The 115,343-nt window shown below is 62.2% G+C and carries 102 protein-coding genes and 1 tRNA gene (2 of these 103 running past the window's edge); 55 read left to right on the top strand and 48 right to left on the bottom strand.

What is annotated here, in order from left to right:
* A protein-coding gene (gene tyrS, locus AC07PQ_RS18235) for a tyrosine--tRNA ligase (RefSeq protein WP_493186012.1) crosses the window boundary here: on the bottom strand, nt 1–465 show its 5' end (the start). It extends 735 nt beyond the left edge of the window; 465 of the gene's 1,200 nt are visible here — the first part of the coding sequence; it begins with the start codon at nt 463–465; its stop codon lies off the left edge, out of view.
* 211 nt (nt 466–676) lie between these two features.
* Here tyrS and AC07PQ_RS18230 point away from each other — a divergent pair, with 211 nt between their 5' ends.
* Complete coding sequence (locus tag AC07PQ_RS18230) at nt 677–2,107, top strand: peptidoglycan DD-metalloendopeptidase family protein (RefSeq protein ID WP_493186015.1); 1,431 nt, start codon at nt 677–679, stop codon at nt 2,105–2,107.
* 2 nt (nt 2,108–2,109) lie between these two features.
* A complete protein-coding gene (locus AC07PQ_RS18225; RefSeq protein WP_493186011.1) occupies nt 2,110–3,201 on the top strand; it encodes an anhydro-N-acetylmuramic acid kinase in 1,092 nt (363 codons plus the stop codon).
* 67 nt (nt 3,202–3,268) lie between these two features.
* On the opposite strand, the gene erpA is transcribed toward AC07PQ_RS18225, so the two are convergent.
* Entirely contained in the window at nt 3,269–3,619 is a 351-nt protein-coding gene (gene erpA, locus AC07PQ_RS18220; protein ID WP_007906865.1) for an iron-sulfur cluster insertion protein ErpA, read from the bottom strand.
* A gap of 167 nt (nt 3,620–3,786) precedes the next feature.
* Entirely contained in the window at nt 3,787–4,821 is a 1,035-nt protein-coding gene (gene argC, locus AC07PQ_RS18215) for an N-acetyl-gamma-glutamyl-phosphate reductase (protein ID WP_493186010.1), read from the bottom strand.
* A 134-nt stretch (nt 4,822–4,955) separates the two neighbouring features.
* On the opposite strand from argC, the gene hemJ reads away from it, so the two are divergent.
* The 6 genes from hemJ to coq7 all read left to right on the top strand — a co-directional run bounded on the left by hemJ (nt 4,956) and on the right by coq7 (nt 9,469).
* Nucleotides 4,956–5,387: a protoporphyrinogen oxidase HemJ gene (gene hemJ, locus AC07PQ_RS18210; protein ID WP_007930191.1), complete on the top strand. Its 432-nt coding sequence runs from the start codon at nt 4,956–4,958 to the stop codon at nt 5,385–5,387.
* A gap of 35 nt (nt 5,388–5,422) precedes the next feature.
* A complete protein-coding gene (locus AC07PQ_RS18205) occupies nt 5,423–6,391 on the top strand; it encodes an NAD(P)H-dependent flavin oxidoreductase (RefSeq protein ID WP_009051135.1) in 969 nt (322 codons plus the stop codon).
* Nucleotides 6,392–6,483: 92 nt separating this feature from the next.
* Entirely contained in the window at nt 6,484–7,359 is an 876-nt protein-coding gene (locus AC07PQ_RS18200) for a DUF805 domain-containing protein (RefSeq protein WP_493186009.1), read from the top strand.
* A 130-nt stretch (nt 7,360–7,489) separates the two neighbouring features.
* Nucleotides 7,490–8,278 carry an SDR family NAD(P)-dependent oxidoreductase gene (locus tag AC07PQ_RS18195; protein WP_007930181.1) on the top strand — a complete coding sequence of 263 codons (789 nt, stop codon included), beginning with the start codon at nt 7,490–7,492 and terminating at the stop codon, nt 8,276–8,278.
* Nucleotides 8,279–8,357: 79 nt separating this feature from the next.
* Nucleotides 8,358–8,696, top strand: coding sequence for a histidine triad nucleotide-binding protein (locus AC07PQ_RS18190; RefSeq protein WP_007930180.1), 339 nt, complete (start codon nt 8,358–8,360; stop codon nt 8,694–8,696).
* Between the two features lie 125 nt (nt 8,697–8,821).
* Complete coding sequence (coq7, locus tag AC07PQ_RS18185; protein WP_007930179.1) at nt 8,822–9,469, top strand: 2-polyprenyl-3-methyl-6-methoxy-1,4-benzoquinone monooxygenase; 648 nt, start codon at nt 8,822–8,824, stop codon at nt 9,467–9,469.
* A gap of 82 nt (nt 9,470–9,551) precedes the next feature.
* Here the strand turns inward: coq7 and AC07PQ_RS18180 are convergent, their stop codons facing one another.
* A complete protein-coding gene (locus AC07PQ_RS18180; RefSeq protein WP_007930176.1) occupies nt 9,552–9,974 on the bottom strand; it encodes an OsmC family protein in 423 nt (140 codons plus the stop codon).
* 236 nt (nt 9,975–10,210) lie between these two features.
* Here AC07PQ_RS18180 and crp point away from each other — a divergent pair, with 236 nt between their 5' ends.
* A complete protein-coding gene (gene crp, locus AC07PQ_RS18175; RefSeq protein ID WP_007930174.1) occupies nt 10,211–10,855 on the top strand; it encodes a cAMP-activated global transcriptional regulator CRP in 645 nt (214 codons plus the stop codon).
* Here crp and AC07PQ_RS18170 read toward each other — a convergent pair.
* From AC07PQ_RS18170 to AC07PQ_RS18155, 4 genes are all read right to left on the bottom strand, one after another.
* On the bottom strand, nt 10,852–11,553 hold the full coding sequence (locus tag AC07PQ_RS18170) for a lipoate--protein ligase family protein (protein WP_493186008.1): 702 nt from the start codon (nt 11,551–11,553) through the stop codon (nt 10,852–10,854). The two genes, crp and AC07PQ_RS18170, sit on opposite strands and share 4 nt — an antisense overlap.
* A 67-nt stretch (nt 11,554–11,620) precedes the next feature.
* On the bottom strand, nt 11,621–12,457 hold the full coding sequence (trpC, locus tag AC07PQ_RS18165) for an indole-3-glycerol phosphate synthase TrpC (RefSeq protein WP_493186007.1): 837 nt from the start codon (nt 12,455–12,457) through the stop codon (nt 11,621–11,623).
* Nucleotides 12,454–13,503 (bottom strand): anthranilate phosphoribosyltransferase, encoded by a 1,050-nt coding sequence (gene trpD / locus AC07PQ_RS18160; RefSeq protein ID WP_007930171.1) that lies wholly within the window; start codon nt 13,501–13,503, stop codon nt 12,454–12,456. The genes trpC and trpD overlap by 4 nt, the downstream gene beginning before the upstream one ends.
* Before the next feature lie 9 nt (nt 13,504–13,512).
* Nucleotides 13,513–14,106 carry an aminodeoxychorismate/anthranilate synthase component II gene (locus AC07PQ_RS18155; protein WP_007930170.1) on the bottom strand — a complete coding sequence of 198 codons (594 nt, stop codon included), beginning with the start codon at nt 14,104–14,106 and terminating at the stop codon, nt 13,513–13,515.
* Between the two features lie 408 nt (nt 14,107–14,514).
* Here AC07PQ_RS18155 and estP point away from each other — a divergent pair, with 408 nt between their 5' ends.
* Entirely contained in the window at nt 14,515–16,425 is a 1,911-nt protein-coding gene (gene estP, locus AC07PQ_RS18150) for an esterase EstP (RefSeq protein WP_493186006.1), read from the top strand.
* Between the two features lie 66 nt (nt 16,426–16,491).
* Here estP and trpE read toward each other — a convergent pair whose 3' ends face one another.
* The 10 genes from trpE to AC07PQ_RS18100 all read right to left on the bottom strand — a co-directional run bounded on the left by trpE (nt 16,492) and on the right by AC07PQ_RS18100 (nt 28,688).
* Nucleotides 16,492–17,973, bottom strand: coding sequence for an anthranilate synthase component I (trpE, locus tag AC07PQ_RS18145; protein ID WP_493186005.1), 1,482 nt, complete (start codon nt 17,971–17,973; stop codon nt 16,492–16,494).
* A 70-nt stretch (nt 17,974–18,043) separates the two neighbouring features.
* Nucleotides 18,044–18,862 carry a phosphoglycolate phosphatase gene (locus AC07PQ_RS18140; protein WP_007926157.1) on the bottom strand — a complete coding sequence of 273 codons (819 nt, stop codon included), beginning with the start codon at nt 18,860–18,862 and terminating at the stop codon, nt 18,044–18,046.
* A complete protein-coding gene (gene rpe / locus AC07PQ_RS18135) occupies nt 18,859–19,533 on the bottom strand; it encodes a ribulose-phosphate 3-epimerase (protein ID WP_007926156.1) in 675 nt (224 codons plus the stop codon). Before rpe ends, AC07PQ_RS18140 begins: the two co-directional genes overlap by 4 nt.
* A 79-nt stretch (nt 19,534–19,612) precedes the next feature.
* Nucleotides 19,613–20,761 carry an iron-containing alcohol dehydrogenase gene (locus tag AC07PQ_RS18130; RefSeq protein ID WP_493186004.1) on the bottom strand — a complete coding sequence of 383 codons (1,149 nt, stop codon included), beginning with the start codon at nt 20,759–20,761 and terminating at the stop codon, nt 19,613–19,615.
* A 132-nt stretch (nt 20,762–20,893) separates the two neighbouring features.
* Nucleotides 20,894–21,718, bottom strand: a complete 825-nt coding sequence (locus tag AC07PQ_RS18125) for an ABC transporter permease (RefSeq protein ID WP_493186003.1) — start codon at nt 21,716–21,718, stop codon at nt 20,894–20,896.
* Nucleotides 21,719–21,731: 13 nt separating this feature from the next.
* Complete coding sequence (locus tag AC07PQ_RS18120) at nt 21,732–22,979, bottom strand: ABC transporter permease (RefSeq protein ID WP_007926153.1); 1,248 nt, start codon at nt 22,977–22,979, stop codon at nt 21,732–21,734.
* 68 nt (nt 22,980–23,047) lie between these two features.
* A complete protein-coding gene (locus tag AC07PQ_RS18115) occupies nt 23,048–24,091 on the bottom strand; it encodes an ABC transporter substrate-binding protein (RefSeq protein ID WP_007926152.1) in 1,044 nt (347 codons plus the stop codon).
* A gap of 44 nt (nt 24,092–24,135) precedes the next feature.
* On the bottom strand, nt 24,136–25,260 hold the full coding sequence (locus AC07PQ_RS18110) for an ABC transporter ATP-binding protein (protein WP_007926151.1): 1,125 nt from the start codon (nt 25,258–25,260) through the stop codon (nt 24,136–24,138).
* Nucleotides 25,261–25,609: 349 nt separating this feature from the next.
* Nucleotides 25,610–26,239: a response regulator gene (locus AC07PQ_RS18105; protein ID WP_007926150.1), complete on the bottom strand. Its 630-nt coding sequence runs from the start codon at nt 26,237–26,239 to the stop codon at nt 25,610–25,612.
* Nucleotides 26,240–26,294: 55 nt separating this feature from the next.
* Nucleotides 26,295–28,688: a PAS domain-containing sensor histidine kinase gene (locus AC07PQ_RS18100; protein WP_493186002.1), complete on the bottom strand. Its 2,394-nt coding sequence runs from the start codon at nt 28,686–28,688 to the stop codon at nt 26,295–26,297.
* 74 nt (nt 28,689–28,762) lie between these two features.
* On the opposite strand from AC07PQ_RS18100, the gene AC07PQ_RS18095 reads away from it, so the two are divergent.
* Complete coding sequence (locus tag AC07PQ_RS18095) at nt 28,763–29,761, top strand: alpha/beta hydrolase family protein (protein WP_493186001.1); 999 nt, start codon at nt 28,763–28,765, stop codon at nt 29,759–29,761.
* Nucleotides 29,762–29,867: 106 nt separating this feature from the next.
* Here AC07PQ_RS18095 and AC07PQ_RS18090 read toward each other — a convergent pair whose 3' ends face one another.
* The 3 genes from AC07PQ_RS18090 to AC07PQ_RS18080 are packed head-to-tail and all read right to left on the bottom strand — an operon-like array spanning nt 29,868 to nt 32,330.
* Complete coding sequence (locus AC07PQ_RS18090; RefSeq protein WP_053262871.1) at nt 29,868–30,635, bottom strand: TerB family tellurite resistance protein; 768 nt, start codon at nt 30,633–30,635, stop codon at nt 29,868–29,870.
* Nucleotide 30,636: 1 nt separating this feature from the next.
* On the bottom strand, nt 30,637–31,308 hold the full coding sequence (gene murU, locus AC07PQ_RS18085) for an N-acetylmuramate alpha-1-phosphate uridylyltransferase MurU (RefSeq protein WP_062824430.1): 672 nt from the start codon (nt 31,306–31,308) through the stop codon (nt 30,637–30,639).
* Entirely contained in the window at nt 31,305–32,330 is a 1,026-nt protein-coding gene (locus tag AC07PQ_RS18080) for an aminoglycoside phosphotransferase family protein (protein ID WP_150053380.1), read from the bottom strand. The genes murU and AC07PQ_RS18080 overlap by 4 nt, the downstream gene beginning before the upstream one ends.
* Nucleotides 32,331–32,460: 130 nt before the next feature.
* Here AC07PQ_RS18080 and AC07PQ_RS18075 point away from each other — a divergent pair, with 130 nt between their 5' ends.
* The 11 genes from AC07PQ_RS18075 to AC07PQ_RS18025 all read left to right on the top strand — a co-directional run bounded on the left by AC07PQ_RS18075 (nt 32,461) and on the right by AC07PQ_RS18025 (nt 46,637).
* Nucleotides 32,461–35,262 carry an LPS assembly protein LptD gene (locus AC07PQ_RS18075; RefSeq protein WP_493186000.1) on the top strand — a complete coding sequence of 934 codons (2,802 nt, stop codon included), beginning with the start codon at nt 32,461–32,463 and terminating at the stop codon, nt 35,260–35,262.
* Complete coding sequence (gene surA, locus AC07PQ_RS18070; RefSeq protein WP_037034744.1) at nt 35,243–36,559, top strand: peptidylprolyl isomerase SurA; 1,317 nt, start codon at nt 35,243–35,245, stop codon at nt 36,557–36,559. Before AC07PQ_RS18075 ends, surA begins: the two co-directional genes overlap by 20 nt.
* The gene (gene pdxA / locus AC07PQ_RS18065) at nt 36,556–37,545 is read left to right on the top strand and encodes a 4-hydroxythreonine-4-phosphate dehydrogenase PdxA (RefSeq protein WP_493185999.1); all 990 of its coding nucleotides are present in this window, start codon (nt 36,556–36,558) and stop codon (nt 37,543–37,545) included. Before surA ends, pdxA begins: the two co-directional genes overlap by 4 nt.
* A complete protein-coding gene (gene rsmA, locus AC07PQ_RS18060) occupies nt 37,542–38,360 on the top strand; it encodes a 16S rRNA (adenine(1518)-N(6)/adenine(1519)-N(6))-dimethyltransferase RsmA (RefSeq protein WP_007926129.1) in 819 nt (272 codons plus the stop codon). The genes pdxA and rsmA overlap by 4 nt, the downstream gene beginning before the upstream one ends.
* 122 nt (nt 38,361–38,482) lie before the next feature.
* Nucleotides 38,483–38,863 carry a Co2+/Mg2+ efflux facilitator ApaG/CorD gene (gene apaG, locus AC07PQ_RS18055; protein ID WP_007926128.1) on the top strand — a complete coding sequence of 127 codons (381 nt, stop codon included), beginning with the start codon at nt 38,483–38,485 and terminating at the stop codon, nt 38,861–38,863.
* Nucleotides 38,863–39,744, top strand: coding sequence for a symmetrical bis(5'-nucleosyl)-tetraphosphatase (locus AC07PQ_RS18050; RefSeq protein WP_493185998.1), 882 nt, complete (start codon nt 38,863–38,865; stop codon nt 39,742–39,744). The genes apaG and AC07PQ_RS18050 overlap by 1 nt, the downstream gene beginning before the upstream one ends.
* A 32-nt stretch (nt 39,745–39,776) precedes the next feature.
* The gene (gene glpE, locus AC07PQ_RS18045; protein WP_493185997.1) at nt 39,777–40,106 is read left to right on the top strand and encodes a thiosulfate sulfurtransferase GlpE; all 330 of its coding nucleotides are present in this window, start codon (nt 39,777–39,779) and stop codon (nt 40,104–40,106) included.
* A 295-nt stretch (nt 40,107–40,401) separates the two neighbouring features.
* On the top strand, nt 40,402–42,324 hold the full coding sequence (locus tag AC07PQ_RS18040; protein WP_007926124.1) for a PrkA family serine protein kinase: 1,923 nt from the start codon (nt 40,402–40,404) through the stop codon (nt 42,322–42,324).
* 188 nt (nt 42,325–42,512) lie between these two features.
* Nucleotides 42,513–43,784, top strand: coding sequence for a YeaH/YhbH family protein (locus tag AC07PQ_RS18035; protein WP_007926123.1), 1,272 nt, complete (start codon nt 42,513–42,515; stop codon nt 43,782–43,784).
* Complete coding sequence (locus AC07PQ_RS18030; RefSeq protein WP_007926122.1) at nt 43,781–45,343, top strand: SpoVR family protein; 1,563 nt, start codon at nt 43,781–43,783, stop codon at nt 45,341–45,343. The genes AC07PQ_RS18035 and AC07PQ_RS18030 overlap by 4 nt, the downstream gene beginning before the upstream one ends.
* A gap of 64 nt (nt 45,344–45,407) precedes the next feature.
* Nucleotides 45,408–46,637, top strand: coding sequence for a multifunctional CCA addition/repair protein (locus AC07PQ_RS18025; RefSeq protein WP_007926121.1), 1,230 nt, complete (start codon nt 45,408–45,410; stop codon nt 46,635–46,637).
* A 67-nt stretch (nt 46,638–46,704) separates the two neighbouring features.
* On the opposite strand, the gene folK is transcribed toward AC07PQ_RS18025, so the two are convergent.
* Complete coding sequence (gene folK / locus AC07PQ_RS18020) at nt 46,705–47,223, bottom strand: 2-amino-4-hydroxy-6-hydroxymethyldihydropteridine diphosphokinase (protein ID WP_007926120.1); 519 nt, start codon at nt 47,221–47,223, stop codon at nt 46,705–46,707.
* A complete protein-coding gene (folB, locus tag AC07PQ_RS18015; RefSeq protein WP_493185996.1) occupies nt 47,214–47,567 on the bottom strand; it encodes a dihydroneopterin aldolase in 354 nt (117 codons plus the stop codon). Before folB ends, folK begins: the two co-directional genes overlap by 10 nt.
* Before the next feature lie 74 nt (nt 47,568–47,641).
* Here folB and plsY point away from each other — a divergent pair, with 74 nt between their 5' ends.
* Complete coding sequence (plsY, locus tag AC07PQ_RS18010) at nt 47,642–48,211, top strand: glycerol-3-phosphate 1-O-acyltransferase PlsY (RefSeq protein WP_007926112.1); 570 nt, start codon at nt 47,642–47,644, stop codon at nt 48,209–48,211.
* A 41-nt stretch (nt 48,212–48,252) separates the two neighbouring features.
* Here plsY and tsaD read toward each other — a convergent pair whose 3' ends face one another.
* The gene (gene tsaD / locus AC07PQ_RS18005) at nt 48,253–49,278 is read right to left on the bottom strand and encodes a tRNA (adenosine(37)-N6)-threonylcarbamoyltransferase complex transferase subunit TsaD (RefSeq protein ID WP_009045890.1); all 1,026 of its coding nucleotides are present in this window, start codon (nt 49,276–49,278) and stop codon (nt 48,253–48,255) included.
* Nucleotides 49,279–49,478: 200 nt separating this feature from the next.
* On the opposite strand from tsaD, the gene rpsU reads away from it, so the two are divergent.
* The 6 genes from rpsU (at nt 49,479) to AC07PQ_RS17975 (ending at nt 59,074) form a co-directional block, all read left to right on the top strand.
* Nucleotides 49,479–49,694: a 30S ribosomal protein S21 gene (gene rpsU, locus AC07PQ_RS18000; RefSeq protein ID WP_002551877.1), complete on the top strand. Its 216-nt coding sequence runs from the start codon at nt 49,479–49,481 to the stop codon at nt 49,692–49,694.
* A gap of 468 nt (nt 49,695–50,162) precedes the next feature.
* Entirely contained in the window at nt 50,163–52,127 is a 1,965-nt protein-coding gene (dnaG, locus tag AC07PQ_RS17995) for a DNA primase (protein WP_493185995.1), read from the top strand.
* A 67-nt stretch (nt 52,128–52,194) separates the two neighbouring features.
* Entirely contained in the window at nt 52,195–54,042 is a 1,848-nt protein-coding gene (rpoD, locus tag AC07PQ_RS17990; protein WP_007926106.1) for an RNA polymerase sigma factor RpoD, read from the top strand.
* 121 nt (nt 54,043–54,163) lie between these two features.
* Nucleotides 54,164–57,907 (top strand): bifunctional diguanylate cyclase/phosphodiesterase, encoded by a 3,744-nt coding sequence (locus tag AC07PQ_RS17985; RefSeq protein WP_007926104.1) that lies wholly within the window; start codon nt 54,164–54,166, stop codon nt 57,905–57,907.
* Nucleotides 57,908–57,922: 15 nt separating this feature from the next.
* Nucleotides 57,923–57,999, top strand: a tRNA-Ile gene (locus tag AC07PQ_RS17980).
* A gap of 289 nt (nt 58,000–58,288) precedes the next feature.
* On the top strand, nt 58,289–59,074 hold the full coding sequence (locus AC07PQ_RS17975) for a WaaZ-like lipopolysaccharide core biosynthesis protein (protein ID WP_238543430.1): 786 nt from the start codon (nt 58,289–58,291) through the stop codon (nt 59,072–59,074).
* Nucleotides 59,075–59,156: 82 nt separating this feature from the next.
* Here the strand turns inward: AC07PQ_RS17975 and AC07PQ_RS17970 are convergent, their stop codons facing one another.
* Entirely contained in the window at nt 59,157–61,523 is a 2,367-nt protein-coding gene (locus AC07PQ_RS17970; protein WP_493185994.1) for a glucose/quinate/shikimate family membrane-bound PQQ-dependent dehydrogenase, read from the bottom strand.
* Between the two features lie 221 nt (nt 61,524–61,744).
* Between AC07PQ_RS17970 and AC07PQ_RS17965 the strand changes: the two genes are divergently transcribed.
* The 10 genes from AC07PQ_RS17965 (at nt 61,745) to AC07PQ_RS17920 (ending at nt 72,850) form a co-directional block, all read left to right on the top strand.
* Nucleotides 61,745–62,206 (top strand): Lrp/AsnC family transcriptional regulator, encoded by a 462-nt coding sequence (locus AC07PQ_RS17965; protein ID WP_007926099.1) that lies wholly within the window; start codon nt 61,745–61,747, stop codon nt 62,204–62,206.
* Between the two features lie 236 nt (nt 62,207–62,442).
* On the top strand, nt 62,443–64,125 hold the full coding sequence (locus AC07PQ_RS17960) for a flavin monoamine oxidase family protein (RefSeq protein WP_063433212.1): 1,683 nt from the start codon (nt 62,443–62,445) through the stop codon (nt 64,123–64,125).
* A gap of 107 nt (nt 64,126–64,232) precedes the next feature.
* Entirely contained in the window at nt 64,233–65,027 is a 795-nt protein-coding gene (locus tag AC07PQ_RS17955; RefSeq protein WP_493185993.1) for a carbon-nitrogen hydrolase family protein, read from the top strand.
* 48 nt (nt 65,028–65,075) lie between these two features.
* Nucleotides 65,076–67,538, top strand: coding sequence for a pyrroloquinoline quinone biosynthesis protein PqqF (gene pqqF / locus AC07PQ_RS17950; protein WP_493185992.1), 2,463 nt, complete (start codon nt 65,076–65,078; stop codon nt 67,536–67,538).
* Nucleotides 67,539–67,694: 156 nt separating this feature from the next.
* The gene (pqqA, locus tag AC07PQ_RS17945; protein ID WP_009045898.1) at nt 67,695–67,769 is read left to right on the top strand and encodes a pyrroloquinoline quinone precursor peptide PqqA; all 75 of its coding nucleotides are present in this window, start codon (nt 67,695–67,697) and stop codon (nt 67,767–67,769) included.
* Nucleotides 67,770–67,840: 71 nt separating this feature from the next.
* Entirely contained in the window at nt 67,841–68,752 is a 912-nt protein-coding gene (pqqB, locus tag AC07PQ_RS17940) for a pyrroloquinoline quinone biosynthesis protein PqqB (protein ID WP_007926093.1), read from the top strand.
* 122 nt (nt 68,753–68,874) lie between these two features.
* Complete coding sequence (gene pqqC / locus AC07PQ_RS17935; protein WP_007926092.1) at nt 68,875–69,627, top strand: pyrroloquinoline-quinone synthase PqqC; 753 nt, start codon at nt 68,875–68,877, stop codon at nt 69,625–69,627.
* Entirely contained in the window at nt 69,624–69,899 is a 276-nt protein-coding gene (gene pqqD / locus AC07PQ_RS17930) for a pyrroloquinoline quinone biosynthesis peptide chaperone PqqD (protein ID WP_493185991.1), read from the top strand. Before pqqC ends, pqqD begins: the two co-directional genes overlap by 4 nt.
* Entirely contained in the window at nt 69,871–71,043 is a 1,173-nt protein-coding gene (pqqE, locus tag AC07PQ_RS17925; protein ID WP_493185990.1) for a pyrroloquinoline quinone biosynthesis protein PqqE, read from the top strand. The genes pqqD and pqqE overlap by 29 nt, the downstream gene beginning before the upstream one ends.
* Nucleotides 71,009–72,850 carry a S9 family peptidase gene (locus AC07PQ_RS17920; RefSeq protein WP_493185989.1) on the top strand — a complete coding sequence of 614 codons (1,842 nt, stop codon included), beginning with the start codon at nt 71,009–71,011 and terminating at the stop codon, nt 72,848–72,850. The genes pqqE and AC07PQ_RS17920 overlap by 35 nt, the downstream gene beginning before the upstream one ends.
* 50 nt (nt 72,851–72,900) lie before the next feature.
* Here the strand turns inward: AC07PQ_RS17920 and AC07PQ_RS17915 are convergent, their stop codons facing one another.
* The 5 genes from AC07PQ_RS17915 to AC07PQ_RS17895 form a co-directional block, all read right to left on the bottom strand.
* Nucleotides 72,901–73,059, bottom strand: coding sequence for a YqaE/Pmp3 family membrane protein (locus AC07PQ_RS17915; protein WP_003228885.1), 159 nt, complete (start codon nt 73,057–73,059; stop codon nt 72,901–72,903).
* A gap of 132 nt (nt 73,060–73,191) precedes the next feature.
* On the bottom strand, nt 73,192–73,512 hold the full coding sequence (locus tag AC07PQ_RS17910; RefSeq protein ID WP_007926083.1) for a helix-turn-helix domain-containing protein: 321 nt from the start codon (nt 73,510–73,512) through the stop codon (nt 73,192–73,194).
* Nucleotides 73,490–73,861: a type II toxin-antitoxin system RelE/ParE family toxin gene (locus tag AC07PQ_RS17905; protein ID WP_493185988.1), complete on the bottom strand. Its 372-nt coding sequence runs from the start codon at nt 73,859–73,861 to the stop codon at nt 73,490–73,492. Before AC07PQ_RS17905 ends, AC07PQ_RS17910 begins: the two co-directional genes overlap by 23 nt.
* Before the next feature lie 277 nt (nt 73,862–74,138).
* Nucleotides 74,139–75,422, bottom strand: coding sequence for an aspartate aminotransferase family protein (locus AC07PQ_RS17900; RefSeq protein WP_493185987.1), 1,284 nt, complete (start codon nt 75,420–75,422; stop codon nt 74,139–74,141).
* Complete coding sequence (locus AC07PQ_RS17895; RefSeq protein WP_053262892.1) at nt 75,419–76,117, bottom strand: MOSC domain-containing protein; 699 nt, start codon at nt 76,115–76,117, stop codon at nt 75,419–75,421. Before AC07PQ_RS17895 ends, AC07PQ_RS17900 begins: the two co-directional genes overlap by 4 nt.
* 102 nt (nt 76,118–76,219) lie before the next feature.
* On the opposite strand from AC07PQ_RS17895, the gene AC07PQ_RS17890 reads away from it, so the two are divergent.
* A complete protein-coding gene (locus tag AC07PQ_RS17890; RefSeq protein WP_492570664.1) occupies nt 76,220–77,149 on the top strand; it encodes a LysR family transcriptional regulator in 930 nt (309 codons plus the stop codon).
* Between the two features lie 237 nt (nt 77,150–77,386).
* Here AC07PQ_RS17890 and AC07PQ_RS17885 read toward each other — a convergent pair whose 3' ends face one another.
* From AC07PQ_RS17885 to bioB, 10 genes are all read right to left on the bottom strand, one after another.
* Nucleotides 77,387–79,165 carry an acyl-CoA dehydrogenase C-terminal domain-containing protein gene (locus AC07PQ_RS17885; protein WP_493185986.1) on the bottom strand — a complete coding sequence of 593 codons (1,779 nt, stop codon included), beginning with the start codon at nt 79,163–79,165 and terminating at the stop codon, nt 77,387–77,389.
* Nucleotides 79,166–79,366: 201 nt separating this feature from the next.
* Complete coding sequence (locus AC07PQ_RS17880; RefSeq protein WP_493185985.1) at nt 79,367–81,163, bottom strand: acyl-CoA dehydrogenase C-terminal domain-containing protein; 1,797 nt, start codon at nt 81,161–81,163, stop codon at nt 79,367–79,369.
* A gap of 90 nt (nt 81,164–81,253) precedes the next feature.
* Complete coding sequence (locus AC07PQ_RS17875) at nt 81,254–82,546, bottom strand: GGDEF domain-containing protein (protein WP_493185984.1); 1,293 nt, start codon at nt 82,544–82,546, stop codon at nt 81,254–81,256.
* Between the two features lie 218 nt (nt 82,547–82,764).
* The gene (locus AC07PQ_RS17870) at nt 82,765–84,570 is read right to left on the bottom strand and encodes a phenylacyl-CoA dehydrogenase (RefSeq protein WP_007926069.1); all 1,806 of its coding nucleotides are present in this window, start codon (nt 84,568–84,570) and stop codon (nt 82,765–82,767) included.
* A gap of 302 nt (nt 84,571–84,872) precedes the next feature.
* Entirely contained in the window at nt 84,873–85,169 is a 297-nt protein-coding gene (locus AC07PQ_RS17865; RefSeq protein WP_493185983.1) for a pyrroloquinoline quinone biosynthesis protein PqqE, read from the bottom strand.
* A 107-nt stretch (nt 85,170–85,276) separates the two neighbouring features.
* Nucleotides 85,277–85,957 (bottom strand): dethiobiotin synthase, encoded by a 681-nt coding sequence (bioD, locus tag AC07PQ_RS17860; RefSeq protein WP_493185982.1) that lies wholly within the window; start codon nt 85,955–85,957, stop codon nt 85,277–85,279.
* Nucleotides 85,954–86,766, bottom strand: coding sequence for a malonyl-ACP O-methyltransferase BioC (bioC, locus tag AC07PQ_RS17855; protein WP_087089422.1), 813 nt, complete (start codon nt 86,764–86,766; stop codon nt 85,954–85,956). Before bioC ends, bioD begins: the two co-directional genes overlap by 4 nt.
* Complete coding sequence (locus AC07PQ_RS17850; RefSeq protein WP_493185981.1) at nt 86,759–87,490, bottom strand: alpha/beta fold hydrolase; 732 nt, start codon at nt 87,488–87,490, stop codon at nt 86,759–86,761. Before AC07PQ_RS17850 ends, bioC begins: the two co-directional genes overlap by 8 nt.
* Nucleotides 87,483–88,661, bottom strand: coding sequence for an 8-amino-7-oxononanoate synthase (bioF, locus tag AC07PQ_RS17845; protein WP_007926064.1), 1,179 nt, complete (start codon nt 88,659–88,661; stop codon nt 87,483–87,485). Before bioF ends, AC07PQ_RS17850 begins: the two co-directional genes overlap by 8 nt.
* 135 nt (nt 88,662–88,796) lie before the next feature.
* Nucleotides 88,797–89,852 (bottom strand): biotin synthase BioB, encoded by a 1,056-nt coding sequence (bioB, locus tag AC07PQ_RS17840; RefSeq protein ID WP_007926062.1) that lies wholly within the window; start codon nt 89,850–89,852, stop codon nt 88,797–88,799.
* A 91-nt stretch (nt 89,853–89,943) separates the two neighbouring features.
* Between bioB and AC07PQ_RS17835 the strand changes: the two genes are divergently transcribed.
* From AC07PQ_RS17835 to rarD, 5 genes are all read left to right on the top strand, one after another.
* Entirely contained in the window at nt 89,944–90,684 is a 741-nt protein-coding gene (locus tag AC07PQ_RS17835; RefSeq protein ID WP_493185980.1) for a ComFC family protein, read from the top strand.
* Nucleotides 90,685–90,748: 64 nt separating this feature from the next.
* Entirely contained in the window at nt 90,749–91,513 is a 765-nt protein-coding gene (locus AC07PQ_RS17830) for a TOBE domain-containing protein (RefSeq protein WP_493185979.1), read from the top strand.
* A 203-nt stretch (nt 91,514–91,716) separates the two neighbouring features.
* On the top strand, nt 91,717–93,618 hold the full coding sequence (locus tag AC07PQ_RS17825) for a PhoX family protein (protein ID WP_493185978.1): 1,902 nt from the start codon (nt 91,717–91,719) through the stop codon (nt 93,616–93,618).
* Between the two features lie 148 nt (nt 93,619–93,766).
* Entirely contained in the window at nt 93,767–94,741 is a 975-nt protein-coding gene (locus AC07PQ_RS17820; RefSeq protein WP_007926057.1) for a serine/threonine protein kinase, read from the top strand.
* 222 nt (nt 94,742–94,963) lie between these two features.
* Entirely contained in the window at nt 94,964–95,851 is an 888-nt protein-coding gene (gene rarD / locus AC07PQ_RS17815; protein ID WP_493185977.1) for an EamA family transporter RarD, read from the top strand.
* A gap of 225 nt (nt 95,852–96,076) precedes the next feature.
* Here the strand turns inward: rarD and AC07PQ_RS17810 are convergent, their stop codons facing one another.
* Nucleotides 96,077–96,595 (bottom strand): glycine cleavage system transcriptional repressor, encoded by a 519-nt coding sequence (locus AC07PQ_RS17810; protein WP_007926052.1) that lies wholly within the window; start codon nt 96,593–96,595, stop codon nt 96,077–96,079.
* A 550-nt stretch (nt 96,596–97,145) separates the two neighbouring features.
* Between AC07PQ_RS17810 and AC07PQ_RS17805 the strand changes: the two genes are divergently transcribed.
* On the top strand, nt 97,146–99,335 hold the full coding sequence (locus AC07PQ_RS17805; RefSeq protein WP_493185976.1) for a malate synthase G: 2,190 nt from the start codon (nt 97,146–97,148) through the stop codon (nt 99,333–99,335).
* 113 nt (nt 99,336–99,448) lie between these two features.
* Here the strand turns inward: AC07PQ_RS17805 and AC07PQ_RS17800 are convergent, their stop codons facing one another.
* Nucleotides 99,449–99,895, bottom strand: a complete 447-nt coding sequence (locus AC07PQ_RS17800) for a response regulator (protein WP_007926041.1) — start codon at nt 99,893–99,895, stop codon at nt 99,449–99,451.
* Nucleotides 99,896–100,148: 253 nt separating this feature from the next.
* On the opposite strand from AC07PQ_RS17800, the gene AC07PQ_RS17795 reads away from it, so the two are divergent.
* From AC07PQ_RS17795 to AC07PQ_RS17765, 7 genes are all read left to right on the top strand, one after another.
* Nucleotides 100,149–102,089, top strand: coding sequence for a putative nucleotidyltransferase substrate binding domain-containing protein (locus AC07PQ_RS17795; RefSeq protein ID WP_037034739.1), 1,941 nt, complete (start codon nt 100,149–100,151; stop codon nt 102,087–102,089).
* Entirely contained in the window at nt 102,086–102,793 is a 708-nt protein-coding gene (locus AC07PQ_RS17790) for a 3'-5' exonuclease (protein ID WP_277589737.1), read from the top strand. The genes AC07PQ_RS17795 and AC07PQ_RS17790 overlap by 4 nt, the downstream gene beginning before the upstream one ends.
* Nucleotides 102,794–102,918: 125 nt before the next feature.
* Nucleotides 102,919–103,437 carry an RNA polymerase sigma factor gene (locus AC07PQ_RS17785; protein WP_007926037.1) on the top strand — a complete coding sequence of 173 codons (519 nt, stop codon included), beginning with the start codon at nt 102,919–102,921 and terminating at the stop codon, nt 103,435–103,437.
* Nucleotides 103,434–104,420, top strand: a complete 987-nt coding sequence (locus AC07PQ_RS17780; protein ID WP_492570654.1) for a FecR domain-containing protein — start codon at nt 103,434–103,436, stop codon at nt 104,418–104,420. Before AC07PQ_RS17785 ends, AC07PQ_RS17780 begins: the two co-directional genes overlap by 4 nt.
* 168 nt (nt 104,421–104,588) lie before the next feature.
* A complete protein-coding gene (locus AC07PQ_RS17775) occupies nt 104,589–107,018 on the top strand; it encodes a TonB-dependent siderophore receptor (RefSeq protein ID WP_493185975.1) in 2,430 nt (809 codons plus the stop codon).
* 63 nt (nt 107,019–107,081) lie between these two features.
* Nucleotides 107,082–108,215 carry a PepSY-associated TM helix domain-containing protein gene (locus AC07PQ_RS17770; RefSeq protein WP_037034736.1) on the top strand — a complete coding sequence of 378 codons (1,134 nt, stop codon included), beginning with the start codon at nt 107,082–107,084 and terminating at the stop codon, nt 108,213–108,215.
* Complete coding sequence (locus tag AC07PQ_RS17765; RefSeq protein WP_009045929.1) at nt 108,212–108,400, top strand: hypothetical protein; 189 nt, start codon at nt 108,212–108,214, stop codon at nt 108,398–108,400. The genes AC07PQ_RS17770 and AC07PQ_RS17765 overlap by 4 nt, the downstream gene beginning before the upstream one ends.
* Here AC07PQ_RS17765 and AC07PQ_RS17760 read toward each other — a convergent pair.
* Nucleotides 108,378–108,800 carry a hypothetical protein gene (locus tag AC07PQ_RS17760; RefSeq protein WP_493185974.1) on the bottom strand — a complete coding sequence of 141 codons (423 nt, stop codon included), beginning with the start codon at nt 108,798–108,800 and terminating at the stop codon, nt 108,378–108,380. The genes AC07PQ_RS17765 and AC07PQ_RS17760 overlap by 23 nt on opposite strands.
* A gap of 111 nt (nt 108,801–108,911) precedes the next feature.
* Between AC07PQ_RS17760 and AC07PQ_RS17755 the strand changes: the two genes are divergently transcribed.
* Complete coding sequence (locus AC07PQ_RS17755) at nt 108,912–109,541, top strand: glutathione S-transferase (protein ID WP_007926031.1); 630 nt, start codon at nt 108,912–108,914, stop codon at nt 109,539–109,541.
* Nucleotides 109,542–109,744: 203 nt separating this feature from the next.
* Here the strand turns inward: AC07PQ_RS17755 and creD are convergent, their stop codons facing one another.
* From creD to rloA2, 4 genes are all read right to left on the bottom strand, one after another.
* Complete coding sequence (gene creD, locus AC07PQ_RS17750) at nt 109,745–111,121, bottom strand: cell envelope integrity protein CreD (protein WP_493185973.1); 1,377 nt, start codon at nt 111,119–111,121, stop codon at nt 109,745–109,747.
* Between the two features lie 274 nt (nt 111,122–111,395).
* Nucleotides 111,396–112,817 carry a two-component system sensor histidine kinase CreC gene (gene creC / locus AC07PQ_RS17745; RefSeq protein WP_493185972.1) on the bottom strand — a complete coding sequence of 474 codons (1,422 nt, stop codon included), beginning with the start codon at nt 112,815–112,817 and terminating at the stop codon, nt 111,396–111,398.
* On the bottom strand, nt 112,817–113,497 hold the full coding sequence (creB, locus tag AC07PQ_RS17740; protein WP_007926028.1) for a two-component system response regulator CreB: 681 nt from the start codon (nt 113,495–113,497) through the stop codon (nt 112,817–112,819). Before creB ends, creC begins: the two co-directional genes overlap by 1 nt.
* Before the next feature lie 69 nt (nt 113,498–113,566).
* Nucleotides 113,567–114,067 carry a retropepsin-like aspartic peptidase RloA2 gene (gene rloA2 / locus AC07PQ_RS17735; protein ID WP_038575213.1) on the bottom strand — a complete coding sequence of 167 codons (501 nt, stop codon included), beginning with the start codon at nt 114,065–114,067 and terminating at the stop codon, nt 113,567–113,569.
* A gap of 212 nt (nt 114,068–114,279) precedes the next feature.
* On the opposite strand from rloA2, the gene yihG reads away from it, so the two are divergent.
* Nucleotides 114,280–115,167, top strand: coding sequence for a 1-acylglycerol-3-phosphate O-acyltransferase, YihG family (gene yihG / locus AC07PQ_RS17730; protein WP_102679149.1), 888 nt, complete (start codon nt 114,280–114,282; stop codon nt 115,165–115,167).
* On the opposite strand, the gene AC07PQ_RS17725 is transcribed toward yihG, so the two are convergent.
* Nucleotides 115,168–115,343: the 3' end of a DUF2780 domain-containing protein gene (locus tag AC07PQ_RS17725; RefSeq protein ID WP_053262917.1), read on the bottom strand. It continues 397 nt past the right edge of the window; the window shows 176 of its 573 coding nt (coding positions 398–573); its start codon lies off the right edge, out of view; the stop codon is at nt 115,168–115,170.

Raw genomic sequence — 115,343 nt, 5'->3', positions numbered from 1 at the left:
GCGCTTGTCGAAGTCGTCACGCTCGAGCATGCGAGCAACGGTGTACTGGGAAGTCAGGCGAATGAAGTCCGCAGGTCCCATCTTGTCCATCCAGGTGGAGTTGAAGGCCACCTCGGTTTTCGCCGGGTCGAGAATCTTGAACACCTGGCTCTTGTAGGTCTCGGCATTTTCGAGGACCTGCTCGCGAGTCAGTGGCGGACGAGTTGCGCTCTTGCCACTCGGATCACCGATCATCCCAGTGAAGTCGCCGATCAGGAAGATCACCTGATGACCCAGATCCTGGAACTGGCGCAGCTTATTAATAAGCACGGTATGACCCAGGTGCAAATCCGGCGCCGTTGGGTCGAAGCCAGCCTTAATGCGCAGCGGCTGGCCGCGCTTGAGCTTTTCGATCAACTCGGACTCGACCAACAACTCTTCTGCACCACGTTTGATCAGCGCTAGCTGCTCTTCAACCGACTTCATAACAGACCCGCAAGGCTCAGATTCAAAGGGAACCAACCATACAAGATCAGCGCCCAATTACAAGTTTTGCCCGGCGTACGGATGGCTTTCCGCGAACAGGAGGTCCGCAGGCTTGCTTAACAGATGATTTGGTTATATTTTATACAGTTATTTCATCTTCATCATGTCATTCATCTTTTCCAATTCATCTTTTTCAAAGTCAAAATTACTTATGACCACAGAACCGCCTAAAGCCCCGCCGCTTTATCCGAAGACCCACCTGCTCGCCGCAAGTGGTATCGCCGCCCTCCTCAGCCTGGCACTCCTGGTATTCCCTTCCAGCGATGTAGAAGCCAAAAGAACAACTCTGAGCCTCGACCTGGAAAGCCCGGCCGAGCAACTGACACAAGATCAAGACGCCGCAGACGCCGCACAAGCCACAAATGAAGCCGTAGCGTCCCCGTTCGTACAAATCGAAAACAGCCCCGAAGACACTGCGAAAACCACTGAAACCGCTCAAGAGCAGCCTGCTCCGGCCGTGGCGGAAGAAAAGAAGGCAGCGAATCACAGGGAAGTCATTGTTGCCAAGGGCGACACCCTTTCCACGCTATTCGAGAAGGTCGGCCTACCTGCCACTTCGGTGCATGACGTGTTGGCCAGCGACAAGCAAGCCAAGCAGTTCACCCAGTTGAAGCGCGGCCAGAAACTTGAGTTCGAACTGGGTCCGGACGGCCAGTTGAACAATCTGCACAGCAAGGTCAATGACCTGGAAAGCATCACCCTGACCAAAGGGCCAAAAGGCTTCGCCTTCAGCCGTATCACCGCCAAGCCCATGGTGCGCACGGCCTACGTTCATGGCGTGATCAACAGCTCGCTGTCGCAATCCGCAGCACGTGCCGGCCTGTCTCACAGTCTGACGATGGACATGGCCAACGTCTTTGGCTACGACATCGACTTCGCCCAGGATATTCGCCCCGGTGACGAGTTCGACGTGATCTACGAACAGACCGTCGTCAATGGTAAAGCCGTGGGTACCCGCAACATTCTCTCCGCCCGCTTCACCAACCGTGGCAAGACCTACACCGCGGTGCGCTACACCAACAAACAAGGCATGAGCAGTTATTACACCGCTGATGGCAATAGCATGCGCAAGGCCTTTATCCGTACGCCGGTGGACTTCGCACGTATCAGTTCGCGCTTCTCCATGGGCCGCAAACACCCGATCCTGAACAAGATCCGCGCTCACAAAGGCGTCGACTACGCAGCCCCTCGCGGTACGCCAATCAAGGCAGCCGGCGATGGCAAGGTGCTCCTGGCCGGGCGTCGTGGCGGATACGGCAACACCGTGATCATCCAGCACGGCAATGCTTACCGCACGCTGTACGGCCATATGCAAGGCTTCGCCAAAGGCGTCAAGACCGGCGGAACCGTCAAGCAGGGCCAGGTGATCGGCTACATCGGCACCACCGGGCTTTCCACGGGCCCGCATTTGCATTACGAGTTCCAGGTCAACGGCGTTCACGTCGATCCACTGGGCCAGAAGCTGCCAATGGCCGATCCGATCGCCAAAGCGGAACGCGCACGCTTCCTGCAACAAAGCCAGCCACTGATGGCGCGGATGGATCAGGAAAAAGCCACCCTGCTCGCTTCGAACAAGCGTTAAGCATGGTGCTCTATATAGGTGTGATGTCCGGGACCAGTCTTGATGGCCTGGATATCGCGCTCATCGAGCAAACACCGGCGATCAGGCTGATCGCCACGCATTACATTCCTATGCCTGAATCCCTGCGCGCCGAGCTGCTTGGCTTGTGCGCCAGCGGTCCCGATGAAATCGCCCGCTCCGCCATCGCCCAGCAAAACTGGGTAAAACTGGCCGCCCAGGGTATTCATAGCCTACTTGCCCAACAGAAACTGAAACCCGCAGACATCCGCGCCATTGGCAGTCATGGCCAGACCATCCGCCATGAGCCCGCTCGCGGCTTCACGGTCCAGATCGGCAACCCGGCATTACTGACAGAGCTGACTGGAGTCACGGTGGTCAGCGACTTCCGCAGCCGCGACGTCGCCGCCGGCGGCCAGGGCGCTCCACTGGTACCGGCCTTTCATGAAGCGCTCTTTGATCAAAGCTGCGGCAAGCGCGCGGTCCTCAATGTCGGCGGCTTCAGCAACCTGAGCCTGATCGAGAGCAACAAGCCGGTTGCCGGCTTCGACTGCGGCCCGGGTAACGTCCTGCTGGATGCCTGGATCAATGCCCAGCGTGGAGAAAACTACGATCGCGACGGCCAATGGGCTGCCAGCGGTCAGGTTGAGCCGCTGCTGCTGAACGCGCTGCTCAGCGACCCATTCTTTGCCACTCAAGGCCCGAAGAGTACGGGTCGCGAGGTATTCAACCTGGAGTGGCTACAGGAGCATCTGGCTCGCCTGCCAGCCTTGCCCCCCGAAAACGTGCAGGCAACGCTCCTGGAGCTGACCGCGCTGACCATCGTCGAGTCGCTGCAGGTGGCGCAGACCGATACCCAGGAGCTGCTGGTCTGCGGTGGCGGCGCTCACAACTCGGCCTTGATGAATCGCCTGTCCAGCCTGCTGCCTAACACCAAGGTCAGCAGTACCGCCACCCACGGCGTTGATCCGGACTGGGTTGAAGCCATGGCATTCGCCTGGCTGGCCCACTGCTGCCTGGAAGGCATAGCCGCCAACCGCCCAAGTGTCACCGGCGCCCGCGGCTTGCGTGTCCTGGGCGCGATCTACCCCGCCTGATCGCCAGACAGCAAAACGCCGCAGAGCCCGAAAGCCCTGCGGCGCTTGGTAAAACCTTATTCAGCGATCAGATCGAGAACGAAGAACCACAACCGCAGGTGGTCGTGGCATTCGGGTTCTTGATCACGAAACGCGAACCTTCCAGACCTTCCTGATAATCCACCTCGGCACCCGCCAGGTACTGGAAGCTCATCGGATCGACCACCAGGCTGACGCCTTCGCGCTCGACGATGGTGTCGTCATCCGCGACTTCTTCATCGAAAGTGAAGCCGTACTGAAACCCTGAACAACCGCCGCCCGTAACGAATACGCGCAGCTTCAAGCGATCATTACCCTCTTCATCGACCAGGCTCTTCACCTTGTGCGCGGCACCGTGGGTGAATTGCAAAGCCGTGGGGGTGAAGGATTCGACGCTCATGCTGACTATCTCCCGGCGTTACGCCGCCATAATGCGTGATGACTTGCATTATCCGCTTCTCCCAGAAAAGCGGTCAACTATTGTTACGGTATATCAATAAGCCCAGGGCTTACCGCAAAAATGCAAAAAGGCCCGTAACGGGCCTTTTGCTGAAGCAGGCAGACGCCTTAAGGCAGCATGCCGGCGTGGGACAGGCCCAGACGCTCGTCCAGACCGAACAGGATGTTCAGGTTCTGTACGGCCTGGCCCGACGCGCCTTTGACCAGGTTGTCGATCACCGACAACACGACCACCAGATCGCCATCCTGCGGACGGTGCACGGCAATCCGGCATACGTTGGCGCCCCGCACGCTGCGGGTTTCCGGATGGCTGCCCGCCGGCATCACATCCACGAACGGCTCGTTGGTATAACGTTTCTCGAACAGCGCCTGCAGGTCTACCGACTTGTCCACAACAGTGGCATAGAGCGTCGAGTGAATACCACGGATCATCGGCGTCAGGTGCGGCACGAACGTCAGGCCGACATCCTTGCCCGCCGCACGGCGCAGGCCCTGGCGAATCTCCGGCAGGTGACGATGACCTTTGACCGCATAGGCCTTCATGCTTTCCGAGGTCTCGGAGTACAGGGAACCGACGCTGGCGCCCCGACCCGCGCCGCTGACACCCGACTTGCAGTCGGCGATCAGCCGCGAAGTATCGACCAGCCCAGCCTCCAGCAATGGCAGGAAGCCGAGCTGGGTTGCGGTCGGGTAGCAACCCGGAACAGCGATCAGGCGGGCCTTCTTGATCTGTTCGCGATTGACCTCCGGCAGGCCATAGACGGCTTCGTCGAGCAACCCAGGGGCCCCATGGGGCTGGCCGTACCACTTGGCCCACTCATCGGCGTCCTGCAGACGGAAGTCCGCCGACAGGTCGATGACCTTGGTACCGGCAGTCAGCAGCTCACCCGCCAGGGCATGGGCAACACCGTGCGGAGTCGCGAAGAACACCACATCGCAGGCACCGAGGGTCTTGATGTCCGGAACGCTGAATACCAGGCCGTCATAGTGGCCTCGCAGGTTCGGGTACATATCGGCAACGGCAAGGCCCGCCTCGGATCGGGAAGTGATGACCACCACTTCAGCCTGCGGATGCTGTGCCAACAGACGCAGCAGTTCGACACCGGTGTAACCCGTGCCGCCGACGATACCGACCTTGACCATAAACCTGCCCTCAACGAACCCACTGGAAAGCCGTCGATGATAGGGGCCGAAAGACCCTGCGACAACCGTCAAGGTGACGTGCGGACACTCCTGCCACTACTATCTTCGCTACCGTGAACCTGGGAATAACCGAAATGCTCTATCTGTGGCTCAAAGCCTTTCACATCGTCAGTCTGGTCTGTTGGTTTGCCGGACTGTTCTACTTGCCGCGCCTGTTCGTTTATCACGCTCAAAGCGAAGACACGATCAGCAAGGAACGCTTCAGCATCATGGAGCGCAAGCTGTACCGCGGGATCATGGGGCCGGCGATGATTGCCACGCTGATTTTCGGTATCTGGCTGCTGAGCCTGAACCCCAGCGCCTACTTCGGCCAGGGCGGCTGGATGCATGCCAAGCTGACCCTGGTGGTCATCCTGATTGGCTACCACCATATGTGCGGCGCCCAGGTGAAGCGTTTTGCCCGTGGCGAAAACACCCGCAGCCATGTCTTTTACCGCTGGTTCAATGAAGTGCCAGTTCTGGTATTGCTGGCTATCGTAATTCTGGTCGTCGTCCGGCCGTTCTAATTCCTACTAGCCGTTCATTATTCGGGGTACTTCCAATGTCGCTGCCCGCTCTGCTCGAACAACGCTTGCGCCTGCCTGTCGTGGCCGCGCCGATGTTCCTGATTTCCAATCCACAACTGGTTCTGGCGTGCTGCCGCAATGGTGTGGTCGGCAGTTTCCCTGCCCTCAACCAGCGTGAAAGCAGTGGCTTCAAAGCCTGGCTGGAAGAAATCGAAGCAGGCCTTGCGACCCTGGAAAACCCTGCGCCCTATGCCGTCAATTTGATCGTGCATCACAGCAACCCACGCCTGAACGCCGACCTGGCGATCTGCATCGAACACAAGGTGCCTATCGTCATCACCAGCCTGGGCGCGGTGAAGGAACTGGTCGATGCGGTGCATGCTTATGGAGGCCTGGTCTTCCATGACGTCACCACCCGGCGCCACGCGGAAAAAGCCGCCGAGGCCGGGGTCGATGGCCTGATCGCCGTAGCCGCCGGCGCCGGTGGCCACGCCGGGACCTGGAGCCCGTTCTCCCTGATCGCCGAAATCCGCCAGTTCTTCGACAAGACGCTGCTGCTGGCTGGCTGCCTGAACCACGGCCACGAGATCCTCGCCGCACAGTTGCTCGGCGCCGACCTCGCCTACTTCGGCACGCGTTTTATCGGCACCACGGAAAGCCATGCACCGGAGGCCTACAAGGAGATGCTGCTGAGCGCCAAGGCCGCCGACATTGTGCACACCGCGGCAGTCTCCGGGGTTCCGGCAAGCTTCATGCGCCAAAGCCTGGAAAACGCAGGCTTCGACCTTGCCGCCCTGCAGGGCAAAGGCGAAGTCAACTTCGGCTCGAAACTCAAGCCGCTCAGCGACGAAGCCAAAGCCTGGAAAACCGTGTGGTCCGCCGGACAAGGCGTCGGTGAAATCGATGACTTACCGAGCGTCGATCAACTGGTCGCCCGTCTGGACGCCGAATACCGTGCCGCGCAGGAACTGGCCGCCCGGCTACCGCAACGCTGGCCGCGCTGAATCGCTGATGTTTTTTGGCCAGCAACGGACGGCTGGCCTTAAACTATCGCCTTGCGAAAGCCCTCTCTATATAGCCGACAAGGACGCCCTGCATGAGCCAAGACCGTTTCAAGATCGTATTTGACGGGGCTCTGCTTCCGGGTGTCGACATCGAACATGCCAAGCAGAAAATCGCCAAGCTGTTCAAAAGCGATATCGCCGCGATCGAGCCTCTGTTCAAGGGACAAAACATCACCCTCAAGCGCGACCTCTCCCAACAGGACGCGGACATTTATCTCGCTGCGCTGAACCAGGCCGGGATCGCCCCACGCATCGAACCGGATCTTGCCCCAGGCGCCAGCCAACCTGCACCTCAGCCTGCTCCCCCAGCACCAGCACCCGCCCCTTCGCCTTCTGTAGCCTCACCCCAGGCAGAACCCAGCATGACGAATGACTGGCAACGCCCGGCCCCTACGCCGACGCCAGACCCCATGGCCGGCGCGGGTACTTCGCCCTACACCCCGCCTCAAGCCACAGTGGGCGATCCCCTTCCCGAGTTTGGCGAGCTGAAGTTCTACACCGTCGATGGACGCATCGGGCGCCTGCGCTATCTCGCCTGGACCCTGGTGCTGATCCTGCTGACTACCCTGGCCGGCGGCTTCCTGACCGCGGCTCTGGTCGGCAACAGCCTGCAATTGACGGGAATGATCTTCCTCGGCGTCGTAGCACTGGCCTTCGCCTATCTGAACATCACCATTTCCGTTCAGCGCCTGCATGACCTGGGCTGGTCGGGTTGGCTCTGGCTGCTGAATTTGCTGCCTTTTGTGTACGCAGTGTTTCCGCTGCTACTGGCGATCCTGCCGGGCAACACCGACGCCAATCGTTACGGCGCGCCGCCTCCGCCAAACAGCGGAGCGGTCAAGGGGCTTGCCGCGCTGTGGATAATCGTTTTGCTGCTGTCCTTCATCGGTGGTCTCAGCTCGGTCTAGGGCGCCCAGAAACAGGAGCAGTGAAAGCAGCAAGCCCGCCCCGGCCACCTGTAGACTATCGGATTGAATTAACGCGCCGCTGCCTGGGACTTTTCCCCACAGGCAACCGGCCGTTGCAATGGAGAACCGCATGACCCGTTACGCTCTGATCACCGGCGCCTCCAGCGGCATAGGCCTGGCCCTGGCCGAAGCGCTGGCCCGGCGCGGCCGCAGCCTGATCCTGGTGGCCCGTCAGCGTGATCAGCTGGAAAGCATCGCCATCGAGTTGACCCAACGCTTTGGTGTGGAGGTGCTGTTCCGAGCCTGCGACCTGTCCGAGCCTTTGCGGCTTTCGGGTTTCCTGCTGGAGCTGGAGGAAGGCGACCGGCAGATCGATCTATTGGTGAACTGCGCCGGCATCGGCACCTGCGGCCCCTTCCTCGCCCAGGACTGGATGACCGAGCAGGACCTGATCGAAGTGAATATTCTGGCCCTTACCCGGCTGTGCCATGCCCTAGGCAACAGCATGGCCTTGCAGGGCGGCGGGCAGATTCTCAACGTCGCCTCGATCGCTGGCTTCTATCCCGGCCCCTGGATGAGCACCTACTACGCCAGCAAGGCCTATGTGCTGCACTTCTCCGAAGGCCTGCGCGAAGAGCTGAAAAACAATGCAGTGAAGGTTTCCGTGCTCTGCCCCGGCCCGACCCGCACCGGTTTCTTTGATACCGCCCAGTTGAACACCAGCAAGCTTAACGACAGCAAACTGCTGATGAGCCCGGAGGAAGTCGCGCTGTACACCGTGCGCGCACTGGACAAGAATCGCGCCATTATCATCCCCGGCCGCCGCAACCGCTGGTTTGCGTTCAGCCCGCGCCTGGGTTCGCGCTGGCTGACCCGCAAGATTTCCGGCGCCGTCAACAAAGCCTATTGCCCGCGCTGACCTGGCAACCATCTAAGGCTGGGCGCACTCGGCTTGCCTGAGTACACTCAGCCCGGACCAACACAACGGAGAAACAGCTGTGGATACTCTGTTCACCAAGATCATCAACCGGGAAATACCGGCGAAGATCATCTATGAGGACGACCAGGTTCTGGCCTTCCACGATATCGCCCCACAGGCCCCCGTGCATTTCCTGGTAGTTCCGAAAAAGCCGGTACGCACCCTCAATGACCTGACCGAAGACGACAAGCTGCTGGCCGGACATATCCTGTTCACCGCCCAGCGCCTGGCCAGGGAGCTGGGCTGCGAAGAAGGCTTCCGGGTCGTCATGAACTGCAATGAGCTCGGCGGCCAGACCGTGTATCACATTCACATGCACGTTCTGGGTCAGCGCCAGATGCACTGGCCGCCGGGCTGATCCCCATCCAGAATGCGCGACAGCACACTTCTCGCCCGCTTTTGCCGAGAGTGTGCTGATCCAGCGCAGGCCTCAGCCCATCGATTGGGGTAAACTGGCCGCCGTGATTCTTCCCGGAGGTAAGCATGACCACCCAACGTCACTACTCGCCGATTGACCGTCTACTGCTGCAGGCAGATGCGGCAATGCGTACCTTGCTGCCCTTCAGCGGCCAGCCTTATCGCCCTTCCCCTGCCATCGTGCAGCCGGACGTGCAGATGAGCGAAGAGGACACCAAGCATGTCGCCGGCCTGATGCGCATCAACCATACCGGCGAAGTCTGCGCCCAGGCGCTGTACCAGGGCCAGGCACTGACCGCCAAGCTGCCGCAAGTGCGCGCAGCCATGGAGCATGCCGCGGAAGAAGAAATCGATCACCTGGTCTGGTGCGAGCAACGCATTCACCAACTGGGTAGCCACACCAGCGTGCTCAACCCACTGTTTTATGGCATGTCGTTCGGCATCGGCGCAGTGGCCGGGCTGATCAGCGACAAGGTTAGCCTGGGTTTCGTGGCCGCCACTGAAGATCAGGTGTGCAAACACCTCAACGAACACCTTGAGCAATTGCCGGCCGAGGACGAAAAATCCCGGGCGATTCTCGAGCAGATGCGCATCGACGAAGAACAACACGCCGAAAGCGCCCTGGACGCGGGCGGATTCCGCTTCCCGGCGCCGGTAAAATTCGGCATGAGCCTACTGGCCAAGGTCATGACCAAAAGCACTTACCGGATCTGAGCGATACAAATCGCAGGCAAAAAAAGGGCGCTTTTTCAGCGCCCTTTCTTTTGCCGCGAATTCAGAAGGGTTGAATGGCGACTCAACCGAGCTCGACGATTTCGTAATCGTGAGTGATGGCAACCCCGGCCGTACCGAGCATGATCGATGCCGAGCAGTATTTTTCCGCCGACAGCTCGATGGCGCGCTTGACCTGGGCTTCTTTCAACCCGCGGCCCTTGACCACGAAGTGCATGTGGATCTTGGTGAAGACCTTGGGATCCTCTGTCGCACGCTCGGCGTCGAGGAAGGCTTCGCAACTTTCGACAGCCTGGCGGGATTTCTTCAGGATGCTGACCACGTCGAAGTTGCTGCAACCGCCTACGCCGAGCAGGAGCATTTCCATCGGGCGCACGCCCAGGTTACGACCACCGGCTTCCGGCGGGCCATCCATTACCACCACATGACCGCTGCCCGATTCCCCGAGGAACATGGCTTCGCCAGCCCATTGGATGCGTGCCTTCATCGCCAAGACTCCACTGCTAAAAAAGGGTCGCCAGCTTAGCACAGGGGCCCGGGATGGCAGCGCTTTGCCTGTTCGGGTGCCACACTCAGTTCTGATAGGAAAATTCTTAATTACCCAAAGGAAGCGTCTGTTAAGCTGGCGCCAAATCACTGGCGCATTGCCAGCTATCGGCGATCCAGCTTGACCGCCCCATAAAAAAACCAAATCACACCGTGCTGTCTTTTCGGGATACAACCATGGTTGCTCTTGCCCCTACACCCAAGATCAAGAACCTCGACAAGCTGTTGATGCACTGCCAGCGCCGCCGTTATCAGGCCAAGAGCAACATCATCTGCGCCGGCGACCAGTCGGACACGCTGTTCTTCATCGTCAAAGGCTCAGTCACCATCCTGATCGAAGATGACGACGGTCGGGAAATGATCATCGCCTACCTCAATGCCGGGGATTTTTTCGGCGAGCTGGGCCTGTTCGAACAAGCCGGGCATGAGCAGCAACGCAGCGCCTGGGTACGGGCCAAGGTCGAATGTGAAGTCGCGGAGATCAGCTATGCAAAATTCCGTGAGCTGTCTCAACAGGACCCAGACATTCTGTACGTGCTCAGCGGCCAGATCGCCCAACGCCTGCGCAACACTACCCGCAAAGTCGGCGACCTGGCGTTCTTCGATGTCACCGGGCGAGTGGCCCGCTGCCTGCTCGAACTGTGCAAGCAGCCAGATGCCATGACCCATCCGGACGGCATGCAGATCAAGGTGACTCGCCAGGAAATCGGGCGGATCGTCGGCTGCTCAAGGGAGATGGTCGGCCGGGTGCTCAAGGACCTCGAAGAACGCAACCTGGTCCATGTCAAAGGCAAGACCATGGTGGTGTTCGGCACCCGTTAGAGCGGCAGGAACTGCGCCAGCGTCTGCCGGCACAGGGCATCCAGGCGCTCGATGGCATTCGGCGCGGCGAATGCCTCATGCAAGGCGATATGGCTCTCGGCGCGGCAACGCTGCTCCAGGCCACAGGCCTGATTGAAACGATTGACCGCCGCCACCATGGTTTCCCGCTCGTCATCCAGCAACAGCGCGCCATGCACCAATCCAACCGGACGCGTCCCACCCTTGCTCTGGCGCCAACGCTGGGCGGTGCCGACCATCTTGCGCCCGTTGAGATTGACGTTGAACCGGCCATCGCAGAAAGCGCCCTCGACTTCACCCAGGGAGGGCTCGCCTCCCAGCTCGGAAAGCAGGTCGCAGATCGGCTGGCACAAACGGCGATAGCCGGTTTCGATCCGATTCTGATCACCCTCGCTGCGAGGCGGCGCATAAACCAGCGCGATATTGACCGTCGCCGCCGATTGCGGCACCGGCTCCCCACCGGTTTCTCGCAGCAACACCGGCCAGCCACTGGCGGCCAGCGCGTCGCAGGCCTGCTCGAACCCCGGCAAACGGCTCAAGCGTCGCGGCATCACCAAGGCCCTGTCGCTAGGCTGCCAGAACAACAAACCGTACTCCTGGTCACCGGTGCATACCTGGGCGAGCAGATCCTGTTCGGCCTGCAGGCCGGCTTCGACGGTCAGGGAAAGGGGCTGGGTCATGGCAGTAAAGGTCCTTTGCGATAGGTATAAAAAAGCCGGCGGCGCCGGCTTCTTCATCAACTCAGGTTCAGTCCAGGGTCGAACCGCTCACCGGTACGCCGCGTTCCGGGAAGAACAGGCGCTGCAGTTCCAGGCCTGGGCTCTCGGCGCGCATGAAGGCCTCGCCCACCAGGAAGGAGTAGACGTCACTGATTTCCATCAGCTCGACATCAGCCCGGTTGAGGATACCGCTCTCGGTGATCACCAGACGATCGCGCGGAATCTGCGGCAACAGATCGAGGGTGGTCTCCAGATTGACCTCGAAGGTGTGCAGGTTACGGTTGTTGATGCCCACCAGCGGCGTGTCGAGGGTTTTCAGGGCACGCTCCAGTTCGTCGCCATCATGCACTTCGACCAGCACATCAAGACCCACGCCTTTGGCCACGGCAGCCAGTTCAGCCATCCTGGCATCATCCAGCGCGGCCACGATCAACAGCACGCAGTCGGCCCCCAAGGCACGGGCTTCGACGATCTGGTACGGATCGATCATGAAGTCCTTGCGAATCACCGGCAACGAACAGGCGGCACGCGCCTGTTGCAGATAGGCATCGGCGCCCTGGAAGTAATCGATATCAGTGAGTACCGACAAGCAGGTCGCGCCGCCCTTCTCATAGCTCTTGGCGATCTCTGCCGGCACAAAATGCTCGCGGATCACGCCTTTGCTCGGCGAGGCTTTCTTGATTTCGGCGATCACCGCCGGCTGCTTGAGCCTGGCCTGGTCAAGCAGCGCCTTGGCAAAGCCGCGCGGCGCATCCGCGGCACGGGCCTGGCCTTCAAGTTCGGCCAGGCTTACTCGTGCGCTACGCTCAGCCACTTCCTCGACCTTGCGGGCGAGGATTTTTTCCAGAACCGTCGGCACACTCATCCTTCATTCTCCTGCTTGAATACCGCGGTAAAGGCACCCAACTCCTCAAGCTTCTCGCGAGCCAGCCCGGTGTGCAAAGCATCATGGGCCAGGGCCACGCCCTCTTTCAGGCTGCTGGCATGGTCCGCCGCATAGAGCGCGGCACCGGCATTGAGCACGATCATCTCCGCCGCTTTCTGCCCGTGCTCGGTCTTGCGCCGCCCCAGGGCATCGCGAATCAGCTCGAGCGATGCCGCCGGGCTTTCGACCACCAGGCCGAACAGGCTCTGGCTCTTCATGCCGAGGTCTTCGGGCTGCACCCAATACTCAGTGATCTGGTCGTCCTTCAGCTCAGCAACGAAGGTCGGCGCGGCAAGGCTGAATTCATCCAGGCCATCCTGAGAGTGCACCACCAGCACGTGCTTGCTGCCCAGGCGTTGCAAAACCTCGGCCAACGGCCGGCACAACGCCTGAGTGAACACACCCACCACCTGATGTTTCACGCCGGCCGGATTCGTAAGCGGGCCGAGCATGTTGAACAGGGTGCGCAGGCCGAGATCGCGGCGCGGGCCGGCGGCGTACTTCATGGCACCGTGATGGGACTGGGCGAACATGAAGCCGATACCGACGTTGTCGATACAGCGGGCGACCTGTACCGGCGTCAGGTTCAGGTAGATACCGGCGGATTCGAGCAGGTCGGCACTGCCGCTTTTCCCGGACACCGCGCGGTTGCCGTGCTTGGCCACCGTGCAACCGGCTGCGGCGACCACAAAGGAAGAAGCCGTGGACACGTTGAAGATGTTCGCACCGTCACCGCCGGTGCCGACCACATCGACCACACCGTCGAGGGTTTTCAGCTCGACCTTGTCCGCCAGCTCGCGCATGACCGAAACAGCGCCGACGATTTCGTCGATGCTTTCGCTTTTCATGCGCATGGCCATCATGAAGGCGCCAATCTGTGCATCGGTGCACTGGCCGGTCATGATTTCACGCATGACCTGGCGCATTTCATCGGTGCTCAGATCGAGGTGGCCGACGATACGGCTCAGGGCAGTCTTGATATCCATGGAAAGTCCTTAGCGCGTGCCGCCGCTCTGTTTGAGGAAGTTGGCGAACAGCTCGTGGCCCTGCTCGGTGAGAATAGACTCGGGGTGAAACTGCACACCCTCGATGTTCAGCGTCTTGTGGCGCAGCCCCATGATCTCGTCGACGGAGCCGTCTTCCAGCTGGGTCCAGGCGGTCAGTTCGAGGCAGTCCGGCAACGTATCGTGCTTGACCACCAGGGAATGGTAACGGGTCACGGTCAACGGATGGTTCAGACCGGCGAATACGCCCTTGTCCTGGTGAAATACCGGGCTAGTCTTACCGTGCATCACCTGCCGCGCGCGCACCACATCGCCGCCAAAGGCCTGGCCAATGGACTGGTGGCCCAGGCAGACACCCAGGATCGGCAGTTTGCCGGCGAAATGCTTGATCGCTTCGATGGACACACCGGCTTCGGTCGGCGTGCAAGGACCGGGCGACACGACGATCCGCTCAGGGTTGAGCGCTTCGATTTCAGCCACGGTCAGTTCGTCGTTGCGCACCACCTTGACCTCGGCACCCAGCTCGCCAAGGTATTGCACAACGTTATAGGTAAAGGAGTCGTAGTTATCGATCATCAGCAACATGGGGATTACAACCTCTTGAATTCACTGACTTTTAATACAGCCTTCAGTGGATTGCCCGCTGGCAGGCCCGCCGGAGGTTGCAATCACTCAACCAGCACAAGCGGAGTCGAACAGGGGTAAAGAAGGCAAAACGGTACAGGTCCGGCCGGGCCGGCAGAGAAAAGTTAGGCGCGCCAACGCCAACGGGCGTGTGCCTTAACAACTCGCATCAAGAGTTTGCTGACGATCAACACGGGGAAGGTCTCATTCATACGTTCAGGCACAGTAACTTAGCTGAGCAGAGGGTGCAATATGGCGGGGCCCGAGCCCGGATAAACAGGCGATATGGCTTATCGCCATAGCTGAAACGCAAAAGTTTTTGGTACTGTCGTTTCGTTCTCTACAACAATAAATAAAACGGACTTGCTCATGATCAAAAAGACGTTGTTCGCACCACTCACCAGCAGTCTTTTGTCTTTGGCCTGCGCTCAAGCGATCGCAGCCCCCGCCCCCTATTCCAGCTTTATCGTGTTCGGCGACAGCCTCAGCGATGCCGGGCAGTTCGTCGATCCCGGCGGCCCCGCGGGAGCCACCCAACGTTTCACCAACCGCACAGGCCCGGTCTATCTGGATGGCAGCGGGGAAGTTCGTTCCGCCAACTCGACGCAATTGCTCGGTGCCAAGCTGGGCTTCTCCGACGACCAGCTCGCCGCCTCGACCTCATCCACCCGCGCCAGCGAAGGCCTGCCTGACGGCAATAACTGGGCGGTCGGCGGTCATCGCACCGACCAGATTCTCAATTCGATTACCACCACCTCGGCCACCGGCGACCGTAGCCGTCCCGGCTATCTGCCGACCAACAATTTCCGCGCCGATCCAAACGCCTTGTATTACCTGACGGGCGGCGGCAACGACTTCCTCCAAGGCTACATCACCAGTTTCAACCAGGCCAACGCCGCGGCCGGTCGTCTGGTCGACAGCCTGCAAGCCCTGCAACAGGCCGGCGCCCGCTACATCATGGTCTGGCTGCTGCCGGATATCGGCCTGACCCCGAAGATCAACGGCGGCCCACTGCAGGAATTCACTTCCCAGCTCAGCGCCCAATTCAACACCGAGCTGGTCCGGCAGCTGCAGACGGTCGATGCGCAAGTCATTCCTCTCAATATTCCCGCGCTCTTGAAAGAAAGCTTCGCCAACCCGGCACAGTTTGGCCTGGCCACCGACCAGAACCTCACCGCCACCTGTTTCAGCGGCGATGGCTGCACGGAAAACGCCCGTTATGGCATCCACAGCGCCACGCCGGACCCGAGCAAGCTGATCTACAACGACGGGGTCCACCCCACCGAAGCCGGCCAGCGGCTGATCGCCGATTACGCTTACTCCCTGCTGGCGGCACCCTGGGAAATAACCCTGCTCCCGGAAATGGCCCAGGGCACCCTGCGCGCGCATCAGGATGAGCTGCGCAACCAGTGGCAGGCCGACTGGGAAAACTGGCAGGACGTGGGTCAATGGCGGGCGATTGTCGCCGCGGGCGGCCAGCACCAGGACTTCGACAGCCAGCGCAGCGGCGCCAGCGCCGACGGCAACGGCCTCAACCTGAACATCGGCGGCAGCTACCGGCTCGACGAGGCCTGGCGAGTCGGCGTGCTGGCCGGCGCCTATCGGCAGAAGCTCGAAGCGGGCAGCAACGACTCGGACTACAAACTCAACACCTACCTGGGCACCGCCTTCGTCCAGTACCAGCAAAACCGCTGGTGGGCCGACGCGGCAGCCACCGCCGGGCACCTGGACTACAACAACCTCAAGCGCAAATTCGACCTGGGGCCCAACGAGCGCGGGGAAAAAGGCGACACCAGCGGCGATGTCCTGGCCTTCAGTGCTCGCCTGGGCTACGACATCGCGCAGCAGGCCAGCAGCCCGTGGCACCTGTCGCCGTTCATCAGCGCCGACTATACGCGGGTCAAGGTCGACGGCTATTCCGAGGACGGCAACGACTCCACCGCGCTGACCTTCGATGACCAGAAACGCACGTCGCGGCGCCTGGGCATCGGCCTGCAGGGCAAGTACCAGATCACCCGGCAAACCCAGGTGTTCGGCGAAATCGCCCACGAAAAGGAATACGAGGACGATACCCAGAAGCTGACCATGGCCCTCAACAGCCTGCCGGATAACCGCTACACCCTCGAAGGCTATACCCCGCAGACCAACCTCAACCGCCTGAACCTCGGGGTCAGCCACAAGCTCACCCAGGACCTGGCCTTGCGCGCCAGCTACAACATCCGCAAGGACGATGACTTCACCCAGCAAGGCATCAACGTCGGGGTCAGCCTCGACTTCTGAACCGCAGGCCATAAAAAACGCTGCCTCCGTGAGGAGGCAGCGTTTTTTTATGGCTCGTTGTCCGACTCAGCTATCGGGAGTCTGCTCAGCCAAGGCCACCGCGCGGAACATCGCGCGACGCTTGTTCAGGGTTTCTTCCCATTCCAGCGCAGGCACCGAGTCGGCGACGATACCGCCACCGGCCTGCACATGCAGCTCGCCGTCCTTGATCACCGCCGTACGAATGGCGATGGCCGTGTCCATGTTGCCGTTCCAGGCGAAATACCCCACCGCCCCGCCATACACACCACGCTTGACCGGCTCCAGCTCGTCGATGATTTCCATCGCGCGGATCTTCGGCGCGCCGGACAAGGTGCCCGCTGGCAGAATCGCCCGCAGCGCGTCCATCGCGGTCAGTCCGGCCTTCAACTGGCCAGTGACGTTGGAAACGATGTGCATCACGTTGGAATAACGCTCGATCACCATCTTCTCGGTGAGCTTCACCGAACCGATCTCGGAAACCCGCCCGGTGTCGTTGCGCCCCAGGTCGATCAGCATCAGGTGTTCGGCGATTTCCTTGTCATCGGACAACAGGTCCTTCTCCAGTGCCAGATCCGCCTCTTCGCTGGCGCCGCGTGGACGGGTGCCGGCGATCGGGCGAACGGTGATCAGGTTGTCTTCGACCCGCACCAGCACTTCCGGCGAACTGCCGACCACATGGAAGTCGCCGAAGTTGAAGAAGTACATGTAAGGCGTCGGATTGAAGCAACGCAGGGCGCGATACAGGTCAATCGGCGCCGCCTTGAAATCGATGGACATGCGCTGCGACGGCACCACCTGCATGCAGTCGCCCGCCAGGATGTACTCCTTGATGGTATCGACGGCACGCTCGTAGTCACCCTGGGTAAAGCTGGAGCGGAACACCGGGTCGGCCGCCTGCTGCTTGCTGAAGTCCAGGCCAGGACGCGGGGTGATGGGCTGGCGCAGCTTCTCCAGCAACGCTTGCAGGCGTGCCTGGCCTTGCTCGAAGGCATCGTCCCGGGACGGGTCGGCGAGGACGATGGCGTGCATCTTGCCGGCGAGGTTATCGAACACCACCACGGCGTCGGAGACCATCAGCAGAATGTCCGGCACACCGATCGGATCCGGGTTCGGACATTTGCCCAGGCGCTTCTCCACATAACGCACACAGTCGTAACCGAAGTAGCCGACCAGGCCACCATTGAAGCGCGGCAGGCCCACGATGGTCGGCACCTGGTAGCGCGCCTTGAACTCTTCGACGAACGCCAGCGGATCGGCCACGTCATGGCTTTCGGTCTCGACGCCATCGACGGTGATGCTGACATGGTGGTCATGCACCCGCAGCACGGTGCGGCAGGGCAAGCCGATGATCGAATAACGGCCCCACTTCTCGCCGCCCTGCACCGACTCCAGCAGGTAGGAGTTGGGCTGGTCGGCCAGTTTCAGGTAGATCGACAGCGGCGTGTCGAAGTCAGCCAGGGTTTCGCAGGCAAGCGGGATGCGGTTGTAGCCGGCAGCGGCCAAACGCAGGAATTCTTCGCGGATCATGAGGTGCCTCGTGGCTTGAGGTTCTGACAGTCAGGTATGCAAACGCGCCGGAAGACCGGCCAGGAACAAGTCAGGCGCGCCAACGCCAGCGGGCCAGGGCCTTGATGACTTTCATCCAGAGTTTGCGAGTGACCACCACGATGGCGTTTCCAGGAGGGGATTGAACAGCGTCGGGCAACGTTATCTCAGCGGCCGGATCCAGGCAACCGGGAATTAGCTGGCGCAGATCGTCGATCACCAGGGCCGGCATTTCCTCGGCAATCGGCCGTCCGTGGTTGTAGCCATAGCTCAATGCCACGCACTTTACACCCGCGGCTTTCGCCGCCTGCACGTCGCTGCGCGAGTCACCGACGAACAGCGATTGCGAGGCAGGGATACTGGCCATTTTCATGACGAAGAACAGCGCTGCCGGGTCGGGTTTCTTCTGCGGCAGGGTATCGCCACCGATGATCCAGCGGAAATAACGGCCGATCTTCATCTGATCCAGCAAGGGCGCGACGAAACGCTCCGGCTTATTGGTGATCAGCGCCATTTCGACGCCCTGCTTGTGCAGCCATTTGAGGGTGTCGCGCACGCCAGGGTAGACCACGGTCAGTTCGTGGCCATCCTCATAGGCATTGTTGAACAGCTCCAGCCCGCGCTCAGCCTCGACATCGTCGACGCCCTGCGCCGCGATGTCGTTGGCCAGGGCCCGACGCACCAGCATCTGCACGCCGTTGCCGACCCACTCGCGCACCGCCTCGATACCGGCGGGCGGGCGCCCCAGTTTGAGCAGCATGTCGTCCACGGCCGCCGCGAGGTCGGGAACCGAATCGACCAGGGTGCCATCCAGGTCGAACATCACCAGCCGCGGCAGACGCCCCGGGAACAGCTGCTCGAAACCGCTCATGGACGGGCCAGCGCCAGTTCGGCGCGCATCTTCTCGATCACGTCCCGGTAGTTCGGCGCATTGAAGATCGCCGAGCCCGCGACGAAGGTATCGGCACCCGCGGCAGCGATTTCACGAATGTTGTGCACATTCACCCCGCCGTCGATTTCCAGGCGGATATCGCGACCGGAAGCGTCGATCAGGGCACGGGCCTCACGCAGCTTGTCGAGGGTACCCGGAATGAACTTCTGGCCGCCGAAACCCGGGTTGACGCTCATCAGCAGGACCATGTCGACCTTGTCCATGACGTACTTGAGCACGTCCAGCGGGGTGGCCGGGTTGAACACCAGGCCAGCCTTGCAGCCGCCTTCGCGAATCATCTGCAGGGAACGGTCGACGTGCAGCGTGGCTTCCGGGTGGAAGGTGATGTAAGTCGCACCGGCCTCGATGAAGTCGCCGATGATGCGATCCACCGGGCTCACCATCAGGTGGGCGTCGATCGGCGCGGTGATGCCGTACTTACGCAGGGCAGCGCAGACCATCGGGCCAATGGTCAGGTTGGGTACGTAATGATTGTCCATGACATCGAAGTGCACGATATCGGCGCCAGCGGCGAGAACATTGTCCACTTCCTCGCCCAGACGGGCGAAATCGGCGGAGAGGATCGACGGAGCAATTGCGAAGGGCTGCATGACGCACCTTTTTGAGCAGAATCACGGTGGCGCGCATTGTATACCTCATGCTTTGGCGCGCGCACCGTGACCGCGATGATCAGTAAGCCGCGCGATAGATCTTCTCTATATCGCCCGGGCTCAGTTTGCGCGGGTTGTTACGCATCAGGCGCTCGATCCCCGCGGCCTCCACCGCCATGGACGGAATGGCCTCCTCCGGCACCCCGAAGCTGCGCAGCCCCGAGGGAATCTCCACCGCGGCGCAGAGCTGGGTCATGGCCTCGACCGCTTTGTCGGCAGCCTCGGCCGCGCTCAGATGAGCGGTCTTCACCCCCATGGCCTCGGCGATATCCTGCATGCGCTCGACACAGGCCATCTTGTTCCAGGTCATGACGTACGGCAGCAGCAAGGCATTGCTGACGCCATGGGCGATGTTGAAGCGCCCGCCCAGTGGATAAGCCAGCGCATGCACCGCGCCGACCCCGGCGTTGCCGAAGGCCATGCCGGCCATCAGGCTGGCGGTGGCCATGTCTTCGCGGGCCTGCTGGTGGGCGGGATTGGCGTATGCCTTGGGCAGCGCCTGGGCGATCAGCTTGATGGCGCCAAGGGCCAGGGAGTCGGTGATGGGCGAGGCGTTGAGCGACAGATACGACTCGATGGCATGCACCAGGGCATCGACACCGCTGGCGGCAGTCACACTGCGCGGGCAGGTCAGGGTCATCTGCGGGCTGACCAGCGCCACATCCGGCAACAGGTAATCGCTGACAATGCCCTTTTTCAGCTGCGCGACCTTGTCCGAGAGAATCGCCACATTGGTGACTTCGGAGCCAGTGCCCGCCGTGGTGGGAATGGCAATCAGCGGCGGCCCCTTGCGCGGCACCTGGTCGATCCCGAACAGGTCTTCCAGCGCCCCGTGATAACCGGCGTAGGCCGCGACGCTTTTGGCGATATCGATGGCGCTGCCGCCGCCCAGGCCGATCAGCCCGTCGTGCCCACCCTCGCGGTAAACCTGCATGCAGTCTTCGACGATGGCGATTTCCGGGTCGGGCAGCACCCGGTCGAAAATCTCGTAGTCCCGCCCCCCCAGTTGTGCCAGTGCCAGCTCCACGGTACCGGACTTGACCAGCGCGGCATCGGTGACGATCAGCGGGTTATCGATATCCAGGCGGCTCAGTTCGGTGGACAGTTGCTCGATCGCGGCGGAGCCGGTGAGCAGTTTGTGGGCGATTTTGAAAGAGGAAAGACTCATGGGCGCGGCCTCTTATATAGGTGGGAGCTGGCACAAGAGTAGCTGGGGATTGAGGGTTGTCTGCTATTTCAGCGATGAATGCCGGAGCAGATCGCCCCCACGGCCGGCGCGGGAGCGATCTGTCAGTGGCGATCAGACCGGAGCGGTACGCAGTTTTTCGCTGCGGCCACGCAGCCATTCCAGGGTCAGCAGCAGAATCACCGAGAATGCGATCAGCAGTGTCGCCGCAGCGGCGATGGTCGGGCTGAGGTTTTCGCGAATACCGCTGAACATCTGCCGGGGCAAGGTGGCTTGCTCGGGGCCGGCGAGGAACAGCGTGACCACCACTTCATCGAACGAGGTGGCAAAGGCGAACAGCGCGCCGCTGATCACCCCCGGCGCGATCAACGGCAGGGTCACCCGGCGGAACGCCGTCAGCGGCGAAGCGCCAAGGCTGGCCGCGGCCCGCACCAGGTTCTGGTTGAAGCCCTGCAAGGTGGCCGAGACCGTGATGATCACGAACGGCACGCCTAGTACAGCGTGGACGATGATCAGCGAGAAGAAGCTGTTGCCCATGCCCAGGGGCGCGAAGAACAGGTAGCTGGCCACGCCGATGATCACCACCGGCACCACCATCGGCGAAATCACCAGCGCCATCACCAGCGCCTTGCCGGGGAAGTCGCCGCGGGTCAGGCCGATGGCCGCCAGCGTGCCGAAAACCATCGCCAGCACCGTGGCCGCCGGGGCGACGATGATGCTGTTCTTCAGGGCGCGCATCCATTCCGCCGAGCCGAAGAAATCGTGATACCACTGCAGCGAGAAGCCTTGCAGCGGGTACACCAGGAAGCTGCCCGAGTTGAACGACAGCGGAATGATCACCAGCACCGGCAGGATCAGGAACAACAGGATCACGCCGCAGAGAATCCGCAAGCTGTAGAACCAGACCCGCTCGACGGGCGACATGTAAGGGTTCAGCATTTCGATTCTCTCCTTAGCTCAGGCGCAGGCGACTGGCGCCCACCAGCCAGCTGTAAATCAGATACAGCACGATGGTCGCCAACAGCAGCAGGCCGCCCAGCGCGGTCGCCATGCCCCAGTTGATGCTGGTGTTGGTGTAGAAGGCGACGAAGTAGCTGACCATCTGGTCGTTCGGGCTGCCCAGCAACGCCGGGGTGATGTAGTAGCCGATGGCGAGGATGAACACCAGCAGGCAACCGGCGCCGACGCCGGCATAGGTCTGCGGGAAATACACCCGCCAGAAGCTGGCGAACGGGTGGCAGCCGAGGGAAATCGCCGCACGCATATAGGTCGGCGAGATGCCTTTCATCACGCTGTAGATCGGCAGGATCATGAACGGCAGCAAGATGTGCACCATGGAGATGTAGACCCCGGTGCGGTTGAACACCAGTTCCAGCGGCTTGTCGATCACACCCATGGCCATCAGCGCGCTGTTGATCAGGCCGCCCGATTGCAGCAGCACGATCCACGCCGCCACACGCACCAGGATCGAAGTCCAGAACGGCAGCAGCACCAGAATCATCAGCAGGTTGCTCTGGCGCGCCGGCAGGTTGGCCAGCAGGTAAGCCAGGGGATAGGCCAGCACCAGGCAGATACCGGTAATCACCAGGCCCATCCAGAAAGTCCGGGCGAAGATATCCAGGTAGATGGCCTGGTCAGGGGTCGCCGGGGCGATCTCCCCCAGGTCGTCGATCCGATGGTCGACGGCGGCCAACAGGTAGAACGGCGTCAGGTTGCTGGTGTTGCGGCGTACCGCCTGCCAGTAGGCCGGGTCGCCCCAACGCTCGTCGATGGCCTCCAGCGCTTCTTTATAGGAAGCCGGTTCCTCCTTGAACGGCAGGGCCCGGGCGGTTTTGGTCAGCAGGCTGCGATAGCCGGCCAACTCCATGTTCAGTCGCTTGGACAGATCGCCCAGGGTTTGCTGCTTGCGCGCTTCGGCCAAATCCTCGCTCAGCGCCTTGTACACCGGCTCGGCCGGCAGACCACGTCCGTCCCAACCGGCCACGGCGACCACGGTGCGCGGCATGCCTTCGACCACTTCCGGGTTACCGACGCTCTTGTACAGCAGCGCGGCGATAGGCACGAGAAACACCAGCAGCAGGAACAGCACCAGCGGCGCGATCAACGCTTGCGCTTTCCAGCGGTTGACCCGCTCGGCACGCGCCAGGCGCTGCTTGAGGCTGGGGCTGGTGACCTCGTTCAGGGGAACGCTAATGGCCATGACGAACTCCGCAAATCTTTAAACGGTAACGGCGTCACCCGCGGGTGACGCCGCCCATGCATGACGCCTTACTTGGCCGCCCACGAGTTGAAACGCTGTTCCAGTTGCTCACCGTTGTCAGCCCAGAAGCTGACGTCGATCTGCACCTGGTTGGCGATGTTTTCCGGGGTGGTCGGCATGTCTTTCAGGATGTCCTTGGCCAGCAGCGGAACCGCCTGGGTATTGGCCGGACCGTAGGCGATGTTTTCCGAGTAGGTCTTCTGCTGCTGCGGCTGCACCGAGAAGGCGATGAATTTCTTCGCCGCTTCGGCGCGGGTCTTGTCCAGGCCTTTCGGAATGGCCCAGGCGTCGAAGTCGTAGATACCGCCATTCCACACGACTTTCAGGTTGCTTTCCTTCTGTACCGCGGCGATCCGGCCGTTGTAGGCCGAACTCATGACCACGTCACCGGAAGCCAGGTACTGCGGCGGCTGGGCGCCGGCTTCCCACCACTGGATGCTCGGCTTGAGTTCATCGAGCTTCTTGAAGGCACGATCCTGGCCGTCCTTGCCGGCCAGCACCTTGTACACATCCTTGGGCGCGACGCCGTCGGCCATCAGGGCGAATTCCAGGGTGTACTTGGCGCCCTTGCGCAGGCCGCGCTTGCCCGGGAATTTCTGGGTGTCCCAGAAATCCGCCCAGCTGGTCGGCGCGGTCTTCAGCTTGTCGGCGTTATAGGCCAGGACGGTCGACCAGACGAAGAACCCCACGCCACAAGGCTGGATCGCGCCCTTGACGTAATCCTCGGGCTTGCCGAACAGCTCGGGGTCGAGCTGCTCGAACATGTCTTCGTCGCAACCGCGGGACAGCTCCGGCGACTCGACTTCCACCAGGTCCCAGGACACGCTCTTGGTATCGACCATGGCTTTGACCTTGGCCATCTCGCCGTTGTATTCGCCAGCGACGATCTTGCCGTTGCCCGCGGCTTCCCACGGGGCATAGAAGGCCTTGACCTGGGCCGCCTTGTTCGCCCCGCCAAAGGACACCACGGTCAGGTCCGGACCCGCCGCCATCGCGTGCGATGCGCCCATCAGGCCCAATGTCAAAGCGGTGAATTTCAGGGATCTCAACATTTATTGTTCTCTCCACGTGCAGGGTTGGTGAAGCAAGGGGGCGATCAATGCGCCTCTAGAAGTGGGTCGAGCGCGCGAACGTGCTCGACCTGCCAGCCAAGCGGAACCACATCGCCCACCGCCAGCTCCGGATCGAGCTCGGCAATCGGCTGTTTCACGAAGAAGTCGGTCTTGCCACAGACTTCCAGGCGAACCCGGACGTGGTCGCCCAGATAGATGAATTCCGCCACCCTCCCTGAGAAGCGGTTGACACAACTTTCGCTGGAGCCATTGAGGCTCACACGCTCCGGACGAATCGACAGGGTCACCGGCTCGCCGGTCTTGCCGACATTGACCGCCAGCGCCTCGACCTTCTCGCCGCGTCCCAGCTCGACCACGCAGCGGTCACCGCTGTGGCTGTGCAGGCGGCCGTTGAGGCGGTTGTTCTCGCCGATGAAGTTGGCGACAAAGGTGTTCTTCGGCTCTTCGTAAAGGGTCCGAGGCGGGGCGATCTGCTGGATCTCGCCCTGGTGGAACACCGCGACCCGGTCGGACATGGTCAGGGCTTCGCCCTGGTCGTGGGTCACGTAGACCACGGTCACGCCGAGGCGTTGGTGCAGGTGCTTGATTTCCATCTGCATGTGTTCGCGCAGCTGTTTGTCCAGCGCGCCGAGAGGTTCGTCCATCAGCACCAGCTGCGGCTCGAACACCAGCGCCCGGGCCAGGGCCACCCGCTGCTGCTGGCCACCGGACAGCTGCGCCGGATAACGCTGGGCGAAGGATTCAAGCTGGACCATGCTCAGCACGCGTTTGACCCGCTCGCTGATATCGGTCTTGCTCAGGCCGCGCACCGACAGCGGGAACGCCAGGTTCTCGGCCACGGTCATGTGCGGGAACAACGCATAGTTCTGGAACACCATGCCGATATCGCGCTTGTGCGGCGGCACGTTGTTGATCGCCCGCCCGGCCAGCTGGATCTCCCCGGCGGTCGGGGTCTCGAAGCCAGCCAGCATCATCAGGCTGGTGGTCTTGCCGGAGCCGGATGGCCCGAGCAGGGTAAGGAACTCGCCTTTGCGAATGTCCAGGTTGAGGTCTTTGACGATCAGGTTTTCGCCGTCGTAGCTCTTTTGCACACCACGGAAACTGACCAGTACATCACTCGTCCCAGCGCTTGAATCGACCTCGCTCATACCCACACCTTTTGTTTTTTGACGGCTGTGGACTAAGCCTAGTGGAGGCCACAAGCCGCGCAAATCGGGGGGTATGAGAGATTGGCCTCAGCCGGATGGAAGGTTCCTTGTAGGAATCCCCCTACAAGGATGGCGCGATTGGACAAGTCCCGGCACAAGCCCGGCGAGGATCATGGCCATAAGCCGGTTTTCGTGTCGCAAATAGGTACGTGTAGCCGCTGCCGCAGGCTGCGATCGAGGGCGAAGCACTCGTGATCCAGGCAGCGCGATTGAGCTGAAAATCCTCAGGGCCAGGTTTAGCGACAGCTGCGCTGTCGATCGCAGCCTGCGGCAGCGGCTACAGATCCATTCAGAGCAGCTTGTGCTCCATCGCGTACTTCACCAGCTCGGCCAGGGAGGTGATGTTGAGCTTCTGCATCAGCCGCGCCTTGTGGGTACTGATGGTCTTGCTGCTCAAGGCCAGCTGTTGGGCGATATCGTTGACGTTGGCACCCTGGGCCAGCCGTTCGAACACGGAAAACTCGCGCTCCGACAGCAGGGAATGCAGGGGCCGGGTGTCCGTCAGGCCGACTTCGAAGACCATCCGGTCGGCCAGCTCCGGGTCGATATAACGCCCGCCCGCCGCCACCTTGCGGATCGCCGTCAGCAGCAGCGCCGGGTCGCTGTCCTTGGTGGCATAACCGGCCGCCCCCACCTTCAGCGCCCGGGCCGCCATCTGCGCCTCGTCATGCATCGACAGCACCAAGATCGCCGGCGGATTGTTCAGCGCGCGGATCCGCGGGATCGCCTCCAGGCCGTTGACGCCAGGCATGGAAATATCCAACAGCACCACCTCGCAAGGCACGTGGCGCAGGGTTTCCAATAGCTGCTCGCCATTGCTCGCCTCCCCCACCACCGTCAGGTCCTTGGCCAGGCCGATCAACTGCTTGATGCCTTCGCGAACGATGGTGTGGTCTTCGGCTACCAGTACACGGATCACAGCTCGTACCTCTTCTTATTGGTAATGATCTCTGCAGCAGTGAATCTGCTCGCGCCTACAGGTCCAGCGGCACAGTCACGCTCAGGGTGGTGCCTTCGCCCAGCTGACTGTCCAGGCTCAGGCTACCGCCCATGATCAGCACCCGCTCGCGCATGCCCACCAGGCCGAAGGACGTCGGCCGCCCGGTCTCGACCACGAAACCCTGGCCGTCGTCGCTGATGGTCATGCACAGTTGGTTCTGCTCGAGGCTCAGGGTCAGTTCGACAGTATGCGCCTGTGCATGGCGCATCACGTTGGTCAGCGCCTCCTGGAGGATGCGGAACAGACCGATGGCCTTGGCGTCGCTGAGCACCGGCAGATTGTCGGGCACCTGCACCAGGCAAGGAATCTGCGTGCGCGCCTCGAAACGCCGCGCCTGCCATTCGATGGCCGACGCGATCCCGGCATCGAGAATCGGCGGGCGCAAGGCCGTGGCCACATCGCGCACCAACTGGAACAACTGGGCGATCAGGCGCTTCATGCTGTTCAGGCGTTCGTGCAGCCCCGGATCGAGCTGCGCGTAGGCCAGCTCGCACATCGAGGTCTCCAGCTTGAGCACGGTGAGCATCTGCCCCAACTCGTCGTGCACCTCCCGGGCGATGCGGGCCTTTTCCTCTTCGCGCACGCTTTCCAGATGCGCCGACAGCTCGCGCAGTTGTTCGCGCGAACTGGCCAGCTCCAGTTCGATGCGCTTGCTTTCGCTGATGTCCCAGACGATGCCGTCCCAGACATAGGCGCCGTCCTCAAGCTGGCGAGTGATGGCTTTGATTTCCGCCCAGCGCTGTTCGCCCTGGCGGGTCAGGATCCGCCCCTGCCAGGACCAGTCGCTGTCGGTGTCCAGGGCATGGTCCTGGGTCTGGTGATAACTGGCCCGGTCCTCAGGATGCACCAGGCTGCGCAGCCCTATGTCGCGGTGGCTGAGGGTCGCCGGGGAATAACCCACCAGGCTCTCGCTGCCTTCGCTGATGTAGGCGAAATCGATCTGCCCGGTCACCGGTGCCCGTTCCAGGCGGAACACCAGCCCCGGCACATTGGCGGCGATCCCCTGCAATCGCGCCTCGCTTTCCTGCAGGGCGGCCAGGGCGCGACGACGCTCGGTGACGTCTGTGAGGTAAACCACCAGGTACTCGCCATCGCGAAAACGCAGAAAGCTCAGCGACACATCGGCCGGCAGGATGCTGCCATCGGCGCGGACACACTGGGTCTCGAAGCTGGGCGGCGCGTCCTCGCTGGCCCGGGCGCGCTTCCACAGGCCAAGCCAGCGGTCCATGTGCAGGTTGGGTTCGAAGTCGCTCAACGGCCGGTCGACCACCGCCCCCGGCGCATAGCCCAGCATGCTTTCGGCCGCGCGATTGGCGTAGCGCACATGGCTGTCCCAGTTGACCCAGAGAATGCCCACCGTGCTCTGGTCGATGGAAAACTGGGTCAGGCGCAAGGCTTCTTCACTGGCCTCGCGCCGGGCCAGGTCCTCGCGGGTGGTCAGCAGCCGCTGCTCGAGCGTCTGTTGCTGGCGGCGCTGCCAGATAACGATGGCCATGCTCGCCAACAGCAGCACGGCCAGCAGCAGGCTGAGGTTCTGCCAGAAACCGCGGGACTCGCTCAACCGCGGATACTTGGGCTGCAGCCAGCGATTATGCAACTGCTCCAGGTCCTTGGCGGCGATACCGTGCAAGGCGCGCTGCACGATGTCCGCCAGCTCGGGCCAATCGCGCCGGGTCGCCACCCGCAACAGTTGCGGCAGGCCGATATCGCCCACCACCGCCAGGCCGGCGAACTCCGGCTCCGCCGACAAACGACTGAGCTGCGCTTCATCGATCACCGCATAACGCGCCTGCTGGCTGAGCAGCAATTGCAGGGCCTGGCGCTCCAGGGGCACGCCCTGCAGATTGAGGTTGGAATAGGTCGCCCGCAGGTAGTCCGCCACCGCACTGGGCATGCGCACCGCCACGCGGGTCTGGCTGTCGAGCTTTTCCAGCTCCACCGCGCCAGCGCCCTTCTGCTCGCCGACCACCAGTTGCGGCACGCGCATATAGGGGTCGGAAAACTGCCAGAGCCGCAGACCGGCCGGGGTCTGGCTCAGGCCCGGGGCCATATCCACTTCACCGGCACGCACCGCCGCCTCCAGTTGCGCCTGATCGGCAAAGTTGCGCCAGCTCAGCTCGACCTTCATCGCCTGGGCCAGCCACTGCATCAGTTCGATATTGGCGCCGGACAAGCGTTGCAGCCGTCGGTCGTACTGGGCATAGGGAGCCTGGAGCACCACGCCGACCCGCAATTCCCGGTGCTGCTCCAGCCACTGCTGTTGTGCGGGGCTCCACTGCGCCTGGGCGATATGTGGCGCAGGCACCGCCCGGGCCATCAAGGGAAGGCAGATACAGCCGATAACCAACAGGCAGCGAAAACGCATCATCTGAAGTCTCACACACTGACAAATACTGACCAACCCATTAGGCTGCCGGGATTACTTCTGGCCTGGAATAACCGATGTCCCTTGTCCACCGCACGGCACTGCCCGCATTGTGCCTGTCGCTGATCCTGCCTTGTGCCTTTTCGGTCGAGGCCGCCGATCCGCAAGCCGCCCCGGCAGAACAGCCTGCCGCGGAAAAACCGGCCGAACGCCAGCCGCTCCTTGAGCGTAGCCAGGAAGATGCAGCGGCCCTCGAACGAGTCCTGCCATCCAGCGAACAACAGTCACTGCAAGCCGGCAGCGAGAGCTTTCTGGCCCTGTGGAAACCCGCCAACACCAGCGACCCCAAAGGCGCGGTGATTATCATCCCGGGCGCTGGCGAAACCGCTGACTGGCCTCAGGCAATCGGCCCTTTGCGCAACAGATTGCCGGATGCCGACTGGAGCAGCCTGAGCCTGACCTTGCCCGACCTGCAGAGCGATGCGGCGCAACCGCGCATCGTCGAGGCCGAACCTGCGCCCGCGACCGCCGACACTAGCAGCAAAGATGCCGCCACGGCAGCGCCCAAACCGATCGAACAGGCCGCCGGTGGCGAAGCCGAGATCGCCGATCGCGCGGTGGTGGAGAGTAGCGAAGAACAGGCCAAGGCCGACGCCGAGCGGATTTTTGCCCGTATCGACGCCGCGGTGACCTACGCCCAGCAGCAGAACGCCCGCAGCATTGTGTTGCTGGGTCATGGCAGCGGCGCCTACTGGGCCACGCGCTACCTGAGCGAAAAGCAGCCGCCGGAGATTCAAAAGTTGGTGCTGGTGGCTGCCCAGACCCCGTCCATCGGCAAACCCGGACTGGCGGAACTGACGCCGACCCTGAAGCTGGCGACCGCCGATTTTTTCTACAAGGACAACGCGCAGGCTCGCAAGAACGCCCTGGAACGCCTGCAGGCGAGCAAGCGCCAGAAGAACGCCAACTTCACCCAGGTCTCGCTCAACGCCCTGCCGGGCAACAGCACGGCTGAAAACGAGCAACTGTTCAGACGCGTACGCGGCTGGCTGAGCCCGCAACCCACGCAAGACTGAATCCCGCCGCGCCCGGTCCCGCTCCTGTTTTTGGCAAGGTGCGGGGCCGGGCGTGGGGCATTCCCCTCTAGCGAATCTCTCTAACGCATCCCTCTAACGAGTCTCTCTAACGAAAGTCCCGACGCTCGCGGATCAGTGCGTAAGCGCTGTGCAGCTCGCGGGTTTTCTCCGTGGCTTCACGCACCTGCAAGGGGCTTGCGCCGCTGCCGGCAATCTTGTCCGGGTGATGGCGACTGAGCAGGCGCCGGTAGGCGCGCTTGATCTGCGACGGCTCGCTGGTCGCCGAGACACCGAGCAGGCGCAACGCGTCCTGATAGGTGCCACTGCTGTTGGCCAACGGCTTTTTGCTCGGCTCGTAGTCCGCCGCCAACGCCTGCACCTGCTGCACAGTCCAGCCCAGCCACTTGCCCCAAAGCTGGATCAGCTCGCGCTCGGAGGGGCTGGCCCGGCCATCGGCCCAGACCATCCGCCAGCAAGCGCGCAACACACCCTCGGCAGCATGAGGCTGCGTCGCCAGGCGTCGCAGGTAGCCCCGTAGCCGATCGTTACCCGACTTGCCCCGATTGAACGCGGCAATGGCGCGGCGCTGCGCGGCTTCGCTCATGTCCAGCGAACGCATTTCCAGACGCGCCTGCTGGATATGCCCATCGACCACCCGGCCATCGCTTTTCGCCAGCCGCCCCAAGAGCACGAACAGCAGTTCATCGTTGCGCAGCGCCGGTCGACCGCCCAGACGCTCACGCACCTGGGCCCAGCTATGCAATTGCAAACGCCGGTCCAGCGCCTGTCCCAGCAACGCTCCCAGCATGGCCCCCGGGATACTGGCTATGGCAAAGCCAGCCCCGGCTCCGATCAGAGTCCCTGGCCACAACATATCAACGACTCGCTTCTAACAAGGTTTCGACTTCCGCCAGACGCTCATGGGTGCCGACATCGACCCAGTGTCCCTGCAAACGCTCGCCACTGACCTGTCCATCGGCCATGGCCTTGCGTAGCAGGGGCGCCAGCTTGAACGCACCCGGTGTGCAGCCCTGGAACAGGTCCGGGTGCAACACCGCGATGCCGCTGTAGGTCAGGGTCTGCGCGCCCGGCTCGGCGTCCCGCACCCGGGCATCGCTGAGGATGAAATCCCCGGCGGTGTGATGAGCCGGGTTGTCCACCAGCACCAGGTGCGCCAACGCATCCAGCGGACGGTTCAACGAGCGGAAATCGTAATCGGTCCAGACATCGCCATTGACCACCACAAAAGGCTCGTCGCCCAGCAAGGGCAAGGCGCGGAAAATACCGCCGCCGGTTTCCAGCGGCTCGCCCTCCGGCGAATAGCGGATGCTCAAGCCGAAGCGCGAACCATCTCCCAGATGATCTTCGATCTGCTGCCCCAGCCAGGCGTGGTTGATGACGATTTCGGTAAAGCCCGCCCGGGCCAGTGCCCTCAGGTGGTACTCGATCAGCGGCACACCGGCGGCGCGGATCAATGGCTTGGGCGTGGTCAGGGTCAAGGGGCGCATCCGTTCGCCCTTGCCCGCGGCCAGAATCATTGCCTTCATACACAGGCTCCGACCGGTTGACGCAGGCTGGCCAACAGTTCACCCAACTCCGCCAGCTCCGGCCGACGGGCCAGGACGGCCTCTATATAAGCGAAGAAACGCGGCACGTCGCCCAGGTAACGGGGCTTGCCGTCGCGGTGGCAGATCCGCGCGAAGATCCCGATCACCTTGAGATGGCGCTGTACGCCCATCAGGTCGCTGGCGCGCAGGAAATCCTCGAAATCGGGTTGTACCGCGATACCGAGCCGGGACGCTTGCTGCCAGTAGTCCTCCAGCCAACCGCGCACCCGCGCTTCGGGCCAGCTGAGAAAAGCATCCTTGAACAGGCAGGTGACGTCATAGGTTACCGGGCCGTAGACCGCGTCCTGGAAATCCAGCACGCCCGGATTGGGTTCGCTGAGCATCAGGTTGCGCGGCATATAGTCACGATGCACCAGCACCTTGGGCTGGGCCAGGGCGCTTTCGATCAGCAGCTCGCTGACCCGCTGCCATTGGCCGCGCTGGCGCTCATTCAGCTCGACGCCCAGCTCGCGCCCCACGTACCACTCGGGGAACAGTTCCAGCTCACGGCGCAGCAAAGCGACGTCATAACTGGGCAACGGCGCATCCATCGGCAACTGCTGGAAAGCCAGCAAGGTTTGCAGCGCATCCTTGAACAGAGCGTCGGCATTTTCGCCGTCGATCACGTCCAGATAGGTCTTGTTGCCCAGGTCATTGAGCAAAAGAAAGCCGCGCGGCAAATCTTCTGCATAAATTTTCGGCACATTGGTTGCGGATTTTGCCAACAGATGGGCGATATCCACGAAGGGTTTGCAGTTTTCCTGGGGCGGTGGAGCATCCATCACGACAAAGCTGCGGCCTTCGCCTTCCCAGCGGAAATACCGCCGGAAACTCGCGTCGCTACTGGCCGCGGTCAATGTGGCCAGGGGCACGGGGCCCCATCCGTTGGAGGCATAAACAATCGACAACTGCTCATCGAGCCAAACTTTCAGGTGTTGCAAGCGTACATCTTGGTCAGGCATTGCAAGGGTCTCCGACGGCGCTAGCCGTCAAGCGGGTCATGCTTTATTATCCAGCATCTTTTTCAGACCATCGAGAGGCGTGCGGCCCACACCGCGGGCAGATGGCACGCAGGAAGCCCGGACTAATAAGATGGCATTGAAATCCCCCGCGTTTCGTAAAAAATTTCCGTTGTTGGTTACTGGCAGTCTGCTGGCCCTGCAACCCCTAGCCACTTCGTTCGTGGTCGCCGCAGAACAGTATGACTGCTCAGTCTCTGCTTCGGGTGGCTGGGACTGCGCGCCGAAAACCAGCGCCGCTCAACTGCCTCCTCGCCCCGTGCATGACGCGAGTGCGGTCAGCTCGAGCACCGCTGCATCGGCCGAAGGCGGCGAAACCAGCGAAGACACCGGCGCCAAGCCGATGCTGGTTACCGAGTCCAAGGGCCGCGGCCTGAAGTCCCGCAGCGAAGACTACAGTCACCTCGACTGGGTTCCGCGCGAGAAGCTCACCGCCGCCCAATTGGCCGAGACCGGTCCTTACTGTGCTGGTGCTTATATCGAACCGATTCGTCCTGGCATGAATGACAAGACGAATAAAAGTGACGCCCCGACCTTTATCGGCGCCAAGGCTTCGCGTTACCAGCAGGAGCAGCAAATCGCGACCCTGGCCGGTGATGTGGTCATGCGCCAGGGCAGCATGCAGGTCGAGGCCGACGAGGCCAACCTGTACCAGGCCGAGAACCGTGGCGAGCTGAGCGGCAACGTCCGCCTGCGCGACAACGGCGCCCTGCTGGTCGGCGATCACGCCGACGTGCAGCTGGACACCGGCGAGGCCAAGGTCGACAACGCCGAATACGTGATGCACAAATCGCGCATCCGCGGTAACGCGCTGTACGCCAAGCGTGCCGAGAACGCGATCATCCGCCTCAAGGATGGTACCTACACCACCTGCGAACCGAGCAGCAACGCCTGGCAGCTCAAGGGCAACAACATCACCCTGAACCCGGCGACCGGCTTCGGCACCGCGACCAACGTGACGTTGCGCGTCAAGGACATTCCGGTCCTGTACACGCCGTACATCTATTTCCCGATCGACGACCGTCGCCAGTCCGGCTTCCTGCCGCCGACCATCGGCAGCGGCAGCGATACCGGCTTCATGCTGGTCACTCCGTACTACTTCAACCTGGCGCCAAACTACGACGCCACGTTGTACCCGCGCTACATGAGCAAGCGTGGCCTGTTGATGGAAGGCGAATTCCGTTACCTGACCAAGTCCAGCGAAGGTCAGTTCGGCGCGGCGTACCTCAACGACGAAAACGATGACCGCAAACTGCAGTCGGACTACGAAAAAACCCGCTACATGTACAACTGGCAGCACAAGGGCGGGCTCGATTCGCGGGTAATGACCGAGGTCGACTACACCAAGATCAGCGATCCGTACTACTTCCAGGATCTGCAGAGCGACCAGATCGGCGTGGAAAGCCGTGACTACATTAACCAGCAGGGTGCTGTGACCTACCGTGGTGATACCTACACCGCGCGCCTCAATGCCCAGGCTTATGAGCTGGCCACGGTTTCCAACATCACGCCTTACAACCGCCTGCCGCAAATCACCTTGAATGGCTTCTTGCCGCAACATCCTGGTGGAGTGGACTTCAGGTACGACGCAGAAATCGTTCGATTTGATCGCGACCTGCAAAACGGTACGTACTTTGATGAAAATGGTATTGGCTCGCCACGACTCGACCGCAATATCACAGGTTTGGCTCGCGCCAATGGCAATCGCCTCAACCTCGCGCCAACTGTAAGTCTCCCACTCAATTGGACCTACGGTTTCCTGAAGCCGTCCCTCAAGTATCAGTACACCCAGTACGATCTGGATCTGGACAGCATCGGGAAGAGTCAGGTCGCGGCACAAACCGCGGAACAAGATCGCCTGAACGGTACTTACAGCAGCAATCAGAACCGCGGCGTGCCAATCGCCAGTATCGACAGCGGCCTGTACTTCGACCGCAACACCCAATGGTTCGGCAAAAACTATCGCCAGACCCTGGAACCACGCCTGTACTATCTCTATGTACCGGAGAAAGACCAGAGCGACATCCCGGTGTTCGATACCAGCGAGTCCACCTTCAACTACTCGTCGCTGTTCCGTGACAACCGCTTCTCCGGCTCGGATCGCGTAGGTGATGAGAACAAGCTGTCCCTGGGCGTCACCAATCGTTGGATTGAAGAAAACGGCTTTGAACGCCAGCGCATCAGTGTCGGCCAAGCCTTGTACTTCAAGGACCGTGAAGTCCAGCTGCCAGGTATCGACGCTAAAACTCGTGACGATGCACATTCCAACGTATCTCCTTATGCCCTGGAATATGAATACCGCTGGAACCGCGACTGGCGCACCACTGCCGACTACAACTGGGATCCAGATACCCGCAGCCCTCGCTCCGGTAGCGCGATGTTCCACTACCAACCGGAAGACAACCCGAACAAGGTCATCAACGCCGGTTATCGTTATCGCAACGACCTGGTTCGTTACGACCAGTCCACGGGTAAATGGTCGGTGGGTGGCGGTGACTACGGCACTCCAGGACAACCTGGCTATGTGAAGGACTACTACAAGATCAAGCAGCATGACTTCTCGGTGATCTGGCCGATCGTGCCGCAATGGAACCTGATCAGCCGCTGGCAGTACGACTACAACCGCAACCGTACCCTCGATGCCTTCGGTGGTTTCGAATACGACAACTGCTGCTGGAAACTGCGCCTGATCAACCGTTACTGGGTCAAGTATGACGAAACCAGTCAAGACGCCCCGCAGAACGAGAAAGGCGACCATGGCATCTTCCTGCAAATAGTCCTGAAAGGACTCGGCGGCCTGACTGGCGCCAAGGTAGAGAGCTTCCTCGACAAAGGCATTCAAGGTTACCGTGAACGTGAAGACCAAGCTTTCTGATTGTCTGCGCCCGCTGATGCTGGGCGCGCTGTTCCTGGGTACCGCGGCCAACGCCGCGGTACAACCCATCGACAAAGTGGTGGCCATCGTCGATAACGACGTGGTCATGCAGAGCCAGCTGGACCAACGGGTTCACGAAGTTCAGCAAACCATCGCCAAGCGCGGCAGCGGCATGCCACCCGCCGAGGTCCTCAACCAGCAGGTACTGGAACGCCTGATCGTCGAAAACCTGCAACTGCAGATCGGCGAACGTTCCGGCATCCGTATTACCGATGAAGAACTGAACCAGGCCGTCGGCACCATCGCCCAGCGCAACAACATGACGCCTGATCAATTCCGCGCCGCCCTGGCTCGTGATGGCCTGTCCTATCAGGACGCCCGTGAGCAGATTCGCCGCGAGATGGTCATCAGTCGCGTGCGTCAGCGCCGTGTTGCCGAACGCATTCAGGTCTCCGAGCAGGAAGTGAAGAACTTCCTCGCCTCCGACCTGGGCAAGATGCAACTGTCCGAAGAGCTGCACCTGGCCAATATCCTGATTCCAACCCCGGAAAGCGCCAACTCCGAAGCGATTCAGAGCGCCGCGCGCCAGGCCATGGACATCTACCAGCAACTCAAGCAAGGCGCCGACTTCGCTCAGCTGGCCATCGCCCGTTCCGGCAGCGACAACGCCCTGGAAGGTGGTGACATGGGCTGGCGTAAAGCCGCTCAACTGCCCCCTCCGTTCGACCGCGAACTGAGCGCCATGGCAGTGGGCGATATCACCCAGCCAGCTCGTACTCCAGGCGGCTTTATCATCCTGAAGCTGTTGGAAAAACGCGGCGGCGGCAATCAGATGCGTGACGAAGTGCATGTCCGTCATATCCTGATCAAGCCAAGTGAAATTCGCAGCGAAGAAGAAACCAAACGCCTGGCCCAGAAGCTCTACGAGCGCATCGAAGCTGGCGAAGACTTTGCCGAGCTGGCGAAAAGCTACTCGGAAGATCCGGGGTCCGCCCTCAACGGTGGCGACCTCAGCTGGATCGACCCGAACGCCCTGGTTCCCGAGTTCCGCGAGGTGATGGCCAAGACCCCGCAAGGTCAGCTATCCAAGCCGTTCCAGAGCCCATATGGCTGGCACGTACTGGAAGTCCTTGGCCGCCGCGCCACTGACAGCACCAGCCAGGCCCGCGAACAGCAAGCGATGACCGTGCTGCGCAACCGTAAATACGACGAAGAGCTGCAAACCTGGCTGCGCCAGATTCGTGATGAAGCCTACGTCGAGATCAAACTTCCTGGCGCTGACCAGGCGGCACAGTGAAACCCAAGCGTTTCGCGCTCACCCCCGGCGAGCCAGCCGGCATAGGTCCCGACCTGTGCCTGCTGCTCGCCTCGCAACAACAGCCACACCCCCTGATTGCCATCACCAGCCGCGACCTGCTTATCGAGCGGGCCGCGCAGTTGGGTGTGGCCGTCAGCCTGATTGCGGTCGGCCCCGACAATTGGCCAAGCCAGGCGGCCGCCGCTGGTAGCCTCTATGTCTGGGATACCCCGCTGTCGGCCAAGGTCGTTACTGGTCAGCTGGACAAGGCCAACGCCGCGTTCGTTCTGGAAACCCTGACCCGGGCCGGCCAAGGCTGCCTGGACGGGCATTTCGACGGAATGATTACCGCCCCGGTGCACAAGGGTGTGATCAACGAATCCGGCATCGCCTTTTCCGGCCATACCGAGTTTCTCGCCGACCTGACGCACACCGAACAAGTGGTGATGATGCTGGCTACCCATGGCCTGCGCGTGGCACTGGTGACCACTCACCTGCCCCTGCGGGACATCGCCGACGCCATTACCCCGGAGCGCCTGGAGCGGGTTACGCGCATTCTGCATGCGGACCTGCGCAACAAATTCGGCATCGCCCAGCCACGCATCCTGGTCTGCGGGCTCAACCCGCATGCCGGCGAAGGCGGACATCTGGGCCATGAAGAAATCGATATCATCGAACCCACCCTGGAGCGTCTGCGCAACGAAGGCATGGACCTGCGCGGCCCCCTGCCCGCCGACACTCTGTTTACCCCCAAATATCTGGAGCACTGCGACGCAGTGCTGGCGATGTACCATGACCAGGGGCTGCCCGTGCTGAAGTACAAAGGCTTCGGCGCCGCGGTCAACGTGACGTTGGGCTTGCCGATCATCCGCACCTCGGTCGACCACGGCACAGCCCTGGATCTGGCCGGCAGCGGCAAGATCGATACCGGCAGCCTGAAAGTCGCCCTGGAAACCGCCTACCAGATGGCCGAGACCCGTTTATGACCGAGCAATACCAACACCGGGCGCGTAAGCGCTTCGGCCAGAACTTCCTGCATGACGCCGGCGTGATCGACCGCATCCTGCGCTCCATCAATGCCAAATCCGGCGACCGCATGCTGGAAATCGGCCCTGGCCAGGGCGCCCTGACCGAGGGCCTGCTCAACAGCGGCGCCCAGCTGGATGTAGTCGAGCTGGACAAGGACCTGGTGCCGATCCTCAACCAGCAGTTTGCTGGCCGGGACAATTTCAGCCTGCACCAGGGCGATGCCCTGAAGTTCGACTTCAACAGCCTGAATGCCGCGCCTGGCAGCCTGCGGGTGGTTGGCAACCTGCCCTACAACATCTCCACTCCGCTGATCTTTCACCTGCTGCAGAACGCCGGGCTGATCCGCGACATGCACTTCATGCTGCAGAAAGAAGTGGTCGAGCGCCTCGCCGCAGGCCCGGGCGGCGGTGACTGGGGCCGTCTGTCGATCATGGTCCAGTACCACTGCCGAGTGGAGCATCTGTTCAACGTCGGTCCTGGCGCATTCAATCCGCCACCGAAAGTCGACTCGGCAATCGTCCGCCTGGTGCCACACGCCGTGCTGCCGCATCCAGCCAAGGATCATCGCCTGTTGGAGCGCATCGTCCGCGAAGCCTTCAACCAGCGCCGCAAGACCCTGCGCAATACCCTCAAGGCTCTGCTCACAAGCGCCGAGATCGAAGCCGCCGGCGTCGATGGCAGCCTGCGTCCGGAGCAACTGGACCTGGCAGCCTTCGTTCGCCTGGCCGACAAGCTCAGCGAACAAGCCGCGGACACCGCCAGCGCCAGCTGACACGCCACCAGCGTTATCGGGTAAGACGCCAGGCTCCACGTCTGGTTTACTACCCGATATTTGGCCTAGACTGACCTCCATCAGCTTTGTCCCGCGTCCCGCTTCGTTTTAAGGCCCCTTGCATGTCCGATCCCCGTTATCAGATCGACGTCAGCGTCGTCACCCGCTTTCTCGCAGAACAGTCGCAACCCGAGCAGAACCGCTTTGCCTTCGCCTACACCATCACCGTACAGAACAATGGCCTGCTGCCCGCCAAATTGCTCTCGCGGCACTGGGTGATCACCGATGGCGACGGGCACGTCGAAGAAGTTCGCGGTGCCGGCGTCGTCGGCCAGCAGCCGCTGATCGCCGTGGGCAAAAGCCACACCTACAGCAGCGGCACGGTCATGACCACACGCGTCGGCAATATGCAGGGCAGCTATCAGATGCTCGCCGAAGACGGCAAACACTTCGACGCCATCATCGCCCCCTTCCGCCTGGCCGTGCCCGGAGCCCTGCACTGATGACGACTTACGCCGTCGGTGACCTGCAAGGCTGCCTGGGACCTTTGCAGTGCCTGCTTGAAAAGGTCGCTTTCGACCCGACCAAGGATCGCCTGTGGCTGGTCGGCGACCTGGTCAACCGCGGCCCGCAGTCGCTGGAAACCCTGCGCTTTCTTTATGCCATGCGCGACTCCCTAGTGTGCGTGCTGGGCAATCACGACCTGCACCTGCTGGCCGTCTGGCGCAATATCGAGCGCCTGAAGAAAGCCGACACCCTGCGCGAGATCCTCAACGCGCCGGATTGCGAGGAGTTGCTCCAGTGGCTGCGCCAGCAAAAACTGATGCACTATGACGAACAGCGCAACGTCGCCCTGGTGCACGCGGGGATACCGCCACAGTGGTCGCTGAAAAAAGCCCTCAAGTGCGCCACCGAAGTCGAAGAAGCACTGCGGGACGACAACCGCTTCGAGCCCTATCTGGACGGTATGTACGGCAACGACCCGACAAAATGGGACAGCGAACTCAAAGGCGTGACCCGTCTGCGGGTAATCACCAACTATTTCACCCGCATGCGTTTCTGCACCAGCGATGGCAAGCTCGACCTCAAGGGTAAGGAAGGGCCGGACACCGCCCCACCAGGTTACGCGCCGTGGTTCGAGCACAAGGAACGCAAGACCCGGGACGTGAAAATCATCTTCGGTCACTGGGCCGCCCTCGAAGGCAACTGCAACCAGCCCGGCGTCGTCGCCCTGGACACTGGCTGCGTCTGGGGCGGCGCCCTGACCTTGCTGAACGTCGACACCGGCCAACGCCTCGAATGTGAGTGCGACACCCACGGCCACATCAAGCCCCAGGCCAATCAACCTTCCCCTGAACCCATGCCAATCACCGCCAAGCGCTAGACGGCGCTTGCCACCAGGCCCAGGAGCCCGCCATGAGCGAATTCAAACGCATCCCCCCAGAACAGGCCCAGGCACTGCGCGAGCGAGGCGCCGTGGTGGTCGACATCCGCGATCCGCAGACCTTTGCCCTGAACCACATCAGCGGCTCCTTGCATCTGGACAACCACTCCATCTCCGACTTCATCCGCAACGCCGATCTCGACGCCCCACTGGTGGTCGTCTGCTATCACGGTAACTCCAGCCAAAGCGCGGCGGCCTACCTGATCAGCCAGGGGTTCTCCGATGTCTACAGCCTGGACGGTGGCTTCGAACTGTGGCGGACTACCTACCCTGCGGAAATTGCCCAGGGTGGTAGCGAATAATTTTTTCTGTGCGCCAGCCCGCGTCATTCGCGGGCTGGCGCCACGACCGACGAACGGTCACTTGAACAAATTGCGTATTCCACCTTTACCTCCCCGATTCCGAACTATCCTTAGCCTCAGGCCATCCAATCAGGGGAGAGCCGGTACACCGGCGTGCGGGTCATCGGTACTAGCTTTCAAGGTCGATAGCTTTGAAAGTGTTCTGGGGGGTAAACATCAGCCGGATTCCCGGCTGCATGCCAGCACTTGACTGACTGATCCGGCGTCGGCTCCACGTATCGAGCGAGGTGACGTCATGAGTATTTTTAGCCACTTCCAACAACGCTTCGAATCCACACGCCAGGAAGAGTTCTCGCTACAGGAGTACCTGGAGCTCTGCAAAAAGGACCGTAGCGCCTACGCGTCGGCCGCTGAACGCCTGCTTCTGGCTATCGGCGAACCGGAGCTGCTGGACACGTCGACCAATTCGAGACTGTCACGGATCTTCTCCAACAAAGTGATCCGTCGCTATCCGGCCTTTGAAGACTTCCATGGAATGGAAGAATGCATCGACCAGATCGTCTCCTACTTCCGCCATGCCGCTCAGGGCCTGGAAGAAAAGAAACAGATCCTCTACCTCCTCGGCCCCGTCGGTGGCGGCAAATCATCCCTGGCCGAGAAACTCAAACAACTGATCGAGAAGGTGCCCTTCTACGCCATCAAGGGCTCTCCGGTATTCGAGTCGCCTCTTGGGTTGTTCAACGCCACGGAAGATGGCGCGATCCTCGAAGAAGACTTCGGTATCCCACGGCGCTACCTGAACACCATCATGTCGCCCTGGGCCACCAAGCGCCTGTCCGAGTTCGGTGGCGACATCAGCCAGTTCCGGGTGGTCAAGCTCTATCCCTCGATCCTCAACCAGATCGCCGTCGCCAAGACCGAACCGGGGGACGAGAACAACCAGGACATTTCCGCACTGGTGGGCAAGGTCGATATTCGCAAGCTGGAAGAATTCCCGCAGAACGACGCCGACGCCTATAGCTATTCGGGCGCACTGTGCCGGGCCAACCAGGGCCTGATGGAGTTCGTCGAAATGTTCAAGGCACCGATCAAGGTGCTGCACCCATTGCTGACGGCCACCCAGGAAGGCAACTACAACAGTACCGAGGGTCTGGGCGCAATCCCCTTCACCGGCATCCTGCTGGCTCACTCCAACGAATCGGAATGGCACACCTTCCGTAACAACAAGAACAACGAAGCCTTCATCGACCGGATCTATATCGTCAAAGTCCCGTACTGCCTGCGGGTCAGCGACGAAGTCAAAATCTACGACAAACTGCTGTTCAACAGCTCCCTGTCCAAGGCGCATTGCGCTCCCGACACCCTGAAAATGCTCGCTCAGTTCACCGTGCTCTCGCGCCTCAAGGAACCGGAGAACTCGAACATCTACTCGAAAATGCGCGTCTACGACGGCGAGAACCTCAAGGACACCGATCCGAAAGCCAAGTCGATCCAGGAATACCGCGACGCCGCCGGCGTGGATGAAGGCATGAACGGTCTGTCGACCCGCTTCGCCTTCAAGATCCTGTCGAAAGTCTTCAACTTCGATCCCCACGAGATCGCGGCCAACCCGGTACACCTGCTCTATGTGCTCGAACAACAGATCGAACAGGAGCAATTCCAGGCGGAAACCCGCGAACGCTATCTGCGCTTCCTGAAGGAATACCTGGCTCCGCGGTACATCGAGTTCATCGGCAAGGAAATCCAGACGGCGTACCTGGAGTCCTACAGCGAATACGGTCAGAACATCTTCGACCGCTATGTGCTGTATGCGGACTTCTGGATTCAGGATCAGGAATACCGCGATCCGGAAACCGGCGAGATCCTCAATCGGGTCGCGCTCAACGAAGAGCTGGAGAAAATCGAGAAACCGGCCGGCATCAGTAATCCAAAGGACTTCCGCAACGAAATAGTCAATTTCGTATTGCGGGCCCGAGCCAACAACAACGGCAAGAACCCGACCTGGCTCAGCTACGAAAAACTGCGGGTGGTCATCGAGAAGAAAATGTTCTCCAACACCGAGGACCTGCTCCCGGTCATCAGCTTCAATGCCAAGGCCAGCAAAGAGGATCAACAGAAACACAACGACTTTGTTACCCGAATGGTCGAGCGCGGCTACACCGACAAACAGGTACGACTGCTGTCCGAGTGGTATCTGCGGGTCAGAAAATCGCAGTAACCCGCCGGTTGCACCGGTTGTCGTTAGCCAGGAGCCTGTCTTAGCGATTTCTGCTACACAGGCTTCAGGAAGCGCGTTTGAACGTTCGCAGCGAGGCTCGGGCAGAGGACCGGCGGCAGGACACCTTGTCGCCCCCTCCCCCCGCCCGGGCCGCTTGCGAGCTTCAAGACCGCTTCTAAGGAGCAGTCATGAGTTATGTGATCGACCGACGTCTCAATGGCAAGAACAAAAGCACGGTAAACCGTCAGCGGTTTCTGCGGCGCTATCGTGACCACATCAAGAAGGCCGTCGAAGAGGCGGTCAGCCGCCGTTCCATCACTGACATGGAGCATGGCGAACAAATCAGCATTCCAGGCCGGGATATCGATGAACCGGTGCTCCATCATGGGCGCGGCGGCAAACAGACCGTGGTGCACCCGGGAAACAAGGAGTTCACGGCTGGCGAGCACATCGCACGCCCTCAAGGCGGTGGTGGCGGAGGTGGCCGGGGCAAGGCCGGCAATTCCGGCGAAGGCATGGACGAGTTCGTTTTCCAGATTACCCAGGAAGAATTCCTCGAGTTCATGTTCGAAGACCTGGAGTTGCCGAACCTGGTCAAACGCAACCTGAGCGGGACCGACACCTTCAAGACCGTCCGGGCCGGGATCAGCAACGAAGGCAATCCCTCGCGCATCAACATCATTCGGACCCTGCGCTCGGCCCATGCCCGACGCATCGCCCTGTCCGGCAGCAGCCGGGCAAAACTGCGCGAAGTCAAAGAGGAACTTGAACGCCTGAAACGCGAAGAACCGGACAACTTCGGCGATATTCAGGAAATGGAAGCGGAAATCGAGCGTCTCAGCGCCCGTATCCATCGGGTGCCGTTCCTCGACACCTTCGACCTCAAGTACAACCTGCTGGTCAAACAGCCAAACCCCAGCTCCAAGGCCGTGATGTTTTGCCTGATGGACGTTTCCGGCTCCATGACCCAGGCCACCAAGGACATCGCCAAGCGCTTCTTCATCCTTCTGTACCTGTTTCTCAAGCGTAACTACGACAAGATCGACGTAGTGTTCATTCGCCACCACACCAGTGCGCGTGAAGTGGATGAGGAGGAGTTCTTCTACTCCCGGGAAACCGGCGGCACCATCGTCTCCAGCGCCTTGAAACTGATGCAGGAGATCATGGCCGAGCGTTATCCGAGCAACGAGTGGAACATCTACGCCGCCCAGGCTTCCGACGGCGACAACTGGAACGACGACTCGCCGATCTGCCGCGACATCCTGATCAACCAGATCATGCCCTTCGTGCAGTACTACACTTACGTGGAGATTACCCCGCGCGAACATCAGGCCCTGTGGTTCGAATACGAGCGCATCGCCGAAGCCTTTTCCGATACTTTCGCCCAGCAGCAACTGGTCTCGGCCGGAGATATCTATCCGGTCTTCCGTGAACTCTTCCAGCGCAGGTTAGTGACATGACCGCCAGAGAGCAGAAACGCCAGCCTATTTCCACCGGTTCGGAATGGACGTTCGAGCTGATCCAGGCCTACGACCGCGAAATCAGCCGTATCGCGGCGCGTTACGCCCTGGATACCTATCCCAACCAGATCGAAGTGATCACCGCCGAACAGATGATGGACGCCTACGCCTCTGTCGGCATGCCCCTGGGTTATCACCACTGGTCCTATGGCAAGCACTTCCTTAGCACCGAAAAGTCCTACAGCCGCGGCCAGATGGGGCTGGCCTACGAGATCGTGATCAACTCGGACCCATGCATTGCCTACCTGATGGAAGAAAACACCATCTGTATGCAGGCACTGGTGGTGGCCCATGCCTGCTATGGCCATAACAGCTTCTTCAAGGGCAACTATCTGTTCCGCACCTGGACGGATGCCAGTTCGATCATCGATTACCTGGTATTCGCCAAGCAGTACATCATGCAGTGCGAAGAGCGCCACGGCATCGATGCCGTGGAGGACCTGCTGGACTCCTGCCATGCCCTGATGAACTACGGGGTGGACCGCTACAAACGTCCTTATCCGATTTCCGCGGAAGAAGAACGACGCCGGCAAAAGGACCGGGAAGAACACTTGCAGAAACAGATCAACGACCTATGGCGCACCATTCCCAAAGGCACGGACAAGTTCAGCGACAAGGACAACGCGCGCTTCCCCGCCGAGCCGCAGGAAAACATCCTGTACTTCATCGAGAAACACGCGCCGCTGCTGGAGCCGTGGCAGCGGGAAATCGTGCGGATCGTGCGCAAGATCGCCCAGTATTTCTACCCGCAACGCCAGACCCAGGTGATGAACGAAGGCTGGGCAACATTCTGGCACTACACCCTGATGAACGACCTGTATGACGAAGGCCTGGTGACCGACGGCTTCATGATGGAATTCCTCGCCTCCCACACCAGCGTGGTCTTCCAGCCTGGCTTCGACAGCCCTTACTACAACGGCATCAACCCCTACACCCTGGGTTTCGCCATGTACCGCGATATCCGGCGCATCTGCGAAGAGCCGACCGAGGAAGACCGTCGCTGGTTCCCGGAACTGGCCGGGACCGACTGGCTTTCCAGCATCAAGTTCGCCATGAGCAGCTTCAAGGACGAGAGTTTCATCCTGCAGTACCTGTCGCCCAAGGTGATCCGCGATCTCAAGCTGTTCAGTATCCTGGACGACGACCAGAAAGACGACTTGCTGGTACCGGCCATTCATGACGAAAGCGGCTATCGAGTCATCCGCGAAACCCTTGCGGCCCAGTACAACCTGGGTAACCGCGAGCCCAACGTGCAGATCTGGAGCATCGATAGACGGGGTGACCGCTCGCTGACCCTGCGCCACCAACAGCACGACCGCAAACCATTGGGTGACTCCACCGACGAAGTCCTCAAGCACCTGCATCGGCTGTGGGGGTTCGACATCCATCTGGAAACCCTGCAGGGCGACCAGGTGATGAAAACCCATCACGTACCGCCAAGAAGCGATCACAACGAAGGGGACTACGGCCGCCTGGACCTGGCTGTCATCCACCTCTGAACGCATGACAAACCTCCGAAAGCTCGGCGCAAGGGTTATTCTGTCGGGCTAACGGAGGTTTTTTATGCAGATTTACAAGGTCGGCGGTGCGGTACGCGATCGCCTGCTGGGCAAACCGGTAACCGACATCGACTGGGTGGTAGTCGGTGCCACGGCCGAAGAAATGCTCGCCAACGGCTTTCGCCCGGTAGGCTCGGACTTTCCGGTCTTTCTTCACCCCAAGAGCGGCGAGGAATATGCCCTGGCCCGCACCGAACGCAAAAGCGGTCGTGGTTATGGCGGCTTCACCTTTCACGCCAGCCCCGAGGTCACCCTCGAAGAAGACCTGATCCGCCGCGACCTGACAATCAACGCCATGGCGGAAGACGACCATGGCGTGCTGACGGATCCATATCACGGCCAGCAGGACCTGGAGAACCGCCTGCTTCGCCACGTTTCCCCCGCATTCGCCGAAGATCCGCTGCGTGTCCTGCGTGTTGCCCGCTTTGCTGCTCGCTACGCTGGGCTCGGTTTCCGGGTGGCGCCTGACACCCTCGAATTGATGCGCCAGCTCAGCGAATCAGGCGAACTGGAAGCCCTGACGCCGGAGCGCAGCTGGAAGGAAATTTCCCGCGCACTGATGGAAGATCACCCCCAAGTGTTCATCCGGGTGCTGCGCGACTGTGGAGCGCTCAAGGTCCTGCTGCCCGAAGTGGAGGCGCTGTTCGGCGTTCCGCAACCCGCCGCCCATCACCCGGAGATCGACAGCGGTGTGCACACACTGAGCGTTCTCGAGCAGGCGGCACTGCACAAGCAGCCATTGAGCGTGCGCTGGGCGTGCCTGTTGCACGACCTAGGCAAAGGCCTGACACCGCAAAGCGAATGGCCACAGCACATCGCACACGAGCACAAGGGCCTGAAGCTGATCAAGTGCGTCAACGAACGCTTCAAGGCGCCACGCGACTGCCAGGAACTGGCGCTGCTGGTGGGGCAGTACCACACCCACGGCCATCGCGCCCTCGAACTGAAACCTTCGACATTGGCGCAGCTGCTGCAAAGCTTTGACGTGTACCGTCGGCCGCAGCGGTTCGAGGAGTTTATCGCCGCCTGTGAAATGGATGCTCGCGGTCGTCTCGGACTGGAGGAGAGCGCCTATCCCCAGGCGGACTATTTGCGCGGCGCGGCCACCGCAGCACGAACGGTAGCGGTGCAGCCGCTGCTGGAGCAGGGATTCAAGGGGCCGGAGTTGGGAGAGGCGCTGAAACGGGAGCGACTGAAGGCGCTGAAAGCCTACAAGGAACAGCACCCGCGGTAAGAAACATCACGAGCTAGCTCCACTGTAGGAGCTAGCTTGCTCGCAAGCCGATAGCAATCAGCCAGAGCTATCCCAACTCCGGCGGCGTCAGCTGCCTGCCCCGCCACTCAAAGGCCACGGGCGCCAGCACCTGGTCGATTTGGGCTTCGCGCCAGAGGGTGGCGAAGTCCTGTCCGGCCAGCGGATGAACCCTTTCCGGTGCCATCAGCGACAAGGGCCAGAGCACAAAGGCATTCTTCAGAATCTCGGCGCGCGGCAGGATCAAGCCGTCGAAATTGCCCACCAGATCGCCGTACAGCAGCACATCAATATCCAGCGGCAGGCCCTTGCGGTCCGGGGCATAACGACCGTTATCCGCTTCGATGAACTTCAACCGACGGTCCAGTTCCATCAGCGGCAGATCGGTAAAGGCCGAAACCACCAGATTGAAGAAAGGCCCGCTCTTGATCCCGACCGGCTGGCTTTCGAACACTGCCGAGCAGCGCATGTCCTGCAGGAAGCCCGCCAGGGCATCGAGCCCAGCCAGCAGATGGGTTTCGCGCTCGATATTGCTGCCGAGCCCAAGAAATACCTGAGTTAGCGACATCCGCGCTCGATCTCCACGCCCACACCTTTGGCGGCCGCAACAGCACCGGGCTTGGTCAGCTTGAGGTGCAACCAGGGAATATGAAACTCACTCATCAGGACTTCAGCCAGACGCTCGGCAAAGGTTTCCACCAACTGGAATTGTGCTTGCTCGGCAAACGCCTGGATCCGCGAAGACACGCTGGCGTAGTCGAGCGCCAGGGTCAGGTCGTCACCAACCGCGGCCGGGCGGTTGTCCCAGGCGAAGCTCAGGTCAAGGCGCAGGCACTGTCGGATGCCTCGCTCCCAGTCGTAGGCACCGATCACCGTGTCGACTTCCAGACCCTCGATAAACACTCTGTCCAAGCACTCTTCTCCGCAGCACGACAAGGGCGCAATGCGCCGTTAGAATCAGGGCGTCCTCGCCCGGAATAGTTAGCATGTTTTGGTTACTGGCGATCTTCGCCTACCTGCTCGGCTCGCTGTCCTTCGCCATCTTGCTCAGCCGCCTGACCGGTAAACCCGATCCGCGAATGAGTGGCTCGGGCAATGCCGGCGCCACCAACATGTTGCGCCTGGCCGGCAAGAAACTTGCGGTACTGACCTTGCTCGGCGACCTGCTCAAAGGGCTGTTGCCCGTGCTGATCGCCAGTCTCGCAGGCCTTTCGCTCCAACAACAGGCCTGGATCGGGCTCTACGCCGTACTGGGCCATCTGTTTCCGGTGTACTTTCGCTTTCGCGGCGGCAAGGGTGTCGCCACCGCCGCCGGGATGCTGCTGGGACTGTATCCGCCAGCGGCGCTCCTGGCCATTGCCGCCTGGCTCCTGACCTTCTACCTGACCCGCACCAGCTCGCTGGCGGCCTTGATCGCCACGCCCCTGACCCTGCCATTGCTGGCCTGGCAGGCGCCGGCGGCGCTACTGCCGATGAGCGTCCTCACACTGCTCATCGTCTGGCGCCACCGCGGCAATCTACGCGACCTGTTTGCCGGGCGCGAACGGCATTTCTGAATCCTGAAGATGAACCGGGCTCAGGTCGGGCAATTACCGACTCACAACGGCGACAACTGCTCCATTGGCCAACGCGCCTGCACACTGATCGCCAGGCTCTCCTGCTGACCGGCCTGCAAACGCTGGCAACCGGCAAACGCGATCATCGCGCCGTTATCGGTGCAGAACTCAGGACGGGCGTAAAACACATTCCCCTTCATCTCGCCGAGCATTTTTTCCAGCGACGCGCGCAGCGCCTTGTTGGCGCTCACGCCACCAGCAATTACCAGACGCTTGAGTCCGGCCTGCTTCAAGGCTCGCTTGCATTTGATGGTCAGAGTTTCCACCACCGCCTGCTGGAAGGCGAGCGAGATGTCGCAACGGGTTTGTTCGCCGTCGTCCCCAGCGCTGACACATTGCTGCCAGGTATTCAGGGCGAAGGTTTTCAAGCCACTGAAACTGAAATCCAGCCCTGGACGATCGGTCATCGGCCGCGGGAAAACAAAGCGCCCGGCCACGCCTTGGGCGGCCAGGCGAGCGATTTCCGGGCCGCCCGGATAATTCAGGCCGATCATCTTCGCCGTCTTGTCGAAGGCTTCACCGGCAGCATCATCCAGGGTTTCGCCCATCAGTTCGTATTGGCCGATGCCATCGACCCGCACCAGCTGCGTATGACCACCGGAAACCAACAAAGCGACGAACGGAAATTCCGGCGGTTGTTCTTCCAGCATAGGGGCCAGCAAGTGCCCTTCCATGTGGTGCACACCCAGCGCCGGGATACCCCAGGCGAAGGCCAGTGCCTGGGCACAGGAAGCGCCCACCAGAAGGGCTCCGACCAGGCCCGGGCCAGCGGTATAGGCAATGGCGTCGATTTCGGTCGGCACACAGTCCGCCTCGGCCAGAACTTGGCGAATCAGCGGCAGCATGCGCTTGACATGGTCGCGAGAGGCCAGCTCCGGCACCACGCCACCATAGGCCCGATGCAGGTCGATCTGACTGAACAGCGCATCGGCCAGCAGCCCCCGCTCGCTGTCGTAAAGCGCGACGCCGGTTTCGTCGCAGGAAGTTTCTAATCCCAGTACTAGCATGGGTTTGCGCCTTGTAGAGGCTAAATTCGAAGGCGCGCATAATAGTCGCCACTCCCTCAGCCGACCAGCGGTTTTCGATCAGAGGCTTTGCATTCCGAGCGATGAGGGGTTAACATCCGCAACCCTTAAAAACCGACGACCTCAGCCGCGATTTTTGCGACGAGAACGTTGACCCCGGTAATGAATGAAGGTAGCTCTGGATGCCAGCCGTCAAAGTTAAAGAGAACGAACCCTTCGACGTAGCTCTGCGTCGTTTCAAGCGCTCCTGCGAAAAAGCCGGTGTTCTGGCTGAAGTTCGTAGCCGCGAATTTTACGAGAAGCCGACTTCCGAGCGTAAGCGCAAAGCAGCTGCTGCTGTTAAGCGTCACGCCAAGAAAGTTCAGCGCGAACAGCGCCGCGCCGTACGTCTGTACTAATACACAGACGTTCGCTGCAAGCTTCTGCCAAGCCCGGCCCTCAGCCGGGCTAATGGCATTTGCGGACAACGCTTGATGCTTCACCGTCAACGCCGCGCATGCGACCGAGACAATCCGCTTCACCACGTCAGACCTGGCTTCCTGCCAGCGGTGCACGTCTCTTCTGACGAGCCTTCCAAGGCTACTGACGAGCACACTTTATTCTGATTCCTCAACAGACTCAGTCCAAGGCGCCTTTCTCCAGCGCCCGCTTATGAGCCATCCGAGACCTGTCGGACTCAGAGCAATATCTTCAAATAGTCGAAGACTGATTGAAACTAACGTCAGTGGATTTTCGGCAGATACACTTCCCGATAGCGATCAAGCCGACGACAGATGGTCGAACGCGCAGCCGTTGCGTCTCGAACAGCCCACTTTCGAAGCCTTCGCATTGGTCCAATTCTTTCGCGCAGTGATGACGAGAACGCCATGGCCGGGCTGATTCCCCAGAGCTTTATTGACGACCTTCTGAACCGCACCGACATCGTCGATGTTGTCAGCTCGCGCCTGCAGATGAAAAAGGCCGGCAAGAACTACACCGCCTGCTGCCCGTTCCACAAGGAAAAGACCCCCTCCTTCAGCGTCAGCCCCGACAAGCAGTTCTACTACTGCTTCGGCTGTGGCGCGGGCGGCAACGCCCTCGGCTTCATCATGGACCACGACAACCTGGACTTCCCCCAGGCAGTCGAGGAACTGGCCAAAGCCGCCGGCATGGAGATCCCGCGCGAGGAAAGCGGCCGCTCGCACAAACCCCGACAGCCAACCGACTCGCCGCTCTACCCGCTGCTGACCGCCGCCGCCGATTACTATCGCCAGGCCCTGAAAAGCCATCCGGCCCGCAAGGCCGCGGTCGACTACCTCAAGGGGCGCGGCCTGACCGGCGAGATCGCCCGCGACTTCGGCCTCGGTTTTGCACCGCCCGGCTGGGACAACCTGTTCAAGCACCTGAGCAGCGACACACTGCAGCAGAAAGCCATGATCGACGCCGGCCTGCTGATCGAAAATGCCGAAACCGGCAAACGCTACGATCGCTTTCGCGACCGGGTGATGTTTCCGATCCGCGACAGCCGCGGTCGGATCATCGCCTTTGGTGGCCGGGTACTGGGCGACGACAAACCGAAGTACCTGAACTCGCCGGAAACGCCGGTTTTTCACAAGGGCCAGGAGCTTTACGGCCTGTTCGAAGCCCGCAAGAACAACCGCAACCTCGACGAAATCATCGTCGTCGAAGGCTACATGGACGTGATTGCCCTCGCCCAACAAGGCCTGCGTAACGCCGTTGCGACCCTGGGTACCGCCACCAGCGAAGAACACCTCAAGCGCCTGTTCCGTATCGTGCCCAGCGTCCTGTTCTGTTTCGACGGCGACCAGGCCGGGCGCAAGGCCGCCTGGCGCGCGCTGGAGGCGACCCTGTCCAGCCTGCAGGACGGTCGCCGGGCGCGTTTTCTGTTTCTTCCCGAAGGGGAAGATCCGGATACCCTGGTCCGCTCTGAAGGCACCGACGCCTTTCGCGCACGTATCAATCAACACGCTCAACCGCTGGCCGACTACTTCTTCCAGCAACTGACGGACGAAGCCGATCCACGCTCGCTCGAGGGCAAGGCCCACCTGGCCACCCTGGCTGCACCGCTGATCGACAAGGTCCCCGGAGCCAACCTGCGGACCCTGATGCGCCAGCGCCTCAGTGAAATTACCGGGCTCAACAACGAAACCGTCAACCAGTTGGTGCACAGCGCCCCACAAGAAGCGCCGCCGGCGTACGACGCCGGCATCGATTACGACGCCATGCCGGACTATGCCGACTACCACGAGCCGCAAGAAGCCTATGTGCCGCAGCAGGAATGGACGCCGAAGAAAAGCGGTGCCGGCGGCAAGAAGTGGGAGAACAAGCCGTGGGACAAAAAGGGCAAGCGCAATGGCGATCGCGATCAACCACGTGTCCCGCGCGTTCCGGCCGCCGTCGAACCTCCTACACTGTCAGCCCTTCGAACATTGCTGCATCACCCGCAACTGGCCGAGAAAGTTGAAGACGCCGGGCATTTCGCCGCCGACGACAACACCAATACCCAGTTGCTGGTCGCCCTGATCGAAGCCGTGCAGAAAAATCCTAAGCTACGCTCTATTCATCAGCTGATGGCGCGTTGGCACGGCACCGAACAGGGCCGCCTGATCAAGGCGCTGGCAGAAAAGGAATGGTTGATTGAGGGCGATAACCTTGAACAACAGTTTTTCGACACCATTAAAAGCTTGTCCGCTCGCCAAAGTGAGCGTGCTTTGGAACAACTTCTCAGGAAATCGCGTCAAAGCGAATTGAGTGGCGAAGAAAAAATTCAGCTACTTGAGCTTTTAAAACGCAATGTTCCCGCATCAAACCCGACCTCAACTGGCGCGTGAGGTCATAGCTCGGGTATAATCCTCGGCTTGTTTTTTGCCCGCCAAGACCTTCAGTGGATAGGGTGTTATGTCCGGAAAAGCGCAACAGCAGTCTCGCCTCAAAGAGTTGATCAGCCGTGGTCGTGAGCAGGGTTACCTGACTTACGCGGAGGTCAACGACCACCTGCCGGAGGATATTTCAGATCCGGAACAGGTGGAAGACATCATCCGCATGATCAACGACATGGGGATCAACGTATTCGAGAGTGCTCCGGATGCGGATGCCCTTTTGTTGGCCGAAGCCGATACCGACGAAGCAGCAGCTGAAGAAGCCGCCGCAGCGTTGGCGGCAGTGGAAACCGACATTGGTCGCACTACCGACCCAGTGCGTATGTACATGCGCGAAATGGGTACGGTAGAGCTGCTCACACGTGAAGGCGAAATCGAAATCGCCAAGCGTATCGAAGAGGGCATCCGTGAAGTGATGGGCGCGATTGCGCACTTCCCTGGCACGGTTGAGCACATCCTCTCCGAATACACTCGCGTCACCACCGAAGGTGGTCGCCTGTCCGACGTCCTGAGCGGTTACATCGACCCGGACGACGGCATCGCGCCGCCTGCCGCCGAAGTACCACCGCCTGTCGATGCCAAGGCCGCGAAAGCGGACGACGACACCGACGACGATGACGCCGAAGCCAGTGATGACGAAGAAGAAGCCGAAAGCGGTCCGGATCCGGTCATCGCAGCCCAGCGCTTTGGCGCCGTTGCCGACCAGATGGAAATCACCCGCAAGGCGCTGAAAAAGCACGGTCGTGAACACAAGCAAGCCCTGGCTGAAATGCTGGCCCTGGCTGAACTGTTCATGCCGATCAAACTGGTTCCGAAGCAATTCGAAGGCCTGGTTGAACGCGTTCGTAGTGCCCTGGATCGCCTGCGTCAGCAAGAGCGCGCGATCATGCAGCTCTGTGTTCGTGATGCTCGCATGCCACGCGCCGACTTCCTGCGCCAGTTCCCTGGCAATGAAGTGGACGAAAGCTGGTCCGACGCACTGGCCAAAGGCAAGGCCAAGTACGCCGAAGCCATCGGTCGCCTGCAACCGGACATCATCCGTTGCCAGCAGAAGCTGACCGCGCTCGAGACCGAGACCGGCCTGACGATCGCCGAGATCAAGGACATCAACCGTCGCATGTCGATCGGCGAGGCCAAGGCCCGTCGCGCGAAGAAAGAGATGGTCGAAGCCAACTTGCGTCTGGTGATCTCCATCGCCAAGAAGTACACCAACCGTGGCCTGCAGTTCCTCGACCTGATCCAGGAAGGCAACATCGGCTTGATGAAAGCGGTAGACAAGTTCGAATACCGTCGCGGCTACAAGTTCTCGACTTATGCCACCTGGTGGATCCGTCAGGCGATCACTCGCTCGATCGCCGACCAGGCACGCACCATCCGTATTCCGGTGCACATGATCGAGACGATCAACAAGCTCAACCGTATTTCCCGGCAGATGCTGCAGGAAATGGGTCGCGAACCGACCCCGGAAGAGCTGGGCGAACGCATGGAAATGCCTGAGGACAAGATCCGCAAGGTATTGAAGATCGCTAAAGAGCCGATCTCCATGGAAACCCCGATCGGTGATGACGAAGACTCCCATCTGGGTGACTTCATCGAAGACTCGACCATGCAGTCGCCAATCGACGTCGCCACCGTTGAGAGCCTCAAGGAAGCGACTCGCGAAGTACTCTCCGGCCTCACTGCCCGTGAAGCCAAGGTACTGCGCATGCGCTTCGGCATCGACATGAATACCGACCACACCCTCGAGGAAGTCGGTAAGCAGTTCGACGTTACCCGTGAGCGGATTCGCCAGATCGAAGCCAAGGCGCTACGCAAGCTGCGCCACCCGACGAGAAGCGAGCACCTGCGCTCCTTCCTCGACGAGTAATACCAAGACCCCCAGCCCTGCTGGGGGTCTTGTTTTGTGCAGCTTAAAACTCCCCGCGCCTCACTCCCTCCGGATTGCCCGTCTACACTCGAAACATTCCCCGTGTCATAACGAGACCGTTATGCCCAGACTGCCGACCGTGCTGGTGCTGTCGCTGCTCGCCTGGACCGCAACGGCTGGCGCACTGACGCTCACCGATGAAGAACGTGGCTGGCTTTCCGCCCATCCGGAATTGCGCCTGGGCGTCGACGCTTCGTGGCCGCCCTTCGAATATCGCGATGAGGAAGGGCGCTACCAGGGCCTTGCGGCGGACTATATCCATCTGATCCAGGATCGCCTGGCGATCACGCTCAAGCCGATAGAACCCGCCAGCTGGAGCGAAGTGCTCGAGGCCGCGAAAAAGGGCAAGCTGGACCTGCTGCCAGGCATCATGTCGACCCCGGAACGGCAAAACTATCTGGCCTTCACCCGTCCGTACCTCGATTTCCCCATCGTGATCCTGGCCCATAAAGGCGGCGCGCAACCTCGCAAGCTCCAGGACCTGTACGGCCTGAAGATCGCCGTCGTGGAGAATTACGCCCCCCATGAACTGCTGCGCACCCACCATCCCGACCTGAATCTGGTCGCCCTGCCCAATGTGAGTTCGGCCTTGCAGGCGCTGGCCCTCAATCAGGTCGATGCCGTGGTCGGCGACCTGGCTTCCAGTGTCTGGAGCCTGCGGCAGTTGAAGCTCGACGGGCTCTATGTCAGCGGCGAGACGCCCTACCGCTATCAGCTGGCCATGGGCGTCCCCCGCGACAGCAAGATACTGGTAGGCATTCTCGACAAGGTGCTGGCTGACATAAGCCCGGCGGAGGTCAACGAGATCCAGCAGCGCTGGGTGGGCAATGTGCTCGACCACCGTTCGTTCTGGTCGGACCTGCTGTTCTATGGCCTGCCAGGGCTGCTCCTGCTGTTTGCCATTCTGGCGGCAGTGATCCGCATCAATCGCCGGCTGAGCTCCGAGATCGCAAGGCGCGTGGCCCTGGAACAGGAGCTGCGCAGCAGCGAATACCATTACCGCGGCCTGGTCGAAAGCCTGTCGGCAATCGCCTGGGAAGCGCGCATCAGCGACTTCACCTACAGCTACGTGTCGCCCCATGCCGAGCAATTGCTGGGTTATCCCCTTTCGCACTGGCTGATTCCCGGGTTCTGGAGAAACATCATCCACCCCGCCGACCTGACGCGCGCCCAGCACTTCTGCGACCACGAAGTCCTGGCCGGGCGCGATCACAGCCTGGATTACCGAGTGATCACCGCTGATGGCCGCTGCCTGTGGGTTCGCGACATCGTCAGCCTGATCGAGCATGGGCATGAACCGATCATGCGCGGCCTGATGATCGACATCAGCGAGACAAAACGCACCGAAGAGGCGCTGCAGCTCTCGGAACAGAAATTCGCCTCGGTCTTCCAACAGTGCCCGGACATCCTGGTCATTGCCCGCCTGTCGGATGGCTGCCTGCTGGAGGTCAATGAGGCGTTCGAAGAACAGATCGGCCTGAGTGCCTCGCAAGTCGTGGGCCAGACGGCCACCGAGCTGAATATCTGGGGTATTCAGGGCGTCGGCCCGGGGCTGCTGCAACGCTTGCAGGCCGGCAGTATCCGTAACCTGGAAATGCCCTTTCGGCGCAGCAACGGCCAGCTGTTCACCGGGCTGATCTCCGCCGAACCCTTCGACCTCGACACTACGCCCGCCCTGGTCGTGGTGGTTCGCGACATCAGCCAGTTGAAGGAAACCCAACAGCAGTTGCAAACCTCAGAAGAGAAGTTCGCCAAGGCTTTTCACGCCTCGCCGGACGGCCTGCTGCTAAGCCGCCAGCGCGACGGCTTGCTGATAGAGGTCAACGAAGGTTTCAGTCGTATCACCGGCTTCAATAGCGCCATGTCCGTCGACCGTTCCACGCTGGAGCTGGGCATCTGGGTCAACCTCAACGAGCGCCGGCAGATGCTCGACCTGATGCAACGGGATGGCTTCGTGCGCGACTTCAGCTGCCATATTCGCCGCAATGACGGTCAGATCCGCCTCTGCGAGCTCTCGAGCCGGCCGCTACCGATCGGCGACGAAGATTGCATGCTGACCATCGCCCGCGACATCACCGAGCGCCACCTGATGCAGGAGAAGCTGCAACAGGCCGCCACCGTGTTCGAAAGCACCGCTGAAGGCGTACTGATCACCGACACCCAGCAGCACATCAGCGCAGTCAATCGGGCGTTCACCGAAATCACCGGCTACAGCGAAACCGAAGCCCTGGGCCACACCCCGCGCCTGCTGGCTTCCGGCCTGCATGACAGCGCCTTTTACGCCGCCATGTGGCACCAACTGACCGCCGAAGGTCATTGGCAAGGGGAAATCTGCAATCGACGCAAAAATGGCGAGCTGTACCCCAGCTGGCTGACCATCAGCGCAGTGCGCAACAAAGACCGGTTCATCACCCACTTCGTCGCGGTATTCGCCGATATCTCCAGCCTCAAGCACGCCCAGGCCAAGCTCGATTACCAGGCGCACCATGATCCGCTGACCGGCCTGCCGAACCGTACCCTGTTCGAAAGCCGCCTGCTGACTGCCCTCAACAACCAGCAGGAGAATGGTGGCCAGGGCGCCGTGCTGTTTCTCGACCTGGACCGCTTCAAGCACATCAACGACAGCCTCGGCCACCCGGTCGGCGACCTGCTGCTCAGGGGCATTGCCGTGCGCCTGAAAGAACAACTGCGGGATATCGACACCGTGGCCCGCCTGGGTGGCGACGAGTTCATCATCCTGCTACCCGGGCTGCAGCAGCCCAGCGATGCCGAGCACATCGCCAACAAGCTGCTGAACTGCTTCACCGCGCCGTTCCAGGCCGGCGAGCACGAGTTCTTCATCAGTGCCAGCATCGGTACCAGCCTCTACCCCAAGGATGGTTGCGACGTGGCCACCCTGGTCAAGAATGCCGACGCCGCCATGTACCGCTCCAAGGCCAAGGGCCGCAACCGGGTCGAAAGCTATACCCGCGACCTGACCGCCCAGGCCAGCGAGCGCGTGGCCCTGGAACATGAACTGCGGCGGGCCATCGAACGCAACGAGCTGTATCTCTACTATCAACCCAAGATCAGGCTGGGCGACCAGGAGCTGGTGGGCGCCGAAGCCCTGATTCGCTGGCATCACCCGACCTTCGGCGATGTCCCACCCGAACACTTCATCCCCCTGGCCGAAGAGAACGGCATGATCCTGCAGATCGGCGACTGGGTGCTGGAACACGCCTGCCAACAGTTGCGCAAGTGGAACGAGCGCTACGACAGCTTCGGCCCGCTCTCGGTCAACCTCGCCGGCGCCCAGTTGCGCCAGCCGAACCTGCTGGGGCGGATTGAACAACTGCTGAAAGACAACCGCCTCAAACCCGGCTTCCTGCAACTGGAAATTACCGAAAACTTCATCATGAGCCAGGCCGAGGAAGCCCTGGCGGTCCTGCACCAGCTCAAGCGCCTGGGCGTCCAGCTGGCCATCGACGATTTCGGTACCGGCTACTCGTCCCTGAGCTACCTCAAGCGCCTGCCGCTGGATTTCCTGAAAATCGATCAATCTTTCGTCCGCGGCCTGCCCGACGACCCCCACGATGTGGCGATCGTGCGGGCCATCATCGCCCTGGGCCGCAGCATGCAATTCACCGTGATCGCCGAAGGCGTGGAAACCCATGACCAGCAGGTATTCCTCGGGAACGAAGGCTGCGAACAGATCCAGGGCTACATCATCAGCCTGCCGCTAAGCGCCGACGAATTCGCCGCAACCTTTCTGCGCCTTCCCGTTTCGGATTTTTCGGATAGCACAGCCGAGAAACCGTCGCTATAATCCGCGGCCTACTGAGGGCCTATAGCTCAGTCGGTTAGAGCAGAGGACTCATAATCCTTTGGTCCACGGTTCGAGTCCGTGTGGGCCCACCACATTGAAAGCCGCGCATTGCGCGGCTTTCGCGTATTCAACGCGCTGCAAATCCCTCCATTCGGCCGCCAGGCCGGCAAAACGCCCGATCGTTTTTTCCAAGAAATCAGCCCTACCGCACAACTATTAAAAAACGCGACGGTCATAACCGTTCGGAAGTCGTGCATGGCCTTTGTTTGGTCCTAGACTGCACTTCTATCAATGGGGGAGAGCCTGTCCTTTCCCCGGCGTGATGCACCACTTAAGCCACCCCATAATAATCAGAGTGGCCTGATGATTCGGACACAACACATGGAAGTAGTATCTACGGCGCCTTCGCCTGGCCGGGCAACGGGTTTTGCACGTTGCCGAAATATTCAGCAAGGCCCTGTTTTCATCATTGCATCCGGTAGTTCGGCAAAGGACTTCCCTATCGAAGCCTTCTCGAACATCCCGATGATCACCATGAACGGGGCCATCTCGATGTTCCGCGGCACCGGCATACAGCCCTTTTTTTATGCCTGCACCGACACCAGCTTCTCCCTCCAGCAACCCGAGCTCTTCGTCCAGGCAATGGCTGTCAGTCAGCGCGTGGCGCTCTGGGAAGAACATGCCCGCACGATTCCGATCCAGCCTCGCGGCGAGCTGTTTCTGCTGAAGAAGGCGCCACGACAGACCTGGATGCAGCGATTGCTCAGGAGCAACCGCGATCTGGTTCGCCCTCCCCTGCTCTGGGGCAACAGGAGCCGGACCATCGGCTTCAGCAAGAATCTCGAACTGGGTTTCTTCGACGCCCGCACGGTGGCTTATCTGGCACTGCAACTCGCCTATCACGCCGGCTTCAATACGGCGATCCTGGTGGGCGTCGACCTGAATCCTGCCCAAGGGCGTTTTTATGAAACGCTAGATACCTTCAAGTCGCCCTGCGGCCTGGACCAGCACCTGCAATCGCGGATCCTGCCATCCTTGAAACTGATGTCGGACAAGGTCATGGGCAAGGATTTTTCGGTCTACAACCTGTCCCCCATGTCGAGCATCCCTACTTCGATCATTCCCAAAATCAGTCTCGACGAACTCGACAAGCTGGTTAATCGCTGAGCACTCCATGCTCGGACGGATTGTATTCGCCCACAAAAAAACCGCGCCTTGCGCGGTTTTTCTGTAAGGCCAGGATCAGCCGTTATTCGGGCAATGCATAAGCGATCACATAGTCCCCACGGTCCGGCGACTGACGCGCGCCGCCCGCGGTCAGCAGGATGTACTGCCGGCCGGTCTTGGGCGAAACGTAGGTCATCGGCCCCGACTGGCTGCCCACCGGCAGGCGGGCTTTCCAGATTTCGTTGCCGTTGCCGGTATCGAAGGCGCGCAGGTAGAAATCCTGGGTGCCGGCGAAGAACAACAGGCCGGACTGGGTTGCCAGGGACGCCCCCAGGGTCGGCATGCCGATCGGGATTGGCATGTGCATGCGAATGCCCAGGGGACCGGTGTCCTGCACGGTACCGACCGGCACCTGCCACACCAGCTTTCTGGTTTTCAGGTCGATGGCCGACAGGGTGCCGAACGGTGGCTTCTGGCACGGAATACCGGCAGGCGAGAGGAAACGCTGGCGCATCGCCCCAAACGGCGTGCCGTCCTGGGGTACCACGCCCATTTCGATACCGCTGGCCCCGGCCGCGATCTTCGCCCGCGGGATCATGTAGTTGGCCAGGCCCAGGCGCATGTCGTTGACGAACATATAGTTGCTGTTCGGGTCCACCGACACGCTGCCCCAGTTCATGCCGCCCAGGGAGCCCGGGAACTGCAAGGCATGATCCAGGCCCGGCGGGGTGTAGACGCCTTCATGGCGCATGCCCTTGAACTGGATACGGCACATCAACTGGTCAAATGGCGTGGCACCCCACATGTCCGACTCGGTCAGGGTCTGGTTGCCGATCGACGGCATCTCCACCGAGAACGGCTGGGTTGGCGAGTAGCGTTCGCCCGGCATATTGCCCTGCGGCACCGGACGCTCTTCCACCCGGGCGATAGGCACGCCGGTTTCGCGATTGAGCAGGAAGATCTCACCCTGCTTGGTGACCTGTGCCAGCGCCGGCTGCACCCCGCCCTTGTCGTCCGGCACGTCGTACAGCAGCGGCTGCGCCGGCAGGTCGAAGTCCCACAGGTCGTGGTGAGTGGTCTGGAAGTGCCAGCGCACCTGACCGGTCTTCACATCCAGGGCGACGATGGACGAGCTCCACTTGTCGTCGAACTCCGTGCGCTGGCCGGCGAAGAAGTCTGGCGTGGCATTGCCGGTCGGCAGGTAGACCAGACCGAGCTTGGCGTCATAGGACATGGCCGACCAGACGTTCGGCGTGCCACGGGTATAGGTCTCGCCTGCTGGTGGACGCTTGATGGTGTTCGGGTTACCCGGGTCCCAGGCCCACACCAGTTCGCCGCTGCGCACGTCGAAGGCGCGGACCACGCCCGGCGGCTCGCCGATAGAATAGTTGTCCGCCACCCGGCCGCCGACGATGACCACATTGCCGGCCACCAGCGGGGTCGAAGTCTGCTGATAGTAGCCAGGCTTCACTTCGCCCATATCGGTTTTCAGGTCGACCGTGCCTTTGTCGCCGAAGTCTTCGCACGGCTTGCCGGTTTGCGCGTTGATCGCGATCAGGCGCGCATCGCCGGTCGGCAGGAACAAACGCTTGGTGCAGGCGGCCGGAGCGACCGAGGGTTCAGCAGCAGACTCGACGAAAGCATCGAAATAACCCAGGCCACGGCAACGCTGCCAGTTAGGCGCAGAGCCTTGCGGATCGAACTTCCAGCGTTCGGCGCCGGTGTCGGCGTCCAGGGCGAACACCTTACCGTAGGCGGTGCAGGTATAGACCGTGTCACCGATCTGCAGCGGTGTGTTCTGGTCTTCGGCGCCCGCGCCGGCGCTTTGCGGAATATCGCCGGTGCGGAAAGTCCAGGCCACCTGCAACTGGTCGATGTTGCCCTTGTTGATCTGGTCCAGCGCGGCAAAACGATTGCCGGCGGTGGTGTTGCCCCAATGGGCCCAGTCTTTCTGCTCGGTACCTGGAGCCACAGGCTTGATCGCCGGCTCGCTGCTGGCCTTGACCACATGGGTCGGCACAAACATGTAGGCCAGGGTCGCCACGACACCAATGCCCAGCACGCCGGCCAGGCCATAAGCGCCACGCCCAGCGGTCGCTCCCGAAGCACGCACCAGGGTCGGGTAGATCAGCGCCACCACCAGGCCGATAACGGTGAAGGTCAGCACCCGCGAAACCAGCGGCCAGTACTCCAGCCCGGCATCCCAGACCGCCCAGATCGCCGTGAGCACCAGCGCCCCTCCATACAGCCAGGCGCCACGCGGGTTACGCCGGGCGATCAGCAGCCCAGAAACGATCATCGCCAGGCCCATCAGCAGGAAGAACCAGCTGCCGCCCAGACTGACCAGGTACCCGCCCCCGCCGGCCAGCCCCAGGCCGATCAATGCGATCAGCAAACCCAGCGCCCCCAGCAGCCATTTGCCGCCGGTGGCAGCCCCAGAATTATTCATGTCGGAAATTTCTCCCATTCTTTACGTGGCGCAAGAATGTACTAACCAGTTACTTATGACAACTTGTCGCAGGCAATTCGTGGCAAAAAATGTCATCCGCGCTGTTGAGCCTGGCCGTCACAACAGGGCCGGCAGCCAATACAACTGACGCCATGCCGCAAGCATCGCCTGGAGCGAGCCTGTAACATGCTCGGCCACCGTTGCCCGCGCCGGAGTTCACCTTGTCTGACAGCCGCCCTCCCGTCCTCGACGAAATCGACCGCCAACTGATCGCGGCCCTGCAGATCAATGCCCGCGAAAGCGTGGCCATGCTCGCCCGGCAGTTGGGGATCGCCCGTACCACCGTGACCTCGCGCCTGGCGCGGCTGGAAAAGGCGCGGGTGATTACCGGTTATGGCGTGCGCCTGGGTCAGCGGGTCATCGATGGCGGCTTGCAGGCCTACGTCGGGATCAAGGTGCAGCCGCGTTCCGGCAAGGAGGTCCTGCGGCGCCTGAGCGCCATGGCCCAGGTCCAGCAGCTCTGCGCGGTCAGTGGGGAATTCGACTATGTCGCCTGGCTGCGCACCGATTCGCCGGAACAGCTGGACCAGTTGCTCGACCAGATCGGCAGCGTCGACGGTGTGGAAAAGACCACCACCTCGATCATTCTCAGCAGCAAGATCGACCGTGGGCAGCCCGTCTGAAGGTTTTTCCAGGCACGGTATCCCGCTGTTTTGCGAGCGCTTCGCGCTCGATTGCAGCCTTCGGCAGCGGCTACAGAGAATCTTTCGTCAGTTAGTTAAAAAACATCGTCAAATTGAAATAAGATCATCCAAAACGACGACACTTTGCGTCTTATTAACGTGCGCAACGCTCCCTAGAATGGCTGCCATCTTTTCCTATACTCAGCGCTCTGCTCGAGTCGCCAGCAAGGTCAGCCATGAACAAGAACAATCGCCATCCTGCAGACGGTAAGAAACCCATCACCATTTTCGGCCCGGACTTCCCGTTCGCCTTCGACGACTGGATCGAGCACCCCGCCGGCCTGGGCAGCATTCCCGAAGCCAACCATGGCGCCGAAGTGGCGATTGTCGGTGCCGGTATCGCCGGGCTGGTGGCGGCCTACGAGCTGATGAAGCTGGGCCTCAAGCCCGTGGTGTACGAAGCCTCGAAAATGGGCGGCCGGCTGCGCTCCCAGGCGTTCGAAGGCGCCGAAGGGATCATTGCCGAACTGGGTGGCATGCGCTTTCCGGTGTCCTCCACGGCCTTCTATCACTACGTCGACAAGCTGGGTCTGGAGACCAAACCCTTTCCCAACCCGCTGACCCCGGCTTCCGGCAGCACGGTGATCGACCTCGAAGGCCAGACTCACTACGCGCAGAAGCTCGCCGACCTGCCGGCGCTGTTCCAGGAAGTGGCTGACGCCTGGGCCGATGCCCTGGAAGACGGTTCGCGCTTCGGCGAAATCCAGCAGGCCATTCGCGACCGCGACGTGCCGCGCCTCAAGGAACTGTGGAACACCCTGGTGCCGCTGTGGGACGACCGCACCTTCTATGACTTCGTCGCCACCTCGAAGGCCTTCGCCAAGCTGTCGTTCCATCACCGCGAAGTGTTCGGCCAGGTCGGTTTCGGCACCGGCGGCTGGGATTCGGACTTCCCCAATTCGATGCTGGAAATCTTCCGTGTGGTGATGACCAACTGCGACGATCACCAGCACCTGGTGGTCGGCGGTGTCGAGCAGGTGCCACTGGGCATCTGGCGCCATGTGCCGGAGCGCTGCGCCCACTGGCCGCAAGGCACCAGCCTCAGCTCGCTGCACCATGGCGCGCCGCGTCCCGGGGTGAAACGCATCGCCCGGGCCGCCGATGGCCGCTTCAGCGTCACCGACAACTGGGGCGATACCCGCGAATACGCAGCAGTGCTGACCACCTGCCAGAGCTGGCTGCTGACCACCCAGATCGAATGCGAAGAGTCGCTGTTCTCGCAGAAGATGTGGATGGCCCTGGACCGCACCCGCTACATGCAATCGTCGAAGACCTTCGTCATGGTCGACCGGCCGTTCTGGAAAGACAAAGACCCGGAAACCGGTCGCGACCTGATGAGCATGACCCTCACCGATCGCCTGACTCGCGGCACCTACCTGTTCGATAACGGCGACGACAAGCCGGGAGTCATCTGCCTGTCCTATTCGTGGATGAGCGACGCCCTGAAGATGTTGCCGCACCCAGTGGAAAAACGGGTCAAGCTGGCCCTCGATGCGCTGAAGAAGATCTACCCGAAAGTCGATATCGCCGGGCGCATCATCGGCGATCCGATCACTGTGTCCTGGGAGGCCGATCCACACTTCCTCGGCGCGTTCAAGGGCGCGCTGCCCGGCCACTACCGCTATAACCAGCGCATGTACGCGCACTTCATGCAGGACGACCTGCCCGCCGAGCAGCGCGGTATCTTCATTGCCGGCGACGATGTGTCCTGGACTCCGGCCTGGGTCGAGGGCGCGGTACAGACCTCGCTCAACGCGGTCTGGGGCATCATGAAGCACTTCGGCGGGCAGACCCACGCCGAGAACCCGGGACCGGGGGACGTGTTCCACGAAATCGGCCCCATCGCCCTGGCCGACTGAACCTGTAGCCGCTGCCGCAGGCTGCGATCGAGCGCAACGCTCGTGGCCTTTGAGCAGCCCGCGGCAACGGCTACAGTGACAGTTCAGCGCACAGAGGAGTCATCGCCATGCGTGTAGCGCTTTATCAATGTGCCCCACAACCGCTGGATGTCGCCGGCAACCTGCAACGCCTGCAGAAAGTCGCCGTGGAAGCTTCCAGCGCCGACCTGCTGGTGCTGCCGGAGATGTTCTTGAGCGGCTACAACATCGGCGTAGAAGCGGTGGGCGCCCTGGCCGAGGCCCAGGATGGCCCGTCGGCGCAATACATCGCCAATGTCGCCCAGTCGGCGGGTATCGCGATCCTGTATGGCTACCCGGAACGCGCCGACGATGGCCAGATCTACAACGCCGTGCAACTGATCGACCGCAACGGCCAACGCCTGTGCAATTACCGCAAGACCCACCTGTTCGGCGATCTCGACCGCTCGATGTTCAGCGCAGGTCCAGACGATTTCCCCCTGGTGGAACTCAATGGCTGGAAGCTCGGTTTCCTGATCTGCTACGACATCGAGTTCCCGGAGAACGCCAGGCGCCTGGCGCTGGCCGGGGCCGAGCTGATTCTGGTGCCCACCGCCAACATGCTGCCCTACGACTTCATCGCCGATATCACCGTGCGTTCGCGCGCCTTCGAAAACCAATGTTATGTGGCCTACGCCAACTACTGCGGCCACGAAGACGAGATCCACTACTGTGGCCAAAGCAGCATCGCCGCCCCCGACGGCCAGCGGATTGCCCTCGCCGGGCTGGACGAAGCCCTGATAACCGGCACGCTGGACCGCCAGTTGATGCTCGATTCCCGCGCCGCCAACCGCTACTTCCATGACCGTCGCCCAGAGCTTTACGACGACCTGAACAAGCGCTGATCCGGGGTTATCCGCTAGCATGGGCGCTTCACTGTTCTGGAAGTGCTCATGCCCGCGCTGAACCACCCTCTGCCTCATCGGGAAACCCTGGCCAACGGCCTGCGGGTTTCACTGCACCACGTCCCTCGATTGAAACGCTGCGCGGCGACCCTGCGGGTCTCGGCCGGCAGTCACGACGTACCGCTGGCCTGGCCCGGGCTGGCGCACTTTCTCGAACACCTGCTGTTTCTCGGCACCGAGCGTTTTCCCGCACAACAGGGCCTGATGGCCTATGTGCAACGCCACGGCGGCCAGGTGAACGCCAGCACCGGCGAACGCCACACCGACTTCTTCTTCGAACTGCCCCCCGCGGATTTCGCCAGCGGGCTGGAGCGCCTGGCCGACATGCTCACCCATCCGCGCATGAGCCAGGAAGACCAGTTGCGCGAGCGCGAGGTGCTGCACGCGGAGTTCATCGCCTGGTCGCGGGATGCCGCGGCGCAACGGCAATTGGCCTTGCTCGACGGCCTGTCCGCGGAGCATCCCCTGCGGGCGTTCCACGCCGGCAATCGCTACAGCCTCAACGTACCGCGCCCGGCGTTTCAACAGGCGTTGCAGGCCTTCTATCAGGCTCACTACCACAGCGGGCAAATGTCCCTGAGCCTGGCCGGGCCCCAATCCCTGGAAGAGCTGAAAACCCTGGCCCAAGATTTTGGCGCCGTCCTCGCCGTCGGTAAAGCGCGACCGCAAGCAGCCCCGGTGCCCTTGCTGACATCTGCACAGCAGCATTATCAGCAGCTCGACGGGCGCCACCTGAACCTGCTGTTCGCCTGCGAGCAACTGCCCACGGCCGCCCGTGAAGCGCTGGATTTTCTCTGCACCTGGCTGGTCTGCGGCAAATCCGGCGGGCTGCTGGCCATGCTCAAGGAGCGCAAGCTGGTCGAAGGGTTGAAGGCCGCGCCGCTGTATCAGTTTGCCGGCCAGGCGCTGCTGCATATCCAGTTCGACTTGACCGAGCAAGGCGCCCAACAGCCGGAGCTGGTGAGTGAGTTGCTCTTCGATTGGCTGGCGTTTTTCAGCAGCCAGGACGATTGGCCGGCATTGCGTGATGAATATGCCCTGCTGCAACAGCGCCAACGCCAGGTCGCCAGCGCACTGGCGTTGGCAAGACTGAATAACGAGCAGTTGGAACCGCAGCTGTCCGACCGCGGCGCCACGGCCCTCAAGGCCCTGCTGTCGCAACTTCAAGCCCCGTCGGCAGCCAGCGGCATCGGCTGGCAACTGCCTGCGCCCAATCCGTTCCTGCGCAGCTCGGCGCCAACCGCCCGGGCCGGCCTGATTCGCGGGCAAACCAGCGCCCACCGCGGCTTGCGCACCTTCGCCCAGGACCGCTTGCGGCAGCGTCGCGAATCCTCGGCGGTGACCTTCAGCCAAGCCATCGCCGACGACGCTGGCGAGGCGGCCCTGTACTTGCGCTGGCGTCTGCAAAGCGTGTTGCCGCAGGAACTGCGCAGCCGCTTGCAAAACCACCTGCGCAACCTGCGGGACGACGGACTTCAGGCGGGCGTCGAGCTGTCCCTCGGTGTCTCGGGTAACCAGTGTTTGCTGACGCTGAAGGGTCTTCCCGAACCGATTCCGGCCATGCTCCAGCAGGCTCTGCTGGAACTGAGCGAACCCGGCGCGGCATTCTGGCAGATGCCCCCGGCGACTCCCACGCCGCTGTTGCCGATCCGCCAATTGCTCCAGGAACTGCCCGAGCGCTGCCTGGACATACCCGCCTACGAGGAACCGCATCCACTGGATGAACAAGGCTGGCAAACGCTGTGGGAAGGCGCCCACTGGGATGGCCTGGCCATCGGCCTGGCCCATGCCCAAAGCGCAATCGGCGCAGCATTGAGCAAAGCCCCAGGCACCGCCGACAGCCAGCTTTCTGCGCCACCCTCGATAACCGCGCAGCAGCACTGGCATGAGCTCGCAACCGGCTCTGGCGAGCAGGCCCTGCTGCTGTTTTGCCCGGCAGCGGACACCACCCTTCAGCAGGAAGCCAGCTGGCGGCTGCTGGGGCAGCTTGGCCAGATGCCGTTCTATCAGCGCCTGCGGGTCGAGTTGCAACTGGGCTATGCGGTGTTCAGCGGTGTGCGACAGATCAATGGCCAGACCGGCCTGCTGTTCGGCGTGCAGTCGCCCAGTGCCCCACTGAACGAGATCCTCGAGCATATCCGGGCGTTCCTGGCGCAGTTGCCCGAGTTGATCGCGGCACTGGATGACGCCTCCCTGGACGACTTGAAAGCTAACCTGGCCGCCCAGTTCGATGCCCGTGCATTGCCCGTGACACAACTGGCCGAGCTGCTCTGGCAGAGCCGACTGGCCGGCCATCCGTCGGATTACCTGGAGCAATTGCAACAGGAAATCATGGCGGCGCCCCGGCCACAGCTGTTGCTCGCGGCCGAACAGTTGCAGCAGGCGCAAGGCGGCTGGCGCTGCCTGGCCAGCGGTGCCTGCCCGGGCGAACCCTGGCAAGCGGGAAAATGATCGTTACCCTGGCTGCAACGAGCTTTCTTCAACAATTGCGGTCATTCCCCGAAGGGAATTTAGTAAGATAGCCCCCTAAGCATCTGAACATCTCCGGTTGGAGGTGGACTATATGTATAGATCTCAACCGTCCCACCCACCTGAAGGAGCACCTCTATGTCCTGGTCCAAACCGGCTTACACCGACCTGCGTATCGGCTTTGAAGTCACCATGTACTTCGCCAGCCGTTGATTGCTCGTGCAGTGCAACGCCTCGGCTCGCCGGGGCGTTTTTATTTTCAGCCTTAACCTGATGGAGCGGCCATGTTTGTCCAGATTCTAGGTTCCGCCGCCGGTGGCGGTTTTCCGCAGTGGAACTGCAACTGCGCGAACTGCGCGGGCTTTCGCGACGGCAGCCTGCGGGCAAAGGCTCGCACCCAATCGTCGATCGCCATTTCCGATGACGGCGTGAACTGGGTCCTGTGCAACGCCTCGCCGGACATCCGCGCCCAGCTCCAGGGCTTCGCCCCGATGCAACCGGGCCGCGCCCTGCGCGACACCGGGATCAGCGCAATCATCCTGATGGACAGCCAGATCGACCACACCACCGGCCTGCTCAGCCTGCGCGAAGGCTGCCCGCATCAGGTCTGGTGCACCGACATGGTCCATGAAGACCTCAGCAGCGGTTTCCCGCTGTTCACCATGCTCACCCACTGGAACGGTGGGCTGGACTGGAACCGCATCGAACTCGACCGGAGCTTCACCATCCCGGCCTGCCCGAACCTGCGCTTCAGCCCGCTGCCGCTGCGCAGCGCCGCGCCGCCCTATTCGCCCCATCGCTTCGATCCGCACCCGGGCGATAACATCGGCCTGATCGTCGAAGACCTGCGCACCGGCGGCAAGCTGTTCTACGCCCCGGGGCTGGGCAAGGTCGACGCGGCGCTGCTGGAAATCATGAGCGGCAGCGACTGCCTGCTGGTGGATGGCACCCTGTGGGAAGACAACGAGATGCAGCGTCGCGGCGTCGGCACCCGGACCGGGCGGGAAATGGGCCACCTGGCGCAGAACGGCCCCGGCGGCATGCTGGAAGTGCTGGAACAGTTGCCAGAGCAGCGCAAGATTCTTATCCACATCAACAACACCAACCCGATCCTCGACGAGGATTCCGCCGAACGCGCGGAGCTGGCGCGGCGTAACGTTGAAGTGGCTTACGACGGCATGAGTATCGAGCTGTAACCACAGGAGCTATCGCGGGCGAGCCTCGCTCCTACGGACAGCGCTACCTGTAGGAGCGAGGCTTGCCCGCGATGAGGCCCGATGAGGCAACACTATCCACGGTTGTTCCCCGGAGAACCGCAATGACTGACACAGCAATGTCCCCCGCCGAATTCGAGCAAGCCCTGCGGGCCAAGGGCGCCTATTACCACATCCACCACCCATATCATGTGGCGATGTACCAGGGCCGGGCGACCCGCGAGCAGATCCAGGGCTGGGTCGCCAACCGCTTCTACTACCAGGTGAACATCCCGCTCAAGGACGCGGCGATTCTCGCCAACTGCCCGGATCGGGAAATTCGTCGCGAGTGGATTCAGCGCCTGCTGGACCACGACGGCGCCCCCGGCGAAGACGGTGGCATCGAGGCCTGGTTGCGCCTGGGGCAAGCGGTCGGTCTCGACCCGGACCAGCTGCGCTCGCAAGAGCTGGTGCTGCCGGGCGTGCGTTTCGCCGTCGATGCCTACGTCAACTTTGCCCGCCGCGCCAGCTGGCAGGAGGCCGCCAGCAGCTCGCTGACCGAGCTGTTCGCACCGCAGATCCACCAGTCGCGTCTCGACAGCTGGCCCCAGCATTACCCGTGGATCGACCCGGCCGGCTATGAATACTTCCGCACCCGCCTGGGCCAGGCGCGGCGCGATGTCGAGCACGGGCTGGCAATCACTCTGCAGCACTACACTACCCGCGCCGGCCAGGAGCGCATGCTGGAAATTCTCCAGTTCAAACTGGACATCCTTTGGAGCATGCTCGACGCCATGAGCATGGCCTATGAACTCAATCGTCCGCCGTATCACAGCGTCACCACAGAACGGGTCTGGCATAAAGGAATCACCCTATGAGCTTCGATCGCAGCAAGACCCCGACCTGGCGTCCCGGCTACCGCTTCCAGTACGAACCGGCGCAGAAGGGCCATGTACTGCTCTACCCTGAAGGCATGATCAAGCTCAACGAGAGCGCCGCGCTGATCGGCGGGTTGATCGACGGCAAACGGGATGTCGCGGCGATCATCCAGACGCTGCAAGTCCAGTTCCCCGACGTGCCCGAACTCGGTGACGACATCGAGCAATTCATGGAGGTCGCCCGTGCACAGCACTGGATCGAACTTGGCTGATTCGCCAGCGTCGATACCGCCCAAGCCGGACGTTGGCCTGCCGCTGTGGCTGCTGGCCGAGCTGACCTACCGCTGCCCGCTGCAATGCCCGTACTGCTCCAACCCTCTGGATTTCGCCGAGCAGGGCAAGGAGCTGAGCACCGAGCAGTGGCTCAAGGTGTTTCGCGAAGCCCGGGAGATGGGCGCCGCGCAGCTGGGCTTTTCCGGTGGCGAACCGCTGGTGCGCCAGGACCTTGCCGAGCTGATCGGCGAGGCGCGCAAGCTGGGTTTCTACACCAACCTGATCACCTCCGGCATCGGCCTGACCGAGCAGAAGATCAGCGACTTCAAGAAGGCCGGGCTCGACCATATCCAGATCAGTTTCCAGGCCAGCGACGAGCAGGTGAACAACCTGTTGGCCGGCTCGAAGAAAGCCTTCGCCCAGAAGCTGGAAATGGCCCGGGCGGTGAAAGCCCACGGCTACCCGATGGTGCTGAACTTCGTCACCCATCGGCACAACATCGATCGAATCGACCGCATCATCGAACTGTGCATCGCCCTGGAAGCCGACTTCGTCGAGCTCGCCACCTGCCAGTTCTACGGCTGGGCCCAGCTCAACCGCGTCGGCCTGCTGCCGACCAAGGAACAACTGGTACGCGCCGAACGCATCACCAACGAATACCGCGCCAGGCTGGAAGCCGAAGGGCATCCGTGCAAACTGATTTTCGTCACCCCGGACTACTACGAGGAACGCCCGAAAGCCTGTATGAACGGCTGGGGCAGCATCTTCCTCACGGTCACGCCGGACGGCACCGCCCTGCCCTGCCACGGCGCCCGGCAACTGCCAGTGCAATTCCCCAATGTGTGCGACCACAGCATGCAGCACATCTGGTATGACTCCTTCGGCTTCAACCGCTTCCGTGGTTATGACTGGATGCCCGAGCCCTGCCGCTCCTGCGATGAAAAGGAAAAGGACTTCGGTGGCTGCCGCTGCCAGGCCTTCATGCTCACGGGCGATGCCAGCAATGCCGACCCGGTGTGCAGCAAGTCGCCCCATCACGGCGTGATCCTCAAGGCCCGCGAAGAAGCCGAGCACGCCACTCAGACCATCGAACAACTGGCCTTCCGTAATGAACGAAACTCGCGCCTCATCGCCAAGGGCTGAATCCTTCAGCGCCGCCCAAGCCGTCGCCGCCGGCATCGATTTCGCCGAGCTGCGGCTCGGCGCCAACGGCCTGTTCTGGAACGAATACCGCCCCGAAGATGCCGCTTGCCGGATCTGGCACTGGCGCGACAACCAGGCCCGCTGCCTGACGCCACAAGGCTTCAGCGTGCGCAGCCGGGTCTATGAATACGGCGGCGGCGCCTTTTGCCTGAGCGATGACGGGCTGGTGTTCGTCAACGAGGCGGACCAGCAGCTCTACCGACAGTCGCTGCAAGGCGAAGCGCCGGTAGCCCTGACCTGCGGCGAGTGCCGTTATGGCGACCTGCAGTTCGCCGCCGGCCAGGTGCTGGCAGTGGAAGAGCACAACAACCGGCATTGCCTGGTGGCCATCGACTCCGGTAGCGGAAAACGCCACCTGCTGGCCGAAGGGGCGGACTTCTACGCGGCGCCCACCTTGAGCCCGGACGGCCAGCGCCTGGCATGGATCGAATGGGATCGACCGCATCAGCCCTGGACCTCGACCCGCCTGATGGTCGCCGAGCGCCTGGCCAACGGCCGCTGGGATGACCCTCGGTGCCTGGCTGGTGATCGCGCGGAAGAGTCGCTGCAACAGCCGCGCTTCGATGACAGCGGCCGCCTGTATTGCCTGACCGACCGCGCCGGCTTCTGGCAACCCTGGGGTGAAACCCCTAACGGCCTGCAGGCGCTGCCCTGCGCCGCCGCCGATCACGCCCCGGCACCCTGGCAATTGGGCGGCTGCACCTGGCTGCCGCTGGGCGGCGACAGCTGGCTGGGTACCTGGACGCAAGCCGGTTTTGGCCGTTTGGGGCTGCGCCTGGCCGAGGGTGAGCAACAGGACTTCAGAGGCGACTACAGCCGCTTCCGCAACCTGGCGCTGGATGAACGGTTTATCTACTGCATCGCGGCGTCACCTGTGAGTCCGTCCGCGGTGATCGCCATTGACCGCCAATCGCAGCAGGTCAAGGTCCTGGCTGGCGGCGTGGCGCCCCTGCTGCCCAAGCAGATCAGCCGTCCGCAAACCCTGCGTTACCCCAGCGGCCAGGGCGAGGCCCACGGCTTTTTCTACCCGGCCATGAGCGATGACGACCGGCCGCCGCTGGTGGTGTTCATCCACGGCGGCCCCACGTCGGCCTGTTATCCGATACTCGACCCGCGTATCCAGTACTGGGCGCAACGGGGGTTCGCCGTGGCCGACCTGAACTATCGCGGCAGCACCGGCTATGGTCGCGAGTACCGGCAAGCCCTGCACCTGAGCTGGGGCGAAGTGGATGTGGAGGACGCCTGTGCGGTGGTCGCGTATCTGGCCCGACAAGGCCTGATCGATGGCGGCCGGGCGTTCATCCGAGGTGGCAGCGCCGGCGGCTACACCACCCTTTGCGCCCTGGCCTTCGCCGATGTGTTCCGTGCCGGCGCCAGCCTGTATGGCGTCAGTGACCCCGTGGCCCTGGCGCGAGATACCCACAAGTTCGAAGGCGACTACCTCGACTGGCTGATCGGCGACCCCGAACAGGATGCCGAACGCTATAAGGCCCGCACCCCGCTGTTGCATGCCGGCAATATCCGCGTGCCGGTGGTTTTCTTCCAGGGTGAACTCGATGCCGTGGTAGTGCCCCAGCAGACCCGGGACATGCTCAAGGCGTTACAAGACAACGGCATTGCGGCCGAAGCGCACTATTACCCGGACGAGCGCCACGGTTTTCGCAAGGCCGCCAATCAGGCTCACGCCCTGGAACAGGAATGGCTGTTTTATCGGCAGGTCATGGAACAGACGGACGCACCGGAATAATCGGCGTCCAAGGGGAACCAGCCCGCTCCTCTGCGGAGCGGGCGCCAGGCTCAGCGCTTGGCGATGATGTACACCGCATGCACGATCCCCGGGATGTAACCGCATAGGGTCAGCAGGATATTCAGCCAGAACGCACCGCCAAACCCCACTTGCAGGAACACGCCCAATGGCGGCAACAGAATGGCGATGATGATGCGGATAAAGTCCATGGGGCAGCTCCTGATAGCAATCGACTCGTACGAGCCTCACCGCTAATCGACCCATGGCGTTCGGCAGGGTTCAATCGATTCTGGCCAAGGGCCAGTTTTTATCCCCAGGCCGGGCGGTGTTTCAGTGCCGGCTCACGCCAGTATTTCAAGGCCGTGCTTCTGCACGATGCTCAGCAGTTTCAACGCCATGCCGCTCGGGTGCTTCTCGCCAGACTCCCACTGCTTCACCGTGGACGCGCTGGTGTTCAGGTAACGGGCAAAGACCGGCTGGCTGACGTTACTACGCTCGCGCAGCAGCTTGATCTGCTCCGCAGGAATATTCGCCGGTACTGGCGCGATACACGCCTCATCGAACTGGCGCATGGTGGTTTTGCCGATGGCGCCGATGGCGTGCAGGGCACTGGCCGACTCATGTATCGATTCAAGGGCTTCAGTCTTGAATGGCTTGCTCATGTCTGATCTCCACAAACGCTTTCATCTCGAGTAGCTGCTGGACCTGCCAGCCATCCAGTCCTTCGTAGGCCTTGGCCAACGCGCGGAATGCCTGCAGTTCCTGGTGGCTGATATTGCTCTGGTCCTGCTTGGCGAACAGGAACTGGAACACCCCGTAACGCCGGCCCCTGGCCAGGACGATCGAACGATGGCGGTTGGCGTTCAGGCGTTTTTTCCAGACCCCGCCACCCAGGTCATCAGCCTGGCCTTTGCATAACTCGCTGAATGCGGCCAGCAACTGGTCGTCATGGATCAAGGCTTTTTTAGCCGCAACAGCAAAACCTTTGGTTTTGAACAACCGGGTGGTCATGGCTTCCCTTCCCAAAAACATACCACTCAGTGGTATATGTATTCAACTCAAGCTGCCCGGTGGTCTTGCGCCCCAGCAGCCCCCACCGTCCTGGTGGATGAGCCTAAGGAACCTTGCCTGGATGATGGCCTTCAAGGCCTGATGGCGGTTTTGCAAAAGCCCGAGACAAAAAAACGCCCCGTGCGAAAGATCGGACACGGGGCGATGCGTTATACCGCGAGACGGTTCGGGAATTTCTGTCAGTGCAAGATCGGGTGTGGCGGGACCAGGCCAGGCCTCAAACCACCAGCCCCTTGCGGCATTGCAGCTGCGCGGTGCGTACTCGCGAAAAGGCCCGCGCCAGGCGCAGCAGCATTTCGTCGATGTTGGCCTTGCTCACCGTCAACGCCGGGGTAAAGCGCAGGCAGTCCGGTTGGGTTGCGGCCAGCAACAGACCTTCGTAACGGGCCGCCTTGACCACGGCCTCGGCCGAGTCGTCGGCCAGGCTCAGCCCCCAGAACAATCCCTGCCCACGCAGTTCTCCCTGGGCATAACGATTCGCCAGGCGGGCCAGCCCTTCGCGCAAGTACTGGCCGTTGTCCCGCACATGCTCGAGAAAGCTGTTGTCCAGCACGCTATCGAGCACTGCCAAACCCGCGGCGGTCATCAGCGCATTGCCATGATGGGTACCGTTCAGCTCACCCACCTCGAAGCAACAGGCCTTGCCACGCGCCAGCAAGGCCGCCAAGGGCACGCCACCACCGAGGCCTTTGCCCAGGGCCACGATGTCGGCGCGCACGCCATAGAGTTGTTCGGCCAGCAAGGTGCCGCAGCGGCCGATGCCGGTTTGCACTTCATCCAGGATCAGCAGGATGCCCAGCTCGCGGCACAGGCGCTCGACCCCCTTGAGGTAATGCTCGGTCGCCGGAATCACCCCGGCCTCGCCCTGGATCGGCTCGAGCATGATCGCCACGGTCTGCGCGTCTACCGCGGCATGCAAGGCTGGCAGGTCGTTGAAGGGAACATGACTGAAACCCGACAGCTGTGGCTCGAAGCGATTGGCGATATGGGAGCTTGCCGACGCCGACATTGCCGCGAAGCTGCGACCGTGGCAGCTGCCGCTGGCAGTGATGATCTTCGCGGCCCCGCCGCGATGCAGCTGGCCCCATTTGCGGGCCAGCTTGATCGCCGCCTCGCAGGCTTCGCTGCCACTGCTCAGCAGATAGGCCTGGTCGCTACCGGTGCTGCGGCACAGGCGCTCGCTGAGGTTGAGCATGCCGCGGTTGTAAAAGCCCGAACCGGGGTTGATCAGTGACTGGGCTTGGGCCGTCAGCGCCTTGACCAGCGCTGACGGGCTATGGCCAAGGCTGTTGGCGGCGTTGCCCTGGACGAAGTCGAGGTAGGCGCGGTCATCGCTGTCCCACAGCCATGAGCCCTGGCCACGTACAAACACTGGATGGGGTCGCTGCACGCTGGGCATCAGGCACTCACTGGAAAGGTTGTCGCTCATCGGCGACAGGCAGGGCTCGGCCGCCAGATCATCAAGGCTCGGCTGAGGGCGGCGCAGGCTGAACAGGTTCATGCGCTCAACCCCTGCAGCGGCAGGCCCAGCAGGCGCGCGGACCAATCCTCGATCAGGCCGGTGCGCATGCGCTTGATCGCGATGTCGCGCCAACGCGACGCCAGTGCCGGACAGTCCACCAGTTTCTTCAAGCCCGCATGCTCCAGAGGTTCTCGATAAAAACAACGCAGAGCCCAGGCCACGGTCAACCCCGGGTAACTGCGCTGGATCAGCTCGAAGGGCTGATCGGCACTGACGAAACCGGGTTTGAGCACCCGGTAGAACCAGCCGCAGCGACCATTGTTTTGCGCCTGTTGCGGCAGGTCGGGGATGCCCCAGCGGTGGCTCAGGCGATAACAGGGCGAACGCGGCTGGCTGACCTGCAGCAGCGCGCCGCCCCAGCGGAACATATCGCCGAGGCAGACCTGTTCCTCGGTCAGGCCGTGGGTAGACAGGTTTTCGCCAAAGGCCGGGGCACACCAGTCGATCTGTGGATAACGCTTGCGCCAGTAGCTGTAGTGTTCGGCGGGGTAATGGTGCAGCGCCCGCTCCGGGCCGGTATGAAAGCGCGGGTCGCCGTGTTCGTCGCTGCCCAGGCCCTGCGGCCATAACCAGAGTCGGCTTGCAACCGGACGTTTGTCCGTATCACTGATCAAACCCTGTCCGAGGTTTTTTGCCTTGCCTATGTAAACACCATCCACGTAAACGGTATTCATCTCGCCTTCTGGCCCTGTAAGCCCTGTGAATAGGGGTTAGACTAGGCTTCTGCGGCCTATCGGGCCATTTCGATTTTCCAGCTTTTTCGATAAGCAGAACTTATGGATTTTAAACAACTGCGTTATTTCGTCGCGGTGTATGAAGAAGGTCACGTGGGACGAGCCGCCGAGCGCCTGTCGATCTCCCAACCCGCCCTCTCGCAACAGATCCGTCAGCTGGAACAGAACCTCGATGTCAGCCTGTTCGAGCGCAGCAGCAAGCGCCTGTTGCCGACCCTGGCGGCCCATACCCTGTACAACCATGCCCTGCCCTTGCTCGACGGCATGCAACGGGCTCGTGAAGCCCTGGGCAACTTCAAGGGCCAGGCCCTGCGCACGCTGGCGATCGGCGTACTGCAAACCGTGCACAGCAGCCTGGTGCCGCAAATGCTTGAGCGGGTGCGCAAGGCCCAGCCGCATCTGGTGGTGCAGATCTACGAATTGACCGGCCTGGAAATCGAACGGCGCCTGCTCAATGGCTCATTGGATATCGGCATCAGTTATCTGCCGCCGCGCCAGCCAGGGTTGCATGGCGTACAGCTCTACGAAGACGAGTTGACCCTGGTGATTCCTGCCGAACATCCCCTGCGCGAATTCAAGAAGGTCTCCATGAGCCAGGCCGCGGAGCTGCCCATGCTGTTGTTGGGCGAGGAGTTCCAGATACGCCAGATCTGGCAGGCGCAGCTGGCCAACCTCGGACGCCGGCCGCAGGTACAGGCGGAACTGAACAATATGGCGGGGATTCTCGACAGCTTGCCCAACACCCGCCTGGCGACGGTCCTGCCAGGGCGCTCGCGGCAGACCCACAGCCATACGGACCTGTTATGGAAACCGCTGAGCGAACCGAGGGTGCCGTTGAAAGTGGGGCTGGTATGTCGTGATGTGCAGCGTCAGCAGGCAACCCTGGAATTGCTGCGAACCTTGCTGGAAGAAGAGATGAGCGGTCCGGAAGGACGGATGACAGGCCCGGTGACGCTGGAAGGGCTGGGTTGAAGCAGCGCAGATAAAAAACGCGGGCAAAAGAAAACCCCGCCGAAGCGGGGCTTTGCAGACTGTTTCCCTGACATCCTTTTCACTCCACCATCCTGGCGGAATCCTACGTGTCCGTGTTATTGCTTTGCGCTTCCTGCGCGACGTCCATGTGAAGTAGATTAGCTCTGGATCCAATCTGCCGATATGGGTGATTAGCAGCACGTCATGTAAGAGAATGCTTACATGACGTGGCCGTGCTCAGAACTGCTCCGCATCCAGCAGGAACAGTGATTCGCTACCCGCCTTCACCGATGCGCTCAGCGAGTGGATACGCGGCAGCAGACGGGCGAAGTAGAAGCGCGCGGTACCCAGCTTGCTGGCGTAGAAATCGTCTTGCGACTCCTTGCCCTGGGCCGCTTTTGCCATCAACGCCCACATGTAGGCGTACGCCGTGTATCCGAATGCTTGCAGGTATTCGACCGAGGCCGCGCCGATTTCGTTCGGATTGGTCTTGGCCCGGTCCAGCAGCCAGGCCGTCAGTTCGTCCAGGTTATCCAGTGCGTCGTTCAACGGCTTGGTGAACTCGGCCAGATCGGCGCTGGCGGTCGCGGTGAAATGGCGAATCTCGTCAGCGAACAGCTTGTAGAACGCCCCGCCGCTGCCGACGATCTTGCGCCCGACCAGGTCCAGCGCCTGGATGCCATTGGTGCCTTCATAAATCTGCGTAATGCGCACATCGCGCACCAGCTGCTCCTGGCCCCATTCACGGATGTAGCCGTGGCCGCCGAAAACCTGCTGGCCGTGAATCGTGGTTTCCAACCCCAGGTCGGTGAGGAAGGCCTTGGCCACCGGCGTCAGCAGGGCCACCAGATCTTCCGCGCGCTTACGCACCAGCGCATCTTCGCTGAACTTCGCGGTATCCAGTTGCATCGCCACATAGGTGGAGAACGCGCGGCCGCCTTCGTTCGCGGCTTTCATGGTCAACAGCATGCGACGCACATCCGGGTGCACGATGATCGGGTCAGCGACCTTGTCCTTGGCTTGCGGGCCGGTCGGCGAACGGCTTTGCAGGCGATCGCGGGCGTACTCCACGGCGTTCTGATAGGAACGCTCGCCCGAGGCCAGGCCTTGGATACCGACGCCCAGACGCTCGTAGTTCATCATGGTGAACATTGCCGCCAGGCCCTTGTTCGGTTCACCAACGATGTAACCGACGGCTTCGTCGAAGTTCATCACACAGGTGGCCGAGGCCTGGATGCCCATCTTGTGTTCGATCGAACCGCAGTTGGCCGGGTTGCGCGCGCCCAGACTACCGTCGGCGTTGACCAGGAACTTCGGTACCAGGAACAACGAAATGCCCTTCGGTCCCGCCGGTGCGTCCGGTAGCTTGGCCAGCACCAGGTGGATGATGTTCTCGGTCAGGTCGTGCTCACCGCCGGTAATGAAGATCTTGGTGCCGCTGACCTTGTAGGAGCCGTCGGCCTGCGGCTCGGCCTTGGTGCGAATGATGCCCAGGTCGGTACCGGCATGCGGCTCGGTGAGGCACATGGAGCCGGCCCAGACGCCTGCATACATGTTCGGCAGGTAGGCCGCCTTCAATTCTTCGCTGGCGTGGGCATTGATCGACAGACAGGCGCCCGCGGTCAGCATCGGGTACAGACCAAACGACAGGCTGGCCGAGTTGACCATTTCCTCGACCTGGGCCGATACCGCCTTGGGCATGCCCATGCCGCCGTAGGCTGGATCGCCGCCGACGCCGACCCAGCCGCCTTCGGCGTAAGTCTGATACGCCTGTGGAAAACCTGCTGGCGTAGTCACCGCACCGTCGCTCCAGTGACAGCCCTCTTCATCGGCGCCGCGGCTCAGCGGGGCGATACTTTTGCCGGTGACTTTGCCGGCTTCCTCAAGAATCGCTTCGACGGTTTCAGCGTCGACGGTGTCGGCCAGAGCAGGCAGTTCGGCCCAGAGTTTGGCGACCTCGAAAACTTCATTGAGGACGAAGCGCATATCGCGCAGGGGCGCTTTGTAGTCAGCCATGGCAAACCTCGCAAGATCTAAACAAGTGGACCCGAACGGCCCCAGTTACGAAAGCTCGAGTGTACCCGAACAACTTTTGCGACACATAGGGTCAACTCATGACTTTAATGTAATTTTTAGTCACCAAAGATCGCGAGCAAACTCGCTCCTGCAAATATCTGCAGGAGCAGGCTTGCCCGCAATGGACGATTACATGAAAACCTAGAGCGCAAACAGCTCCGCCGGCAACGTCATCAGGCAGTCACTGCCCGCCTCGATCGCCGCCAGATGGGCTGCGGTACGCGGCAGCAAGCGCTTGAAGTAGAACTCGCAGGTCGCCAGCTTGGCCTGGCAATAATCGGCATCCTCTTCACCGGCGTCGAGCCGGGCCTGGGCCACCAGCGCCATGCGCAGCCACAGGTAGGCGAGGATGATGTAACCGCTGTACATCAGGTAATCCAGCGCCGCGGCGCCGACTTCGTCGGGGTTCTTCATCGCCGCCATCCCGACCTTGGTGGTCAGCGCGCCCCACTGCCGGTTGAGCCCGTCGAGTTGCGTCACATAACCCTTGAGTTGTGGATGCTCGGCATTGACCACGCAGAATTTGTGGACGATCTTGGTGAAGCCCATCAACAACTTGCCCTGACTGCCAAGCACCTTGCGCCCCAGCAGGTCCAGGGCCTGGATGCCGTTGGTGCCTTCATAGATCGGGGCGATGCGACAGTCGCGCACCAGTTGCTCCATGCCCCATTCGCGAATGAAGCCATGCCCGCCAAACACCTGCATGCCGTGGTTGGTCACCTCCAGCCCGGTTTCAGTCATGAAGGCCTTGCAGATCGGCGTCAGGAAAGCCAACAGGTTCTCGGCATCCTGGCGCTGGGTCTCGTCGGCGGCCAGGTGCGCCACATCCAGCAACTGCGCGGTGAAATAGGCTAGGGCGCGATTACCTTCGTTGAAGGCCTTCATGGTCAGCAGCATGCGCCGCACATCGGGGTGGACAATGATCGGGTCGGCGGCTTTGTCCGGCGCCTTCGGCCCGGTCAGGGAGCGCATCTGCAGACGGTCGTTGGCGTACTTGATTGCGCCCTGGAAGCTTGCCTCGCCCAGGCACAGGCCCTGCATCCCGGTACCGAGGCGCGCGTGGTTCATCATGGTGAACATGCAATTCAGGCCCTTGTTGGCCTCACCGATCAGGAATCCCTTGGCGCCATCGAAGTTGAGCACGCAGGTGGCCGACGCCTTGATGCCCATCTTGTGTTCGATGGAGCCGCAGCTCACACCATTGCGCTCACCCGCCTCGCCATCGGCGTTGGGCAAAAATTTGGGCACGATAAACAGCGAAATGCCCTTGGTACCGGCCGGCGCATCCGGCAGCTTGGCCAGCACCAGGTGGATGATGTTTTCACTCATATCGTGCTCGCCGGCCGAGATGAAAATCTTACTGCCGGAGACCGCATAGCTGCCGTTGGCCTGGGGCACGGCGCGGGTCTTGATGATGCCCAGGTCGGTGCCGCAATGGGCTTCGGTCAGGCACATGGTGCCGGTCCATTGGCCGGCGGTGAGCTTGCTCAGGTAGGTCAGCTTCTGCTCTTCGCTGCCATGGGCGTGAATCGCCGACATGGCGCCGTGGGTCAGGCCCGGGTACATGCCCCAGGAAGTGTTGCTGGAGCCAACCATTTCGCTGATCACCAGCCCCAGCGAATGCGGCAGGCCCTGGCCTCCGTAGTTCGGGTCCGCCGCCAGGCCGTGCCAGCCGCCTTCTACATACTGGGCGAAAGCCTGCTTGAAGCCTTTTGGCGTAGTAACCACGCCATTGTCGAAATGGCAGCCCTCTTCATCGCCCGGGCGGTTCAACGGCGCCAGCACGTTTTCACAGAATTTCGCCCCTTCTTCTAGGATCGCGGCCATCATGTCCGGGCTGGCATCGCTGGCCCCCAGGGCGGCGTAGCTGGCGTGAAAGTCGAAGACGTGATCGATCAAAAAGCGCATGTCGCGCAGGGGAGCTTTGTACTCGGGCATGGTCGTTTCTCCGGCAGCAGATCAATCCAACCTACTGCCGCTCATCCGACCTGCCAATCACAGTCCAGACGCTGAATGCGCCGCTATCACTCAACCCGCAGCGGTGTCCATGCGCACCGCGCCACGGCGGTTCTGACCGAAGGCCATGACGCAGTTACGCCCCGCGCCCTTGGCGCTGTACAGCGCCTGGTCGGCAGACTTGAGCACCTCCTCGGGCGAGCGGTGCTCCATCTGCCGCTCGGCGACGCCGATACTGACGGTCACCGATACGCTGGACGCCGCGGCCACCCCCCGGCGCTGACGTCCTTGCTGGTCGTCCTGGGGACGGTTCTCCTGATTGCGCAACTGGATGTTGTAGTTGGCGATGGTCTCGCGAATGACCTCCAGGTGCGGCATGCATTCCTCAAGGCTCTTGCCGGCGAACACCACCGCAAACTCCTCACCGCCATAACGGTAGGCACGACCGCCGCCACTGACTTTCGACAGTTTGCTGGCCACCAGGCGCAGCACCTGGTCGCCCACATCGTGGCCGTGGATGTCGTTGAATTTCTTGAAGTGATCGACGTCACTCATCGCCAGCACATAGTTGCGCCCCAGGCGCTGCATGCGCTCGTTCAAGGCGCGGCGCCCCGGCAAGCCGGTCAGCTCGTCGCGGAAAGCCATCTGGTACGCCTCATGGGCAACGGCCGCGGCGATCATCAGCATCACCTGGCTGCACATAATGTTCAGGGTGAACGGCAGGATGAAGGTCTTGGGCAGCATCCAGAACAGCCCCAGCAGCCCCACCAACTGCGCCGCATGCAGCGGGCGTGGATTGCGCCAGTACTGGATCGCCAGCAACAGGAAGGCGGCGATAAACACCGGGTACGACAACTGGATCAGGCTCATCCAGGCGCCGTGCAGGGCCGGCCAACGGATTTCCGCCAGCCAGGCCAGCAGCGCCTGGGGATAACTCTGCTCCAGGCCCAGCGCCACGCTGCCAAAGGCGAGCAATACGGCAAACCGCGCCACCATGTCCTGGAACAGGTGGGTACGCTCCTGCCAGGCCGCAAACAGGCCGAACAACAGCGGCAGCAGCAAGCAGACCAAGTGGAACACCACGGCCGCATCCTCGCGGACCTTGCCGTTGTCACGGTAATAGTCGGTCTGGGTATCGAGCAGGAAATAGGCGATGTACACCGTGACCATCAGGAACAGTTCACGCTGGCGCCGGTACACCGCGCAATAAGCACCGCCGAGCAGCAGCACCAGGGTCGGCAAGACGTTGAACAGCGAGGTGAAGAAGACGTTGAGATCCTTGACGTAGGCAGCCGCGAGCCCCGCAAGCAAGAGTAACAATGACGGTAGAAAATGGCTGAAACGTACAGCAGAAGAACGCGGCAAGGTAAAGCTCCGACGCGGTTAAACAGTAGATGGCACTATGCCTTCACCTGGCATGGTTAAACAGCACAAATGTGATGCATGTCACATTGCCACTTCTGTAACGGCAGGGATCGGCTTCTTCTTAACGTTTTAGTCGGATTATTTTCAGATTCATCCCGCGCGCAAAAAAGCCGCTTCTCCCGAAGGAGAAGCGGCCTCTGAAGAGATGCCGGTAGGGCTTAGTAAGCCAGGCCGAAATCTTCCTCTTTCATGTCCATCAGGTTGTTGGCGCCCGACAGCATGGCCGCCACGTGAGTGCGGGTACGCGGCAGGATGCGCTGGAAGTAGAAGCGCGCGGTCTGCAGCTTGGCGGTGTAGAACGCCTCTTCGGTGGTGCCGGCAGCCAGCTTCTCGGCAGCCAGGCGTGCCATGTCGGCCCAGAAGTAAGCCAGGCAGGCATAACCGGAGTACATCAGGTAATCCACGGACGCAGCACCGACTTCTTCACGGTCTTTCATGGCCGCCATACCGACCTTCATGGTCAGCTCACCCCATTCCTTGTTCAGTGCAGCCAGCGGTGCGACGAACTCTTTGACCGACTCGTTGCCTTCGTTGCTCTGGCAGAACTTGTGGACGATCTTGGTGAAGCCTTTCAGAGCCTCGCCTTGAGTCATCAGCACTTTACGGCCCAGCAAGTCCAGCGCCTGGATGCCGGTGGTGCCTTCGTACAGCATGGAAATGCGGCTGTCGCGAACGTTCTGCTCCATGCCCCACTCGGCGATGAAACCGTGGCCACCGTAGATCTGCACACCGTGGTTGGCGGATTCGAAACCGACTTCGGTCATGAAGGCCTTGGCGATCGGAGTCATGAAGGCCAGCAGTGCGTCGGCTTTCTTCTTCTCTTCTTCGTCCACGCCGTACTTGACGATGTCGACCTGCTTGGCAGTGAAGTAGACCATGGCCCGGTTGCCTTCGGCGAAAGCCTTCATGGTCAACAGCATGCGGCGTACGTCAGGGTGCACGATGATCGGGTCGGCGGCCTTGTCCGGCGCTTTCGGGCCAGTCAGGGAACGCATTTGCAGACGATCGCGAGCGTATTTCAGGCCGCCCTGGAAACCGATCTCGGCGTGGGCCAGGCCTTGCAGCGCGGTGCCCAGGCGAGCGGTGTTCATGAAGGTGAACATGCAGTTCAGGCCTTTGTTCGCCGGGCCGATCAGGAAACCGGTGGCCGCGTCGAAGTTCATCACGCAGGTGGCGTTACCGTGGATACCCATCTTGTGTTCCAGGGAACCACAGCTCACGGCGTTGCGCTGGCCGACAGTGCCATCGGCGTTCGGCAGGAACTTCGGCACGATGAACAGCGAGATGCCTTTGGTGCCAGCCGGTGCATCCGGCAGGCGGGCCAGAACGATATGGACGATGTTGTCGGCCATGTCGTGTTCACCGGCCGAGATGAAGATCTTGGTGCCGGTAACTTTGTAGGAACCGTCGGCCTGAGGTTCGGCCTTGGTGCGCAGCATGCCCAGGTCGGTGCCGCAGTGCGGTTCGGTCAGGCACATGGTGCCGGTCCACTCGCCGGATACCAGCTTGGTCAGGTAAGCCTCTTGCTGCTCAGGCGTGCCGTGTTCGGAGATGGTGTTCATCGCGCCATGGGACAGGCCTGGGTACATGCCCCACGACCAGTTGGCTTCGCCGACCATTTCGCTGACAGCCAGGCCCAGGGACTCCGGCAGGCCTTGACCGCCATGCTCGACATCATGAGCCAGGCTTGGCCAGCCGCCTTCGACGAATTGCTTGTAGGCCTCTTTGAAGCCAGTCGGGGTCTTAACGCCGGACTCGCTCCAGGTGCAGCCTTCCAGGTCACCCACACGGTTCAGAGGGGCCAGTACCTGCTCACAAAACTTCGCGCCTTCCTCGAGGATGGCGTCAACCATGTCTGGAGTAGCGTCCTGGCAAGCCGGCAGGCTCTGATAGTGCGCTTCATAGCCGAGCAGCTCGTCACGAACGAAGCGAATATCACGCAAGGGGGCCTTGTAGTCAGGCATAGCGATAAACCTCTGCTGATGTAACCGGGAATGAACGACCGCGTTGATTTATTGTGGCGGTCAAACAGTTGTTTGAAACATACGTTTACGCCCAAACCTTGTCAAGCGCCGCGCAAACACCATTCGTCATCGATCCTCTGCAGGCCTTGCACGCAAAGGCCCACAGCGAATGCCGTGAAATATTCGGAAGCTGAATAGAGTGTAGGAGCTGGCAGGCCAGCAAGACGGAAGATGGGGCTTTGCAGGGCGTTCTTGCGCGGGTCACCCTGCCCGCAAAAATGGGCAGGACTACCTAAGGAGGGTCAAGCGTAGGTGTCGATCAGCGTACCGAGCACTTCATCGGCGGCCTTGGCGACTTTCACACCCAGCTCCGCCTGAACCTTGCCCATGGCCATCTCGACCATGTTGCTGGCCAAGTCCGATTGCTGGCTGCGATCGACAGATCGCAGACGCTCGACTTGTACCTCAGAGGATTGGCTGGCGACAGAACGTTCGATGGTCGTATTGGCGATCTGGCTGGCGGCCTGATCGACACGATTCTGCCCGGCCTGCACGGTACTCAGGCCGGCGTAGAAAGCGGTATTCCCGGAAATTTCCATGGGAGAATTCGACCCTGCAAGGAATGAACAGCGGCTATTGAACCAGACGCGTCAGAAAAAGACCCGTCAAAAACACTAATGGCACAGTGCCTCACCATAGGCAAAATCTAGTCAAGCAGGTCCAGTTGCAGATACTCGGCCACCGCTTCGGCGCTGACCGCCTTCAATCTCGGGACCCGCCCCAGACAAGGAGCGGGCAGGCGCTCCGCCAGCGTGGCGAGGTTCTCCTCGAGCCGCGAAGTCTTCGGCTCGATGATATTGGCCACCCAACCGGCCAGCTGCAATCCGTCCTGGGCAATCGCCTCGGCCGTCAGCAGGGCATGGTTGATACAGCCCAGGCGCACGCCCACCACCAGGATCACCGGCAGGCCCAGGGCCATGGCCAGGTCGGACAGGTTGTCCTGATCGGCCAGCGGCACACGCCAGCCACCGGCCCCTTCGATCAGGGTGAAATCCGCGCCCTTGGCCAGCACCTGACGCATGGGCGCCAGCAAGGCCTGAACAGTCAACGCCACGCCAGCCTCGCGGGCCGCCAGATGGGGAGCGATGGCTGGTTCGAAAGCCAGCGGATTGACCTCGTCATAGGTCAGCGGCAATGAACATTCAGCCAACAGGGCCAAGGCATCGGCGTTACGCAACCCCGCGGGGGTCAGCTCGCAGCCTGAAGCCACAGGTTTCCCGGCCGCGGTGCTCAATCCCGAGAGCCGCGCGGCATGCAGCAAGCCGGCGGCGACGGTGGTCTTGCCAACATCGGTGTCTGTTCCGGTAACGAAATAGGCTTGGCTCATAGCGGCTTCTCCAATACGGCGTAGACCACCTGGTAGGTCGCGGGCAATCCCTGCGCTTGACGGAACTGTTCGTAGGCGTCGATCAGGCCCTTGATCCGCGCCCGCCCTGTCAGCCCGCCGGGCCGTCCAGGGTTGAGGTTGTGCGCCCCCAGGGCCTTCAACTCATGGGTCAGACTGCGCACATCCGGGTAGTGCAGCACATGCGGACGGGTCTCCAGGCTCAGCACCTGCAAGCCGCTCGCCGCACACAGCTGTTGATATGTACTGAACTCACGAAAGCGATTGACATGCACCATGCCGTCGACCTGACGCCAACTGTCGCGCAATTCGTACAGCGTACCGACGCACAGGCTGGCAAAGGCCAGCACGCCGCCCGGCTTCAGCACCCGATGCGCCTCGCTGAGAACCGAACGGAAATCCGCGCACCACTGCACCGCCAGGCTGGAGAAAATCAGTTCGCAACTCTGCCCCTGCAACGGCAAACGCTCGGCATCGCCGGCAATGAAATACCGCGCCCCGCCCAACGGCCGGGCGTGCTCGAGCATGCCTTCGGCGATGTCCAGCGCCAGCCCTTCGCTGGCCTGGAAACGCTCGCCCAACAGGCGGCTGAAATAACCCGTGCCACAGCCCATGTCCAGCCAGCGGCCGGGCTCGCGGTCTTGCGGCAGGCGGCCCAGCAACTCGTTACCGACGTCGCGCTGCAGTTGCGCCACGCTGTCGTAACTGGACGCCGCGCGAGAAAAGGAAGCCGCCACCTGGCGCTTGTCGGGCAAGCTGCCGGGGGGCTTGGGAAGGGACAGATCAGTCATCACCGGACTCATGCAAAAAAGCCTGGATCGCCCCCGCCACACCGTGGGGATCCTCCAGAAGAAACGCGTGGCTGGCCTGCTCAATCAGGCCAACTTCAACATCGGGCAACAACGCCAGCAGTTCGCCCGCGGCTTCGGCCGGCACCAGGCCGTCGAGCCCGGCGAACAGATGCAACTGCGGTCCACGAAACGCCTGCAAGGCATGGCGGGTATCCAGCTGCGCCAGCAACTCCAGGCCAGCCATCAACACAGCACCCGAAGTATGCGGTGCGCCGCCCGACAGCAGGCGCGACAGGCCGCGCGGATCTTCGGCGCCCTGGGCACACAACAGGCTGAAGCGCTTGAGGGTGGTGCGTGGGTCGGCGTTACAGCCGGCCAGAAACCCGTCGAAGGCCTCCCCCGGCATTGCGCTTGCCCACTCGGCATGCGCCACGAAACTGGGGTTGCTGGCCAACGTCAGCAGACCGCAGCAGCGTTCACCACGACGCGCCGCCAGCTCGGAAGCCAGCATGCCGCCCAGTGACCAGCCACCGAGCCAGGCGTTGTCCGGGACGCTGGCGTCCAGTTCGTCGAGCCACTCATTCAGGTCGCTGGACTCCAGCTCCGGCAATGGCTCGATCTCGACCCGCAGGTGTTCGTCCAGCCCCTGCAGAGCCGCCGCCAAGGGTTCGAGCGGCGATACACCGAGACCCCAACCGGGCAGCAGAATCAGTCGATCACGCATGGCTTGGCTCCGGTCCCGGTTCGCTAAAACAATCCGCCAGTGCATTCAACAATAGCTGGACCTGAGCCTCACTATGGGCGGCGGACAGGGTCACCCGCAAGCGGGCGCTCCCCGTGGGCACGGTAGGCGGACGAATCGCGGTGACCATCAGGCCGCGCTCGCGCAGCATCTGCGACAGGCGAATCGCCCGCGCGCTGTCGCCGATCAGGATCGGCTGGATCGGCGTAAAGCTGTCCATCAGGGTCAGCCCGATCTGCTCGGCTCCCTGGCGGAACTGGCGGATCAGGGTATTCAGGTGTTCACGCCGCCAGTGCTCGCTGCGCAACAGCTCCAGGCTTTTCAGGGTGGCGCAGGCCAGGGCCGGCGGCTGGCTGGTGGTATAGATGTAGGGACGGGCGAACTGGATCAGGCTTTCGATCAGTTCCTCGCTACCGGCGACAAAGGCGCCAGCGGTGCCGAACGCCTTGCCGAGGGTGCCCACCAAGACCGGCACCTCTTCCTGGCTCAAGCCGAAGTGCTCGACGATCCCTGCGCCATTGGCCCCCAGCGGCCCGAAGCCATGGGCGTCGTCGACCATCAGCCAGGCGCCCTTGGCCCGGGTTTCGCGAGCCAGCGCCGGCAGGTCGGCCAGGTCGCCGTCCATGCTGAACACACCATCGGTGACCACCAGGGTATTGCCGGTGGCTTTCTCCAGGCGCTTGGCCAGGCTCTCGGCATCGTTGTGCAGGTAACGGTTGAAGCGCGCACCGGACAGCAGGCCGGCATCCAGCAATGACGCGTGGTTGAGGCGGTCTTCCAGCACCGTGTCGCCCTGCCCCACCAGCGCGGTGACCGCGCCGAGATTGGCCATGTAACCGGTGGTGAACAGCAATGCCCGCGGGCGGCCGGTGAACTCGGCCAGGGCTTCTTCCAACTGATGGTGGGGCGTGCTGTGGCCGATCACCAGGTGCGAAGCGCCACCGCCCACGCCCCAGCGGGACGCGCCAGCACGCCAGGCTTCGATCACTTGCGGGTGATTGGCCAGGCCCAGGTAATCGTTGTTGCAGAACGCCAGCAACGGCTGGCCGTCGACCACTACTTGTGGCCCTTGCGGGCTTTCCAGCAGTGGGCGCTGACGATAGAGATTTTCGGCACGACGGGCAGCGAGACGCGCGCGGAGATCGAAAGACATGCAGGCCTCGCAGGCAAGAAAAGGAACATCATCCTTGTAGGAGGGGGGCTTGCCCGCGATCCAGACACCTCTGTGTCCCTGGGCTCACGCGGTGAACCATTCGCGGGCAAGCCTCGCTCCTACAGAGGCAGCAGATCAGACGGCGGCGTTGTAGAACTGCTCGCTGCTCTTCTGCTCCACCAGCGCCTGCTCGATGGCGGCCTGGTGCACCTCGTCGGCATGCTCTTCGCGGGCTTCCGGCTGGATGCCCAGGCGCGCGAACAGTTGCATGTCCTTGTCGGCCTGCGGGTTGGCGGTGGTCAGCAGTTTCTCGCCGTAGAAAATCGAGTTGGCGCCGGCGAAGAACGCCAGGGCCTGCATCTGCTCGTTCATCGCTTCGCGGCCGGCGGACAGGCGCACATGGGATTTCGGCATCAGGATACGAGCCACGGCAAGCATGCGGATGAAGTCGAACGGGTCGACGTCCTCGGAGTTTTCCAGCGGCGTGCCGGCCACTTTCACCAGCATGTTGATCGGCACCGACTCCGGGTGCTCCGGCAGGTTGGCCAACTGGATCAGCAGGCCGGCGCGGTCATCGAGGGACTCGCCCATGCCGAGGATGCCGCCGGAGCAGATCTTCATCCCGGCATCGCGCACGTAGGCCAGGGTTTGCAGGCGTTCACTGTAGGTGCGGGTGGTGATGATGCTGCCGTAGAACTCCGGCGAGGTATCGAGGTTGTGGTTGTAGTAGTCCAGGCCGGCCTTGGCCAGCGCTTCGGTCTGATCCTGGTCCAGGCGACCGAGGGTCATGCAGGTTTCCAGGCCCATGGCCTTCACGCCCTTGACCATTTCCAGCACATACGGCATGTCTTTGGCCGACGGGTGTTTCCAGGCCGCACCCATGCAGAAACGGGTCGAGCCTATGGCCTTGGCGCGTGCGGCCTCTTCGAGGACCTTCTGCACTTCCATCAGCTTTTCTTTTTCCAGGCCGGTGTTGTAGTGACCGGACTGCGGACAATATTTGCAATCTTCCGGGCAGGCGCCGGTCTTGATCGACAACAGGGTGGAAACCTGGACGCGGTTGGCGTCGAAATGCGCGCGGTGCACCGTCTGCGCCTGGAACAGCAAGTCATTGAACGGCTGGACGAAGAGGGCTTTGACTTCAGCCAAAGTCCAGTCATGACGCAGATTGGCGGTGGTGCTGGCGCTCATGGGCGATTCCTTGATTATGCTTGGCAAGCGGCTGCGGGAAGGCAATACCCACAGCCGCGACACGGATGTTGGGCATATTTAAGGAAGCGCCATGCAGTGTCAACCACATTACCAAGGACAGGTTTACATCTGGTTAAAAAACAAACAAACCTGTTTGCTCTGCGACGAGCCGACCGACACCCCCCAAGCCATTTGCACCGCCTGCGAAACCGAACTGCCGTGGCTCGGCGATCATTGCCAGGTGTGCGCCCTGCCCCTGCCCGCGGCCGGCCTGACCTGCGGCCAGTGCCTCAAGCGACCGCCCGCCTTCGCCCAGGTGGTGGCGCCCTGGCGTTACAGCTTTCCCGTCGACAGCCTGGTCAGCCGCTTCAAGCACAACGGCAAATGGCCCTTTGGCCGTCTTTTGGCCGAACTTCTCGCGCAATCGCTGCAACATCGCTTTGCCGAGGACCTGGCGCAACCCGACGCTCTGCTGCCGGTGCCCCTGGCCCGCAAGCGCCTGCGCCAGCGCGGCTATAACCAGGCGGCGATGCTCGCACGCTGGCTGGGCGAGATCCTGCAAATCCCCTGTGACGAAACCTCGTTGCAGCGCACCCAGGACACGCCATCGCAGCAGGGCCTGGGTGCCAGGGCGCGGCACCGCAACCTGCACCATGCTTTTGCCCTGATGCCCGAGGCGGCGGTCCATGGCCGGCACCTGGCGCTGGTGGACGACGTGCTCACCACCGGCGCGACCGCCCACGCCCTGGCGCGGCTGCTGCTCAAGGCCGGGGCGCGGCGGGTAGACGTCTATTGCCTGGCACGCACGCCAAAACCCGGCGAGCCCGACTGAACTTGACTCTCGCCCCTCAAGCCGCAAACTCCCTTTCCATTCCCAGCGTTCAAAGCGTTCAGCCATGCCCTTGCCCACCTTGTTGACCCAGCACATCGCCCGTCGCCCGCAGCGCATTGCCCTGCTGCAGCACATCGCCGAACAGGGCTCGATCACCCGTGCCGCGAAAAGCGCCGGCCTGAGTTACAAGGCGGCCTGGGACGCCATCGACGAGTTGAACAACCTGGCGCAAAAGCCCCTGGTCGAACGCAGTGTCGGCGGCAAAGGCGGCGGTGGCGCCAGGCTCTCCGTCGAAGGCGAACGGGTGCTGCGCCTCTACCAGCGCTTGCAGGCCTTGCAAGCCCAAGTGTTGGAAGCTGCCGAAGACGCCGCCGACCTCGATCTGCTGGGACGCCTAATGCTCCGCACCAGCGCCCGCAACCAGCTGCACGGCACGGTTCTGGCGATCGAAGCGCAGGGGCGCAACGATCTGATACGACTGGCGCTCGCAGAAGACCTGGCGATCCAGGCGCAGATCACCCATGACAGCACCCTGCACCTGGAATTGGAGCCCGGCACAGGCGTCGTGGCGTTGATCAAGGCCGGCTGGCTGGAATTGCTGGCCATCGATCAATCCGCAACACCCGGACACAATTGTATGCAGGGCACCCTGGAAGCGATCCTCGACGCCGAAGACGGCCCCAGCGAAATCAGAATCGCCCTGCCCAGCGGCCAGACGCTCTGTGCCCTGGCCGAACCGCTGCACCTGCGACACCTTGGCTTGAGCGCCGGCCAGCCGGTACGGGTGCAGTTCTCGCCGTCCAACGTGCTACTCGGCACGCCGCTCTAGTTTTTTTTGCTGCTGCCGCAGGCTGCGATAGTCCGGGCCACGCTGGTCGCAGGACCTCGACGGACTCAAGGTCCTCGCGCCCCTTCGGGTCGATCGCAGCCTTCGGCAGCGGCTACACAAAGCCGCGCAATGCTTGCGGCGCTGCAACATGTTCGTCATCGACGCTGATTAAGGTGGCTGCAAAACCCTGCAGGAAGCCTGTGATGAGCCTATTAGAAGAAGACCAACCTACCGACCTCGAAAAGATGGTCGGCCTCAGCCGCCGTGGTTTCATCAGCGCCGGTGCCCTGTGCGGCGCGGCCATGTTCCTCGGTGGCAACCTGCTGAGCCGCAGCGTGCTGGCCGCCAGCGTCAGCGCCGGTTCCAGCAAGCTGCTGGGCTTTGAAGGCATTGCCGCCGCCACCAGCGACACCATCACCCTGCCGCCGGGCTACAAGTCTTCGGTGCTGATCAGCTGGGGCCAGCCCCTGCAGAAGAACGGCCCGGCGTTCGACCCGAGTGGCAATGGCACCGCCACGGCCCAGGAGGTCCAGTTCGGAGACAACAACGACGGCATGAGCCTGTTTGCCTTCCCGGACGACAAGAATCGCGCACTGATGGCGATCAACAACGAATACACCAACTACCGCTACCTCTACCCCCACGGCGGCATGCCGCAGTCGGCGGAAGACGTGCGCAAGGCCCTGGCCAGCGAAGGCGTGTCGGTGATCGAAGTACAGCGCCGCAGCGGCCAATGGCAGTTCGTCCAGGGCTCGCGCTACAACCGGCGCATCCACGGCAACGCGCCGATTCGCCTGAGCGGCCCGGCCGCCGGCCACGCGCTGATGAAAACCAGCGCCGACAAGAGCGGCCGCAAAGTCCTCGGCACCTTCCAGAACTGCGCCAACGGCAAGACGCCATGGGGCACCTACCTGACCTGTGAAGAGAACTTCACCGACTGCTTCGGCAGCAGCAACGCCCAACAGACCTTCGATGCCGCGCAGAAACGCTATGGCGCCTCGGCGAGCAGCCGCGACATCAACTGGCATCAGTTCGACCCGCGCTTCGACCTGGCGAAAAACCCCAACGAACTCAACCGTCACGGCTGGGTCGTGGAGATCGACCCGTTCGACCCACAGTCCAAGCCGATCAAGCGCACCGCCCTGGGCCGCTTCAAGCATGAAAACGCCGCCCTGGCCGAAACCCGCGACGGACGCGCCGTGGTCTACATGGGCGACGACGAGCGTGGCGAGTTCATCTACAAGTTTGTCAGCCGCGACCGCATCAACCACCGCAACCCCAAGGCCAACCGCGACCTGCTGGACCACGGCACCCTGTACGTGGCGATCTTCGACAACGGCGACGGCAACCCGGACCACCCGAAAGGCAAGGGCAAATGGGTCGAGCTGAGCCATGGCAAGAACGGCATCGACGCCAGCAGCGGTTTCGCCGACCAGGCCGAAGTGCTGATCCACGCCCGCCTCGCGGCCAGCGTGGTCAAGGCCACCCGCATGGACCGCCCGGAATGGATCGTGGTCAGCCCGAAGGACGGCCAGGTCTACTGCACCCTGACCAACAACTCCAAACGTGGTGAAGACGGCCAGCCAGTGGGCGGCCCCAACCCGCGGGAGAAAAACGTCTACGGGCAGATCCTGCGCTGGCAGACCGCCCGTGGCGACCACGGTTCGATGGACTTCACCTGGGACCTGTTCGTGGTCGCCGGCAACCCGGCCGTGCATGCCGGCCAGCCCAAAGGCGGCTCGTCGAACATCACCCCGCAGAACATGTTCAACAGCCCCGACGGCCTGGGTTTCGACAAGGCCGGCCGGTTGTGGATCCTCACCGACGGCGACTCCAGCAACACCGGCGACTTCGCCGGCATGGGCAACAACCAGATGCTCTGCGCTGACCCGGACTCCGGTGAAATCCGTCGCTTCATGGTCGGGCCGGTGGGCTGCGAAGTCACTGGCATCACCTTCTCGCCGGATCAGAGGAGCCTGTTCGTGGGCATCCAGCACCCGGGCGAGAACGGCGGTTCGACCTTCCCCGAGCACCTGCCCAACGGCAAGCCGCGTTCCTCGGTAATGGTGATCACCCGGGAAGACGGCGGTATCGTCGGCGCCTGATAGACCGCTTCGCGGGCAAGCCTTGCTCCTACAGATCCGTGTAGGGGCGAGCTTGCCCGCGATAGCGCCCTCACAGTCACCACCTGTCATCCTTCGTGCGCTACCATGCTTGGCCGGACGCAGCAGCCTGCTGCGCGCAGGAGTCAGCATGTCTCACCCGTTCGAAACCCTTACCCCTGATCTAGTCCTCGATGCCGTCGAAAGCATCGGTTTTCTCAGCGACGCCCGTGTCCTGGCACTCAATAGTTACGAAAACCGTGTCTACCAGGTCGGCATCGAAGACAGCGAGCCGCTGATCGCCAAGTTCTACCGCCCGCAACGCTGGACCAACGAGGCGATCCTCGAAGAGCACCGCTTCACCTTCGAACTCGCCGAGTGCGAAGTGCCGGTAGTGGCGCCGCTGATTCACCAGGGCGAAAGCCTGTTCGAGCATGAAGGCTTCCGCTTTACCCTGTTCCCACGCCGTGGCGGCCGGGCGCCGGAACCCGGCAACCTCGACCAGCTGTATCGCCTGGGGCAATTGCTCGGCCGCCTGCATGCGGTCGGCGCCACTCGCCCGTTCGAGCATCGCGAAGCGCTGGGGGTGAAGAACTTCGGCCACGATTCGCTGACCACCCTGCTGGAAGGCGACTTCGTGCCCAAGAGCCTGCTGCCGGCCTATGAGTCGGTGGCCCGCGACCTGCTCAAGCGGGTGGAAGAGGTCTACCAGGCCACGCCGCACCAGAACATCCGCATGCACGGCGACTGCCATCCCGGCAACATGATGTGCCGCGACGAGGTGTTCCATATCGTCGACCTCGACGACTGCCGCATGGGCCCGGCGGTGCAGGACCTGTGGATGATGCTCGCCGGCGATCGCCAGGAATGCCTGGGGCAGCTGTCGGAACTGATGGATGGCTACAGCGAGTTCCACGACTTCGACCCGCGCGAACTGGCATTGATCGAACCACTGCGCGCCCTGCGCCTGATGCACTACAGCGCCTGGCTGGCCCGGCGCTGGGACGACCCGGCGTTCCCACGCAGCTTCCCCTGGTTCGGCAGCGAGCGTTATTGGGGCGATCAGGTGCTGGCGTTGCGCGAGCAACTCTCGGCGCTCAACGAAGAACCGCTGAAGCTGTTCTGACCCCAAGCCCTGATCCGACCTGTAGGGGCGAGGCTGGCCCGCGATAGCCTCGCCTCGATGAGTCTGATGCACCGCGGCGTCTTGATCGCGGGCAAGCCTCGCTCCTGCAGAAGCCGGATCGATCACAACAGCGGGGTCACCGGAATGACGCCGAGAAAGACACGGCCTGACAAACCTCCTTACAATCCCTCTCTTTGTTAGCTGCCTAAGCAAGGATTCTGCATGCAAGCCGCCAACCCGCGTCGCGGGTACATCCTGGGCCTGAGCGCCTACATCATCTGGGGCCTGTTCCCGATCTACTTCAAAGCCATCGCCAACGTGCCCGCCGTGGAAATCATCATCCACCGAGTGCTCTGGTCCGCGCTGTTCGGCGCGCTGCTGCTGATGGTCTGGAAGCATCCCGGCTGGTGGCGCGAGTTGCGGGACAACCCCAGGCGCCTGGCGATCCTGGCCCTGAGCGGCACCCTGATCGCGGCCAACTGGCTGACCTATGTCTGGTCGGTGAACAACGGGCGCATGCTCGAAGCCAGCCTGGGTTACTACATCAACCCGCTGGTGAACGTGCTGCTGGGCATGCTGATCCTCGGTGAGCGGCTGCGGCGCATGCAGTGGCTCGCAGTGGGCCTGGCGGCGGTGGGCGTGGCGCAGCAGGTGTGGCAGGTCGGCAGCCTGCCCTGGTTTTCCCTGGTGCTGGCGTTGACCTTCGGTTTCTACGGACTGATCCGCAAGCAGGCACCGGTCAAGGCGCTACCGGGGCTGGTGGTGGAAACCTGGATGCTGGTGCCGATCGCCCTCGCCTGGCTCTTGTTCAACCCCACCGCCACCAGTGCCCAGGCGGCCTTCTGGACCAGCTCCGAGGCCTGGTGGCTGGTGGCGGCCGGTCCCGTCACCCTGGTGCCGCTGGTGTGCTTCAACGCCGCCGCCCGTCACCTGCCCTACACCACCCTGGGCTTCTTGCAGTACCTGGCGCCGACCCTGGTGCTGCTGCAGGCGGTACTGCTGTTCGGCGAACACCTGTCGTCGAGCACCCTGGTGGCGTTCATGTTTATCTGGGCCGGCCTGGCGGTGTACAGCGTGGATGCCTGGTTGAGCCTGCGCAAACGCAGCTGATCAATAAACGTACAAAGCTCTGCAGGCCACGGTTGGCGTGGCCTGCATCTATCCTTCCCAAGGTTATCCACAGCGTGATCCCCGCCGTTTGTGCACAAGCCCTTGAAACTGCTGGTTTTTTGATCAGATTCCGCAAAGCCTTGGCCGGCTTGGGCTGGCGCCAGGTCTCTACAGGTTATCCACAGGCGCATGCACGCTAAAACTGGATAACCCGCCCTTTCAGGTTCACACCTCGCTGCGCAGCACCAACTCCACCATCAGATCATCCGCCAGGGTTTCCAGGCGCGACTGCAGGACATCGAGGGACAAGGTCAGCGGCACCGCCAGGATCGCTTCGGCGTGGAACAGCGGCTCGCTGCTCATGGGGGCCGGGCGCACTTCGGTCACCAGCCGCTCCAGGTTCACCCCCTGCTCGCTCAACAGGCGGGTGATGTCGCGCACGATGCCCGGCCGGTCGTTGCCCACCAGTTCCATGGCGATCGGCTTCCAGGTGCAGGATTGTTCGATGCCGCTTTCGGCGATCAGCACCCGAATGCCCTGGGCCGCCAAGCCTTGCAGCGCGTCCACCAGCTCGTCATAGGCTTCCGCCGGCACGCCGACCCGTAGAATGCCGGCGAACTGCCCGGCCATCCGCGACATGCGGCTCTCTAGCCAGTTGCCGCCGTGCGCGGCGATGCATTGGGCGATGCGCTCGACCTGTCCGGGCTTGTCCGGGGCGAATACGGTGAGTACGAGGTGGTCCATGGCGCAACCCTCTGTCAGGACTTTTGTTGTAGAAGGTCAAGTATAGGCAAGCCGCAGGGTCGCCGCGGTCCGGCAGGAGCGACGCCTGCTTGCGACAAGAATCACCCGGCCGGCATCGTTGGGACTGTCAGGATGCCATCGCGAGCAAGCTTCGCTCCTACAAGGAAAAAAGGGGCTTGAGACAAATCGTGTACATGTTTTTAGAATTCTATGGAACAATCCGCAAGTTTTTTGAGAACATCCCGTTCCCCAGCGTGACCGTGCTGCGAACTTGAGTCGCGGAACGACGTATTTAGTCTAATTTTCACAACCGCAATTCATCATGTAGTATGCCGCAGCGCGCACTACATAACGTTGGATCGATGTCTGCCAAGGCGCAGTCGCAACCCTGAAAGCCCTGTCAGCAAGGCTCCGAGCCGTTGATTGGAACCATCCCAGCCGCCCGCGATGGCATGTACTGGTAGAGGGGTTTGTGGTTTAAATGGCCAGAGGCTTCATTGTCAATTTGAAGAGCTGAAAAGCGAAATAGCTGAGCAGAGTGAGGCAAGCAATGACTGAACACGTTCAAGTCGGTGGCCTGCAGGTCGCCAAAGTCCTGTTCGACTTCGTGAACAACGAAGCCATTCCCGGTACCGGCCTCACCGCCGACACGTTCTGGGCCGGCGCCGACAAGGTCATCCACGACCTGGCACCGAAGAACAAAGCCCTACTCGCCAAACGCGACGATTTCCAGGCGCGTATCGATGCCTGGCACCAAGCCCGTAGAGCTCCTGAGAAAGCCCAGGCCCACGACCCGATCGCCTACAAAGCCTTCCTGCAAGACATCGGTTATCTGCTGCCAGAAGCGGCGGACTTCCAGGCGACGACGCAAAACGTCGATGACGAGATCGCCCGCATGGCCGGTCCGCAGCTGGTGGTCCCGGTGATGAATGCCCGCTTCGCCCTCAACGCCTCCAACGCCCGCTGGGGCTCGCTGTACGACGCGCTCTATGGCACCGACGCCATCAGCGAAGCCGACGGCGCGGAAAAAGGCAAAGGCTACAACAAGGTGCGCGGCGACAAGGTCATCGCCTTCGCCCGCGCCTTCCTCGACGAAGCCGCGCCATTGGCTGCCGGCTCCCATGTCGACTCCACCGGCTACAAGATCGTCGACGGCAAGCTGGTGGTCGCCCTCAAGGGTGGCAGCAACAGCGGCCTGCGCGACGACGCCCAACTGATCGGCTACCACGGCGATGCCGCAGCACCGACCGCGGTCCTGCTGAAACACAACGGCCTGCATTTCGAAATCCAGATCGACGCCAACAGCCCGGTCGACCAGACCGACGCCGCCGGCGTAAAAGACGTGCTGATGGAAGCCGCCCTGACCACCATCATGGACTGCGAAGACTCGGTCGCCGCCGTCGACGCCGACGACAAGGTGGTGATCTACCGCAACTGGCTCGGCCTGATGAAGGGCGACCTGGCCGAAGAAGTGGCCAAGGGCGGCAAGACCTTCACCCGCACCATGAACGCCGACCGCGAATACACCGCGCCCAACGGCGGCAGTGTGAAGCTGCACGGCCGTTCGCTGCTGTTCGTGCGTAACGTGGGTCACCTGATGACCATCGACGCGATCCTCGACAGCCAAGGCAACGAAGTGCCGGAAGGCATCCTCGATGGCCTGGTCACCAGCCTCGCGGCGATCCACAACCTCAACGGAAACACCTCGCGCACCAACAGCCGCACCGGCTCGGTGTACATCGTGAAGCCGAAGATGCACGGCCCGGAAGAAGCCGCTTTCACCAACGAGTTGTTCGGGCGCATCGAAGACGTGCTGGAACTGCCGCACAACACCCTGAAAGTCGGGATCATGGACGAGGAGCGCCGCACCACGGTCAACCTCAAGGCCTGCATCAAGGCCGCCAGCGAGCGCGTAGTGTTCATCAACACCGGCTTCCTCGACCGTACCGGCGACGAAATCCACACCTCCATGGAAGCCGGCGCCGTGGTGCGCAAGGCCGAGATGAAGGCCGCCAAGTGGATCGGCGCCTACGAGAACTGGAACGTCGATATCGGCCTGAGCACCGGTCTGCAAGGTCGTGCGCAGATCGGTAAAGGCATGTGGGCCATGCCGGACCTGATGGCTGCCATGCTCGAACAGAAAATCGCCCACCCGCTGGCCGGCGCCAACACCGCCTGGGTACCCTCGCCCACCGCCGCGGCCCTGCACGCCCTGCACTACCACAAGGTCGATGTGTTCGCCCGCCAGGCCGAGCTGGCCAAGCGCGCCCGCGCCTCGGTGGACGACATCCTGACCATCCCGCTGGCCAGCAACACCAACTGGTCGGCCGAAGAGATCAAGAACGAACTGGACAACAACGCCCAGGGCATTCTCGGTTACGTGGTGCGCTGGATCGACCAGGGCGTCGGCTGTTCCAAGGTGCCGGACATCAACGATGTCGGCCTGATGGAAGACCGCGCCACCCTGCGTATTTCCAGCCAGCACATCGCCAACTGGCTGCGCCATGGCGTCGTCACCCAAGCCCAGGTCATGGAAAGCCTCAAGCGCATGGCGCCCGTGGTGGACCGGCAGAACGCCGGCGACACCCTGTACCGTCCGCTGGCACCGAACTTCGACAGCAACATCGCCTTCCAGGCCGCGGTCGAACTGGTGATCGAAGGCACCAAGCAACCCAATGGCTACACCGAGCCGGTGCTGCACCGTCGTCGTCGCGAGTTCAAGGCCCGCAACGGCCTGTGATCCTGCGTTGACGCGGTAAAAGAAAAAGCCCTGGTCGCGGGACCAGGGCTTTTGTGTTTCTGCCGGGGAATCTTATCGCGAGCAAGCTCGCTCCTACAGGGGACACCCTGCTCCTAGGGCACCACCCCCAGCTCATGCTTGACCAGCGCCAGCAGCTTGCCGGTGTCGATCGGCTTGAGCAGGAAGTCCACCACGCTCAGGTGCATGGCCGCGATGGCGTCGCGCACATCGGCATCCCCGGAAATGATAATGATCGGCAACGCCGCCCGCTCCGATTCGCGCACCTGGCGTATCAGATCCAGGCCGTTGCAGGGGGCCATGCGCAGGTCGGTGATCAGCAGTCCGATCGATTTGTTCGAGTTCAACAGTTCCAGTGCTGCCTTGCCACTGGCTGCGGTCATGCAGCGAATGCCATCCAGTCCGAGAATCTCCGACAGCAACTCACGGGCATCCTTGTCATCATCGGCGATCAACACGCGCTGGGGCGGCAGATCGGGCTCGAGCATCACGGCGTTCAACGCCTCGCGCTCGGCATCACTCAAAATATCGTGGTCGGACATGGCTTTCTCTACATATTCAAATCGATCCCCTAGCACAGTGGTCAGACATCGCTAAGCAGGCCTCCAATGTGCACTTCGTCGGATTTTTTTCCAAGAGGCCGGATAAGTACTTTTTTCACGGTTTTGACACCTCTTTGAAGCGAATTAACAGGTGCAGAGCCGCTACCTAGACTTACGTCCAATGGGCACCTGGCAGCGTGGGACCGACCATGACCGAAGACCCGACCACGACAAATCCAAAAAGACTGCGGTAATGGTTATGAGTAAAGCGGATGCCTTCACCCAGGCAGGGAAAACCGCGGTGTTGCAGAACATCCACGGCACGATGCAGTTTCTCCAGCGGTTCCCCCCCTTCAATCAGATGGAAAACGCTCACCTGGCGTACCTGGTCGAGCAATGCCAACTGCGTTTCTACGGCCCCGGCGAAAGCATCATCAAACCCGCCGACGGACCGGTCGAACACTTCTATATCGTCAAGCAGGGCCGGGTGGTCGGCGAGCGCCAGCACGCCCTCAAGGGCGGTACCGAAACCACCTTCGAGATCACCGCAGGCGAGTGTTTCCCCCTCGCCGCGCTGCTGGGCGAGCGCGCCACCCGCACCGAACACCTGGCGGCCGAGGACACCTTCTGCCTGCAACTGAACAAGCCGGCCTTCATCAAGCTGTTCGCCCTTTGCGCGGTGTTTCGCGATTTCGCCCTGCGCGGCGTCAGCAGCCTGCTGGACCAGGTCAACCAGCAGGTCCAGCAAAAAGCCGTGGAAACCCTCGGCACCCAGTACTCCCTCAACACCCGGCTGGGCGAACTGGCGATGCGCCACCCAGTGACCTGCAGCCCGTCCACCCCACTGCGCGAAGCCGTGAGCCTGATGCACGAACAGCAGGTCGGCAGCATAGTGGTGGTGGATGAACACAAGGCGCCGCTCGGCATCTTTACCCTGCGCGACCTGCGCCAGGTGGTGGCCGACGGCACCAGCGACTTCAACCAGAGCATCGAACGGCACATGACCCAAGCGCCGTTCGCCCTGTCGCCGGACCACAGCGCCTTCGACGCCGCTATCGCCATGACCGAACGGCACATCGCCCACGTCTGCCTGGTCAAAGAGCAGCGCCTGTGCGGCGTGGTTTCCGAACGCGACCTGTTTTCCCTGCAACGGGTCGACCTGGTGCACCTGGCGCGGACCATCCGCAACGCGCCGCGGATCGACAACCTGGTGGCGATTCGCGGCGAGATCGGCCAACTGGTGGAGCGCATGCTCGCCCACGGCGCGTCCTCGACCCAGATCACCCACATCATCACCCTGCTCAACGACCACACCGTGTGCCGGGTCATCGAACTGACCCTGGCCGACAAGGGCGACCCGGGCGTGCCGTTCAGCTGGCTGTGTTTCGGCAGCGAAGGCCGGCGCGAGCAAACCCTGCACACCGACCAGGACAACGGCATCCTGTTCGAAGCGCGCGACGCCGCTCATGCGGCAGAGATTCGCGGCAAGCTGCTGCCCCTGGCGCAACAGATCAACCAGAGCCTGGCGCTGTGCGGCTTCACCCTGTGCAAGGGCAACATCATGGCCGGCAACCCCGAGCTGTGCCTGTCCCGCGCCGAATGGGCACGACGCTTCGCCGCCTTCATTCGCGAGGCCACGCCGGAGAACCTGCTGGGTTCGAGCATCTATTTCGACCTGCGGGTGGTCTGGGGCGACGAGCAGGGCTGCGCGCAACTGCGCCGCGGCATCCTCGACCAGGTCGGCGACAACCGCCTGTTCCAGCGCATGATGGCCGAGAACGCGCTGCGCCAGCGCCCGCCGGTGGGGCGTTTTCGCGAGTTCGTCCTGGCCAGGAAAAATGGCGAAAAAGCCACCCTCGACCTCAAGGTCCAGGGCCTCACCCCTTTTGTCGACGGTGCGCGCCTGCTGGCCCTGGCCAATGGCATCGATGCCAACAACACCCTGGAGCGCCTGCGCCAGCTGGTGGCCAGGGAAGTCATCGAAACCCTCGACGGCGCCGCGTATGAAGAGGCTTATCACTTCATCCAGCAGACCCGCATGCAACAGCACCAATTGCAGACCCGGCAGAACCTGCCCTACTCCAACCGCGTCGACCCGGACAGCCTCAACCACCTGGACCGGCGGATCCTGCGCGAGTCGATGCGCCAGGCCCAGCGCCTGCAAAGCAGCCTGGCGCTGAGGTATCAGCTATGAGCCTGTTCGCCTGGTTGCGCCCGGCCAGCGCGGTACTCAGCGCCGAACAGCAACAACGCCGCGAGGGCCTGCCCGTCGCCCCGGCGTTGGGTGAATGCAGCCTGCGCGAACAGCGCTGGGTGGTGCTGGACCTGGAAACCAGCGGGCTCAACCTCAATCGCGACCAGGTGCTGTCCATTGGCGCGGTGGTGATAGAAGACGGCGCCATCGACTTCAGCCAGCAATTCGAGCGCACCTTGCAGCGTACCGATCACAAGCTCAGCCCCAGCGTGCTGATTCACGGTCTCGGCCCTAGCGCGATCGCCGCCGGCAGCGACCCGGTGGAAGCCTTGCTGGATTTCATGGCGTTCGTCGGCGACAGCCCGCTGCTGGCCTTCCATGCGCCATTCGACCAGCACATGCTCGGCCGGGCGCTGAAGGACAGCCTGGGTTATCGCCTGCAGCATCCGTTCCTCGACGTCGCCGAAATGGCCCCGCTGCTCTGCCCCCAGGCGCATATCCGCGAAGCCGGGCTGGATGACTGGATGGGCTACTTCAAGCTGCACGCCGGCGAACGCCACCATGCCGCCGCCGACGCCCTGGCCACCGCCGAGCTGGCGCTGATCCTGTTCAGCCGCGCCCGCCAGCAGCAGATCCACAGCCCGCTGAACCTGCAACAACGGCTCAGCCAATGGAAACGCCGGCAGCAGAGCCACTCCTTCTGACCCTGTATCGGCCCGAAACATTGGCTATCCACCCCGCCGACCGGCGCCCATTGCGCGGCTCTTTGCGCCCTGCCACAATCGCGAATAATTCTCGTTAGTTTCAACTTCTCGATTGGGATACCCAGGTGCCGTCAGCCCAAAGCCCCCACAGTGACCTCGTTGGTGCGTTGTATCGCGACCATCGCGGCTGGCTGCTGGCCTGGCTGCGGCGCAACGTGGCCTGCCCGCAACGGGCCGAGGACCTGAGCCAGGACACCTTCGTCCGTCTGCTGGGCCGCGACGAACTGAAAGCCCCGCGCGAGCCGCGGGCGTTCCTGGTGGCCATCGCCAAGGGCCTGCTGTTCGACTACTTCCGCCGCGCCGCGCTGGAGCAGGCCTACCTCACCGAACTGATGCTGATCCCGGAAGAGGAACACCCCTCCCCGGAAGAACAGCAATCGATCCTCGAAGACCTCAAGGCCATCGACCGCCTGCTGGGCAAGCTGTCGAGCAAGGCTCGCGCCGCCTTCCTCTATAACCGCCTCGACGGCCTCGGCCACGCCGAAATCGCCGAACGCCTCGGGGTGTCTGTGCCGCGGGTCAGGCAGTACCTGGCCCAGGGCATTCGCCAGTGCTACGTCGCCCTGTACGGTGAGCCGGCATGAGCCCGCTCAACGCCAAACCGGTGTCCGCCCGGGTGCTGGACGCGGCGATTGCCTGGCAGTTGTCGCTGGATTCCGGCGAAGGCAACCCAATGGCCCGCGAAGAATTCGCCAAATGGCACGCTGCCGATGAAGAACACGCCCGCGCCTGGCGCCAGTTGGGCATGCTCGACCAGCGTTTCAGCGTCGCCAGCGGCCCGGCCCGCAGCGCCCTGCTGCAATCGCGGGACGGCATCCGGCGGCGCGTGCGCAAGCTCGGCAGCGGGCTGGCCAGCGTCGCCCTGCTGTTGGGCCTGGCCCTGTTCGCCGGCGACCGTTACGGCCAGCTGGATTACTGGCTCGCCGACCAGCGCACCGCCACCGGCGAGCAACGCACCCTGCGCCTGGCCGACGGCACCGTGATCAACCTCAATACCCACAGCGCCGTGGATGTGCGTTTCGACGAAAAGCAGCGACGCATCGTGTTGCAGGAAGGCGAGATCCTGGTCGAGACCGGCCACAACGACGCCCGCCCCTTTATCGTCGAAACCCGCGAAGGCCATATGCGCGCGCTGGGCACGCGCTTCCTAGTCAAGCGCGAGGAACAGGGCACGCGCCTGAGCGTGCTGCAATCGGCCGTGGCCGCGCGGCCGGAATCCAGCCAGGACGAGCAGATCCTCAAGGAAGGCCAGCAGGCGCTGATGCGCCGCGACGGCCTCGGCCCGCTGCTGGCCCTGAACCCCGGCGCCGACGCCTGGACCCGCGGCATGCTGGTGGTGGACAACGCACGCCTGGCGGACCTGGTCAGCGAACTGGGGCGCTACCGCCGCGGCCATCTGGGGGTGGCCGACGAGGTGGCCGACCTGCGCATCACCGGCAGCTTCCCGCTGCACGACACCGACCTGGCCCTGAGCGCGCTGCTGCCGACGCTGCCCGTGGCCATCGAGCGGCATACGCCCTGGTGGGTGACGTTGGTGGCGCGGGCCGAGAGCAAGGCCAAGCCCTAGGCGGCACGATTTTTATCGCGAGCAAGCTCCAACTGACGCCGCCTGCCCCAACCTGAAATATCCCTCTTATTTTCGTGAATCGAAATTATTTTCAGTCCGCCCTATCACTTTTTGAATCTCGTCCGGCACATAGGCAATTGAGAAATGTTTCCATCCAGGAGCCGCCGTATGTCCCGCTCGCTAGACACCCTGTTGCGCCCCAGCCTGTTGGCCGTGGCGATTGCCCTTTGCGCCCCGCTGGCCAGCCCCCCGCTGATCGCCGCCGAACAGGCGTCCAGCGTGCGCGCCTACAACCTGCCGGCCGCCCCCCTGGCCAGCACCCTGAACCAGATCGCCAGCCAGGCGGGCCTGGCCCTGAGCCTCAACCCGAGCCTGGCCGCCGGCAAGACTTCGGCCCCGGTCAAGGGCCAGTTCGACGCCGCCGGCGCCCTGCGCGAAGCCCTGCGCGGCACCGGCCTGCAACTGGAACAAAGCAGTGCCGGCACCTACAGCCTGGTGGCGATTCCCGACGGTGTGGTGGCCCTGCCGGAAACCAGCATCACCGGCCAGCAGGCTTATGAGAGTGCCTGGGGGCCGGTGGACGGTTACCTCGCCACGCGCACCGCCGCCGGCACCAAGACCGACACCTCGCTGGTCGAAGCGCCGCGCTCGATTTCCGTCGCGACCCGCCAGCAGATGGAAGACCGCAACGTGCAGAATCTGGACGATGCCGTGCGTTACATGCCCGGTATCGTTTCCGCCAGCTACGGCAGCGACACCCGTTATGACTGGATGCGCGTGCGCGGCTTCGAGCCCACCCAATTCCTCGACGGCCTGCCGCTGCCCCGCGGTGTGTATGCCAACCCGAAAGCGGAGACCTGGAACCTCGACCGCCTGGCCCTGCTGCGCGGCCCGGCTTCCTCCGTCTACGGCCAGACCCCTCCGGGCGGCCTGCTGGACATGGTCAGCCGGCGTCCCAGCGCGGAATCGAGCCATGCCATTCAGCTGCAGTACGGCAGCGACAACTACCGCCAGATCAACTTCGCCAGCACCGGCAAGATCGACGATGAAGGCCAGTTCCTCTACGGCCTCAGCGGCGTGGTGCGGGATGCCGGTACGCAGGTCGATCACATCGACAACAAGCGCTACAACATCGCCCCCAGCCTGACCTGGAACATCGACACCGATACCAAGCTGACCCTGCTCTCGCAGTTCACCCGCGACGACACCGGGGCGACCAGCCAGTTCATGCCGATCCAGGGCACCAAGATCAAATCGCCACTGGGCGACGTCTCCCATCACAAAAACCTCGGCGACCCGGACTACGAGTTCTACGACCGTACCTACTACGCCCTGGGCTATGCCTTCGAACACCGTTTCAACGATGTCTGGCAGTTCCGCCAGAACCTGCGCTACACCAAATCGGAGCTGTCCTTCCAGCAACTGACCGTGGGTTCCTATGCCTACTCCCCGGCTGACGCGGCAGGCAATATCAGCCGTACCTCGACCAACGTGGACGAGGACATCAGCCAGTTCGCGGTCGACAACAACTTCCAGGCCGACTTCGCCACCGGCGACATCACCCACACCGTGCTGATCGGCCTGGATCACCAACGGACCGACACTTCCTACCTGTCGATTTACGGCGACGGCGGGACCACCAACATTTTCAACCCGATCTATGGCCAGCCTATCGTGCGCCCGGAGCGCTCCAGCGCTTACTACGACTACAACCAGAAAACCGTACAGACCGGTCTCTACGTGCAGGACCAGATGGCCCTGGACAAATGGCGCCTGACCCTGGGCGGGCGTGAAGACTGGGTGCACCAGGGCACCACGTACTTCAACAAGAACGACGTGACCAACACCGACCGCAGCAAGAACTTCAGTGGCAACGCGGCGCTGAGCTATGTGTTCGACTCGGGCCTGGTGCCGTACCTGTCCTACGCTGAATCCTTCCAGCCCGCCAGCAACGCCAGCGTCTCCCCGACCGAGTCGTATAAGCCCACGGAAGGCAAGCAATGGGAGCTGGGCATCAAGTACCAGCCGCCGGGCTCCAACACCCTGCTGAGTGCGGCGGTCTACGACCTGACCCAGAAAAACGTGCTGGTAACCAGCATCGGTGCCGGTGGCGAGTCGGTCACCAACCAGACCGGCGAAGTGAAGGTCAAAGGCCTGGAACTGGAAGCCGTGTCCGACGTGACCGACAACCTCAAGGTCATCGCCGCCTACACCCTGGCCAAGTCCGAGGTGCAAAAAGGCATCTATAAAGGCAACCGCCTGCAACTGATGCCCAACCAGCAAGCCTCCCTGTGGACCGACTACACCTGGCACAGCGGTGTACTCGACGGTTTCGGCATTGGCGCCGGTGCCCGCTATACCGGCAACACCTACGGCGACCAGGCCAATACCTGGCTGGGCAAGGCCAATGCCTACACAGTGTTCGATGCCGCCGTGCATTACGACCTGGGCCGCCTGGACAGCAGCCTCAAAGGCGCGTCGCTGAAACTCAACGCCACCAACCTGTTCGACAAGGATTACCTGTCCACCTGCGATGGTTCCTATTGCTATTTCGGCGATCAGCGTAGCGTGGTCGCCAGTGCCACCTATCAGTGGTAATCGGCTGAGTTAACAACCAGGCCGTCCTGCAAGGACGGCTTTGCTGTGTCTGAAGGCGAAGAAATGAAAAGCAAAACCATCCGCCGCTGGTCCTTTATCCACACCTGGACCAGCCTGATCTGCACGGTGTTCCTGCTGATGCTGGCCCTGACCGGCCTGCCGCTGATCTTTCACCACGAGATCGATCACCTGCTGGGCGACGCGCCGCAGCTGCGGGAAATGCCTGCCGGCACCCCGCAGCTGGACCTGCAGCAACTGGTGCGCGCCGCCGAGGCCCATCGCCCGGGCGAGGTCATGCAGTACTTCGGCTGGGACGAGGAAGACCCCAACGGCGTGCTCACCATCATGGCCAGGACCGCCGGCACCGAACCCAACTCGTCCCACACCTTCATGCTCGACGCGCGCACCGGCGAGGCCGTGGAAACGCCCTCGGCCAACGGCGGGCTGATGATGTTCATGCTGCGCCTGCACGTGGACCTGTTCGCCGGCCTGCCGGGCAAGCTGCTGCTGGCGTTCATGGGGCTGCTGTTCGTGCTGGCGATCGTCTCCGGCGTGGTGCTGTACCTGCCGTTCATGCGCCGGCTGGAATTCGCCACGGTGCGCCAGGACAAGTCCACCCGCCTGCGCTGGCTGGACCTGCATAACCTGATCGGCGTGGTGACCCTGACCTGGGCCCTGGTGGTCGGCGTCACCGGGGTGATCAGCGCCTGCGCCGACCTGCTGATCGCCGCCTGGCGCAACGACAGCCTCAGCGCGATGATCGAGCCTTACCGCGAGGCCCCGCCACTGACCCGACTGGCCCCGGCCAGCCGCCTGCTGGAGATCGCCAAGGAGGTGGCGCCGGGCATGCAGCCGGACTTCATCGCCTTCCCCGGCACACGTTTTTCCAGCGAGCATCACTACGCGGTGTTCATGAAAGGCAGCACCCACCTGACCTCGCACCTGCTGACCCCGGTGCTGATCGACGCCAGCACCCTGGAGGTCACCGCGGTGGCCGAACGTCCCTGGTACATGGACGCCATGGGCATGTCGCAACCGCTGCACTTCGGCGACTACGGCGGCATGCCGATGAAGATCCTCTGGGCGACCCTGGATGTGCTGACCATCATTGTCCTGGGCAGCGGGGTGTACCTGTGGCTGGTGCGGCGCCGCGCGGCCCGGCCGGCCTTGGGCGAACCCGCCGCGGTGGCGCCATGAGGCCGCGGCAATCGAATTTCTGGAAGGTCTTCGGCGCGCCGCTGTTCATTGCCGTGCTCTGTGCCGCAGGGCTGTTCTCCGCGCTGCTCGGCGACGGCATCTGGGACGCCCTGAGCTGGCTCGGCCTGGGCGCCCCGGCCCTGATCGCCCTGCGGGGTCTGTTCAACCGCCCGCCACCGGCCTGACCCCGGCGGCGGGGAAACCGCGCCACAGGTACAGCGCCAGCCCCAGGCCGATCGGCAGCACCGGGATGAATACGCGGTTTTCCTGCTGCGCCTCGGCGGCCACCAGTACGCAGAACAGCGCCAGCCCCAGCAGCGGTACATAGCTCGCCGCCAGGCCCCAGCGCCAGGGCCGGGTCACCGGGCCGGGGCCCCGCAGGCTCAGCAGGGCACAGCCCAAAGCCGGCAAGGCCAGCGCCGGCAGCGCCCAGTACCGGGCCATGTAGGCGAACGCCATGATCAGCTCCGGCTCACCCTCGCCGTGGCGGCGAAACTCATACTGCAAGGCCAGGTACACCACCAGCGCGCCCGACAGCGTCAGGACCAGGCTGTACAACCCGTGCCGAAAATAACACCTGCGCATTCATCACTCCTTGTCTGTCCTGCATGCCGCCCCTGTGGCCGGGGCCAGAGGCTGCGTTAAGATCCCCGGGGCGGCGAGCCTGCGCTCCACTTCCACCTTCGAGGAATATTCATGTCCACCCCCAGCATGACGCTGTTCCACAACCCGGCATCACCTTATGTGCGCAAAGTCATGGTGCTGCTGCACGAGACCGGCCAGCTGGACCGCGTGGCCCTGCAAGCCAGCCAGTTGACCCCGGTGAACCCGGACACCGCCCTCAACCAGGACAACCCGCTGGGCAAGATTCCCGCCCTGCGCCTGGCCGACGGTAACGTGCTGTACGACAGCCGGGTGATCCTCGACTACCTCGACCAGCAGCATGTCGGCAACCCGCTGATCCCCCGCGAAGGCTCGGCCCGCTGGCGGCGCCTGACCCTGGCGGCGCTGGCCGACGGGATCCTCGATGCCTCGGTGCTGATCCGTTACGAACTGGCCCTGCGCGCGCCCGAGAAACACTGGGAGCAGTGGCTCGACGGCCAGCGCGACAAGATCCGCCGCGCCCTGGCCGTGCTCGAGGCCGATGCAATCGCCGAACTGGCCAGCCACTTCGACGTCGCTTCCATCGGCGTCGCCTGTGCCCTGGGTTACCTCGATTTCCGCCACCCCGACCTGCGGTGGCGCGACGCCCAGCCCCAACTGGCGGCCTGGTACGCCGAGGTCAGTCGACGCCCTTCGATGCTGGCGACCCAGCCGCCGGTTTGAAGGCCCCGGGCGCGGTCATCACCTGAAGTACGGTGGTGGCCGGGCCGGCCCTATCGCGAGCAAGCTCGCTACATGGGACACCGCGAAACCTGTAGGCGCGAGCTTGCTCGCGATGGCCGCCCCACGGTGCTTCAGGCAGCAACCCGACTATCCATGCCAGCAAGGCTTCCGCTGCCTGCTGGTCCTCGCGCAACCCCAACGACCTACTCATGGGCCACCTGCGCCTCGAACGTCAGCGGCTGGGCCGGTTTGGCCTGGCCTACGCCGTACCAGTCGAGTTTGCGGGTCAGCACCATGAACACACCCAGCAGGCCGAACAGCAGCAGCGAACCCATCAGCAGCGCGTAATCCTCGGCGCTGAGCAAGCCGTACAACAGGCCATACAAAGCGGCCAGGCCGGCGGCGAAACTCAGGCCGTGGCCCAGGCTGCGCAACACATGGCTGACGTAGAAGCCGATCAGCGCCACACAGGCACCGGCCGACAGCAGGTAGGCCAGGGCGAAGCCGATGTGCTCCGACAGCGACAGCAGCAACAGATAGAAGAACGCCAGGGCCACGCCCACCAGGGCGTATTGCACCGGGTGCACCGCCAGGCTCTTGAGCACCTCGAAGAGGAAGAAACCGGCAAAGGTCAGGGCGATGAACAACAGCGCGTATTTGATCGCCCGGTCGCTCTTGAGGTACTGGTCCACCGGATCGATGAAGCTCACGCCGAAGGAGCGGTTCTTGAACTCCTTGCACTGCCCGCTGGCCAGGCAATTGATCAACGCGCTTTCCAGGTTGGTGGAGAAGAACGAGGTCTGCCAGTTGGCGGCGAAGCCCAGGTCGGAAATCTCACGCTGGGCCGGCAGGTAGTTGCCGATAAAGCTCGGATGAGGCCAGTCGGCACGCAGGCGCACCTTGCTGGTCTTGCCCACCGGCAGCACCTGCAACTGGCCGGTGCCTTGCAATTGCAGATCGAAGGCGAAGTCCAGGTCGGTGCTGCGCTTGCCGTCCAGCAACGGCAGGTTGACGTGTACCCCTTCCCCCAACCAATCAATCCGGGTGCCGGGCGCGAAAGGCAGGTTCTGCCCGTTCAGTTCGAGGGCCAGCGCTTGTTCGATACCGCGAATGTCGCTGATGCCCACGGCGAGAAACGGCTGCTCGAATTTGTAGTCGACGAAGTCTTCCTTGATCCCCAATTGCTCGGGCAGCGCAAACTGGCCGCTGATGCGGTTGTTGGCATGGAACAGACGGGCCTGGTAGATGCCCCGGGCGCGCAATTCGGTCCGTACCTGGCCATCGAGTTCGAAATGCTCCGGCAGGAAGTACAGCTGCCCGCGCTCTTCTCCCAGCTCCTGGTAACGCTTGTTGGTCTTCTCGTTGGTTTTCCAGGTGCGCACCACCTTGCGATAAGGCACCACCAGCAGCGGACCGCTCAGTTGCTGGCTGTAGCTGGAGCTGCGGGCGATATCGGTCAGCACACCGTCGCGCAGTTCCTGGCGCTCCTGGATCAGCCCGTCGATCATCAACAGCGGGACCAGCAGCCCCAGGATCAAAAGGGCTATAGCCCCCAGCTTTATGGTCAGATTGCGATTCATGGGTTCTCTCCCTGTTCGAATGAGGGAGAGTCTGGGCAGCCCATGTGGGGGTTTTATGGGGGCTGTGTGGAGACTGTGTGGAGATTGCCCCTCGCCCTTTGCAGGAGCGTCTATCGGTGGCCCCATAGAGATGGGGTGGCTGGCAGATCTGGCGGCCGCTTCGCGCCCGATCGCAGGCTGCGCCAGCGGCTACAGGATGCACGGAGTCTGTGTAGCCGCTGCCGAAGGCTGCGATCGGTCTGCGAAGCAGCCGCAAAACGGTACACGCAGGGAATCAGGCCGGGAACTGCAAGGTCACTTCAACGCCGCCTTCCACATTGCCGATCCGCATCTGGCCGCCATGCAGCTGCACCACCTCTTCGACGAAGTTCAGCCCCAGGCCGGTGCTTTTGCGCCCGCTGTCGGGTCGTGGCAGGGAGTAGAAACGTTCGGTCAGGCGCGCCAGGGCGTAGTCCGGGATGGGCTCGGCCTGGTTGAACAGGCTCAACCGCAGCTGGTCGCCCACCCGGCTGGCGCTCAAGCACAGCACGCCACCGGCGGGGGTGAAGTCCAGGGCGTTTTCCAGCAGATTGCCCAGGGCCTGGCGCAACAGGAACGCTTCTCCCGACAGCTTCAGCCCCGGGTCGATACGCTGCTCGACCTGCAGGCCCTTGCCCTCGATCCGTGCCTTCTGGCTGTCCAGCACCTGGTTCGCCAGGTCCGCCAGCGGCACCGCCTCCCGCTCTTCCAGGCCATGGCGCTGCTCGACCTGCGCCAGGTTCAGCAAACGCTCGATCAAGTGCTGCATGCGCGCGCTTTCGCTGTCGATGTTGCTGACGAAACGTGCGCGCTGTTCGCCGGGCATCTCGCTCTGCAGCAGCTCCGCCGCCCCGCGAATCGCCGCCAGCGGGCTTTTCAGTTCGTGGGTCAGGGTGTGCACATAACGCTCGACATAGGCCTTGCCCTCCAGCTGGGTGCGCATGTCCTCCACCGCCGTGGCCAGCTGTTCCAGCTCGCCGCCACGGTAGTGCGGCAGCTCGGCGCGACGGCCTTCGCTGACCGCCTGGGCATAACCGGTCAGGCGGCGCAGGGCAGCGCTCAGCCACCAGGACAGCAAGGCGCCGAACAGCAGGCCCAGGCCGATCAGGCCGGCGCCGTACCACAGCAGGCGGCGCTCGGTGCGGTCGACATAGGGTTGCAGGGAACTGTTGGGCTTGGCCACGGTGACCACGCCGATGATCCGGCCGTTGTCGCGAATCGGCGCGCCGACATGCATCACCGAGGAGTTCGGGTCATCGGCCACACTGCGCGAGGAGCGCGCGCCGTATTGGCCGCGCAGGGTCAGGTACACGTCGTTCCAGCGCGAATAGTCCTGGCCGACCGCCAGGCCGCTGGAGTCCAGCACCACTTTGCCCTGGGCGTCGGTGACGTAGATGCGGTGGTTGACCTGGTTCTTCGGCAGGCCCCAGATGGTCGCCGCCGGCTGCCGCTCGCCATAGGCCTTGAGCAGCTGCGGCCAGCGGTTCTCGCTGAGGGTGCCGGCCTTGAAGTCATCACGCAGGATTTCCGCCAGCAGGTTGGCGGTGTCCACCAGGGTTTCCTCGGTGGACTGGCGCACGCCCGGGCGGATCTCCTCCATCACCGTGCTGAGCACGAAATAGCCGGTCAGGCCGACGAACAGGACGTAGACCAGGAAAATCCGGATTCCCAACGGCATCAGCTGTGCCCCGGGCTGTAGCTGTAGCCCAGGCCGCGATGGGTCTGGATCGGCTCGGCATCGGCCGCCACCAGGCGCAGCTTGGCCCGCAGGCTCTTGATATGACTGTCGATGCTGCGCTCGTAGCCGGCATCCGCCGCCACCCCCAGGGCGTCGAGCAACTGCTCGCGGCTGAACACCCGCTCGGGTTGCTCCAGCAGGCAATGCAGCAGGCGGAACTCATGGCGGGTCAGGCTCAGCAACTGGCCGCGATAGCTGATCTGGAACTTGTCGGTATCGACCTGGAACGGCGAAGCCGGCGTCTCGACCGCCACCCGCGGCGCCATGCGCTTGAGGATGGCCTTGACCCTTGCGGCGACCTCACGCGGGCTGAAGGGCTTGACCACATAATCGTCGGCGCCGATTTCCAGGCCCACCACCCGGTCGATTTCACCGTCCCGGGCACTGAGGAACATCACCGGCACCTCGCTGAAGCGCCGCAGCTGCTTGCAGGTTTCGAAGCCGCTGATGTCCGGCAGGCCGATATCGAGAATCAGCAGGTCCGCCGGCGTATGGCGCTGATAGTCCAGCGCCGCCTGCCCGAGATTCAGCCAGGTGGTGCTGAAACCTTCACCCTGCAGGGCAAAAATCAGCGTATCGGCAATCGCCGCTTCGTCTTCGACAATCAGGATATGAGGCATGGCATCCAAGCACGGGAGGTAAGTGCCAGAACGGTGCCGGATGCCTCATGCGCCGTCAATCAAGTCTGATCAGCAGTCGGGCTTGTCCGCGGTGTAACGCCGAGCCGGGTTCACGGCGGCGCCGAACTCGCGCAGGGCCTTGGCGCCGATCAGCAGCGGGTAGTTGAAGCTGCTGCGGTCGGTCAGGTTGACCTCGACGGTGCGCTTGACGTTACCCAGGCACATTTCCAGGTCGACCACCGGACGCTTGGCCACCTGGGCCTCTTCCTTGTCTTCGTCTTCATCGGCGCGGCTCTTGATCTTGCTGATCCGCGCCACCTTGTGTTCGTAGACCTTGCCGTCGGCATCCTTGGTCGCCAGGCGGAAACGTACCCATTCCTCGCCATCGCGGGTGAAGGTCTCGATGTCCTTGGCCGACAGCGAGGCGGTCAGGGCGCCGGTGTCCATCTTGGCCTTGAGGGTTTCGCCGATTTCCGGCAGTTGAATGTATTCGTAGCGCCCGTAGAGGGTCGGCTCGGCGGCCATGACCGGCAGCGCCAGCAGGGACAGGAGTGCAAGGACGGATTTCACGTGAGCAGGTTCCTTGGAAAATGGGCAGCAGGATTTTAGACCGTGGCCGGGCAATTGGTTCGGCCCGCAAGAAAACCCGCAGCCGCCACGGTCGGCGAAATTGACTGCCAGCATATCCCGGTATACGTGAAACATTCGTCAGCACATCAGGATTTGGCCTGCCCGGCGAAGGTGCTTATCATGGCGCGCCCAAAGGCTTTCAAGAGTTCCTTATGCGCCGCCTGCTCACCGGCTGTTTCGTCACCCTGCTGCTGTTGCTCAACACCCTGGTCCTGTTCGGGCCGCTGATGGTGTTCGCCCTGCTCAAGCTGGTCCTGCCAGGGCGCCTGCGCGACCATGCGTCGAAGGCGGTGATGTGGATTGCCGAAACCTGGGCCGAAATCGACAAGCTGATCTTCGCCCTGTGCATTCCCACCCAGTGGGATATCCGCGGCGGTGACGAGCTGCGGGGCGACACTTCTTACCTGGTGATCAGCAACCACCAGTCCTGGGTCGACATCCCGGCGCTGATCCAGACCCTCAACCGCCGTACCCCCTTCTTCAAGTTCTTCCTGAAAAAAGAGCTGATCTGGGTGCCCTTCCTCGGCCTCGCCTGGTGGGCCCTGGATTACCCCTTCATGAAGCGCTACAGCAAGGCCTTCCTGGCAAAAAATCCGGAGCTGCAAGGCAAGGACCTGGAAATCACCAAGGCCGCCTGCGAGCTGTTCAAGCGCCAGCCGGTCACCGTGGTCAACTACCTGGAAGGCACCCGCTTCACGCCGGCCAAGCGTGAGCAGCAGCAATCCCCTTTCAAGCAGTTGCTCAAGCCGAAGGCCGGCGGCGTGGCCTTCGTACTGGCGGCCATGGGCGAACAGCTCGACGCCATCCTCGATGTGACGGTGGTCTATCCGCAGCAGAAGATTCCCGGTTTCTGGGACCTGATCAGCGGCAACGTGCCGCGGGTGATCGTCGATATCCAGACCCGTGAGCTGGACCCGGCGTTGTGGCAGGGGGATTACGAAAACGATCCGGCGTTTCGCCAGACCGTCCAGAACTGGGTCAACCAGCTCTGGACCGAAAAGGACCAGCGCATCGACGCCTTGCGCGCCGAGCGCCGTTGATCAGCTGCCGCTGCCGACACCCCAGATCCCGCCCAGGCTGTTGAGCAGCGAACCGCCCACGCCCTGCTGACCCAGGTATTGCAGGAGCACCGGGGCGAACTGGCCGATCATGCCGCTGTCCATGCCCAGGGCGCTGAACGCGCTGTTCAGGTCATTGGTGTTCTGCACGTTACCCA

This window comes from Pseudomonas sp. GW821-FHT09E12, assembly GCF_059416085.1.
Note: the sequence above shows the minus strand (reverse complement) of the source record. Positions and strands in the feature narration are given on the sequence as shown.

Excerpts from the sequence above, each read along its gene's own strand:
- AC07PQ_RS18230 (WP_493186015.1), top strand. The coding sequence starts at position 677 with ATGACCACAGAACCGCCTAAAGCCCCGCCGCTTTATCCGAAGACCCAC.
- AC07PQ_RS18225 (WP_493186011.1), top strand. The coding sequence starts at position 2,110 with ATGGTGCTCTATATAGGTGTGATGTCCGGGACCAGTCTTGATGGCCTG.
- erpA (WP_007906865.1), bottom strand. The coding sequence starts at position 3,619 with ATGAGCGTCGAATCCTTCACCCCCACGGCTTTGCAATTCACCCACGGT.
- argC (WP_493186010.1), bottom strand. The coding sequence starts at position 4,821 with ATGGTCAAGGTCGGTATCGTCGGCGGCACGGGTTACACCGGTGTCGAA.
- hemJ (WP_007930191.1), top strand. The coding sequence starts at position 4,956 with ATGCTCTATCTGTGGCTCAAAGCCTTTCACATCGTCAGTCTGGTCTGT.
- AC07PQ_RS18205 (WP_009051135.1), top strand. The coding sequence starts at position 5,423 with ATGTCGCTGCCCGCTCTGCTCGAACAACGCTTGCGCCTGCCTGTCGTG.
- AC07PQ_RS18200 (WP_493186009.1), top strand. The coding sequence starts at position 6,484 with ATGAGCCAAGACCGTTTCAAGATCGTATTTGACGGGGCTCTGCTTCCG.
- AC07PQ_RS18195 (WP_007930181.1), top strand. The coding sequence starts at position 7,490 with ATGACCCGTTACGCTCTGATCACCGGCGCCTCCAGCGGCATAGGCCTG.
- coq7 (WP_007930179.1), top strand. The coding sequence starts at position 8,822 with ATGACCACCCAACGTCACTACTCGCCGATTGACCGTCTACTGCTGCAG.
- AC07PQ_RS18180 (WP_007930176.1), bottom strand. The coding sequence starts at position 9,974 with ATGAAGGCACGCATCCAATGGGCTGGCGAAGCCATGTTCCTCGGGGAA.
- crp (WP_007930174.1), top strand. The coding sequence starts at position 10,211 with ATGGTTGCTCTTGCCCCTACACCCAAGATCAAGAACCTCGACAAGCTG.
- AC07PQ_RS18170 (WP_493186008.1), bottom strand. The coding sequence starts at position 11,553 with ATGACCCAGCCCCTTTCCCTGACCGTCGAAGCCGGCCTGCAGGCCGAA.
- trpC (WP_493186007.1), bottom strand. The coding sequence starts at position 12,457 with ATGAGTGTGCCGACGGTTCTGGAAAAAATCCTCGCCCGCAAGGTCGAG.
- trpD (WP_007930171.1), bottom strand. The coding sequence starts at position 13,503 with ATGGATATCAAGACTGCCCTGAGCCGTATCGTCGGCCACCTCGATCTG.
- AC07PQ_RS18155 (WP_007930170.1), bottom strand. The coding sequence starts at position 14,106 with ATGTTGCTGATGATCGATAACTACGACTCCTTTACCTATAACGTTGTG.
- estP (WP_493186006.1), top strand. The coding sequence starts at position 14,515 with ATGATCAAAAAGACGTTGTTCGCACCACTCACCAGCAGTCTTTTGTCT.
- trpE (WP_493186005.1), bottom strand. The coding sequence starts at position 17,973 with ATGATCCGCGAAGAATTCCTGCGTTTGGCCGCTGCCGGCTACAACCGC.
- AC07PQ_RS18140 (WP_007926157.1), bottom strand. The coding sequence starts at position 18,862 with ATGAGCGGTTTCGAGCAGCTGTTCCCGGGGCGTCTGCCGCGGCTGGTG.
- rpe (WP_007926156.1), bottom strand. The coding sequence starts at position 19,533 with ATGCAGCCCTTCGCAATTGCTCCGTCGATCCTCTCCGCCGATTTCGCC.
- AC07PQ_RS18130 (WP_493186004.1), bottom strand. The coding sequence starts at position 20,761 with ATGAGTCTTTCCTCTTTCAAAATCGCCCACAAACTGCTCACCGGCTCC.
- AC07PQ_RS18125 (WP_493186003.1), bottom strand. The coding sequence starts at position 21,718 with ATGCTGAACCCTTACATGTCGCCCGTCGAGCGGGTCTGGTTCTACAGC.
- AC07PQ_RS18120 (WP_007926153.1), bottom strand. The coding sequence starts at position 22,979 with ATGGCCATTAGCGTTCCCCTGAACGAGGTCACCAGCCCCAGCCTCAAG.
- AC07PQ_RS18115 (WP_007926152.1), bottom strand. The coding sequence starts at position 24,091 with ATGTTGAGATCCCTGAAATTCACCGCTTTGACATTGGGCCTGATGGGC.
- AC07PQ_RS18110 (WP_007926151.1), bottom strand. The coding sequence starts at position 25,260 with ATGAGCGAGGTCGATTCAAGCGCTGGGACGAGTGATGTACTGGTCAGT.
- AC07PQ_RS18100 (WP_493186002.1), bottom strand. The coding sequence starts at position 28,688 with ATGATGCGTTTTCGCTGCCTGTTGGTTATCGGCTGTATCTGCCTTCCC.
- AC07PQ_RS18095 (WP_493186001.1), top strand. The coding sequence starts at position 28,763 with ATGTCCCTTGTCCACCGCACGGCACTGCCCGCATTGTGCCTGTCGCTG.
- AC07PQ_RS18090 (WP_053262871.1), bottom strand. The coding sequence starts at position 30,635 with ATGTTGTGGCCAGGGACTCTGATCGGAGCCGGGGCTGGCTTTGCCATA.
- murU (WP_062824430.1), bottom strand. The coding sequence starts at position 31,308 with ATGAAGGCAATGATTCTGGCCGCGGGCAAGGGCGAACGGATGCGCCCC.
- AC07PQ_RS18080 (WP_150053380.1), bottom strand. The coding sequence starts at position 32,330 with ATGCCTGACCAAGATGTACGCTTGCAACACCTGAAAGTTTGGCTCGAT.
- AC07PQ_RS18075 (WP_493186000.1), top strand. The coding sequence starts at position 32,461 with ATGGCATTGAAATCCCCCGCGTTTCGTAAAAAATTTCCGTTGTTGGTT.
- rsmA (WP_007926129.1), top strand. The coding sequence starts at position 37,542 with ATGACCGAGCAATACCAACACCGGGCGCGTAAGCGCTTCGGCCAGAAC.
- apaG (WP_007926128.1), top strand. The coding sequence starts at position 38,483 with ATGTCCGATCCCCGTTATCAGATCGACGTCAGCGTCGTCACCCGCTTT.
- AC07PQ_RS18050 (WP_493185998.1), top strand. The coding sequence starts at position 38,863 with ATGACGACTTACGCCGTCGGTGACCTGCAAGGCTGCCTGGGACCTTTG.
- glpE (WP_493185997.1), top strand. The coding sequence starts at position 39,777 with ATGAGCGAATTCAAACGCATCCCCCCAGAACAGGCCCAGGCACTGCGC.
- AC07PQ_RS18040 (WP_007926124.1), top strand. The coding sequence starts at position 40,402 with ATGAGTATTTTTAGCCACTTCCAACAACGCTTCGAATCCACACGCCAG.
- AC07PQ_RS18035 (WP_007926123.1), top strand. The coding sequence starts at position 42,513 with ATGAGTTATGTGATCGACCGACGTCTCAATGGCAAGAACAAAAGCACG.
- AC07PQ_RS18030 (WP_007926122.1), top strand. The coding sequence starts at position 43,781 with ATGACCGCCAGAGAGCAGAAACGCCAGCCTATTTCCACCGGTTCGGAA.
- AC07PQ_RS18025 (WP_007926121.1), top strand. The coding sequence starts at position 45,408 with ATGCAGATTTACAAGGTCGGCGGTGCGGTACGCGATCGCCTGCTGGGC.
- folK (WP_007926120.1), bottom strand. The coding sequence starts at position 47,223 with ATGTCGCTAACTCAGGTATTTCTTGGGCTCGGCAGCAATATCGAGCGC.
- plsY (WP_007926112.1), top strand. The coding sequence starts at position 47,642 with ATGTTTTGGTTACTGGCGATCTTCGCCTACCTGCTCGGCTCGCTGTCC.
- tsaD (WP_009045890.1), bottom strand. The coding sequence starts at position 49,278 with ATGCTAGTACTGGGATTAGAAACTTCCTGCGACGAAACCGGCGTCGCG.
- rpsU (WP_002551877.1), top strand. The coding sequence starts at position 49,479 with ATGCCAGCCGTCAAAGTTAAAGAGAACGAACCCTTCGACGTAGCTCTG.
- dnaG (WP_493185995.1), top strand. The coding sequence starts at position 50,163 with ATGGCCGGGCTGATTCCCCAGAGCTTTATTGACGACCTTCTGAACCGC.
- rpoD (WP_007926106.1), top strand. The coding sequence starts at position 52,195 with ATGTCCGGAAAAGCGCAACAGCAGTCTCGCCTCAAAGAGTTGATCAGC.
- AC07PQ_RS17985 (WP_007926104.1), top strand. The coding sequence starts at position 54,164 with ATGCCCAGACTGCCGACCGTGCTGGTGCTGTCGCTGCTCGCCTGGACC.
- AC07PQ_RS17975 (WP_238543430.1), top strand. The coding sequence starts at position 58,289 with ATGGAAGTAGTATCTACGGCGCCTTCGCCTGGCCGGGCAACGGGTTTT.
- AC07PQ_RS17970 (WP_493185994.1), bottom strand. The coding sequence starts at position 61,523 with ATGAATAATTCTGGGGCTGCCACCGGCGGCAAATGGCTGCTGGGGGCG.
- AC07PQ_RS17960 (WP_063433212.1), top strand. The coding sequence starts at position 62,443 with ATGAACAAGAACAATCGCCATCCTGCAGACGGTAAGAAACCCATCACC.
- AC07PQ_RS17955 (WP_493185993.1), top strand. The coding sequence starts at position 64,233 with ATGCGTGTAGCGCTTTATCAATGTGCCCCACAACCGCTGGATGTCGCC.
- pqqF (WP_493185992.1), top strand. The coding sequence starts at position 65,076 with ATGCCCGCGCTGAACCACCCTCTGCCTCATCGGGAAACCCTGGCCAAC.
- pqqB (WP_007926093.1), top strand. The coding sequence starts at position 67,841 with ATGTTTGTCCAGATTCTAGGTTCCGCCGCCGGTGGCGGTTTTCCGCAG.
- pqqC (WP_007926092.1), top strand. The coding sequence starts at position 68,875 with ATGACTGACACAGCAATGTCCCCCGCCGAATTCGAGCAAGCCCTGCGG.
- pqqD (WP_493185991.1), top strand. The coding sequence starts at position 69,624 with ATGAGCTTCGATCGCAGCAAGACCCCGACCTGGCGTCCCGGCTACCGC.
- AC07PQ_RS17920 (WP_493185989.1), top strand. The coding sequence starts at position 71,009 with ATGAACGAAACTCGCGCCTCATCGCCAAGGGCTGAATCCTTCAGCGCC.
- AC07PQ_RS17915 (WP_003228885.1), bottom strand. The coding sequence starts at position 73,059 with ATGGACTTTATCCGCATCATCATCGCCATTCTGTTGCCGCCATTGGGC.
- AC07PQ_RS17910 (WP_007926083.1), bottom strand. The coding sequence starts at position 73,512 with ATGAGCAAGCCATTCAAGACTGAAGCCCTTGAATCGATACATGAGTCG.
- AC07PQ_RS17905 (WP_493185988.1), bottom strand. The coding sequence starts at position 73,861 with ATGACCACCCGGTTGTTCAAAACCAAAGGTTTTGCTGTTGCGGCTAAA.
- AC07PQ_RS17900 (WP_493185987.1), bottom strand. The coding sequence starts at position 75,422 with ATGAACCTGTTCAGCCTGCGCCGCCCTCAGCCGAGCCTTGATGATCTG.
- AC07PQ_RS17895 (WP_053262892.1), bottom strand. The coding sequence starts at position 76,117 with ATGAATACCGTTTACGTGGATGGTGTTTACATAGGCAAGGCAAAAAAC.
- AC07PQ_RS17890 (WP_492570664.1), top strand. The coding sequence starts at position 76,220 with ATGGATTTTAAACAACTGCGTTATTTCGTCGCGGTGTATGAAGAAGGT.
- AC07PQ_RS17885 (WP_493185986.1), bottom strand. The coding sequence starts at position 79,165 with ATGGCTGACTACAAAGCGCCCCTGCGCGATATGCGCTTCGTCCTCAAT.
- AC07PQ_RS17880 (WP_493185985.1), bottom strand. The coding sequence starts at position 81,163 with ATGCCCGAGTACAAAGCTCCCCTGCGCGACATGCGCTTTTTGATCGAT.
- AC07PQ_RS17870 (WP_007926069.1), bottom strand. The coding sequence starts at position 84,570 with ATGCCTGACTACAAGGCCCCCTTGCGTGATATTCGCTTCGTTCGTGAC.
- AC07PQ_RS17865 (WP_493185983.1), bottom strand. The coding sequence starts at position 85,169 with ATGGAAATTTCCGGGAATACCGCTTTCTACGCCGGCCTGAGTACCGTG.
- bioD (WP_493185982.1), bottom strand. The coding sequence starts at position 85,957 with ATGAGCCAAGCCTATTTCGTTACCGGAACAGACACCGATGTTGGCAAG.
- bioC (WP_087089422.1), bottom strand. The coding sequence starts at position 86,766 with ATGACTGATCTGTCCCTTCCCAAGCCCCCCGGCAGCTTGCCCGACAAG.
- AC07PQ_RS17850 (WP_493185981.1), bottom strand. The coding sequence starts at position 87,490 with ATGCGTGATCGACTGATTCTGCTGCCCGGTTGGGGTCTCGGTGTATCG.
- bioF (WP_007926064.1), bottom strand. The coding sequence starts at position 88,661 with ATGTCTTTCGATCTCCGCGCGCGTCTCGCTGCCCGTCGTGCCGAAAAT.
- bioB (WP_007926062.1), bottom strand. The coding sequence starts at position 89,852 with ATGAGCGCCAGCACCACCGCCAATCTGCGTCATGACTGGACTTTGGCT.
- AC07PQ_RS17835 (WP_493185980.1), top strand. The coding sequence starts at position 89,944 with ATGCAGTGTCAACCACATTACCAAGGACAGGTTTACATCTGGTTAAAA.
- AC07PQ_RS17830 (WP_493185979.1), top strand. The coding sequence starts at position 90,749 with ATGCCCTTGCCCACCTTGTTGACCCAGCACATCGCCCGTCGCCCGCAG.
- AC07PQ_RS17825 (WP_493185978.1), top strand. The coding sequence starts at position 91,717 with ATGAGCCTATTAGAAGAAGACCAACCTACCGACCTCGAAAAGATGGTC.
- AC07PQ_RS17820 (WP_007926057.1), top strand. The coding sequence starts at position 93,767 with ATGTCTCACCCGTTCGAAACCCTTACCCCTGATCTAGTCCTCGATGCC.
- rarD (WP_493185977.1), top strand. The coding sequence starts at position 94,964 with ATGCAAGCCGCCAACCCGCGTCGCGGGTACATCCTGGGCCTGAGCGCC.
- AC07PQ_RS17810 (WP_007926052.1), bottom strand. The coding sequence starts at position 96,595 with ATGGACCACCTCGTACTCACCGTATTCGCCCCGGACAAGCCCGGACAG.
- AC07PQ_RS17805 (WP_493185976.1), top strand. The coding sequence starts at position 97,146 with ATGACTGAACACGTTCAAGTCGGTGGCCTGCAGGTCGCCAAAGTCCTG.
- AC07PQ_RS17800 (WP_007926041.1), bottom strand. The coding sequence starts at position 99,895 with ATGTCCGACCACGATATTTTGAGTGATGCCGAGCGCGAGGCGTTGAAC.
- AC07PQ_RS17795 (WP_037034739.1), top strand. The coding sequence starts at position 100,149 with ATGGTTATGAGTAAAGCGGATGCCTTCACCCAGGCAGGGAAAACCGCG.
- AC07PQ_RS17790 (WP_277589737.1), top strand. The coding sequence starts at position 102,086 with ATGAGCCTGTTCGCCTGGTTGCGCCCGGCCAGCGCGGTACTCAGCGCC.
- AC07PQ_RS17780 (WP_492570654.1), top strand. The coding sequence starts at position 103,434 with ATGAGCCCGCTCAACGCCAAACCGGTGTCCGCCCGGGTGCTGGACGCG.
- AC07PQ_RS17775 (WP_493185975.1), top strand. The coding sequence starts at position 104,589 with ATGTCCCGCTCGCTAGACACCCTGTTGCGCCCCAGCCTGTTGGCCGTG.
- AC07PQ_RS17770 (WP_037034736.1), top strand. The coding sequence starts at position 107,082 with ATGAAAAGCAAAACCATCCGCCGCTGGTCCTTTATCCACACCTGGACC.
- AC07PQ_RS17765 (WP_009045929.1), top strand. The coding sequence starts at position 108,212 with ATGAGGCCGCGGCAATCGAATTTCTGGAAGGTCTTCGGCGCGCCGCTG.
- AC07PQ_RS17760 (WP_493185974.1), bottom strand. The coding sequence starts at position 108,800 with ATGCGCAGGTGTTATTTTCGGCACGGGTTGTACAGCCTGGTCCTGACG.
- AC07PQ_RS17755 (WP_007926031.1), top strand. The coding sequence starts at position 108,912 with ATGTCCACCCCCAGCATGACGCTGTTCCACAACCCGGCATCACCTTAT.
- creD (WP_493185973.1), bottom strand. The coding sequence starts at position 111,121 with ATGAATCGCAATCTGACCATAAAGCTGGGGGCTATAGCCCTTTTGATC.
- creC (WP_493185972.1), bottom strand. The coding sequence starts at position 112,817 with ATGCCGTTGGGAATCCGGATTTTCCTGGTCTACGTCCTGTTCGTCGGC.
- creB (WP_007926028.1), bottom strand. The coding sequence starts at position 113,497 with ATGCCTCATATCCTGATTGTCGAAGACGAAGCGGCGATTGCCGATACG.
- yihG (WP_102679149.1), top strand. The coding sequence starts at position 114,280 with ATGCGCCGCCTGCTCACCGGCTGTTTCGTCACCCTGCTGCTGTTGCTC.